Below are 109,804 nucleotides of genomic sequence, written 5' to 3'. Positions count from 1 at the left end.
GGTTGAGGCCGTGAGTGGTCGGGCTGCCGGCGCGGGTTGGGGCCGTTGGCGGCGGGGAGAGGGAGTTGTGCGGGCGCGGCGGCGTTGAGGGGGGCGGCCTCCGCCGTCGAGTAGGTGGGTGGTGCCTGGGTGGCGGCCCTGCCACCACCCAGGCGCGGCGGCCTGGCATTCGCCGTGGCCGCTCGGGTGGGTCAGGCCGGGGCCTTCCGCATCGTCCAGGTGAGGGGTCCCTCGGGGAGCGGGACCTTCGCCGTTACCTCGAAGCCCAGGCCCTCGTAGAACCCGACGTTCGCCTCCAGGGAGGTTTCCAGGTACGCCGGGTGGCCCTCCGCGGCGGGCACGCGCAGGCCGGGGGCGAGGACCGCCCGTCCCAGGCCCTCGCCCTGCCGGTCGGGGGCCACGCCGACCGTCGCGAGGAACCACGCTGGCCCGGTCGGCCGGTGCGGGGCCAGTGCCTCCTCCGCGGCCGCTGCCGCCGCCGCCCGGTCGCCGGCCAAGTCGCTCAGCCGCGGGCCCAGCTCGCCGAAATCGATCTCCCCGGAGGCCGGCGTCGTCCACACCGCCACCGCCGCCAGGTCGTCGCTCACCCACACGCGTCCGTGCGGCAGTCCGATGTGCTCCAGGAACAGCCGTTGCAGGCCGGTCACCCGGGCGACGTGAGCGTCAGCGGCGACGGTGTGCCGCGTGAACGGGTAGTCGGCGAACGCGGCGCCCAGCGTCGCCGCCGCGCCGTCGATGTCGGCGGGCGTCCCGGCGCGGATCAGGTGAGCAGGGCTTCCAGTGGTGCGGCCTTGTGCAGACATTCCTGCCATTCTGCCTCCGCGTCCGAGTCCGCGGTGATGCCGCCACCCACGCCGAGGGCGATGCGGTCGCCGTGCAGCTCGAACGTGCGGATCGCCACGTTCAGTTCCAGGCCGGCCACCGGGGAGGCCAGGCCGATCGCACCCGTGTAGACGCCGCGCGGGCGGGGTTCCAGCTCCGCGATCAGCTCCAGCGCCCGGATCTTCGGGGCGCCGGTGACCGAGCCCGGCGGGAACGTCGCGGCCAGCAGCTCGGCGTCCGAGGTGACCACACGCCCCTCCACCGTCGACTCCAGGTGCCACACCCCGGGCGCGGGCCGGACGCGCAGCAGCTCGGGCACCCGCACGCTGCCCACCGCGCACACCCGGCCCAGGTCGTTGCGCACCAGGTCGGTGATCATCACGTTCTCGGCGACGTCCTTGACCGACTCGCGCAGCCGCCGCGCCAGCGCGTCGTCGGCGGGGCCGCGGCGGGGGAGGGTGCCCTTGATCGGGGTGGAGCGGACGCGGTCGCCGTGGCGGGCCAGGAACAGCTCGGGCGACAACGACACGACGCTGCCCCAGTCACCGGTCAGGAACGCCGCCCGGCGCGGCCGCAACCCGCGGACGCCCTGCGCGAACAACGCGGCCGGCGATCCCTCGAACGTGCCCTCGAAGCGGGTGCAGATGTTGGCCTGGAACAGCTCACCGGCCTCGATCGCGTGCACGCAGGCCTTGACCGCGTCGCCGTGTTCGGCCGGTAACGGACGGTGCAACGGGCCGGCGTGCCAGCTCGGCGAGGGCGCCGGGAGGCTCAGCAGCCGTTCGAACTCCGCCGCGGTGGCGTCCGCGTCGAGTGACTCGAACCACCACCAGCCGTCGGCGTCCAGCCGCAGGACGTGGTCGGCCCAGCCCCAGACGGCTTTCGGCAGGTCGGCGCGGCGACCGGAGGGGTCGGTGAGGTCGTAGGACAGGTATCCGAACCAGCCGCCGCCGACGACGCCGTCCGCGGGCTCGACCCGCGGTTGCAGGTCCGGGACCTCGAACGGGTCGGTGACCGGGCGGAGCTGGACCTCGGGCGCGAGCACCGCCCGGGAGCCGAACCAGTCGCCGCACAGACCGGCCGCCGTGCCGATGCCCCGGAAGCGGGCGCGCTCGTCGAGGAGCAGCAACACCTCGTCCGGTGTCCTGCCTCGGCCCAGTCTCGTTCGTGTCACCCGCACGGGACCATTGTGACTTACGGTCGGGCCATGGTTCGCATCGCGGAAACGGAGCAGATCTGCAAGGTGACCGGCGCCGATTCGATCAACCGGACCGACCGGTTCGCCATCCACGGCACCGACCTCGGCATCCCGTGGGACGGCGGGGACGGCCGGGTCTTCGTGCTGTTCGGCGACACCTTCGGCGAGGGCTGGGGTGGCGACGGCGGCGGCCCGGACAGCGCCGACTGGCGCAGCAACGTCCTCGCGTTCTCCACCACGACGGACCTCGCCGCCGGTCTCACGCTCGACGGCGTCGTCGCCCGGCCGGACGGGACCGCCGCCCAGGTCATCCCGCGGGACGAGCGCCGCGACGAGGTCACGGTCATCCCGAACTCCGGCCTGGCCGTCGACGGGCTCCAGATCGTCCATTACATGTCCGTCCGGCAGTGGGGCCCGCCCGGGAAGTGGACCACCAACTACTCCGGCCTCGCCGTGTCGCGCGACGGGGTGACCTAGACAAGCCCTGGAGCGCGCGGTGGATCAACCGCGCCGAGCGGGACGATCCGTTCCAGATGTGCGCGCTCGCCCGCGAGGGGGACCACCTCTACCTCTTCGGCACCACCAACGGGCGGCACGGCGACGCCTACCTGGCCCGCGCGGCGATCCCGCACCTGCTCGACGCGTCCTCCTACGAGTACTTCGACGGCCGCGGCTGGACCCGTGACGAGTTCGCCGCCGCGCCGGTCATCCCGGGCCCGGTCGGCGAGCTGTCCGTCGCCTACGACGTCCACCTCGGACAGTGGCTGGCGATGCACCTGGACGACCCGGGCGGCGCGATCCTGCTGCACTCCGCCGACCGGCTCACCGGACCGTGGTCGCCCGGCCAGGTCGCCGTGCCCGGGCACCGGTACCCCGGCCTCTACGGCGGGTACCTGCACCCGTGGGCGCTGGACGGCCCGGAGATCTACTACCTGATGTCCCAGTGGGGGCCGTACAACGTGTTCCTGATGCGCAGCCGGCTAGAGCAGTAGGTCGGCCAGCGTGAACGGGTACACCAGCGCGTCCATCCCGATCGGACCGGACACGCCGGGCATCGGGGGCACCGAGCTGTGCTCGTGCAGCGCCAGGCGCGGGTGGAACCAGCCCGGCCGGCCCGGGATGTCGTTGTGCCGCGCCACCCACAGCACGACCTCGCGATCGGCCCACTTCTCCGGGTGCAGCCGCCGCAGCCAGAGCGCGTAGTCGGCGTAGATGACGACCCGCTGGATGCCCGCGGACTGCCGCACGGTCTTGATCCACGCCTTCACGAACCGGTCGTCGACGCCTTCCGCTTCGACCTCGAGCGTCGGCGCGAGCGAACCGGGTCCGAACACCCCGAGCCTGCGTCCCGCCCGCACGCACAGCTCGGCCTGGTCGTGGGGCGCGCCCGGACGCGCGTAGTGGCGGATGCCGGTGCGGAGACCCGCTCGCTGCGCCGCCTCGATCTGCTTGCCCGCGCCGTGGTCGAGCCAGTTCGTGTTCTCGGTGACGGTGATGGAGGCGAACGAGACAGCGCCGGAACGGACCGCGTCCCAGTCCGCCACGGTCGCGTGCAGCGCGAGGTTGATCCCGCGCTCCGTGCTGCCCTCCGTCAAACCGCCGCCTTCACATTTCCGAAATGCGCTCCTCAAGACACTGTGTAGTCACCATAAGCGCGGAAAGCCCCGGTTGCCGTATCGACGCACCACCCGAAAAGGGTGTGATGCACGGCAAGTACACGAGAGGCTGCCCGGGAGATCCGCGGCTGCCGGCAGTCCCCGGTCCGGCCGGGGTCTGCCGGCCGCGGTCAACCGCCGATTCCGGAGTGCCGTGCCGCCTCGACGATGGCGGCCGCGTCCTCGGGCAGCAGGTGCCCGGCGGTGACCGAGGACTCGGCGGCGGCCCGCACCTTGCTCACGTAGTCGGCGTTGGTCGGGTACAGGCGGCTCAGCACCGGTTCCGCGGTGGGCGGGTACGACGGGTCGGACGGGTCGCCGGCGTCGTGCTGGTCCCACGGGTCGGCGTCGCCGTTCCACGGGTCGCGGGCGCCGTAGAGGCCGCAGAACACCCCGCTGCCCGAGGTGTCCCGCTCGCCGCTGAGCGTGCGGGTCGGCACGGCGACGTCGGGCAGCCGGATGCCGCCGAGCGCCAGGCCGGTGCGCGGATCGCGGCGGTCGGCGTCGAGCAGCGCGCCGCTCGCCGGGCGCGGACCGCCCTGCGCCCACGTGGTGAGGTAGCGCAGTGCGGCGTTCATCGAGTAGTGGCCGGGCCCGTCGTTGAAGGGCGCCGAACCCGCGGCGCAGTCCGGCTGGGGCGCGGCCGAGCCGACCGACTTCTTCAGCGTCGGGTCGCCGAGGTCGAACGCCCACTGGTCACCGTGCGCCGTGCCGGCCAGCTCCCAGTGCACGACCCGGTCGGTGTCCGGTTGCCGGGCCGCGGACGCGCCCGGCACGTCGGTCTCGGTCAGCACCACGAACACCGGCACCGCGGTGTCGGTGCGGATCCGGCTCGGGTTCGGCATCGTCAGGACGTCGGCCGGCCGCCCGCTGATCGGTGCGGCGACCGCGCTGTTGCTGTGGATCAGGAAGCCGTCGTAGACGCCGGACACCGGCTGGACGGCGTTGGCGTAGGTGGTCATGAACCCGGCCGACTGCGATTCCCCGTCGGCGAGCAGCGTCCGGATCTCCAGTCCGCCCAACGGATCCGGCCCGTCCGGGGTGCGCAACGCCTGCCCCGCCTGGGAGAAGATGTCGTAGGCGTACGCGTCGCCGGGGTGCACGAGGCTGCCGTAGCGGGCCGGGTCCCAGCCGCGCAGCCCGGCGATGTCCCCGAGCCCGCCGTTGACGCCGACCGACTGCGCGGACACGCCGACCCACGCGTAGCCCCGGCGCAGCAGCTCGTCGCGGGTGAACCAGTAGTCCGGCGACAGCTCCAGCTGGGCGCTGACGTTGAGCCATTCCACGACGACGGTGCCGTTGAACCGCGCGGGATCGCTCGGGCGCCGCACCAGCAGGCGGGTCCGGTACCCGGCCTGGGTGGTCGGCCGGACGTCCCAGCGGCCGCTCGAGGTCCACAGCCCGGACTTGGCGTAGGCGGTCGCGGTGCCCGAGATGAAGTACTCGCTCTCGGTGTAGCCGAACGAGCCGAGGTCCTCGGCCGCGGCGAGGAACGGGAACCCGTGGCTGCCCGCGGGTGGCGTGGTGATCGTCGGGGTGGCGGCCGCGGCCGTGGCGGGCAGTACCGCGGCGAACACCGCCAGGAGCGTTGCGAGGACGGCTGTGCGCACTGGTCACCTCCGTGGTGTGGGGAGGGCCAGTGTGGTGCGGCCGCGGTCGCCGCGGCATCGGCGAAATCACCGGTCGGCGACCGCGGCCGCGTCGGTCAGGCGTTCTCCTTCTGGAAGGTCCGCGTGCCCCAGAACGCCGCGAGCACCGCCATCACCACGAGGATGATCGAGCCGGTCATCAGGGCGTCCATCGTGAGGTCGCCGCGGAACGTGGCCCGCTCGGCGTCGACCACGTGGGTGAACGGGTTGATCCGCGAGAGGGTGTAGAGCCAGTCCGGCGCGAGGATGCTGGTGATCGGCAGCAGGATGCCGGACAGCAGCAGCACCGGCATCAGCACGGCGTTGAGCAGCGCCGGGAACGCCTGCTCGCTCTTCAGCGTCAGCGCCACCGCGTACGACGCCGAAGCCAGCGTCGCCGCCACCAGGCCGACGATCACCAGGCTCAGCAGCACCCCGCCGACCGGCGCGTCCAGTCCAAACGCGACATACGCCAGCACCGTGATCAGCACGGCCTGGATGACCGCCTGGATCACGTTGTTCGCCACCTTGCCCAGCAGCAGCCCGACCCGGCTCGCCGGCGTGACCCGCAACCGCTCCAGCACCCCGCTGCGGTAGTCCATCAGCAGCGCGAACCCGGCGAACGACGAACTGAACAGCGCCAGCTGGATGATCAGCGCCGGTGTCAGGATCGTCCAGCTGCTGCCCGGCGGGAAGCCCGGCGTGCTGCTGACGACCTTCTCCATCAGCGGCCCGAACAGCACCAGGTACAGCACCGGCTGCATGATGCCGATCATCACCCACGCCGGATTGCGCATGGACAACGTCCAGTCCCGCTTGAAGATCAGCCACGTGTCACGCAACATGGGCGGCCTCCGGGGAGGTCTGGGACTGCTCGGCGTCCCGCAGCGAGCGGCCGGTGAGCGTGAGGAACACGTCGTCCAGCGTCGGCCGGTGCACCTGCATCGAGGTCATCGCGATGCCGTCGGCGTCCAGCCGGCGCAGCAGCTCCGGCAGCGCGGTGTCCCCGCGCGGCACCCGGAACCGCACCACGCCGTCGCCGGTGGTCACCTCGTGCGCGCCGGCCAGGCGCCCGGCGACCTCGGCCGCGGCACCCACGAACTCCGGGGCCACCCCGATCGTCACGCCGTCCCCGGACACGCGCGCCTTCAGCGAGTCCGGTGACCCCTCGGCCACGATCCGCCCGTTGTCGATCACCAGGATCCGGTCGCACAGCGAGTCGGCCTCGTCCAGGTAGTGCGTGGTGAGGAACAGCGTCACGCCGTGGTCGGCGCGCAGCCGCCGGATGTGTTCCCACAGGTTGGCGCGGCTCTGCGGGTCGAGCCCGGTGGTCGGTTCGTCGAAGAAGATCAGCTTCGGGTCGTGGATCAGGCTCAGCGCGATGTCCAGCCGCCGCCGCTGGCCGCCGGACAGGGTCTTGGTGAGCCGCTGGTCCAGGTTGACCAGGTCGAGCTGCTCGACCAGCTCCCGGCCGCGGCGCAGCGAGTTCTCCTTCGACATGCCGTAGAGGCGGCCCTGCAGCTCGATCTCCTCGAGCACCTTCATCTCCGGGGTCACGCCGCCGCCCTGCGCGACGTACCCGATCTGCCTGCGCACGCCGACCGGGTCGGCCAGCAGGTCGCGCCCGGCGACCTGGGCTTCGCCCGCGGTCGGGCGCAGCAGCGTGGTCAGCATGCGCAGGGTCGTGGTCTTGCCCGCGCCGTTCGGGCCGAGGAACCCCACCAGCTCGCCCTCGGCGACGTCGATGTCGACGCCCTTCACGGCTTCGACGCTGCGGCCGCGCGCGGTGAACGTCCGCGCGAGGCCGCGTGCCTTGATCATCAGAAGATCCCCCTTGAGTCAGTAGTCAAATTTGACTAGTGAGCGCGGCCACTCTGCCCCAACTATCGCGCCGTAGTCAAATTTGATTACTTGATCACCGGGGCGGCTCGCCGAAGCTGCGTCCCGGGTCGTCGGCCATGACGTACTCGCCGTCCTCCAGCCGCTTGATGAGGTTGCGGACCCACTCCATCGTCGCCGAGACGTTGGTGGCCCACAGCCGGTACAGCTCGTTCACGTGCGCCGGCTGGCCCCACTCGACGCCGTGCCCCAGCACGTGCCGGACCGACGCGAGCTGGCCTTCCATCTGGGTCAGCCGGTGCTGCAGCAGGGACGCCGCCCGCTGCCGGGGCAGGCAGGTCAGGAACGTGAGCGCCGCGGCGAAGCCGAACGCGTTCTGCGCGTCGTTCTCGCCGAGCTGGCTCAGCATCTGGGCCAGCCGGACCTGGAACTCGGTCTCGCCGTCTCCGGTCAGCCGGTAGGCGACCCGGTCCGGCCCGCGCCCCTCCGGCTCGTCGGGCACCGCCTCCAGCAGGCCCTCGGCCGCCATCTTCTTCAGCGCGTGGTAGATCGACCCGGGCTGGACGTTGGCCCACCGGTCGGCCGACCAGGTCAGCAGCTCACGCCGCACCTGATAGCCGTGCGCCTTGCCGTACATCCGTACGACGCCCAGCACCAGCAGCCGCGTCGGCGACACCCGACCTCCTTAAGCCTTCCCAGGTAACAATGCACGAGACGGCATCCGTACGCTAAACAGGCATGAGCATCCCTGTGTTGACGGCGGTGGCCTGGCCTTATGCCAACGGGCCCCGTCACATCGGCCACGTCTCCGGCTTCGGCGTCCCGTCGGACGTGTTCTCGCGCTACCAGCGAATGGCCGGCAACCGGGTGCTCATGGTGTCCGGGACCGACGAGCACGGCACCCCGATCACCGTCCAGGCGGACAAGGAGGGCCTGACCTCCCAGCAGACGGCCGACAAGTACACCCGCCAGATCGGCCAGGACCTGCAGGGCCTCGGGCTGACCTACGACCTGTTCACCCGCACCAGCACCGGCAACCACGCCGAGGTCACGCAGCAGATCTTCCTGGCGCTGCACCGCAACGGCTACGTCGTGCCCAAGACGACCACCGGCGCGATCAGCCCGTCCACCGGCCGCACGCTGCCCGACCGCTACATCGAGGGCACCTGCCCGATCTGCGGGTACGACGGCGCGCGCGGCGACCAGTGCGACAACTGCGGCAACCAGCTGGACGCCGCGGAGCTGATCAACCCGAAGTCGCGGATCAACGGCGAGACGCCCAAGTTCGTCGAGACCGAGCACCTGTTCCTCGACCTGCCGGCGTTCACCGAGAGCCTCGGCAAGTGGCTGTCGACCAAGACGGACTGGCGGCCCAACGTCGTCAACTTCACCAAGAACCTGCTCGACGACATGCGGCCCCGGCCGATCACGCGTGACCTGGACTGGGGCGTGAAGATCCCGCTGGACGGCTGGCGCGACCAGCCGCTCAAGCGGTTCTACGTGTGGTTCGACGCGGTGATCGGCTACTTCTCGGCCAGCGTCGAGTGGGCCCGCCGCAGCGGGAACCCGGACGCCTGGCAGGAGTTCTGGAACAACCCGGACGCGCGCGGCTACTACTTCATGGGCAAGGACAACATCACCTTCCACGCCCAGATCTGGCCGGCGCTGCTGCTCGGCCACAACGGCGCGGGTGACAAGGGTGGCCAGGTCGGCCCGTACGGCAGGCTCAACCTGCCGGACGAGATCGTATCCAGCGAGTTCCTGACCATGAGCGGGTCGAAGTTCTCCACCTCGCGCGGCACGGTCATCTACGTCAACGACTTCCTGCGCGAGTTCGGCCCGGACACCCTGCGCTACTTCATCGCGGTGGCCGGCCCGGAGACCCAGGACACCGACTTCACCTGGGACGAGTTCGTCCGCCGCACCAACTTCGAGCTGGCCAACGAGTGGGGCAACCTGGTCAACCGCTCGATCTCGATGGCGCACAAGAACAACGGCGCCATCCCGGCCCCGGTCAAGCCGGCGCCGGCCGACGAGGAGCTGAAGGCGCTGTCCCGCAAGGCGTTCGAGACCGTCGGCGGGCACCTGCAGCGGTCCCGGTTCAAGCTGGCCGCCACCGAGGCGATGCGGGTCGTGTCGGCGGCCAACCGGTACCTGTCCGACCAGGAGCCGTGGAAGCTCAAGGACGACCCGGAGCGCCGCGACGCGGTGCTGCACACCGCGCTGCAGGTGGTGTCGGACGCGAACACGCTGCTCACGCCGTTCCTGCCGCACTCGGCGCAGAAGGTGCACGAGGCGCTGGGCGGCACCGGCGTGTGGGCCGCGCAGCCGGAGCTGCAGGACGTCGAGGACCTCGACATCCCCGGCCGGATCAACCCGATCCTGACCGGTGACTACGCGGCCGAGCAGGCGCGCTGGGAGTCGATCCCGATCGAGGTCGGCCGCCCGCTGGCCAAGCCGACGCCGCTGTTCGCCAAGCTCGACCCGAAGCTGGGCGAGACCGGGCCGGAGTGGGCCCCGATCGCGCAGTGAGCAAGCAGGAACGACCGCCGGTGCCGGAGCGCCTTCCGGCGCCGGTGGTCGACTCGCACACGCACCTGGACGCCTGCGGTGCGGTCACGGCGGCCGACGTCGCCGAGCTGGCCGACCGCGCCGCGGCGGCCGGGGTGACCCGGATGGTGACCGTCGCCGACGACCTCGACGCCGCCCGCTGGGCCGCTCAGGCGTCCACTTGGGACGAACGGGTGTGGGCCGCGGTGGCGATCCATCCCACGCGGACCAAGGACTTCGGCGAGCCGGAACAGTCCGAAATAGAGCGTCTGGCGCGGCAGGATCGGGTGGTCGCGGTCGGCGAGACCGGCCTGGACTACTACTGGGACTACTCACCGCCGGAGGCCCAGCGGGAGGCGTTCCGCTGGCACATCGACCTCGCCAAGCGGATCGGCAAACCGCTGATGATCCACGACCGGGACGCGCACGAAGACGTGCTGCGGATCCTGGACGAGGAGGGCGCGCCGGAGACCGTGGTGTTCCACTGCTTCTCCGGTGACGAGGACATCGCCCGCCGCTGCGTGGACGCCGGGTACGTGCTGTCGTTCGCCGGCACGGTCACGTTCCGCAACGCCCGCGCGCTGCAGGCCGCGGCGAAGCTGGTGCCATCCGGGCAGTTCCTCGTCGAGACCGACGCGCCGTTCCTGACGCCGCACCCGTTCCGCGGCCGCCCGAACGAGCCGTACTGCACGGCGTACACGGTCCACTTCCTCGCCGACCTCCGTTCGGAAGACCTGGAAGGCGTCTGTTCGGCGGTGTCGGAGACCGCCGAACGCGTCTTCCGGCTCCCGTCCGTCACCTCGGGTTGAACGGACTGCGACATTCGTGGAAATCAACCATCCACCTGGAGGAGTGACGAACGCCACGACATTCCGCCCGGTGTTTGCGCAACCTCCCGAGGTCCGTTACTGTCCCGTGACCGTGCCGCATGATCGCTCCAACCGGGCGAAGCGCGGGACACCCGGAGTCAAGCCAGTGCAGGTCGGGATCGGGGATGGCGACGACTTCCGGGAGCCGTAGTGCGAAAGGGATCGACCTGCTGTGACTGGTAGTAGATGGGCCGACGCGCGCCCGACCGAGGCGATGGACTGGTTCGAGTCCAGCCGTGGCGGCGCCGTGGGCACCCTCGACTGGCCCGACGCCGACGCGTTCTCGGACGACCTGGCCGTCACCGAGCACGACATCCGCACGGTTCTGGGTAGCGACGCGGACGATCTCATGGCCGAGGCCGAGATCGACGTCGACGAGCTGATCCGGCTGATCAACGCCGAGACCACGATGCTCCCGGCGCTGGCCATCCCGGATGCGGTGTCCGAAGACCGCACGGCCGCCGTGGAGGCCGAAGAGGAGCCGGAGAAGGCCCTCGTCAGCGCGGTCAAGACCTGGAAGCGCCGGTTCCTCCGGGGCTCGGTCCTGGCCCTCCTGATCAGCCTGACCGGTGGCGGCGCGGCCGCGCTGGCCATGAACAAGAGCGTGACCGTCGACGTCGACGGCCACACGCAGACCGTGCACAGCTTCGGCAAGACGGTCGGCGAGGTCCTCGAGGACGCCGGTCTCACCGTCGGTGAGCACGACGCGCTGTCCCCCTCGCCGCAGGCGCCGGTCGGTGACGGTGGCGTCATCAAGCTGGAGCGCGGCCGCAAGCTGAACCTCGTCGTCGACGGGGTCGCCCGCGAGTCGTGGGTCCGCGCGACGAGCCTCCAGGAGGCCATCACGCAGCTGGGCCTGAGCGGCCAGTTCGGTCCGGGCACCGCGTACTCGATGCCGCTGGACGCGGAGCTGCCGCTGGACGGCGCGACCGTCGAGGTCAAGACCCTCAAGAACATCACCGTGTTCGACGGCGACGCCGCCCCGCGCCAGGTGAGCACCACCGCGATCACCGCGGAGGAGTTCCTGGCCGAGCAGGGCCTGTCGCTCGGCCCGGACGACGAGATCGACGGCGGGCTCGGCCTCAAGCTGGCCAACGGCGCCGAGGTGCACATCTCCCGCACCGGCGTGTCCGTGATCAACCAGGAAGAGGAGATCGCGCCCGAGGTCCAGGAGATCAAGGACGCGACCCTCGACGCCGGTGACGAGGTCGTCCAGGACCCGGGCACCGCGGGCAAGAAGCTGGTGACCTACCGGATCACCAAGCGCAACGGCAAGGAGACCGCCCGCGAGGAGCTGTCGACCAAGGTGCTGGTCGAGGCCAAGCCGAAGATCGTCCGGGTCGGCACGAAGCAGCCGGTGATCAGCGACAGCGCCATCTGGGACGCCATCGCGAAGTGCGAGTCCGGCGGCAACTGGTCGATCAACACCGGCAACGGCTACTACGGCGGCCTGCAGTTCAACAAGAGCACGTGGGACGCCTACGGCGGCGACCAGTACGCGGCCTACCCGCACCAGGCCACGCGCGAACAGCAGATCGCGGTGGCGACCAAGGTGCGCGACGACCGCGGCGGCTACGGAGCCTGGCCGGTCTGCGGCGCCAAGGCGACCAGCTGACCCCCCGAGCAAGACCATGATGACCCCGGCCGGTGGCCGGGGTCATCTTTTTTTTGCGGGTGGCCTGCCGCGAATGCGGAACTCGCGCGCGGGGACGTGGGACTCGCGGACCTGAGCGTGGGACTCGCGCGCGGGAGCGTGGGACTCGCGGTGGTGGGGGTGGGGCGGGCCAGTAGCATCACCAGACGTGACAGCACTGCTCGGACCAGCCGAGATCCGGGGCTTGGCCGCCGAGCTGGACGTCCGTCCCACGAAGAAGCTCGGCCAGAACTTCGTGCACGACCCGAACACCGTCCGCCGCATCGTCGACCTCTCCGGAGTGGGCGACGGCGATCACGTCCTCGAAGTCGGCCCGGGCCTGGGTTCGCTGACGCTCGGCCTTCTGGACTCGGGGGCCACGGTCACCGCCGTCGAGATCGACCCGGTCCTCGGGCAGCGCCTGCCGGTCACCATCACCGAGCGCGCGCCCGAAGCCGTCCCCCGGTTCACCGTCCAGATCCGGGACGCCCTCAAGCTCCGGCGCGCGGACCTGGCCCAGGAGCCCACGCACCTGGTCGCCAACCTGCCCTACAACGTCGCCGTCCCGGTGGTCCTGCACCTGCTCGCCGAGCTGCCCTCGCTGGCGCACGGCCTGGTGATGGTCCAGACCGAGGTCGCCGACCGGATGGCCGCCGGCCCGGGCAGCCGCATCTATGGCGTCCCCAGCGTGAAGCTCGCGTGGTACGGCCCGGCCCGCAAGGTCGCGCCCGTGCCCCGCGCGGTGTTCTGGCCGGTGCCCAACGTGGACTCCGCGCTCGTCGCGTTCGAGCGGTCCGCGGAACCGGTGTCGGACGCGAACCGGGACGAGGTGTTCGCCGTCGTGGACGCCGCCTTCGCCCAGCGCCGGAAGACCCTGCGCGCCGCGCTGGCGTCGTGGGCCGGTTCGGGGGAGCGGGCCGAGGCGATCCTCCGCGCGGCCGGTGTCGATCCGCGCACCCGGGGCGAGCAGCTCGGGGTAAGGGACTTCGCCAGGATCGCGGCGAGCAAGTCCTTACCACCGTTGGTGTGATCTCGCACCTGATCCGCGCCGGGGACTTGCCAAAAAGATGTGAAGTCCGTTCTACTCTTTGAGGTATCCATCCCGAGCGGCTGAGAGACCTGGCTCGCCGAAGCCGCAGCAACCACCCCACCCGGGGCAGGTGCTAACGCCAGGACCGATGGAGGATTCCTGTGTATCGCACGATGCTCACGAGGCGCCGCGTCGTCGACGAATGTCGTCGCACGGTCTGTGCGTGTCGTCGCTGACCGCTTCTGAACCACCACTTTTCCCTGTCTTCGCCTGACCGTCCGCACTGGACGGTCGCCTTGGTGTGCGGTCGGCGCGTTCGCGCCCGTTGTGCTGGAGCCATTCGTGATCACTGTCGAAAACCTGACCAAGTCCTTCCCCGGTGCCGCCAAGCCCGTCCACGCCCTGCGGGACGTGAGCGTCGAGGTGCCCGCCGGCGCCCTGTTCGGCGTCGTCGGCCCGGCCGGCTCCGGCAAGTCCACCCTCACCCGGTGCATCGCGCTGCAGGAGAAGCCCGACCGCGGCGTCGTGCGCCTGGACGGCCTGAACACCACCGGCCTCGACGGGCGGCGGCTGCGTGAGGTGCGCCGCCAGGTCGCGGTGCTGGACGCGCAGCCGGTGCTGCACGCCGAGCGCACCGTGGCCGGCAACGTCGCGGCCCCGCTGGAGCAGCTCGGCCTGGACGGTCCGCAGCGCCGCAGCCGCGTCGGCCGCCTGCTCGACCTGGCCGGCCTGACCCAGCGCGCCGCGCTGCGCCCGAGCGAGCTGACCCCGGGACAGCGCCGCCGCGTCGCGCTGGCGCGGTCGCTCGCCGCCGGCCCGGCCGTGCTGCGCGCCGACGACCCGACCGCCGGTGTCGGCGTGGAGGAGACCGGCGGCGTGCTGACCGTCCTCGACCGCGCCCGCGCGGAGCTGGGCGTCACCGTGCTGCTGACCACCCAGGACGGCGCCGCGGTGCGGCGCGTCTGCGACGGGGTCGCGGCGCTGGAGGACGGGCGGCTCGTCGAGCAGGGCACCGTGCTGGAGCTGCTGGCCAACCCGGCGAGCAAGGTCGCGCAGAGCCTGCTGCCCCCGATCGACACGCCGCGCAGCCAGTCGTCGAGCTACGACCGGTCCGTCGACGTCGTGCTGATCGGCTTCGCGGCCGTCGGCGCGCTGCTGCCCGAGGCTTCCGCGCGGTTCGAGGTCGAGCTCGCCACGATCGGCGGCGGCCTGACCCGCGTCGGTGACACCCCGGTGGCCCGCTTCCGGGTCGGCGTCAACGGCAGCCAGGCCGACGCCGCGCTGGCGTGGATCGCCGACCGCGGCGCCTCCGTCGTGCACCCGAAGGAAGGCCCGAAGAGCGTCGTCGCGGCCTGATCCCGCACACGGCAGGAGGGGCGTCCCGTCCGGGACGCCCCTCCGCTCGTCTCACTTGCGGACGAGGACCCCGACCGCGATCGCGCCGAGTGCCACGATCCCCGCGGCCCAGCCGTTCGCCACGGCGTACCCGTGCACGGTCGCCGCGGGCAGGGCCAGCCCGGCGGCCGAGGCGGTCGCGCTCGCGGCGATCGTGTTCAGCGACGCCGTGCCGATCGACGCGCCGACCTGCTGGGACGTCGTGATGAACGCCGACGCCACCCCCGAGTCCTTCGGCTCCACCCCGGCGGTCGCGATGTTCATGACCGTCGGCATCGCCAGCCCGGCGCCGGCCCCGAGCACCAGCGTCACCGGCAGGATGAGGCTCCAGTAGGACGTGTCGACCGACAACTGGGTCAGCCCGGCGAGCCCGGCCGCCATCAGCAGGAGCCCGATCACCAGCAGCGGGCGCGGCCCGGTCCGCGGGATCAGCCGCCGCGTCAGCAGGGTCGAGACCGTCACGTTGGCCGCCAGGAACGGCAGGAACGCCAGTCCGGCGCCGAGCGCGCCGAAGCCCATGATCGCCTGCAGCTGGTAGGTGACGAACAGGAACATCCCGAACATCCCGAACGCGGCGATCGCGATGGTCAGGAAGCCCGACGAGCGGGTCCGGTCGGCGACGACGTGCAGCGGCAGCAGCGGGTTCCCGACCCGGGCCTGCCGGAACACGAACCCGGCCAGCAGCACCACCGCGGCGGCCAGCGTGCCGAGCACCACCGCCGAACCCCAGCCGCGGCCGGCGGCCTCGGACAGGCCGTAGACGAGGCCGGCGATCCCGGCGCTGCCCAGCACCGCGCTGAACCAGTCCAGCCGCGTCGACCGGTGGCCCGGCACCTTCGGCAGCACGAACCAGCCCGCGACGGCGGCGGCGACCGCGATCGGCAGGTTCACGTACAGGCACCAGCGCCAGGACGCGTACTCGGCCAGCGCGCCACCGGCCACCAAGCCGAGCGCGCCGCCGGACATCATGATCGCGCTGAAGATCCCGAACGCCTTGGCCCGCTCCTTCGCCTCGGTGAACGTGATGGTCAGCAGCGAGAGCGTGGACGGCGCCAGCAGCGCGGCGAAGACCCCCTGGGCCGCGCGGGCGGCGATGAGCAGGCCAGGCCCGGAGGCCATCCCGCCCAGCGCGGAGGCGGCGGCGAAGCCGAGCGCGCCCACGATGAGCGTGTTCTTGCGGCCCAGCCGGTCGGCCAGCCGCCCGCCGAGCAGCAGCAGACCGCCGAAGGCCAGCGTGTAGGCGCTGATCGTCCACTGCCGGGCGACGTCGGACATGCCGAGGTCGGCCTGGGCGGTGGGCAACGCGATGTTGACGATCGTCGTGTCGATGATGACGAGCAGCTGGGCGAGCCCGACGACGGCGAGCGCCAGCCACTTCCTCGAATCCGTGGGCGCCGTCACCGGCGCCGGAGTGGTGGTGGTCATGGTGGAACCCCCTGGTGGAGAACTGGGTTAGACTGAGAGCAACCATTGCTAGTCGGCCGACAAGTAATGGCGCCGACGACACGGTAGGCCCATTGCTAGCCGGGCGTCAAGCAAGTTTGAGAGTTCCTCAGGAAGGACGGTCATGGCGGGGCGGCGGACCGACACGCGCGAGCGCATCCAGCAGATCGCGCTGGACCTGTTCGTCGAGCAGGGCTACGAGAAGACGTCGTTGCGGGAGATCGCGGAGGCGCTGGGCGTCACCAAGGCCGCGCTCTACTACCACTTCCGCACGAAAGAGGACATCGTCCACAGCCTGATCGAGGACATCGGCACCTCGCTCGACGAGATCATCGAGTGGGCGCGGGCGCAGGACGACCACGCGCGGGCCCGCGAGGAGCTGCTGCGCCGGCTCTCCGCGCTGATCCAGGGCCGGTTCGGGCCGATCATGCGGTTCATGCAGGACAACCAGCCCGCGCTCAAGGAGCTGCACGCCGGGCACGTCCTGGCCAAGCGGATGAAGGAGCTGTTCACCTTCCTCGTCCCGGCCGACGCCGCCCCCGAGGACCAGCTGCGCGCGCGGCTGGCGCTGATCGCGCTGATGGTCGGCAACAGCCCGCAGTTCCTGGACGAGAACCCGTCGCCGGAGTCGGCCGAGGTGGCGTTGCGCGTCGCACTGGAGCTTGCCTCTCCGCGCTCTCCGGGGGGCACGTAGGCTTGACTGGTGCTCGCCGTCGTACCGCCACCTGTCACCGTCAGGGTGCCCTCCAAGATCAACCTGCACCTGTCGGTCGGCGACCTGCGCCCGGACGGTTTCCACGATCTGACGACCGTCTTCCACGCGCTTTCGCTGACCGACGAGGTCACCGTCGCGCTGGCCGAGGAGCCGGGCGTCGAGGTCTACGGCGAGGGTGAGCAGGTCGTGCCCACCGGCGCCAGCAACCTCGCCTGGCGCGCGGTCGAGGCGCTGGCCGCGCACGTCGGCAAGACCGACGGCGCGTCGAACGTCCGGGTGGTCCTCCGCAAGGGGATCCCCGTCGCGGGGGGTATGGCGGGCGGCAGCGCCGACGCCGCGGGCACGCTGGTTGCGCTCGCGTCGCTGTGGAAGCTGGACATCGGGCGCGACGAGCTGGCCGGGATCGCCGCGAAGCTCGGCTCGGATGTGCCGTTCGGGCTCTACGGCGGCACCGCGCTGGGCACCGGCCGCGGTGAGCAGCTGGTCCCGGTGCTGTCCCGGCACACCTTCCACTGGGTGCTCGCGTTCGACCAGCGCGGGCTGTCCACCGAGCGCGTCTACGCCGAACTCGACCGGCTCCGCGAGACCGGCAACCCGCCGCGCGTCGGCTCGCACGCGCCCGTCGTCGAGGCGCTGGCCTCCGGCGACCCGCGTCAGCTGGCCCTGCTGCTCGGCAACGACCTGCAGGCCGCCGCGGTGTCGCTGCGGCCCGGCCTGCGCCGCACCCTGCGCGCCGGGGTGAACGCCGGCGCGCTGGCCGGCACCGTGTCCGGTTCCGGTCCGACGTGCGCGTTCCTGTGCGCCGACGCCGAATCCGCGCTCGAGGTCGCGGCCGAGCTGGCCGGGGCCGGGGTGTGCCGGACGGTCCGGGTCGCGCACGGCCCGGTGCCGGGCGCGCGGCTCGTCGGCGGCGACGAACACCGACCCACTCCTCCGCAGGTGCACGCGTAGTGGCCAACTTGATCAACCTCGAGGCGGTCTCGAAGTCCTACGGGGTCCGCCCCCTGCTGGACAACGTCTCGCTCGGCGTCGGCGAAGGCGAGCGCATCGGCGTCGTCGGCCTGAACGGCGGTGGCAAGACGACGCTGCTGGAGGTCCTCTCCGGACTCGCCGAGCCGGATTCCGGCCGGGTGAGCCAGGTTCGCGGCTTGCGGCTCGCGGTCGTCACCCAGCGCACGGAGCTGGCCGAGGGCAGTTCGATCCGCGACGCCGTGCTCGCCGGTTTCGACGCCGAGCACGAGTGGGCGGCCGACGCCCGGGTCCGGTCCATTGTGGAGGGACTCGGGATCACCGAGCTGGGGCTGGACAATCCCACCGCGACACTGTCCGGTGGGGAGCGTCGCCGGGTCGCGCTGGCCGCCGCCCTGATCGGCGACCTGGACCTGCTGGTGCTCGACGAGCCGACCAACCACCTCGACGTCGAAGGCGTGCGCTGGCTGGCCGACCACCTGCTGGCGCGGCGGTCCGCGCTCGTGGTCGTCACCCACGACCGGTGGTTCCTGGACACGGTGTGCGGGCGGACCTGGGAGGTCGCCGACGGCCGCGTCGAGCAGTACGAGGGCGGGTACGCGGACTGGATCTTCGCGCGCGCCGAGCGGGCGCGGTTGGCGGCCTCGATGGAGGAGAAGCGGCGCAACCTCGCGCGCAAGGAACTGGCCTGGCTGCAGCGCGGCGCGAAGGCCCGCACGTCGAAGCCGCGGTACCGGATCGAGGCGGCCGAGGCGCTGATCGCGGACGTCCCGGAGCCGCGGAACAGGGCCGAGCTGATGTCGTTCGCGAAGCGGCGGCTCGGCAAGACCGTGCTGGAGCTGGAGGACGTGACCCTCAAGGCCGGGGACAAGCCGGTCGTCGAGGGCCTGACCTGGCGGATCGGCCCGGGTGACCGGTTCGGGCTGGTCGGCGTGAACGGCTCGGGCAAGACGACGCTGCTGAAGCTGCTCGCCGGGGAGCGCGAACCGGTCGCGGGCAAGCGGATCGAGGGCAAGACGGTGCGGCTGGCGCACCTGTCGCAGGAGCTGGACGAGCTGCCCGGGCAGCTGCGCGTGCTGGAGGCCGTCGAGGAGGTCTCGGCACGGGTCGTGCTGGGCAAGCAGGAGCTGTCGGCGTCGCAGCTGGCGGAGAAGCTCGGGTTCCCGCCCGCGCGGCAGTGGACGCCGGTCGAGGACCTCTCCGGCGGCGAGCGGCGGCGGCTGCAGCTGGCGCGGCTGCTGATGGCCGAGCCGAACGTGCTGCTGCTCGACGAGCCGACGAACGACCTGGACATCGACACGCTGCAGCAGCTGGAGGACCTGCTGGACTCCTGGCCGGGCACGATGGTCGTCGTCTCGCACGACCGCTACCTGGTGGAACGTGTGACGGATGCGGTGTACGCCCTGTTCGGCGACGGCCGGATCACGCACCTGCCCGGCGGCATCGACGAGTACCTGTCCCGGCGGGCCGCCGCACGCACCCCGGTGGCCGCGAAGCCCGCGCCGAAGACGTCCAGCGCGGCGGAGTTCCGGGCGGCGCAGAAGGAACTGTCCCGGTTGGAGCGCAGGCTGGACCAGCTGCACACGCGGGAGACCAAGCTGCACGAGCAGCTGGCCGAGCACGCCACCGACCCGGACAAGCTGGTCGAGCTGAACACGGAGCTGAAGACGGTCCGCGCGGAGATCGAGGACGTCGAGGCGCGCTGGCTGGAGACCTCCGAACTGGTGGAGTAGCCCGGGGTGACCACCCAGCGACCACCCACCCGAGGCGAGCCGACAACGTTCCCCCGTCATCCCGGAGCCTGCCCGTCCGGCGAGGACATCTCTTGATCTTTAGAGGTGACGTTGGGCAGGCGAAGAGCCCGCCCTGTGGGCGGAGAGCGCCAGGGTGGCTGGTGTCTGCCACTCCGGGCCGGATGGTGCCGATGTCTTGGCCGTTGCATGATGCGCGAGAGCGCGTGGCTGCTGTGCGTTGCCGCACCCGGGCGGTGTCCGGGGCACCGCATTGCCGTCAGGCGCGGGCGTAGCCGCCGAGTGAGGGTTCCAGCAGCGCGAACGCCTGCTCGGCTTCGGGGCCGACCACGGCGGCGATCTCCGGGTTGGCGCGGCCGGCCAGCGTCAGCTCCTGGATGCGCGCGAACAGCACGCGGTGCACCCCACCGAGTACGGCCGCCGCCGCCCGGGGAGTGATGTCTCCGGGCGTGGCGCCGGTCGCGTCGGCGAGAGCGGCGGCCAGAGCTGCCTCGCGCTGGTCGTGCAGCCCGCGCAGGCACACCGAGAGGGTCGGGCTGTCCGCGATCATGCGGCTGAACTCCGGGCCGGCGAACCCCGCCACCGGGTCCTGCCGCTCGACCGCGTCCAGGAAATCCCGGCGCAGCGCGGACAGCGCCGGCTCACCGGGCCGGCGGGCCGCGACCGTGCGGGCGAGGCTCGCGACGAACTCGTCCTGGTGGTCGAAGGCCAGGTCCTCCTTGCGCGGGAAGTAGTTGGTCACCGTCTTCTTCGCCACCCGTGCGGCCTCCGCGATCTCCGCGATGGTCGTCTGCTCGAAGCCCTTCGCAATGAAGAGCCGGGTCGCCTGGTCGGAGATCAACTGCCGCGTCTCTTGCTTCTTGGCTTCGCGGAGGCCGGTGACGGTCATGAGCGAATCTTACCCCCGTCCTACTTTTATATTGACAAGCGACTTGGTCACAGGATAAGTTTACGTCGGTCGCAAGTTTACTCCTGTGAGGTGTTCGTGCCAGACCCCACCGTGCTCCACCCGCTCGCCGAGCACCCGCGCGTGGTGTTCCTGAAACCCCTGGTCACCGATCCGCGCATCCAGGTCGGCGAGTTCACCTACTACGACGACCCGGACGCCGCCACCGAGTTCGAAACCCGCAACGTCCTCTACGCCTACGGGCCGGAGAAGCTGATCATCGGCAAGTACTGCGCGATCGCCGCCGGCACGCGGTTCCTGATGGCAGGCGCCGAACACCCGACGATGGGGGTGTCGACCTACCCGTTCACCATGTTCGGCGGCGCGTGGGCGGAGTCCACACTGGACCTCGTCACGAACATGCCCAGCCGGGGCGACACGGTGGTGGGCAACGACGTCTGGTTCGGCTACGGCGCGACCGTCATGCCCGGCGTGCGGATCGGCAACGGCGCGATCATCGCCGCGGGCGCGGTCGTCACCGCCGACGTGCCGCCGTACACGATCGTCGGCGGCAACCCGGCCCGGCCGGTCCGCGCCCGGTACAGCCCGGAGGACGTCGAACGGCTGGAGCGCGCCGCGTGGTGGGACTGGCCGGTCGAGCTGGTCACCCGGCACGTGCGGACGATCATGTCGGGCAGTCCGGCCGACATCGCGGCGATCGAGGAGGTGCGGGCGTGACCGCCGAATTCGACCGTCAGGTCGCCAACCTGGTGGACCGCGGCTACCCGGAGCTCGCCGGGCTCGACGAGGACGGTATCCGGGCCCTGGTCGAGCCGCTGCGCGCCGCGGCGCCGTCCGGCGACCCCGTCCCGGACGCGGGTCGTGTGCCGTTCCTGCTGGTCGTGACCCGCAAGGCCGCCCCGATCGAGGAGACGATGCCGCGCACGGCCCTGCACAACGGGCGCCTGCCCGGGTTCGTCGACCACTCCTTCGAACCCGGATCGCTCGACCGGTTCGTGGCCACCGTGGACCTGCCGGCCGCGGACGCCTACCTGCTGCTCGACGTCGAGCGCGGTGAGGAGTTCTGCGGTGCCGTCCCGGACGACGCGATGGCGGTGATCGCCGGCCGGGGCCGCACCCCGCTCACGATCGAGGAGGGCATCGCCCTGATCACGCACTTCCCGGAGGTGCTGGTCAAGAACAAGTGCTTCTCGCTGGGTGGTTCGCGCTGCGGGGACCGGCGGGTGCCGGCGATCTGGATCAGCAAGCGGGCGCCGAAGCTCGGCTGGTGCTGGCAGGGCAACCCGCACACCTGGCTGGGCGTGGCCTCGGCCGGCTCCCGGGCCGCCTGACGAGCCGGTGCCGGGCGGGCCGCTCCCGCCCGGCACCGGGTCTCACATCTCCGTGCCCGCCGAGAACATCACCGGACGGACCTCGATGCCCAGGCCGTCGACCTCGGCGTCCGGGATCATCGCGGCCAGCTCCAGGGCGCGTTCCCGGCTTTCGACGTCGACCAGGTAGTACCCGCCCAGGTACTCCTTGGCCTCCAGGTACGGGCCGTCGGTCACCACCGGGACACCGTCGCGCACCCGCACGACGGCGCTGTTCGACGGGTCGGCCAGCGCGTGGGTGCCGATGAACTCGCCGGACTCCCGGATCGCGTCCATGAACGGTCCGTGCCCGGTCATGATCGCGGTGCGCTCCTCCTCGGTCAGCGACTCCCAGACGGCGGGGTTCACGTGCATGATCAGCAGGTACTTCACGGGTGCCTCCTCATAGGGTGTCTACACCAGGAGATCGGAGCCGCGGCCCGGTTCTCGACATCTCGGCCGGCCTCGCGCGCCCCCCGATAAGGTGAGCGCCATGAGTCGGTTCGTGGAGACGCTCGTCCGCACCGCTGCGGAGGGTGGTCAGTTGCGTGGCATGGTCACCGGGGAGCCGAAGGAACCGGTCCGCCGGACCTGGGCCGAGGTCCACGAGCAGGCCCGGCGCATGGCCGGCGCGCTGGTCGCCGGGGGACTGGAACCGGGCAGCGCCGTCGCCGTCCTGGCCGGGGCGCCGGCCCTGATCGCGCCGACGGTGCAGGCGGTGTGGCTCGCCGGGGGCAGCGTGACGATGCTGCACCAGCCCACCCCGCGCACCGACCTCGCGCTGTGGGCCGAGGACACCGTCAAGGTGCTGGGCATGATCGACGCGAAGCTCGTCGTCCTCGGTGAGCCGTTCGACGCGCTCGCGCCGGTGCTCACCGAGCACGAGATCGGGTTCCGGATGATCACCGACCTGTTCGACGGCGAGCCGATCGCCGAGCCGGTGCCGCGCGGCGAGGACGACCTGGCGCTGCTGCAGCTCACCAGCGGCTCGACCGCCGACCCGAAGGCCGTGCGGATCACCCACGGCAACCTCTACACCAACGTCAAGGCCATGGTGGAGCGGGCGGAGTTCGACTTCGCCGAGGACATCATGGTGTCCTGGCTGCCCACCTTCCACGACATGGGCATGGTCGGGTTCCTGACCGTGCCGATGACGTTCGGCGTCGAGCTGATCAAGATCACCCCGGCGGAGTTCCTCACCGGCCCGCTGATCTGGCCCGAGCTGATCAGCAAGTACCGCGCCACCACGACCGCCGCGCCGAACTTCGCGTACGCGATCGTGGGCAAGCGGCTCGCGCGGGTCGAGGACGAAAACGCTTACGACCTGTCCACGCTGCGGATCGCGCTCAACGGCGCCGAGCCGATCGACGAGTCCGCCGTGCAGGCGTTCGTCGACGGCGGCGCCCGGTTCAAGATGCCGCCGGAGTGCGTGTTCCCCGCCTACGGCATGGCCGAGGCGACGCTCGCGGTGTCGTTCGCGCCGCTGTTCACCGGCCTGACGCTGGACGTCATCGAGGCCGACGCGCTGGAGACGGACAACCGCGCGGTGCCGGTGCCCGAGGGCGATCCGCGCCGCGGGACCGAGGAGGTCCGCTCGTTCGCCGTGCTGGGCCGTCCGCTGGACGGGCTGGAGGCGCGGATTGTCGACGACAACGGCAAGGTGCTCGGTGACCGCGAGGTGGGGGAGATCCAGCTGACCGGGCCGGCCGTGACGCCCGGGTACCTGACGATGGAGGGCCCGAAGCCGACGCAGGACGCGGACGGCTGGCTCGCGACCGGCGACCTCGGGTACCTGGTCGACGGGCAGATCGTGATCTGCGGGCGGCGCAAGGACGTCATCATCATGGGCGGCCGCAACATCTACCCGACGGACATCGAGCGCGCCGCGACCTCGGTGGAGGGGGTGCGGGCGGGCAACGCGGTGGCCGTGCGGATTGACGCCGGGACGCGGCGGGAGCGGTTCGCGGTGGTGCTGGAGTCGAAGCTGGCGGGTGATGCCGAAGCCGAGCGGCGGCTGCAGAAGGAGGTCGCGGCCCGGGTCCGCGACGCGGTGGACGCCCGGCCGTACGCGGTGGTCGTCCTGCCGGCCGGCAGCCTGCCCAAGACACCGTCCGGAAAGGTCAAACGAGCGGCGACGGCGGTGCAGTACGCCGAGGCGATCGCGCGGAACGCCACCTCCTGACGACACCCCACCCGCCGCGACGGTGAAACTCGCCGCGCCGAGCGCGGAACTCGCGGCGCTGAGCGTGGAACTCGCGGCGCTGAGCGTGGAACTCGCGGCGCTGAGCGTGGAACTCGCGGCGCTGAGCGTGGAACTCGCGGCGCTGAGCGTGGAACTCGCGGCGCTGAGCGTGGAACTCGCGGCGCTGAGCGTGGAACTCGCGGCGCTGAGCGTGGAACTCGCGGCGCTGAGCGTGGAACTCGCGGCGCTGAGCGTGGAACTCGCGGCGCTGAGCGTGGAACTCGCGGCCCGGAGTGTGGGACTCGCGGGGTGCGCGAGTCCCACGCTCCTGCGCGCGTGTCCCACCTTCGGGCGCGCGTGTCCCACCTTCCGGCGTGCGAGTTCTGCGTTCCTGTGCGCGAGTTCTGCGTTCCTGTGCGCGTGTCCCACCTTCGTGCGTGCGAGTTCTGCGTTCCTGTGCGCGAGTTCTGCGGTCGTGCGCGTGAGTTCTGCGGTCGGGTCAGTCCGGGAGGGTCACCTTGGGGATCTCGGTCGGGGCGCCTTCCGTGCGCGGGGCGGTCGCCTGCGTCACGGTCCGCGCCTCGGGCACCGGGTAGGGGCGGCCGCCGCGGCGGGCGAACTCGTCTTCCACCTGGTCGAGGAACTCGTCGACCTCGCGTTCGTCGTAGCCCCGCTTGCCGAGCAGGGGCTTGCTGAACATGACGTGATGCACCTCGGCGGCCGTCAGGTCGTCCTCGCCGGCCAGGGTCCTGGCGATGCGCTCGACGAACTCGTCGACCTCGTGCTTGGCGTACCCGCGCCGGCCGATGGGGGCGTTACCGAACTCGACTCGATAAACGTCTTCGGCGGAAAGGGACATGAGGAGTACTCCAGTTCAGCGTGGTCGGGACAACTTCCCTAATCCCGTCCTAGCTGCCGGATCAAACCTCCGGAAGGGCATTCGTGCCCCTGGAACTCCATAGAGCGGTGTGACCCACACCTGTGGGTGACCACCGTTCACCCAGCGTGGAAGTCGTTCTGGGCCGCCGTCAGCCCTTTGCCGATCAGCGCCTCGACGGCGTCGGCGCACCGGTCCAGCTCCAGCGGGAGGTCCTTGCGCTCGACCGACGAGAAGTCCTTGAGCACGAAATCGGCCGGGTCCATCCGGCCCGGCGGCCGCCCGATGCCGAAACGCACGCGGTAGTAGTCACGCGTGCCGAGCGACTTGCTGATCGACCGCAGCCCGTTGTGGCCGCCCTCGCCGCCGCCGAGCTTGAGCTTCAGCCCGCCGAACGGCAGGTCCAGCTCGTCGTGCACGACGACCACACCGCTCGGGTCGACCTTGTAGAACTTCGCCGCCCCGGCCACCGGGCCGCCCGAGACGTTCATGAACGACCGCGGCTTGACCAGCACGACACGGCGCCCGGCGAGGCGGCCCTCCAGGACCTCGGCGCCGGACTTGTGGGTCTTGAACTTGCCGCCGACGCGGGCGGCGAGTTCGTCGAGCACCATGAAGCCCACGTTGTGCCGGTTGCCGGCATAACGCGGGCCGGGATTGCCGAGGCCGACGAGCAGAACCTGCTCGCCGGCCCCGGGGACGTCCGAACTCACTTACTCTTCGGTGCTCTCGGCCGGCTCCTCGCCGGTCTCCTCGGCGGGCTCCGCGGAGGTGGCCTGCGCCTCGTTGACCGCGACGACCAGGCTCTCCGGGTCGGTCAGCAGGACAGCACCGGCGGGCAGGGTGACCTGCGAGGCGAGGATCTGGGTGCCGGCCTCGGCGCCCGCGATGGACACCTCGAACTGCTCCGGGATGTGCAGGGCCTCGACCTCGATGGACAGGGTGTCGACCTCCTGCACCTGCAAGGTGCCCGGGGCCGGGTCGCCGGTCAGCACGACCGGGACGTCCACGGTGACCTTCTCGCCCCGCTGGACGACCAGCAGGTCGACGTGCTCGATGTAGTTCTTGATCGGGTGCACGGTGACCGTCTTGGTCAGGGCCAGCTCGGTGTCGCCGTCGAGGTTGAGGGTGAGGACGGCGTTGCTGCCGTTCTCACGGATGACGCGGGCGAACTCCAGAGCGGGCAGGGCCAGGTGACGGGGGTCGGTACCGTGGCCGTACAGCACGGCGGGAACCTTGCCGGCGCGACGGGTGCGGCGCGCGGCGCCCTTGCCGAACTCGGTGCGGGGCTCGGCGGACAGACGTACCTCGGACACGGTGTAGCACTCCTTCAAACATTTTGCGTGGCGGCGCAGATGGCGGGTGGTCGTACCGGCGGCGAGTTCCACGGACATGCTCGAGCAGCGGACCTCAAGCCGCCGCGTCGATCACGTCGGGCACCGGGTGCAGCATGGAGCCCGCCTCGCCGAGACAACCTGTTCAGTGTAATCACCCGGCGCGGCAAGGGCGCGGTGGGGTCGCAAGCGCACGAACCCGGGCGGAGTCGCCCTTCGGGCGGGGGCGCCTACGGCGCCGGACGGTCGCCTTGGGTGCCGACCTCCCCCGCCCCCGATTCCGGATTGTGTTTCGGTCGCGAGCAGTCGTGTCAAGGCGGGAAAGAGTACCTTGACACGCCTGGTCGGCGACCAAAGATCGGCTGTGGATCGGGGAGCGGGGGAGGTCCGGGGCGTGGTCGGTCTTCTTGCGTTGCCGGGTGCCGGTTCGTCGGTGGTTTCTACCTTCTGCGTGCACCGATCGGATGACAGCTTCTTCGGTCAGGAACTCTGGAACCTGAATGTGCGTCTCATTCACAACTGCCGTTCCAGTGGGGAGCGAGGGGTCGGATGCGCCTGCGCGGTCTCGCGGTGCTCGTCCTCGTTCTGCTCGTCTCCTGTGAGGCTCCCCCGCGTCCCGCGGCGCCGGATCCGCTCTCCGTCGTCGACTCCGCTCTGTCGGCTCTCGCTGCTGAACCGGCCGTCGCCTATCGGGTGGGCGATACCACCCTGGTCGTCACCAAGGGTGGGCTCGCCGAGGGGCGGTTCCGGCTCGGCGACGAACCCGTCCAGGCCCTCCGCGTGGGGGGCTCCCTCTACGTCCGCGCCTCCCCGGCCCACTGGCAGCGCCAGGGCATGTCCGCGCCCCGCGCGGAGCGGTTCGGTGCCCAGTGGACCAGGGCCGACCGCGGCATGCCGTTCGACCCGGGGCGTCTCCTGCCGCCGCAGGTGGTCGCCGCCGCGCTGCGGGCCGCCCTGCCGCGCGGTGTGCCACCGGTGCGGGTGGGCGACGTGTTCGACCTCGCCGGGCTGCGCGTCACCGCCACCTCGCCCCACCGCGTCCTCGGCTTCCCGCCCGCGTTCCTCGGGCCGGTCGCCGGCGAACTCGGGCCGCACGAGATCGCACTCGGCGACGTGCACCTGCCCGGCCTGCGTGACCGGCTCGACGACGAAGTCGCCGGCCTCGGACAGCCCCTCATCGCCGGGCCGGTCGTCGCCGCACGGGTCACCGACCACGACCTGCGCTGCGCGGCCAACGGCGCCTGCACGGACACCGTCCGCGTCGACAACCGCTTGCTCGGCGCGGCCCCCAGCGCCGCCGCCCGCATCAACCTGACCTCGACCGTCACCTCCGACGCCCTCGGCGCCCGCACCTGCGCACGGGAGGTCGTGCTGCCCCTGGACACCGCCGCCGACGTCTCCTGCTCGGTCAAGTTCACCCTGCCCCGCACCGACGGTGCGACCAGGCTCCAGGCCGCACCGTCGGTGACCGCCGAACCCGTCGCCGTCGTCGACCCGGACGCGCTCAAACGGGACGTCGCCGCCGAGCTAGGACCGTAGGAGCGCGATCACCGGCGCGAACTCCTCCAGGAACATCTCGAACACCGTGAAGTAGGTGAACCCGCACCGGTCCCGCATCGCCCGGATCTTCGCGGCGATCTCCTCCGGCGTCCCGGCCAGCGCCAGCGGCGCCGCCACCAGCCGCTCCGCCGACCAGCCCAGCTCGGCGGGCTCGTCGGCGAGCCACTCCGTCAGCGCGGGCACCGGATCGTCGGCCACCACGACGTTCTGGATCAGCATGTTGAACTCCAGCGGCCGCGTGTTCGCCGACCGCACGAACCCCACCCGCTCGTCCAGCTCGTCCGCGCCGGCCAGGTCGAACGTGCCCGGCGGGAAGCCCCGCGCGTGCTTCAGCCCGGCGAAGCCGACGATGTCGGCGTGCTCCGCGGCCAGCCGCAACACCCCGTCGCTGTTGCCCGCGATCAGCAGCGGCGGCACGTCGTCCAGGCGGTCCCGCAGCACGTCCACGGTCCGGGCCAGGTGCTCGATCCGCTCGGCGGGCGGCGCGAACCGCAGCCCGGCGTCGTCGAACTCGGACTTCATGTGCCCGGACCCGAGCCCGACGTCCAGCCGGCCGCCGGTGAGCAACGCGGTCGATTCGATCTCGCGGGCCAGCAGCACCGGGTTGTAGAAGGGCGCGTTGAGCACCAGGTGCCCGACCCGCACCCGCTCGGTGGCCTGGGCGGCCGCCACCAGAGCCGGGAACGGGGCCGGCATGCCCAGGTGGTCGGGGATGGTGATGGTGTCGTAGCCCAGCTCCTCGGCGCGACGGCACTTGGCCGCCCAGTCGTCACGCCCGGTCAGGAACCGCAGGGAAACACCGAAACGGAAGTCGGTCATGCCCCGACGCTACGAACGGAACGGGCCTTCCGCCGCTGGTTTCGCCAGCGGCGGAAGGCCCGGGGGAGAACTCAGGCGTTGCCGTCGAAGAGGCTGGTGACCGAGCCGTCCTCGAACACCTGCTGGATCGCCTCCGCCAGCAGCGGCGCGATCGACAGGACCGTCAGGTTCGCGAAGTGCTTCTCCGGCGCGATCGGCAGCGAGTTGGTGACGATGACCTCGCGCGCCTTGCAGTTGGACAGCCGCTCGGTGGCCGGGTCGGACAGGATGCCGTGCGTGGTCGCGATGACGACGTCCGCGGCGCCCTCGGCGAGCAGCGCGTCGGTGGCCTTCACGATCGTGCCACCGGTGTCGATCATGTCGTCCACCAGGATGCACAGCTTGCCCTCGACCTGGCCGACGACGCGGTTGGCCACGGCCTGGTTCGGCTTGTCGGGGTCACGCGTCTTGTGGATGAACGCGATCGGCCGGTCGCCCAGCTGCGCGGCCCACTTCTCGGCCAGCCGCACGCGGCCCGAGTCCGGCGAGACCACGGCGATGTCGGCGTCGCCGTAGGTCTTCTTGATGTGGTCGGCCAGCAGGGTCTGCGCGAACAGGTGGTCCACCGGCCCGTCGAAGAAGCCCTGGATCTGCGCGGTGTGCAGGTCGACCGTCATGATCCGGTCGGCGCCCGCGGTCTTGAACAGGTCGGCGATCAGCCGGGCCGAGATCGGCTCGCGGCCCTTGTGCTTCTTGTCCTGCCGCGCGTACGGGTAGAACGGCATGACCACGGTGATGCGCTTGGCGCTGGCCCGCTTGAGCGCGTCCACCATGATCAGCTGCTCCATCACCCACTCGTTGATGGGCGTGGTGTGGCTCTGGATGACGAAGGCGTCCGTGCCCCGGACCGATTCCTCGAAGCGCACGAACAGCTCGCCGTTGGCGAACGTGTGCGCCGTCTGCGGGGTGATCGTCACGTTGAGGTGCTGCGCGACCTCCTCCGCGAGTTCCCGGTGTGCGCGGCCGGAGAAGAGCATGAGGTTCTTCTTCGGCGTGCCGGACTTAGGACTCATCAGACGACTCCCGCTCGGTCTCTTCCTGGTTTTCCTGCGCGGCGAGCGCGGCCTGAGCCGCCTCCGCCGCAGGGGTGCCCGGCCGGCGGCGAGGCACCCAGCCTTCAATATTGCGCTGTGGTCCAGTCGACACCGCCAGCGCCCCCGGTGGGACGTTCCGCCTGATCACAGTGCCAGCGCCCGAGTACGCACCGTCACCAACGGTGACCGGCGCGACGAACATGTTGTCCGACCCGGTCTTGACGTGCGAGCCGATCGTGGTGTGGTGCTTGCGCACGCCGTCGTAGTTGACGAAGACGCTGGACGCGCCGATGTTGCTGTACTCCCCGATCGTCGCGTCCCCGACGTAGGTCAGGTGCGGCACCTTCGTGCCGGTGCCGATGTCGGCGTTCTTGGTCTCGACGAACGTGCCGATCTTGCCCTTGGTGCCCAGCTTGGTGTTCGGCCGCAGGTAGGCGAACGGGCCGACGCTCGCGCCCTCGCCGATCTCGGAGTCGTAGCCGTGCGTGCGGACCACCTGGGCGCCGGCGCCGACGGTCACGTTGGTCAGCGTGGTGTCCGGCCCGATCACCGCGCCCTCGCCGACCTTCGTCGCGCCCTTGAGCTGCACGCCCGGCTCGATCACGACGTCACGGGCCAGCTCGACGCCCACGTCCAGCCACACCGACGCCGGATCCACCACGGTGACCCCGGCGCGCTGCCAGCGCTGCACCAGGCGGCGGTTCAGCTCGGCGCCGATCGCGGCGAGCTGGATGCGGTCGTTGACCCCCTCGGTCAGCCAGGGGTCGTCCACCACGAGCGCGCCCACGCCACGGCCGTCGCCGCGGGCGATCGCCGGCACGTCGGTCAGGTACAGCTCGCCCTGCGCGTTGTCGGTGGACAGCCGGGTCAGCGCGTCGGCGAGGACGGCCGCGTCGAACGCGTACACCCCCGAGTTGATCTCGTCGATCTCCAGCTGCTCGGGCGTGGCGTCCTTCTGCTCGACGATCGCGGTGACCGCGCCGGCCGGGTCGCGCACGATCCGGCCGTAGCCGGTCGGGTCGGCGACCACGGAGGTCAGGACGGTCACCGCGTGGCCGTTCTCGCGGTGCTCGGCCAGCAGCGCGGCCAGGGTTTCGGTGTCCAGCAACGGGACGTCGCCGTAGCTGACGACGACCGTGCCCGAAAGTCCTTCGGGCAGAACGGACAAGGCGCACGAAACGGCGTCGCCGGTGCCGTTCTGCTTCTCCTGCACCGCGGTCGCGACCGGCCGCCCCAGCGCCTCGCCGACCGTGCCCAGGTGCTCGGCGACGGCCTCCCGGCCGTGTCCCACGACGACCACGAGGTGGTCCGGCGAGAGCCCGGCTGCGGCCCGGACGGCGTGCTCGACCAGCGGTCGCCCGGCCAGCGGGTGCAGCACCTTCGGGGTGTTCGAACGCATCCGGGTGCCCTCGCCCGCGGCGAGGATGACGGTGCTCAGCGGGCCGGTCACGGCACTCCCAACGAATCCGGGACGGGTGGTGGCGGGGCCCGATCCTACGTGTCTTCCCCGGCAGCCGACTCCGGGTCGCCGTCCGGGCCGGGTTCCGCCTCTGCGGTATGGGGCTCGCCCGCCGCCGACTGGGCCGTCGCCACCTGGTTCCCGCCGCCGCGTTTCGCCTGGTACATCGCCGCGTCGGCACGGGCCAGCACCTGGTCGGCGCGCTCCTGCGGGCGCAGCGACACCAGGCCCACCGACAGGGTGACCCCGTGCGAGAGGTGGTGGGGCAGCGAGTCGACCGCGGTGACCGCGCGGCCGAGCGCCTGCTTGGCCGCCGACACCGGCGCCCCGGGCAGCAGCGCGACGAACTCGTCACCGCCGTAGCGGGCCACGATGTCGTCGCCGCGCAGCGCGTCCCGCAGCGTCGAGGCGACCACGCGCAGCACGTCGTCGCCCTCCGCGTGCGAGTGCTGGTCGTTGACGCCCTTGAAGCCGTCCAGGTCGATCAGCGCGACCGCGAGCGGCTGGGCGGTGGTCGACGCGGACAGCGTGCGCAGGTGCTCGTCGAGCGCACGCCGGTTGGGCAGGCCGGTCAGCGGGTCCTGCAGCGCCTGCTGGCTGATCGCGCCGTGCTGCGCGGACAGCCGCTCGTGCTCGCGGCGGGTGTCCAGGGTCGCCAGCTGCGACTCGCGCATGTGCCACAGCTCGACCTCCAGCGCGGCCGAGTACTCCGCCAGCGAACGCGACGCCTCGCTGTCGGCCTCGCTGTCCAGCCGCGCGATCTCCCGCATCAGGTGCAGGCGCATCGACGGCATCGAGTTGTCCTCGGCGAGGTTGAGCTTGGTCGCGTACAGCGCCTTGAGCGCGTCGTCGCGCTGGCCGGTCTGCTCCAGGCAGCGGGCCAGCGCGATCGTGACGATGACCTGCTCGTGCGGGTAGCCCGGCTCGATCAGCAGCCGCTGCAGCCGGTCGGCGTGCGAACCGTCCGGCGCGGCCAGCGCGAGAGCCGCCGCGAGCACGCCGACCTGGTCCACGGCAGGCACGCCGATCCGCCGCGGGAACAGCGACTCGGCGAACGGCGCCTCGACCGCGACCGCCATCGACGCGGCCGTGCTGAACTTGGCCGCGGCCTCCTCGTGCCGCTCGACGCGCTCCAGCCGCAAGCCCCAGCCCAGCAGCATCTTGATGCGGTTCATCAGCTGCAGGGTGATTTCGTGCGGGCCCGCGGTCTCGCGGATGGCCTGGTGGGCGCGGGCGATGACCTCCTCGGCCGCCTCGTACACGCCCAGCTGGTTCAGCACGATCCAGCAGTCGACCAGCGCGCTGGACTGCGTCTTGGCCCACTCCCGGCGGGACATGTGCATGTCCGGGGAGTTCGAGTCGTCCAGGATCGCCAGCGCGCGGGCGATCTCGGTCAGCGCCGCGTCCTCCTGCTTGGCCAGTACGAGACGGCGGCCGCGCAGCGCGTGCGCGTCGGCGCGGAACAGCGCCAGGCCGTGGCGGCGGGTGTGGGCCAGCATCTCGTCGAGCAGGGGCTCGGCCTCGGCCGCGAGACCGCGGGTGACCAGCCGTCCCAGCGCGGCGGCCCGCAGGAGCTGGGACACCAGGACCGGTTCGCCGCGGCGCTGGGCCTCGTCGAGCAGCTCGTCCATCGTGCGGACGATCTCCAGCTGCTCGCCGTGCTCGGTGTGCTGCACGGCCGCGATCAGTTCCCGGGCGCGCCCGGCCAGCCAGGCATCGGAGAGCTCGGCCAGTGCCGGCCGCCTGGTCTTCTGTCCGCTCTCGCCTTGCAGCGTGGCGCACCCCCTTCGGGCACGTCGGGGTAGGGCACGGCAGCTCCGCCGCCAGGACTCGAACCTGAACTATCAGAACCAAAATCTGAGGTGCTGCCAATTACACCACGGCGGATCGTGCCTGGTCAGGATAGCGACATCGGAAAACCGCGCCAGTCCTGGGGTTGAGTCGGGTGTTTAGACGTCTCCCCAGGGGGCAAAACCTCCTGTACCGTAACTTACGGAAACGTAGGTAAGGCAGACCTTTGTAGGTTTTCCCAGGTAGGAAGAAGTGTTGCGCATGACATCCACTCCGGTCATGGAACCACCTCAGACCAAGGGCCCGAAGCCGGTCATCGCCGGTCAGCGAGGCGCCGGTGTTCAGTTCTCGGTCTACCTCGGCGTGATACTCCCGCTGGCCGCGCTCATCGCCGCCGTGCCATTCGCTTGGGGGTGGGGACTGAGCTGGGTGGACGTCGGGCTGTTCATAGCCTTCTACGTCATCAGCGGTCTCGGGATCACCGTCTCGTACCACCGCTACTTCACGCACGGCTCGTTCAAGGCCAAGCCGTGGCTGCGCGTGGCGCTGGCCATCGCGGGCAGCTTCGCGGTGCAGGGCCCGGTGATCACCTGGGTCGCCGACCACCGGCGCCACCACGCGTTCTCCGACCGCGACGGCGACCCGCACTCGCCGTGGGCCTTCGGCACCTCGCCGCTGGCGATCGCCAAGGGCTTCTGGCACGCCCACATGGGCTGGCTGTTCGAGCGGGACACGAGCAACGCCGAGCGCTTCGCGCCGGACCTGCTCAAGGACCCGGCCATCAAGAAGGTCGACGAGCTGTTCCCGCTGTGGACCCTGCTCACGCTGACCCTGCCCGCCCTGCTCGGCGGCCTGATCACCTGGTCGTTCTGGGGCGCGGTCACCGCGTTCTTCTGGGCCGGTCTGGTGCGGGTGTGCGTGCTGCACCACGTCACCTGGTCGGTCAACTCGGTCTGCCACATGATCGGCGAGCGGCCGTTCGCGGCGCGGGACAAGTCCGCCAACTTCTGGCCGCTGGCGATCCTGTCCTTCGGCGAGTCGTGGCACAACCTGCACCACGCCGACCCGACCTCGGCGCGGCACGGTGTCAAGCGCGGGCAGATCGACATTTCCGCCCGCGTGATCTGGGCGTTCGAGAAGCTCGGGTGGGTGCACAACGTGCGCTGGCCCACCCCGCAGCGGCTCGCCCGCCTGGCAACCGAATAGTCTCTCCGAGTGGCGGGACGACGTCGAGCGAAGCGTGAGGCCACCGGGGTGCGGCCTCCGGGGCCGGTGTCACGCGTCCGGATGACGGGCGCGGAACGCCGGCAGCAACTGCTCGACGTCGCCCGCAAGCTCTTCGCCGAGAAGGGCTTCGACGGTACCTCCATCGAGGAGATCGCCCACCGGGCCAACGTCTCCAAGCCCGTGGTGTACGAGCACTTCGGTGGCAAGGAAGGCATCTACGCGGTCGTCGTCGACCGCGAGATGCAGTCCCTGCTCGACCGCATGGTGTCCACTTTGTACGGTGGGCACCCGCGGGCGATGCTCGAGCAGGCGGCCGGCGCGCTGCTGTCCTACGTCGAGGAGTCGCACGACGGCTTCCGCATCCTGGTCCGCGACTCGCCGGTGGCCAGCGTCTCCGGCACGTTCTCGACGCTGCTCAACGACATCGCGATGCAGGTCGAGCACATCCTCGCGCAGCAGTTCGACGCCCGCGGCTACGACGACAAGCTGGCGCCGCTCTACGCGCAGGCGCTCGTCGGCATGGTCGCCCTGACCGGCCAGTGGTGGCTCGACGCGCGCCGCCCCAAGCGCGACGAGGTCGCCGCGCACCTGGTCAACCTCGCCTGGAACGGGCTGTCCCACCTGGAGCACAAGCCCAAACTGCGCCTGAACTGAGCGCCTTGCCGCGCCGAGTCGAAGGCACAGCGGCGCTGATCAAGCCGCGTGGCCGGGCAGCGCCGTCTCGTTGCGCAGCGCCCGCAGGATGTCCAGCTCGCGCTCGATGTCCCGGCGCTTGGCCTCCAGGCGCTCGGCCTGCTGGGCGAGCAACTCCTCCATCGCCCCCGTGCGTTCCTCGGGCGGGGCTTCCAGGCAGGGCAGCAGTTCGTTGATCGTGGCGCTGCACAGGCCGGCCGCGAACAGGTGCTGGATCAGGACGACCCGCTCGACCATCGAGCTGTCGAAGTCGCGCCACCCGCCGGGGGTGCGCTCGGAGCGGATGAGGGCCTGCTCCTCGTAGTACCGCAGGGACCGGGTGCTGACCCCGGTGGCGTCGGCCAGCTCACCGATGCGCATCAGGCCTCCTCCAGACCGTCCGACTCTTGCAATTGACACCGGTGTCAAGTTTCACGATAGGGGCCGCACACGCAACCCACCCCCGTGAAAGGACATCCGCCGTGCATTGGCTCTACCTCGGTGTCGCGGTCATCTTCGAGATCACCGTCGCCATCTCCGCGGGCAAGGCCCAGGGCTTCACCCGGCCCGGCTGGACCGTCGCCACGCTGGTCAGCGGTGGCATCGCCACCTACCTGCTCAGCCTGGCGCTGCTGACCTTCGACGTCGGCGTCGGCTACGCGATCTGGACCTCCGTCGCCGGCGTCGGGATCGTCGTCCTCGGCGTGCTCCTCTTCGGCCAGCGTCTCGACTGGCGCAAGATCGCCGGGATCGCCGCCGTCATCGCCGGCGTCGTCGGCCTCCAGCTGAGCGGGGTGGCCTGACATGTCGACCGGCACCGCCACGCGCACGAACACCACCACCCGCCGCGCCCGGGCCTGGCTCGTCCTCCTGCTCGCCGGCGTCTTCGAAATCGGCTACGCGCTGTCCGTGGGCGGCAGCCAGGGCTTCACCGTGCTCTCCTGGTCGCTCGTCGCGGTCGTCTTCTTCCTGCTGACGCTGTTCGCCCTGAGCCTCGCCCTGCGCACCATCGACGTGGGCATCGGCTACGCGGTCTGGGCGGGTATCGGCGCCGCCGGGGCCGCGCTGCTCGGCCCGGTCTTCTTCGACGAGACCCTCACCCTGGCCAAGGCGTGCTGGCTCACCGTGATCATCGCCGGTGTCGTGTGGCTCAAGCTCGCCGACCGGCCCCGATCGTGATGTCAGAGCCGTGTCAGCCTCGTGTCAGCACGGCCGGTGATCGTGGGACGCAGCAACCGCCACGAAAGGACATCCGGTGACTCAGACGGTTCCCATCCCGAACGGCCTGCCCACGGATCGCGACGCCGGCCCCTTCGACCCGCCCGGCGAGTTCACCCGCCTGCGCGAGTCCCGCCCGGTCTGCCCGCTGGTCTTCCCGGACGGCCACGAGGGCTGGCTCGTCACCGGCTACGACGAGGTCCGCCAGGTCCTGGCCGACACCCGGTTCAGCTCCCGCCTGGACCTCGGCATCATCCACGTGCCGTACCCGACCCCGGGCATGCCGCCGCAGACCGAGCCGTCCCCGCAGATGCCCGGCATGTTCATCTCGATGGACCCGCCGGACCACACCCGGCTGCGGCGCAGGCTCACCGGCGCCTTCACGGTCAAGCGGATGAAGCAACTGGAAGAGCACATCAAGGAGATCGCCGAGCGGCACCTGGACGAGATGGCGCGCCTCGCCCCGCCGGTCGACCTGGTCAAGGAGTTCGCGCTGCCGGTGCCGTCGCTGGTGATCTGCGAGCTGCTCGGCGTGCCCTACGAGGATCGGGAGACCTTCCAGCACAACGCCGCGCGGTTCATGGTCAAGGACATCGGGCTGGAGGAGAAGATCGCCGTGGTCGGCGCGCTGACCGGGTACCTGGGCGAGCTGGTCACCCGCAAGCGCGCCGAGCCCGGCGAGGACATCCTGTCCGACCTGGCCCGCCAGGACGACCTCAGCATCGAGGAGCTGACCGGCATCGCCTTCCTGCTGCTGCTCGCCGGGCACGAGACCACCGCCAACATGCTGGGGCTGGGCACCTTCGCGCTCCTGGAGCACCCCGAGCAGATGGCCGAACTCCGGGCGAACCCGGAACTGGTGCCCGGGGCGGTCGAGGAACTCCTGCGCTACCTGTCCGTCGCCGACGTCTTCTACCGCTACGCCACCGAGGACCTCGAACTCGGCGGCGAAACGATCCCGCAGGGGTCGACGGTGGTGGTCTCGCTGTTGTCCGCCAACCGCGACCCCCGGCGCTTCGACGAACCCGACGCCCTGGACGTGCACCGCAACGCCCGCGGTCACATGTCCTTCGGGCACGGCGTCCACCAGTGCCTCGGCCAGCAGCTGGCCCGCCTGGAGATGCGTGCCGGGTTCGGCGGGCTGCTGCGCCGCTTCCCGGACCTCCGGCTCGCCATCCCCGCGAACGAGGTGAAGCTGCGCACCGACATGAACATCTACGGGGTGCACGAACTGCCGGTCACCTGGTGAACTCGGCGATCAGCTTCCGGTAGGTGTCGAAGGCGGGCTTGCGGGTGTAGTCGTCCCGCAGCAGGCCGAACTGGTGGAACAGGCCGGGCTGGGCGCTGTCGGCGTCGCGCAGGGAGAAGTGGGTGTAGCAGCTCACGCCCGCGTCCGCGGCGGCCCGGACGACCGTCTCCACCACTTCGGCCTGCCGCTCGGCCGGTCGGTCCGGGCCGGTCGGCCAGCCGTGCTCGGTGATGTGCAGCGGGACGTCACCGAAACCGGCCGGCGCGAGGACGTTCTCGCGGTGGTGGCGCAGCAGGCCCGCCACCGCCGCGCCCAGCTCGGCCGGGCCGACCGGCCGGAAGACGTCCGGGAAGAAGTCCAGGCCGACGTAGTCCACCTGGCGCACGAACTCCGCGCCGCCTGCCTGCGCCAGATCCGCGATGAACGACGCGCCCGGCCCGAACAGCGGCGTGGTGTTGAAGCCGACCCGCAGATCGTGCCCGAGTTCCGCCGCCCGCTCCTTGGCCGCCGCGACACCGGCCACGATCGCTTCGATCACGCGCGGGTAGTAGCCGTCGAGCACCGGGTTGTCCGGCACGTTCGGCTCCTCGGCGATCTGCAGCGTGCCGGTGACCGCGCCGTACTGCTCGACCAGCCGCCGCACGAACGCGCGGTAGCCGTCCACATCACCGCTCGGCGACTGGTACTGCGCGACGAGGTCCAGCACGCGGCCGTTTCCGGTGTACCGCGCGGCTCCGGCCGGAGTGACTGTCGCGTGTGGACCGTCCGGAGTGGAGTCATCGAACCCGAGGTAGGCGCGCACGAGGAACGGTCCCCGTTCCCGCAACGCGGTGAGCGCCTGGGTGATCCGCGCCGGATCGTCGGGTGGTCCACTGGTCAGTTGGCCGGAGTCGGTTCCGGTGACGCCGCCGGGGTAGATGCCGAAGAGCATGGTCGGTCCTTTCACGGCCAGGTCAGTGAGCCGCCGCGGATTTCGGCGACGAGGTTCTCGACCCACGCGATCTCGGCGCGGGTCTGGTGGAGCGCGTACTCGGCCTCGATGACGTGCAGGCGCGGCACGCCGCTGTCCAGCACCGCGGCCAGCCGCTCCTGATCGGCGTCGGCCCGTTCGGACAACCGCCGCGCGCGCTCGGCCAGCGCGGCGACCGCGCCGTCGGGCCCGAGCGCGCCGACGTAGGCGATCGCGCCGAGGAACTCGGGGAACTCCCGCTTCGGCTCCCGGATCCGGCTGTCCAGCCTGCGCACCAGCTCGTCGCGGCCGGCGCCGGTGAGCGCGTAGACGGTCCGTTCGGGGCGGTTGCCGCTGCGCTCGGTGCCCTGTGGAGCGATCCACTCCGCCGCGGCCAGCGCCTCCACGACGTCGTACAGCGTGCCCCGGTTGATGGCGCTCGCGCTGCGCGTACGCAACTCCGTGAACACCTGGTACGGGTGCATCGGCGATTCGAGCAGGAGTCCCAGGACCGGGAGGACCAGGGGGTTGTCCAGTGCACGACGTGGCATGGTCGAAATCTACCATCAGAAATCGACCATGACAAAGTGCCCCAAGCTGCCGCCTGTGAACCCCCCGTTAGGGTCTGGACCAGCCGTAGACGGGAGGGCCATGAGCGACCAGGGGACCGACGAGGGTTACGCCCGGGGGCTGAAGAACCGGCAGATCAGCATGATGGCGATCGGTGGCGCGATCGGTACGGGGCTGTTCCTCGGCGCCGGCGCGGCGATCGAGACGTCCGGGCCCGCGCTGATCGCCTCCTACGCCGTCGCGGGCGCGGTCATCTTCCTGATCATGCGCGCGCTCGGCGAGCTGCTGATGTACCGGCCGGTGTCGCGCAGCTTCGTCGACTACGCCGAGGAGTTCGTCGGCCGCTTCGCCGGGTTCGCCACCGGGTGGGTGTACTGGCTGATGTGGGTGGTCACCGCGATGGCGGAGATCACCGCGGCCGGGATCTACGTGCAGTACTGGTTCCCGCAGGTGCCGCAATGGGTCACCGCGGCGGTCGTGCTGGGGCTGTTGTTCCTGGCGAACCTGATCTCGGTCAAGGTGTTCGGCGAGTTCGAGTTCTGGTTCTCCATGATCAAGGTGGTGACCATCGTCGGGGCGATCGTCCTCGGCCTCGCGGTCATCGTGTTCGGCATCGGCCCGGCCGGTGAGCACGCCTCGTTCGCGCACCTGGTGAGCGACGGCGGGTTCCTGCCGCACGGCGCGGGCAGCGCGCTGCTGGCGCTGCAGAGCGTCATGTTCGCCTACCTCGGCGTCGAGCTGATCGGGCTGACCGCGGGTGAGGCGGAGAACCCGCGGGTCGTGCTGCCCAAGGCGATCAACAGCGTCATGGTGCGGATCGGCGTGTTCTACGTCGGCGCGCTGGTCGTGCTGCTGTCCCTGGTGCCGTGGACGGAGTTCCACGAGGGCGAGAGCCCGTTCGTGCGGGCCTTCGACGCGGTCGGCATCCACGGCGCCGCCGGGATCATCCAGTTCGTCGTGCTGACCGCGGCGCTGTCGTCGTGCAACTCCGGCATCTACTCGACCGGCCGGATGCTGCGCACCCTCGCGGTCCACCGGTCCGCACCGGCCACGTTCACCCGGCTGTCGAAGCGGCAGGTGCCCGCGGCGAGCATCACGGCGTCCGCGGTCGTCATGGCGGCCGGCATCCTGATCAACGCGTTCGTGCCGGAGAAGGCGTTCGCCTACATCACCAGCGTCGCCACCGTCGGTGTGCTGTGGACCTGGGGCATCATCGTCGTCTGCCAGCTGCGGTACCGCCGCCGCAGCGACCGCGGCGAGCTGCCCGCGTCGGAGTTCCGCATGCCCGGGGCGCCGTGGACCGGCTACCTCGCGCTGGCGTTCCTCGCGCTGGTCGTGGTGCTGCTCGGGTTCAGCGAGGACACCCGGATCGCGCTGTACGTCACGCCGGTCGTGGCGGCCGTCATCGCCGTGGGCTACCTGCTGAGCAACCGGTCCGCGCGCGCTAAGCAGCCGGTGTGATGCGCAGGACCTTGTCGTCGCTGCCGTCCGACGTGGTCACGTACAACGCGCCGTCCGGGCCGCTGCGCACCGCGCGCAGGCGGCCGTAGGTGTCGTCGAACTCGGCCGGCAGGTAGACCTCGGTGACCGCGCCCGCGGCGTCCAGGGTGAACATCAGCATCTTCTGGCCCTTGAGCGCCACGACGGCCAGCCTGCCGTCCAGCGCGCCCCACTGCGGCCCGGACACGAAGGCCGCGCCGCAGATCGCCTCGGTGATCTCCCCGGAGGTCCACAGTGGCCGGACGGCGTCCGGGAACCGCTGCAGGTCGGTCATCGGCACGTCCTCGTCGTAGGAGTCGACGGTGCCGCCCTGCGACGGGTCCCAGCCGTAGTTGCCGCCGGCCCGGATCAGGTTGATCTCGTCGTCGAACGTCGGCCCGTGCTCGCCGGCGAAGATCTGACCGGTGCCCGGCCGCACGGCCACGCCCTGGATGTTGCGGTGCCCGAAGCTGTAGATCCGCTGCTCGTCGGGGTCGGCCGAGGAGATGAACGGGTTGTCCGGCAACGGCGCGCCGGTGTGCAGGTCGATGCGCAGCATCTTGCCGCCGAGGCTGTGCCGGTCCTGCGACACGTCCGGCCGGGCGGTGTCGCCGGTGCCGACGAGCAGCGCCCCGTCGGCGGCGATCTCCGGGCGGCACCCGGAATGCCGGCCGCTCTGGTTGACCGGCAGCCCGGTCAGCAGATCGCGCACCTTCGTCGCGCTGCGCTTGTCGGCCGACAGCGACCAGGTGACCAGCCGGATGTCGACGGCGCGGCCGTTCTCCTGGTGCGTCTGGCAGGTGGTGAACTCGCGGCTGGTGGCGAAGTCCGGGTGCACGACCATGCCCATCAGGCCGCCCTCGCCGCGGGCCCACACGTCGGAGAAGTCGGCGGCGTCCTGGCTGACCGCGGTGCCCTCGATCAGCGCGAGCCGCCCCGGCCGCTGGGTGACGAGCATCGAGCCGTCGGGCAGGAAGCCGACGTCCCAGCCGTGCTGCAGGCCGCCGGTCACGACGTCCACCTCCAGCGCGAGGCTCCGCCCGTTGACCGTGGTGGGCGCGGCGACCGTGGCGGGGGTCGACGGCAGGTCCTGGGCGGGCGAAGACGAGCAAGCCGTGACGGCCAGTCCGGCGAGCAGTACGGCCCCGATGCGGCGCATGCGGTCATTGTGCCCGTTGTCCGGTGAAGTCCCGGTCTCGATCGTCTCCTCCTCGAGGAGGAGACGATGCGGCCGCGATGCCGAGGTGATCGGACGCCGGCGTTCCTAGCGTCAATGACATGTCCATCACCAGGGAATTCCTCCGCGCTCCAGCGCACACCGGCGCGATCGCGGCCAGCTCGCGGCGCCTGGCGGCGGCCGTGGTCGCCGGCATCGGGGTCGAGCGGGCCGCCCACGTCGTCGAGCTGGGGCCCGGCACCGGGGTGTTCACCGAAGCCCTGCTCGCGCGGCTGAGACCTGGCGCCCGGCTGACGGCCGTCGAGGTCAACCCGCGGCTGGCCGGTGACCTCGCCCGGCGCCACCCCGGCGTCGAGGTGATCACCGGCTCCGCCGAACACCTGGCCGGTCACGTGCGCGCCGCGGACGTCGTGGTGTCCGGGCTGCCGTGGTCGCTGTTCCCCGGCGACCGCCAGGACCGCGTCCTCGACCAGGTCGGCGAGGTGCTCGCGCCGGGCGGCCGGTTCGCGACCTTCGCCTACCTGCACGCCGCGTGGCTGCCCGCCGCCCGGCGGTTCGAGGCCGCGCTGGCCCGGCGGTTCGGGTTCGTCGGCCGCAGCCGGGTGGTGTGGGGCAACCTGCCGCCCGCGTTCGTGCACCGAGCGGCCGTGACGCCGTGATCGACGCCATCGCCACCCTCCCGCCCGTGCTGGTCTACCTCGTCGCGGCGGCGGTGATCGCCGCGGAGACCGCGCTGCTGCCGGGGATCGTGCTGCCGACGTTGTCCACCCTGCTGCTCGTCGGGTTCCTCGCCGGGCAGGGGACGGTGAACCTGTGGCTCGCGATGACGGTCGTCGCCGCGGCGGCCGTGTGCGGGGACCAGCTGGCCTACCTGGAGGGACGCCGGCTGGGGCGGCGGATCCGCTCGCCGCGCTGGCGCCGGGTCGAGTCACGCATGGCGCGCTACGGGGTGGTGGCGGTGTTCGCCGCGCGGTTCCTCGCCGGGGCGCGGACGCTGATGCCGCGGGTGGCCGGCGCGGCGGCCGTCCCGTACCCGCGGTTCCTGGCGGTGAGCGTGGCCGCGGCGGTGCTGTGGGTGGTGGCCGCGCTGCTGGTGGGCAAGGCCGGCGGGTCGCTCATCGCGTGAGGATGTGGGCGGTCTCGTCGTCGGCGGGCAGGAACGTCTCCAGCCGCAGTTCCGACACCGTCACGTCGACGGCCGTGGCGAACGTGGTGATCGCGGTGAGCAGCCGCATCTCGCCGCGCGAGGTGCGCAGGACCAGCGGCACGGCGAACCCGAGGTGGTCGGCGTCCAGGTTCGGTGGGCCGGGCAGGTAGCCCTCCAGCTCGGTGAGCAGCTCCGCGTGCCGGGGGTGCGGCGCCTTCGCCTGCTCCTGCCGGGGCCGCTCCAGGACGTGCCGGGCCCAGTCGTCGAAGTTTGCGATGCGGGGTGCCATGCCACGCGGGTGCAGGGCCAGGCGCAGCACGTTGACCGGCGGTTCGAGCAGCTCGGGCGCGGCGCCCTCGGTGAGGATGCCGGCGGCCTTGTTGGTCGCGACCAGGTCGCCGAACCGGTCCACCACGATCGCCGGGTACGGCTCGTGGCCGTCGAGGAGCCGTTCCAGCGCGTCGAGCACCGGCCGCAGCGCCGGATCGGACAGGTCGGTTTCCGGGTAGCTGGGGGCGTAGCCGGCGCTGAGCAGGAGCGCGTTGCGTTCGCGCAGCGGCAGTTGCAGCGACTCGGCCACGCGCACGACCATGCCGCGCCCGGGCACCGACCGGCCGCTCTCCATGAAGCTGACGTGCCGCTGCGTGGTGCCCGCGCGCAGGGCGAGTTCGAGCTGGGACAGGCGCCGCCGGGTGCGCCAGTCCTTGAGGGCACTTCCGAATGCCGTCGTCACCACGCATGCTTACTCCCGGGAGCGCGCTGCCCGCCATTCCCCGCGGGGAATGACCGACTGGAGGTGCCGGTGTCCGAGCGGTTCACTGACGAAGAGCTGGACTTCCTCCGCTTCGCGCGGTTCGGCGAGCTGCCGCCGCGCGTCCGGCCGGACGACCTGGTGGAGGTCGTGGAGACCGAGCAGCCCGACCTGCCGGTGCGCCAGCCGTTCGACCTCGGGCCGGGCGGCCCCGCCTGACCGGCGCGAACGCAGAACTCACCGTCCCGAACGCAGAACTCACCGTCCCGAACGTGGGACTCGCGCGCCCGAACGTTCAACTCGCGCCCCGCGCGAGTTCCACGCTCCGGCGCGCGAGTTCCACGCTCCGGCGCGCGAGTTCTACGCTCCGGCGCGCGAGTTCTGCGGTCGGGCGGCATTCCCCGGCGGGAATTGCCGCCATACCGCCGTGGCGGCGAGTCTCGGCGGCATGCAGATCGGACTCCTCCTGCCCGCCGGGCAGGCCCAGCTCGAAGCCGGCGGTTCCGTCGGCGACATCGTGGACATCGCCGTGCGCGCCGAGCGCCTCGGCTTCGACTCGGTCTGGGTGGGCGACTCGCTGTCGCGCGCCCGGGTCGAACCGCTCACCCTGCTCACCGCCGTCGCGCAGGCCACCGAAACCGTCCGGCTCGGCACCGCGGTCCTGATGCCCGCGTACCGCCACCCGGTGCAGGCCGCGCTCACGCTCTCCTCGCTCGACCTCGTCTCCGGCGGACGCCTGATCCTCGGCGTCGGCGCCGGCTTCCCCGGACGCAGCGAGCACGAGTTCGACCTGGCCGGCGTGAACTTCAAGACCCGCTTCTCGCACCTCGACGACACCGTCGCGCTGTGGCGGCAGCTGTGGACCGGCAGCCCGAAGTCCTTCCACGGCAAGGTCCTGCACTACGACTGGCTGCCCGAGGTGCCGCGCCCCGCCCAGCCCGGCGGCCCGCCGGTGTGGCTCGGCGGCTTCACGCCGGCCGCGCTGCGCCGCGCCGGGCAGCTCTACGACGGCTGGCTGCCCTACCCGCCCGACCCGGCCGACTACGCCAGCGGCCTGGCCACCATCCGCGAGCACGGCCGCGACGTCACGCCCGCGCTGTTCGCGACCGTCCACCTCGGCGCGGGCACGGCCGCGCTGGAGGAGTACTGCCAGGCGACCTACCAGGCGCCACTCGACTGGGTGGGCCAGATCCAGGTGATGATCTCCGGCGGCCCGGACGAGCTGATCGCCCAGCTCAGGCGCTTCGTCGACGCCGGTGCGCGGCACATCCTGCTGCGCGTCGCGGCCCTCGATCCGCGGGTGATCGACCACCAGCTCGCGGGACTCGCCGAAATTTTGTCGCCCCTGCGACGTACCCTGGAACCCGAGAGCCCCTGATCCCTCCGTGAACCCGGGCAGGGGTGTGCCCGCGTGCTCCAGGGAGATCGTTTCCGTGTCCGATCCGCAGTTGTCCGGCCTGCTCTCCGCCGTCCTGCCCGACCCCGCCCTGCGCGCGGTGGTCGAGCGGGCCGGCGCGCCCCTGCTGGAACTGTCCGGCGCCACGGCCACCCGCCAGCTGGTGGTCGCGGCACTGGCCGCCGACGCCGGGGCGATCGGGCCGGTGCTGGCCGTCACAGCCACCGGCCGCGAGGCCGAGGAGCTGACGGCCGCGCTGGCGAGCCTGATCGGCCCGGAGGCGGTGGCCGACTTCCCGTCCTGGGAGACGCTGCCGCACGAGCGCCTGTCGCCCCGCGCGGACACCGTCGGCCGCCGCCTGGACGTGCTGCACCGGCTGCACACCGGCCGCGCCCCGCGCGTGGTGGTGGCCACGGTGCGCAGCCTGATCCAGCCGATGGCGCCGGGCCTGGGCAGCCTCGCGCCGGTCGAGCTGCGGGCCGGCGAGGAGGAGGAGTTCGAGGGCCTGCTGGACCGGCTCGTCGAACTGGCCTACACGCGCGTGGACATGGTCGAGAAGCGCGGCGAGTTCGCCGTGCGCGGCGGCATCCTGGACGTCTTCCCGCCGACCGCCGACCACCCGTACCGCGTCGAGTTCTGGGGCGACGAGGTCAGCGAGGTCCGCGCGTTCGCGGTGTCGGACCAGCGGTCATTGCCCGGCGAACTGTCCTACGTGTACGCCCCGCCCTGCCGCGAGCTGCTGCTCACGCCGGAGGTGAAGGCGCGCGCCGGCGAGCTGGCCGAGCGGTACGCGGCCGACGCGCAGCTGGCCGAGATGCTCACCAAGCTGGCCGGCGGCATCCCGGTCGAGGGCATGGAGGCCCTCATCCCGGTGCTGTGCGAGGGCGAGCTGGAGCTGCTCACCGACGCCATGCCCGAGGGCACCCACGTCGTGCTGGCCGACCCGGAGAAGATCCGCGCCCGGGCCGCCGATCTGGTGCGCACCGGCCAGGAGTTCCTGGAGGCGTCCTGGATGTCGGCGGCCGGCGGCGGGCAGGCCCCGATCGACCTGGGCGCGTCGGCCTACCGCAACCTCGAAGAGGTCGCCAAGCACGCCGGCGAGACCGGTCGCGCGTGGTGGACGCTGTCGCAGCTGACCAGCGAGGACGCCGACGTCATCCAGATCGGTGTGGAGGCCTCGCCCGCCTACCGCGGCGACCTGGAGCGCGCGGTCGCCGACCTGCGCGCCCACCTGGCCGCGGGCGGCACCGCGGTGCTGGTGGTGGCCGGGCACGGCACCGCCACCCGCGCGGTCGAGCAGCTGTCCACCGCCGGGATCTCCGCCACGCACGCCGCGGACGGCCTCCTCAGCCCGCCCGCGCCGGGGATCGTGACGGTCGCCTGCGGTGGCCTCGCCGAGGGGTTCGTCGCACCCGAGCTGCGGCTGGTCGTGCTCACCGAGGCCGACCTGACCGGCCGCGGCGCCACCGCCGGATCGTCGACCCGTGATCTGGGCGCGAAGATGCCCTCGCGCCGCCGCAACGCCGTCGACCCGCTGGCGCTCAAGCCGGGCGACTACGTCGTGCACGACCAGCACGGCATCGGCCGGTTCGTGGAGATGGTGCAGCGCACGGTGGGCGGCGCCACCCGCGAGTACCTGGTGCTGGAGTACGCCTCGTCCAAGCGCGGCCACCCGGGCGACCGGCTCTACGTGCCGAGCGACCAGCTCGACGAGGTGTCCCGCTACGTCGGCGGCGAGCTGCCCACGCTGAACAAGCTGGGCGGCTCGGACTGGAAGAACACCAAGGCCAGGGCGCGCAAGGCGGTCAAGGAGATCGCCGCCGAGCTGGTGCAGCTCTACGCCGCCCGCCAGGCCTCGCCGGGCCACCCGTTCGGCCCGGACACGCCGTGGCAGCGCGAGCTGGAGGACGCGTTCCCGTTCACCGAGACCAACGACCAGCTCGCCGCCATCGACGAGGTCAAGGCGGACATGGAGCGCGGGGTGCCGATGGACCGCGTCATCTGCGGTGACGTCGGCTACGGCAAGACCGAGATCGCCGTGCGCGCGGCGTTCAAGGCAGTCCAGGACGGCAAGCAGGTCGCGGTGCTGGTGCCGACCACCCTGCTGGCCCAGCAGCACCTCAACACGTTCGCGGGCCGGATGGCGTCGTTCCCGGTCAACATCAAGGGCCTGTCCCGGTTCACCGACAAGATCGAGGCGGAGGCGACGCTGGCCGGGCTGGCCGACGGCACGGTCGACATCGTGATCGGCACCCACCGGCTGCTGCAGACCGGCATCCGCTACAAGGACCTGGGCCTGGTCATCGTCGACGAGGAGCAGCGGTTCGGCGTCGAGCACAAGGAGCACATCAAGGCGTTGCGCACGCACGTCGACGTGCTGACCATGTCGGCGACGCCGATCCCGCGGACGCTGGAGATGTCGCTGGCCGGCATCCGCGAGATGTCCACGATCCTGACCCCGCCGGAGGACCGGCACCCGATCCTGACCTACGTCGGCGCCTACGACGACAAGCAGGTCGCCGCCGCCATCCGGCGCGAGCTGCTGCGTGACGGCCAGGTGTTCTACGTGCACAACCGGGTGTCCTCGATCGAGAAGGCGGCGCGCCGGATCCGCGAGCTGGTGCCCGAGGCACGCGTGGTCACCGCGCACGGCCAGATGAACGAGGACAAGCTCGAGAAGATCATCCAGGGCTTCTGGGAGCGCGAGTACGACGTGCTGGTCTGCACCACGATCGTGGAGACCGGTCTGGACATCTCGAACGCGAACACGCTGATCGTGGAGCGCGGCGACCTGCTCGGGCTGGCGCAGCTGCACCAGCTCCGCGGTCGCGTCGGCCGCGGGCGGGAGCGCGGGTACGCCTACTTCCTGTACCCGCCGGAGAGCCCGCTGACCGAGACGGCGCACGACCGGCTCGCGACGATCGCGCAGAACACCGAGCTGGGCGCGGGCATGGCGGTCGCGATGAAGGACCTGGAGATCCGGGGCGCCGGGAACATCCTGGGCGCCGAGCAGTCCGGGCACATCGCGGGCGTCGGGTTCGACCTGTACGTGCGGCTGGTCGGCGAGGCGGTCGACGTGTTCCGCCGCAGCGCCGGCGACGCGCCCGCCGAGGAGGAGGAGCTGCGCGAGGTCCGCGTGGACCTGCCGGTGGACGCGCACATCCCGCACGACTACGTCCCCGGCGAGCGCCTGCGGCTGGAGGCCTACCGCAAGATCGCGGCGGCGGTGGACGACGACCAGCTGCGCGCGGTCGAGGAGGAGCTGATCGACCGGTACGGCCAGCCGCCCGCCCCGGTGCAGCGGCTGCTCGCGGTGGCGCGGTTCCGGCACGTCTGCCGCGCGGCGGGCGTCACCGAGGTTTCCGCCCAGGGCAACAACATCCGGTTCGCGCCGCTGGAGCTGATGGATTCGCAGATGGTCCGGCTCAAGCGCCTGTACCCGAAGGCGAACTACAAGGCCGCGATGCGGATGGTGTCGGTGCCCAAGCCGACCGAGGGCCCGGCGGGTGGCCGCATGGGCGCTCCCGCGTTGCGTGACGACGCCCTGCTGGACTGGTGCACCAAGCTCCTGATCAACTTGACCAAGAAACCCGCACCCGTCGGTTAGGAGAACCCGTGGTCACGCGGAACGAGGAGAAGAGCCGCTACGAGATCTTCGTCGGGGACGAGCTGGGCGGGTTCGCCGAGTACCGCGAGCGCGGGGACAACGTGATCTTCACCCACACCGAGATCGACGACGCGTTCTCCGGGCAGGGGCTCGGCTCGAAGCTGGCGTCCGCGGTGATCGAGGACGCGGTGCGGCGCGGCAAGACGATCGTGCCGCTGTGCCCGTTCATCGCGGCCCACCTGCGCAAGCACCCCGAGCACGACGCGCACGTGCGGTGGCCGGACGGGCAGTGACGTCCGGGTCCCACGACACCCGCCTGGTCGTGGGGCCCGTCTCGGTCGGCTCAGTGGTCGTTCACGTAGGACCTGCTGGTCCAGTTGCCGGCGCCGTCCTCGTTGCCGAAGTAGACCCAGATCCGCCTCCCCTCGGGGAGGTTGTAGGCGCCTCCGTCCTTGGCGCGGCGCGTCACGCAGGTCCCCTTGCCGTTCGTGGCGTAGGCCGAGTACCGCGGATCCCCCTCGTCGCCGACGTACACGTGCATCCGGGCCGCCTTCCCGTCGGCCTTCGTGTCGCACACGCTGAGCACGTCGCCGTTTTCCTTGACGTAGACCTTCGCGGTGCCGTCGTTGTCCGGCCAGACGTGGTCGTAGTCCACGTCCGCTGAGGCGACGCCCGTTCCCGCCAGTACGGCTGTGGTGACGGTGGCGATCGTGCCCGCGGTGAGCAGGGTCTTGCGCAGTTTCATGATCCGTCCTCCCGGTTCGATGTCGACGCAGCGGAAGGTACTGAATCCAGGGGCGAATCTACAAGAGGATCGTTCAACAATATTCGTCCGCATTTTCCGCGCGGGAGTCCCGCGGCGCTGGCGGGTGTGAGAGGGTAACGCCTGTGATGCGGATCATGGGTCGCTCCCGATCGCTCCTCGCCGCGCTCGCCGCCTGCCTGCTGCTCGCCGGGTGCGGGTCCGGGCCGAGCCAGGTGGGCGCCGCCGTGATCGTCGGCGACCGCGAGATCACCGTCGACCAGGTGCAGGACCTGCTGGACAAGGCCGTGCTGGAGCAGCCGGCCGCGCAGCAGCTGTCCCAGCAGCACAAGCTGGACCTGCTCGGCCGCGAGATCGTGCGTCAGCTGGTGGTCCACGACGTCCTCGCGCGCGCCGCCCAGCGGGAGGGCCTGGCCGTCGACCCGCGGCTGCTCGACCAGTTCCTCGCCGACGACCCGCTGGCCGACCCGGTGTCCACGGCGGGCGCGGATCCGTCGCAGCTGGCGCAGCAGATCGCCAACCGGGTGCGCGACCACCGCGAGGTGATCACCGACAGCCTGCTGCTGCAGGCGCTGGGGCAGAAGTACCTCGACCGCATGTCGGTCACCTTCGACTACACCTCGGTGTCCTCCGACCTCGGCGGCGCCCAGCCGCTCGACCGGCGGGAGCAGGCGATCGCCAAGGCGGAGCAGATGGCCGCGAGCCCGGCGGCGGCCGCCGAGGTCATCCGCGCCGACGCGGCCGCGGGGGTCCGGACGAGCGTCGGTGAAGCGGTTCCCGCCGCGCAGGCCCCGGACCTCGCCACGCTGGTCCTGTTCGGGGTGCCGCCGGGCACGGTGGTCGCGTTCCAGCCGAGCCAGGAGCAGGCGGTGTGGATCGTGGCGATCGTGCGTGAGCGGAACCTGAACGCGCCGTCGTCGGGCGAGCAGGCCGTGCAGCCGTCGCCGGCGCAGCTCGCGGCCATCGGGCAGCGGCTGCTCCAGCCGTACGTCGAGGAGGCCGGCGTTCGCATCAACCCGCGCTACGGCGTGTGGGATCCTGTGGCCATGAACCTCGCCCCGAGCAGCGCCGAGACCACCGGCGTCGTGGTGCCGGTGAAGGGTGCCGCGCAGCCGTGACGGTCGTGCTCCTGCCCTACCCGGACGCCGGGATCCCGCCGGCGGCCATGCCGTTCCTGCGTGGCGCGCACGCGGTGTACGCGTCGGGTCTCGACAGTGAGCTGGCCGATCTGCTGGGCGCGAAGCCGGCGCCGGAGGACTTGGCCGCCGAGCCCGGGCCGGTGGAGACCTTCGCCGCGGACGCCGCGGATCCGGCGGTGGCCGCCCTGGTGCGGGCCGGTTCCCGGGTGATCACGCAGCCGCCCGGGGCGGGCCTGGTCGAGGCCGCGCGGGTGATGGACCGGCTGCGCTCGCCGGGCGGGTGCCCGTGGGACGCCGAGCAGACGCACGATTCGCTGCGGCAGTACCTGGTCGAGGAGACCTACGAGCTGCTGGACGCGATCGAGGAGGGCGACCGCGCCGCGCTGCGCGAGGAGCTGGGTGACGTGCTGCTCCAGGTGCTGTTCCACGCGCGCGTCGCGGCCGAGGACGCCGGCGACCCGTTCGACATCGACGCGGTGGCCGACGCACTGGTCGCCAAGCTGGTCGGCAGGCACCCGCACGTGTTCACCGACGCCGAGCGCGTGCACACCGCGGCGCACCAGCAGGTGCGCTGGGAGGAGCTGAAGCAGGCCGAGAAGCGACGTGAGTCCAGTGTGGACGGTGTGGCGCTCGGCCAGCCGGCGGTGGCGCTGGCGGGGAAGCTGGGGCAACGCACCGGCCGTGCCGGGCTGCCCGCGGACCTGTTCCCCGGCGGCGACTCGTCCGCCGAGCAGCTGTTCCGGCTGGCAGCTTCCGCGCGGCGCTCGGGCGTCGATCCGGAGGGCGAGTTGCGTGCGGTGGCGAAGCGGTTCGCGGCGGACGTGCGGTCGGCGGAGAAGTCGGCCCGCGCGGCCGGCCTCGACCCGGCGTCGATGGCCGCCGACGCGTGGCGCGCCCACTGGCCTCAGCCGAACAGCGACTCGCCCCAGTAGCCGGACAGCGCCGGCCCCGCTGCTCCGGGAGTTCATCCCGATCTTGTTCGCCGGATCGGGTAACCTCGCCGATCGGCCGCTACTTTTCGGTTGTGTGATCCCTCCGGCAGGGGGACTGGATAACCTGTTCGAGTGGCAGAACCCACTCAGCCGGGGGACGCCCGGATCCGGCGGTTTTCCCTCCGCGTCCTCATCGGGGCGGCGGTGGCCGGCACCGGGCTGGTGCTCATCCTGACCATCGGCGTGACGCGTCCCGGCGAGGACCCGCCGCCGGTCCAGCCGGCGCTGGCCGCGCGGACCTCGGAGCCGCCGGTGGGCGCGACGGCACCGCCGCCGGCCCGGCTCGCCCCGGAGGACCGCCCGCGCGAGTCGGACCTGAAGGCGCTGGACACCTGGTCGAACGAGGTCGCCGCGGCGACGAAGCTGCCGGCCCGCCTGCTCGCCGGCTACGGCCGGGCGGAGATGTGGATGCGCGCGGAGTGGTCCGGATGCCACCTGTCCTGGACCACGCTCGCCGCGATCGGCCAGGCGGAAGCGGTCGGCACCGGCCCGCTCCCGGTGCCGGAGGAGACGTGGAAGCAGTGGTCGGCCCGCGCCACGGGCGACGGAAAGCAACCGGACCCGAAGGACATCGACGACGCGGCGCTGACGGTGGCGAGATCCCTCTGCTCGACGGGCGCCGACCTGGCCACCCCGCAAGGCTGGTGGGCCGCGATCACCGGCAGCCCCACTCTGGCGCCGCAGGCGCAGCTGATCTTCGACACCGCCACCACCCTCGCCAAGGCAGCGCCACGCGCTTGATCTTTGAACACAACCCGAGCTGGGTGGTCATCCCGGAGCCTGCCCGTCCGGTGAGGACATCCCTTGATCTTTGAACCGCCACCCAACACGGCGACGTGCCCAGCGGACGCCCGAGATCAGCCCTCCCGCAACCGAACCCGCGCATTCACCTCGGACAACGCGTCCTGGTACTCCGGCACCGGGTTCATCGCCCAGGCCATGCGCAGCTGTCCCAGAGCTTCGACCAGCCGTCCCAACCTTTGGAGCGTGCGTCCCAGCACGAAGCGGGCGTAGTGGTCCGACGGATCGAGTTCCAGCACCCGCGTCAGCGCCTGCTCGGCGCGGTTGAGCTGCGCGGAGTGGAAGTAGGCGCGCCCGGCCAGCAGCTGGACGCTCGGCTTGTCCGGCTCGGCCTCCAGCACCGGTTGGAGCGCCTTCAGCGCGTCCAGCGGACGGCGCTTCTCGACGAGATCCTCCGCCTCGCGAAACGCGTGCAGCGGGTGCCGGCCTGCTGTTCCCCGCGGGGTCTCTGAGTCATCCATCTTCTGATCGACGTTACCCCCGACAAGCGCGTTTCGGCAGGGGCGAAGAGGGTGGCTCGGGGCGGCATGATGCACTAACCGGTCATGAGCGAAGAACCGCGGTATCTGGGACTCTCGCCCTACCTGTACTACACGGATGCCACGGAGGCGCTGGACTGGCTGGTGCGCGTCTTCGGCTTCACCGAGAAGGTCCGCTACGTGGACGCCTCCGGCCAGGTCTTCCAGGCCGTGGTCGGCGCCGGTGACGCCGAGATCCTGCTCGCCGCCGTCGGCTCCGACTACTGGGAGGCCAAGGGCGTGGACCGTCCGGTCGGGCAGCTCAACGTCGTGTACGTGCCCGACGCCGACGCGCAGCACGAGCACGTCTGCGCGGCGCTGGGCGAGGGCTGCGACGTGCCGCCGCCGCAGGACCAGCCCTACGGCGCGCGCGTGTTCACCGTGCTGGACTGCGGGGGCAACAGCTGGACGTTCTGGCAGCAGATCTCGGACACCGCGGATCTGCCGTCCGGGTGGCAGGAGGTCCGGGCCGGCGAGTGACGCGTGCCTCCACCGGGTGAACGGCGATGGCGGCTACGCTGGTCGCGTCTTCGCTGGACAAACCGATGAGGAGCAGTTGTGGCGGTCATTGAGCAGGTAGGCGCGCGCGAGATCCTGGATTCGCGTGGCAACCCGACCGTTGAGGTGGAGGTGGCTCTCGACGACGGCACGCTGGCGCGGGCCGCCGTTCCGTCGGGCGCGTCCACCGGCGAACACGAGGCCGTCGAGCTGCGCGACGGTGACCCCAAGCGCTACAACGGCAAGGGTGTCGAGCGCGCGGTCGCCGCGGTGCTCGACGAGATCGGCCCGGAGCTGGCCGGGGTCGACGCCGTCGACCAGCGGATCGTGGACCAGAAGCTGGTCGACCTGGACGGCACCCCGGACAAGTCCCGCCTGGGCGCGAACGCGCTGCTGGGCGTTTCGCTCGCGGTGGCGAAGGCCGCCGCCGAATCGGCCGAGCTGGAGCTGTTCCGCTACCTGGGCGGCCCGAACGCGCACGTGCTGCCGGTGCCGATGATGAACATCCTCAACGGTGGCGCGCACGCCGACACCGACGTGGACATCCAGGAGTTCATGATCGCCCCGATCGGCGCGGAGTCGTTCCGCGAGGCGCTGCGCTGGGGCACCGAGGTGTACCACTCGCTCAAGTCGGTGCTGAAGGGCCGCGGCCTGGCGACCGGTCTCGGGGACGAGGGCGGGTTCGCGCCGAGCCTGTCCAGCAACCGCGAGGCGCTGGACCTGATCACCACGGCCATCGAGAAGGCCGGTTACGCGCCGGGCCGCGACATCGCGCTGGCGCTGGACGTCGCCGCCACCGAGTTCTTCTCCGCCGGTTCCTACACGTTCGAGGGCAGCAAGCGCACCGCCGAGCAGCTGGCCGCCTACTACCAGGAGCTGGTGGACGCCTACCCGCTCGTGTCGATCGAGGACCCGCTGTCGGAGGACGACTGGGACGGCTGGGTCGCGCTGACCCAGCAGATCGGCGACCGCGTCCAGCTCGTCGGCGACGACCTGTTCGTCACCAACCCGGACCGCCTCGAGGACGGCATCAACCGCGGCGCCGCGAACGCGCTGCTGGTGAAGGTGAACCAGATCGGCACGCTGTCGGAGACCCTCGACGCGATCGCGCTGGCCACCTCCAGCGGCTACAAGTCGATGATGAGCCACCGCTCGGGCGAGACCGAGGACACCACGATCGCCGACCTCGCGGTCGCGACTGGCGTCGGCCAGATCAAGACCGGTGCCCCGGCGCGCAGCGAGCGCGTGGCGAAGTACAACCAGCTGCTGCGCATCGAGGAGACCCTCGGCGACGCCGCCCGCTACGCCGGTGAGCTGGCGTTCCCGCGGTTCTCGACGGAGAGCTGACCGGGGTAGATGACGCAACGCGGAACCCAGCGCGCGAGGCGCCCCCGCCGCACGGAGGGCTCACCGGCCCGTCGTGCGGAGGGGGCGCCCGCGCGCCGTCCGCAGCTCGCCCGGCGGGTCGCCGCCGGGAAGGCGCGCCTGCGCCGGAGCCAGGGGAAGCCGGGCACCGGTGCGGCGCGCGTGCTCGGGATGTCCACGACGCGGCGGGCCGCGGTGCTCGCGATCGTGGTGTGCGCGCTGGCGTTCACGGTCGCCGTGCCGCTGCGCACCTACCTCGCGCAGCGCGCCGAGGTGGCCGAGCAGGAGCAGCGGCAGGCGCAGCTGCAGCACGACGTCGCACTGCTGGAGCAGCGCAAGGCCGCGGTGTCCGACCCGGCGCAGGTCGAGGCGGAGGCACGGCGGCGGCTGCGGTACGTCATGCCCGGCGAGACGCCCTACATGGTGCAGCTGCCCGAGGACGCGCCCAAGGCGCAGGAGCAGGCGCAGCCGGACCCGGTGGCCTCCGGTGACGGCGCGTGGTACCAGCAGCTGTGGAGCACCGTCGGCGGTTGAGCGGGCGGTGGCTGCGACAATGGGTTCGTGAGCAAGACGGACCTGCCCTCGTTCGAACCGGTCACCGAGGCCGACCGGATCATCATCTCCGAGCAGCTCGGACGGCCCGCGCGTGCGCTGCGGGCGGTGGCCGCGCGCTGCCCGAGCGGGCACCCGTCCGTCGTGCAGACCAACCCGCGGCTGGAGAACGGCACCCCGTTCCCGACGCTGTACTACTTGACGTGCCCCCGGCTGACGTCGCTGGTCGGGCGGCTCGAGGCGTCCGGGATCATGAAGGAGATGACCGACCGGCTCGCGGTCGATGAGGAGCTGGCGGCGGCCTACCGGCGGGCGCACGAGTCGTACCTCGCCCAGCGGGACGCGCTGGAGCCGCTGGGGCACGAGGTCACGGCGGGCGGCATGCCGGGGCGGGTCAAGTGTCTGCACGTGCACCTCGCGCACAGCCTCGCGATGGGCCCGGGGGTGAACCCCTTCGGCGACGAGACGCTGGAGCTGCTGAAGGACGACTGGCCAAGCGGCGACTGCGCGGCCGGCGCCGCGGAGGGGTAGCCGCCTGGGGTCGTTCGCGGCGGTCCGCCCGTGGGGGCTGGGGTCTGGGTCGGAGGGGGGCGGTTGTGGCGCCCGTACTCGCGGCTCCCGCACTCGCGGGGGAACCAGCGCCCGCTCTCGCGTGAATGGGCCAGTCGCAACCGGGCGAGTGGACGGTTCGATCTCGTGCGAGTGGGTCAGTCGTGCTCGCGTGAGTGGACCGTTCGGTCCTGCGGGAGCGGACCGTTCAACCCCGCGTGAGTGGACCAGTCGTAACCATGCGAGCGGACCGGCTCGCAACCGCGCGAGTGGACGGCTCGCACTTGTGCGAGTGGGCCAGTGGCAACCGCGTGAGTGGGCCGTTCGTTCCCGCGTGAGTGGGCCAGTCGTAGCCGCGTGAGTGGGCCGTTCGTTCCTGCGTGAGTGGGCCAGTGGCAGCCGCGTGAGTGGGCCGTTCGTTCCCGCGTGAGTGGGCCAGTGGCAACCGCGTGAGTGGGCCGTTCGTTCCCGCGTGAGTGGGCCAGTGGCAACCGCGTGAGTGGCCCGCTCGTTCCCGCGTGAGTGGGCCAGTGGCAACCGCGCGAGCTGACCGTTCGCAACCGTCCGAGTGGGCCGCTCGCGCACCAACCAAAACGTCCACTGGCCGCGCGCCGCTTGAAAGGTCCGTTCAACGGCACGCGGCTGGGCACCTCGCGCTCCACGAGATTCCCCTCGCTCACCCACGAATGGTCCGTTCGTACGAGCCAAAACCCGCATCCGGCCGACAAGAACCGCCACCGGCTTTGGAACTTCCGGCTAACACTTCCGCCCCCTCGCCGCGATGCACCATGCAGTAACACGGACTTCACATCCTGCCGTTCAGCATCGGATGTGTCGTCTGCTCGGGGAGGGAAGAGAATGTGCGCCGGACTCGTGTGAGGGCTGCCCGCCGCAAGGCGCGAAGAATCGGCCTCGCCCACAAGACCACGCTCGCCGCGATGGGGGGCGTCCTCGCCGTCATCCCGGCCGGCCTGGCAGGCGGGGGCACCGAGACCTGGTCGACCACCACGCCGGTCGACCAGACCCGCGCGATCGGCCCAGTACAAGGGTCGCCACCGGAGATCCTGCGCGTCAGCGTCAACGGCGAGCTGCCCAAACCGCCGGAACCAGTGCCCGCCGAGGAACTCCCCGCCGGCCCGCTCGGCATCCCCGGCACCGCGCTCAAGGCCTACCGCAACGCCGCCGACCTGATGGCCCTCGAACGGCCGGACTGCCACATCGACTGGGCGCTGATCGCGAGCATCGGCCGCATCGAGTCCAACCACGCGCGCGGCGGGTACGTCGACGCGAACGGCACCACCCGCGAGCCCATCCTCGGCCCGCAGCTCAACGGCGTCGGCCCGGTGGCCGCGATCCCGGACAGCGACGACGGCCGCTGGGACCGCGACACGGTGTGGGACCGCGCGGTCGGCCCCACCCAGTTCATCCCGACCACCTGGAACTTCTACGCCGCCGACGGCAACCACGACGGCGTCGCCGATCCGAACAACATCTACGACGCCACCCTGGCCACCGCGCGCTACCTGTGCTCCGGCGGACTGGACCTCGCCGACCCGGCCCAGCTGCGCGCCGCCATCTACCGCTACAACAACTCCGACGCCTACGTCGAGACCGTGATCCGCTGGGCCGAGGCCTACCGCAGCGGCGTCGCACTGCTGCCGGACAGCGACGTGCCGATCGGCGCGCCCTCCGCGACCGCCGTCCCCACCCCGCCCGCGGTGACGCCGCCGCCGACGATCCTCGCGGCCCCACCGGTCACCACCCCGTCCTCGCCGGCCGGGCGCACCGACCTGAACACCACCACGACCACCGGCAGCACCACGACGACCACGACCACGACAACCACGACGACGACCACGCCACCGGAAACCTCGCCGACCTGCGAGACCACCACGTCGCCGACCTCGACGACCACCACCACGACACCCCCGGCATCGGAGACGCCGTCGCCGTGCGCGCCGCCGGAGACGGGCGCGGAGACCTCGACCACGGGATCGACGACCGGGCCCACCCCGTAGGGTGGGCGCATGCCCCGTGTTGCCGCGATCGACTGTGGAACGAACTCCATCCGTCTGCTGGTGGCCGAGCTGACCGAGCGTCACGACGGCACCTTCGACCTGCGTGACCTGCATCGGGAGATGCGGATCGTGCGGCTCGGGCAGGGCGTGGACGCCAGCGGCCGGCTGGCTCCCGAGGCGCTGCAGCGCACCCGTGACGCGCTGACGGACTACACCATCGCCGCGCGCCGCAAGGGCGTGGAGAAGGTGCGCATGGTCGCCACCTCGGCGACCCGCGACGCGAGCAACCGCGACGAGTTCTTCGCGATGACGCGGGAGGTGCTGGGCGTCGAAGCCGAGGTGATCTCCGGCGACGAGGAGGCCCGGCTGTCGTTCCTGGGCGCGGTCGGCGAGCAGGACCCCGACGACGGGCCGTTCCTGGTGGTCGACGTCGGCGGCGGCTCGACCGAGCTGGTGCTCGGCGACTGGGACGGCAAGCGCGCCTCGATCACCGCGGCGAAGTCGGTGGACATCGGCTGCGTGCGGATCACCGAGCGGGCGCTGCAGTCGGACCCGCCCACCTCCAACGAGATCGTCGCCGCGCGCGAGTTCGCGACCGGCGTGCTGGCCGAGGCGTTCGACGTGGTGGACGTGTCGAAGGCCCGGACGTGGATTGGTGTCGCGGGCACGGTGACCACGCTGTCGGCGGTGGCGCAGGACCTGCCCGAGTACGACTCGGAGCGGACGCACCTGTCGCGCCTGACCCCGGCCGACATCACGCGCGTGTCCGGACAGCTGCTGGAGGCCGACCACGAGGCGCGCGCCGCGAACCCGGTGATCCACCCCGGCCGGGTGGACGTCATCGGCGGCGGCGGGCTGATCGTGCAGATCCTCGCCGAGGAGATCGGCCGCCGCGGCGGGCCGGCCGAGCTGGTCGTCAGCGAGCACGACATCCTCGACGGTATCGCGCTCTCGCTCGTCTGAGCCACGGTTCGCCAGACCCGGCTCACGTCGGCCGCGGGGAGGCCGGCGGCAAGGCATTCGAACTCGGCGCCGTCATGATCGACGGCACCCCCAATCCGGACGCGGCGGCCGGCGGCCGCCGGCGATGCGCAACCGCCACGGCCTGGTCGCCGCCGGGGGCGATACCGGCGAATCCCGTGAGGCCGAGCAGCGCCCGCGTTCGGCGAGGCCGGGCAGATCGCCGGGGCCGGTGCCGCCGAGCGCGCGGTCCGTTCGGCACCCGACGAAGGTAGGGTTTTCGTACCGGTTCGCCTGTTCGCGGAGGTAACTTCCTCTTCACCCTGATGAGGAGGAGTTCCTTGAGACGAACCAGGTTGCTCGTCGCGGCGCTCGCGGTCCCGCTGATCGGCGGGGCCGTCGTTCTTCCCAGCGCGAGTGCCCAACCCGCCGCGCCGTCCGGGCCGGTCACGGAGTTCACCGTGCTGGCCGCCGGTGAGCAGAGTGTCGCCGCCGCCGAGCAGGCGATCCGCGACGCCGGCGGAACCGTGTTGCGCACCAACCGCGCGGTCGGCCTGATCACCGCGAGCGCCCCGGCGAACGGTTTCGTGCAGCGCGTGTCGGCCGACGACGACGTCTACGGCGCGGCGAAGGCGACGGCGATCGGCCAGGCGCCCACCGGCAGGGTCGCGCCGAAGCGGTCCGACGTGGAAAAGGAAGGCCGTCAGGCGCCGAGGAGCCGCGGCGCGACCACTGCCACCGGCACCGACCCGCTGGACGACCAGCTGTGGGGCCTGAAGTCGGTGCGCTCGGACATGGCGCGCACCGTGCAGCCGGGCGACAAGCGCGTCAAGGTCGGCGTCATCGACACCGGCGTCGACGGCTCGCACCCGGACATCGCGCCGAACTTCGACCGCGCCGCGTCCCGCAACTTCACCCGCGACATCCCGGCCGACCCGACCGGCGCGGTCGTGGACGGGCCGTGTGAGTTCCGCGGCTGCGTCGACCCCGCCGACCACGACGACAACGGGCACGGCACGCACGTCGCCGGCACGATCGACGCGGCCGCGGACGGGTTCGGCATCTCCGGGGTCGCCCCGAACGTGACGCTGGTGAACCTGCGCGCCGGCCAGGACGCCGGGTACTTCTTCCTCCAGCCGGTCGTCGACGCCCTGACCTACGCCGGCGACGCGGGCATCGACGTCGTCAACATGTCCTTCTACGTGGACCCGTGGCTCTACAACTGCGCCGCGAACCCGGCCGACTCGGCCGAGCAGCAGATGGAGCAGCGCACCATCACCGAGGCCGTGACGCGGGCGATGAACTACGCCTACCGCAAGGGCGTCACCGAGGTCGCGGCGCTGGGCAACCAGCACACCGACCTGGGCGCCCCGCAGCCGGACACGACGAGCCCGGACTACCCGGCGTCGTCGAACCACCCCCGCACGATCGACAACGCGACCTGCCTGTCGCTGCCGGTCGAGGGGCCGCACACCATCGGGGTCTCCGCGTTCGGCCCGTCCGGCGCGAAGGCGGACTACTCGAACTACGGCACCGAGCAGATCTCGGTGTCCGCGCCGGGCGGCTTCTTCCGCGACGGGTTCGGCACGGACTGGTACCGCACCAACGAAAACCAGATCCTGTCCGCGTACCCGCGCAACGTGGGCGTCGCGGAGGGCATGATCGACGCGGACGGCGACGTGACTCCCGACGGTGCGGCCGCGGGAGTGCAGAAGGCGGTCACGAAGGACGGCCGGGTCGCGTACTACCAGTTCCTGCAGGGCACGTCGATGGCCGCCCCGCACGCGACGGGGGTGGCGGCGCTGATCGTGTCCGAGTACGGCCGGGCGGGCCGCGGCGGTCTCACGATGAGCCCGGACGCGGTGCAGCGGGTGATCGAGGGGACGGCGGCGGAGATCCCGTGCCCGGTGCCACCGACGGTGGACTACCTGGACGAAGGCCGCGACGCGACGTACACCGCGACCTGCCAGGGAACGCCTTCGTTCAACAGCTTCTACGGCCACGGAGCGGTGGACGCGTACGCAGCGATGACCCGGGGAGCCGCGTACCTGCGCGGCTGAGGTGTCGAGGGGCCGCTCCGGGGAGCGTGGATGCCCCGGGGCGGCCGCCCAAGAGCGCCGTCACGGCAGGTCAGCAGGGCTATACTTCTCGGACGCGATCACCGGTTCCGGACCGGGAAAGTGAGGAGCGGCCATGCGGCATCGCCCGTACATCTTCGCCGTGACACCGGTGTGCTCGTCCGTCACCGCGCTCGCACTGGGCTGGCCCGCGTGGGTCGCCTGGTTGCTCGGCGTGCTGGCCGTGGTGAGCGTCGCGGTCGAGACCGTTCGCTGGCGCGAGGAGCGCGGCTGACCGCGCGATGAGTATCGCGGTGGGCCGTCCCACCGGCGGTGGAGCTCCCGTGGTGGCGGGGCGGCCCTTCTCGCGTTCAGCGGTCCGTGTACTTGATCGCGGTCAGGGTGATCACCGTGTCCGCGGTGACCTTGGTGCCCGCGGGCGGGTCCTGGCCGACCTGAACCCAGTTGCTGTCGACGACGAGCACCCGGCCGAGGCCCTTCCCGTCGACTTCGCGCAGGTTGTACAGGCCAGCGGCCTGCATCGTGTCCTGGGCCTGCTGGTGGTTCAGCCCGGACACGTCAGGCACGGTGATCAGCTCGGCCGAGCCGGCCGTGGTGCGTGCCGCGGAACTCGGTGCGCTCGCCCGAGCCGCCGAACTGCTCGCGGTCGGTCCGCCCGGCGTTCCCGGCGAGGTTCCGGCTCCGCACGCACCGACGGTCGCCAGGAGCACAACCGCTCCGGGCGCGGCCGCCCACCGCCATGTTCTCCTGTTGCGCTCCCGCATAGCCGCCTCTCGGGGTTGATCAACGTTCACCCAAGGTGTGTCGGGACGGCGGGAACGGTCGTTTCACCGAATTGAACACCGTTCTTGATCCGTTATCGCGAGTCGGGGGCCGCCTCGAACCGCGAGGCGGCCCCCGACTCGTCAGCGGTTGCTGCTCGACCGCACGAAGTCGGCCAGGTCCTTCGACTGCTGCACGCGCGACGGTTCGTGCACGTACATCACGTGTCAAAGCGGCCGTGACCTGCGGAAACGGGAATGGGACTCGTAGGGAACCTAGGGGAATAGTTAGGGACGTTGGTGCTGGTCAGACTACATCTTGATCGTCTCGCTTGGGAGCGCTTCGGGACGGCTGGTTGTCGAGGTCCGTCCCACGCTCCGTCCCACGCCGTCCCACGCCACCGTCGATCGCGGTGAGCTTCGGCGAGTCACCGAGCGCGGCCAGCACGCGGGCGCGCGCCGTGCTCGTCGCCTGGACGTACTCCCGGGACAGGTTGATGTCGGCGTGACCCATCACCTCGGCGAGCTGGAACACGTCGAGGCCTCCCTCGGCAAGCCGGGTCGCGAACCCGCGGCGCAGCGCGTACCCGGACTTCGCTTCGACGCCGACCGCCTCGGCCGCCTTGCGAAGGTGGTAGGCCAGGGTGTCGCGGTTCAGCGGGCGCTTGGCGTCGGTGAGGAACACCAGCGGATGCCGGCACTTCTCGCCGCGCATGTGCTCGATGCCGCACGGCTCCCGGAGGTCGCGGCCGGCCAGGCGGCGTCGCAGCACCTCGACGGCGCGGGCGGACAGCGGGATCTCGCGGGCGTCGCGGTCCTTCGGCCAGGGGCGGATCTTCTTCTCGCGGTAGACGTAGGTCTCCGCGACCGTGATGACGCCAGCGTCGAGGTCGACGCGGTGGGCATGCAGGCCGGTGAGCTCGCCGGGACGCAGGCCGGTGTCGAGCATGAACGCCACCGCGTCGGCGTAGTCCGAGCGCAGCTCTGCGGCCAGCTTCGTGGCCTCGTCAGTCGAGACGAACTTCTTAGGGCGCTTCTGCCGCTTCGGCAGCTTCACCCCCGCGCACGGGCTGGCGTCGAGCACGCCTTCCTCGAGGGCGGCGGTGATGGACACCCGGAACGGGGAGTAGATCCGCTGCACGTAGCTCGCCGACAGCGGTCGCGGCTCGAACTTCGGGTCCACCATGTCGACCGGCGCCTTGCCACGCTCAAGCTGGTCGACCCACCGCTGGATGTCCCGCTGGGTGATCTGGTTCAGCGGCACGTCCCGCCACCGCGGCATCACGTACCCGCGGACGAGCGCCGCCTCGGTGCGGCCGGCGTCGGACTCGAAGTGCCGGTTCTCCCGCACGATCTCCCACCACGCACCCCAGGGCGTCCGGGCGGAAAGCCTCCCGTCGGCCGCGGCCGCCTTCCGCTTGGCCTTCGCCTGCTCCTCGACCGCCGCGTCCAGGGCGTCGGACTTCCGGTCGAATGTGCCGGACACGCGCCGCTTCCGGCCGTCGGCGTCGCGATAGAGGCCGCGCCACCGGCCGGACGGCAGCTTCTCAGTGCTCGCCATCATCGTCCTCCTCGCCTACCGCGACCACGGAATCGTAGTTGGTGCGTGCGGCCTGCAGCCTCGCGAAAGCGTGCCTTGCTTCGTCCAGTGCCCTATCGTGGCTTGTCTTGGCTTGCCTTAGAATCGCCCTGTTGCGGTCGGTCATCTCTGTCATCCAGGCATCTTGAGCCCTCTGCCAAGAATCGAGGGTAGTTTGCGCGTGCCGATATTGATTTGCGTAGCTGTATTCAGCCTCGACTAGCTGGTGATAGGCCGCCTGTGAAGCTTGATCTTCAAGTTCTTTTGGTGGCTCCGTGAATTCAGGCGAAGGCTCGGGCAGGCCTATTTCCCGAATTAGATACTGTTTGCGGTCGGCCAACTTCGCCCTGTAGATCGTCTGAGCCGATCTGATTACGTCGGCGACCTGGTCCACGGTCAGTTCCGTGAGGATGTCGGCTATGACTGCGGGCACATCCTGGTGGGCGTCACTCTCAGGTCCACGGTAACCGATGAAGGCGCCACTACTGCTCGTGAACTGGAAGCCTGAGTACGTCCTGCCGGCCAAATGTGTGGTCCGCATCCAATTCCCGGTCTGGCCGGCAGGTGGGGACGGGCGTGGAGGCTCGATGAGGGTTGACGTTCCGTCTGGTCTTGCGGGGATCTCGGGAGGCAGAGGTGGCGCTGCTTCTGCTGCCATTTTTCGTGGACGCGTGGCCCGTATTGAGATGTCATATTTAATGAGCAGCTCATCCGGTACTACGCGAATGATGTCGCGCACGAAATTGTCGAAATGCCAGGGGTGAACTCGTCCTGTGTCAAATGCCCCCTCATAGATATCGTCGCCGTGGTACTTGTAATCTGTCTTGTCGGGTTCCTCAAGCCTGTGGATGTCTCCTGACAATAGGAACAGAGAGCTTCCGCGGGGCCAGGACAACGCACTGTCAAGTGCGTAGAGGGTTTTTGCTCGGTAGCTCTCGGATTGAGCGTTCTCTATAGAGCGAAGGCTCGCAACCGACGGGCCGCCAAACTTCTCGGCGACATCTTCCTGGGTCAGTCCAAGGATCTCGCGTCGTTGACGGGCGGCATCTCCGAGCGTCTCTGGGCCGGGTTGATACCTCGGCTCGTAGGTCTCCTCGTGACCTTCCATGTCTTCGACTTCGGCGTCGTCGTCTGCATCGCGAGACGCCACGGCCTCGGTTAGCGGCTCGTCTTCCATCGGCTGACCCTAACTTGGTGCCTTCTGCGGACAAGTCAGGACACTAGTAGACACCAACTACCGCCAACCGCGCAAGCTGGGCCGCCAAAAGCGAGGAAGTTGGCGGATCGTGGGGGTGTCGTTAGCGGCTTACCGCTAAGTTCGGTACCCTTCTGGACACCAGTGCACGATCTGGGAAGGGAAGGGACATGGGTGACACGAGAGCGAACACGCTCTTTCGACCCAAGACGGCCGCCGAGTACGCGGGTTGCCACGAGAAGACGATCCTGCGGGCCCTGCGGCGAGGGGAACTCGTCGGCTACCAGCGCGGGGCGAACTGCGCCTGGCGGATTTACCAGGAAGACCTCGACCGCTGGATCCGCGGTGAGCAGCCCAAGAAGTCGCGGCGGGCGGCGTGATGCGCATGACCACGGCCGCGAACACCAAGACGGACCCGGCCCGGCACAGCTTGCCGGCACACACCGGGCGGGCCCGCGTGAACAACCAGGAGGAGACCCGGATGTCCGGACTCACGGTAACACCTGTTTCGGCCTGTCCGCAGCACGAGTGGTGCGAGGAACACAGTCCCGCTGACGGCGCGCTGTGGCATGACGCGCCCCTCGGGCAGGTCGAGGTGATCGAGTGCGACCTCGTTGACGAGGCCGACCTGACGGAACCCCTCGTGCTCGGCCTGACCGCTCACGACACCCACATGCCGCCCGCCCTGACCATCGCCGTCGGGCGGTGGGCTGGCGCGGCTGTCCTGGCTCCCGCAGGGGTGCGGAAGCTGCGCGACACGCTGACCCAGGCGCTCGCCCTCCTCGGCGAGGACGACGGGTTCGACGCGGCCGCGGCCGAGGCGTGCGCGCTGGTCGGGGGTGGTCGGTGATGGCTGAGGACCGTGCTTACTGGCAGGACCGCGCGTGCGCGCCGGACTGCATCGGCCACCACGAGGACGGTGACCACCCGGACGACCGGGCCTGCCAGTCGAGCTGGGAGGACCGGGTCACGCTGACCTGCTTCGAGCCGACGGTGCGGTACTTCGGCGAGAGCAAGGTGGTGGACCCGGCTGAGGTGCTGGTGTTCTTCCGCCGCGAGTGGCGCGAGGCGGAGCCGTGCGTGTTCGTCGAGCCCGAGCTGCTGCGACCGGACCTGCCGCGGCTGCGGCTGACGCTGGCCGAGGCCGACCGGATGGGCCGGGCGCTGCGCACCGCGGTGCGCCGGGCGAAGGGCGGTGCGTGATGACGCTGGACGTGATCCTCTGGATGGCCGCGCTGTTCCTCGCTGGTGTGGCGGTCGGAATGAAGGTCGGGCTGACGGTTGAGCGGCGGCGCTGGAGCCGCGCGACGGACGCGTTGATCAGCCGGATGCGCGCCGGGGCGGACTCCGACGCGGGTGAGGAGGACGTCCGTGGCTGACCAGCTGGTTCTCCGCTTCCCGTCCGCGCCCGTCGATGCGGACACCGAGTCGATCCTGCAGCTGGTCGCTGGCGACCCGCTGCACGAGGACGACCGCGCCGCCGTGGTGCGCGCCATCCTCGCCGCCGCGGCCGCCGACGGTGGACGGGTCGATCCGAACGCCGTCCGCAAGCTCATCCCGGACAACGTCTACCCGCGTGTGATCGGCGCGACCTACCTGACCCTCGCCAAGAAGGGGCTGCTGGTCGTCGACGGCTGGACCGTGTCGGAAGACCGGGCGGGCCGCAACACCGGCAAGCCGTGTCGCCTGTACCGCCTCAACACGTCCGCCGCGCGCGCCGCCTGAACCTCCCCGGAGATCATCATGACCGACCTGCACGAGATCCCGTTCGAGCAGCGCACCGCCGACCTGGTCCGCTCGCACTACCACGCCCTGTTCCCGCTGCTGCGGGCCTACGACGAGATCACCCGCGAGCACAACAGCGGGCACGACGACATCAACGAGCCGTGGGAGGGCGGCCTCGACACCCTGCAGATCACGGCGCTGGCCCTGCAGCGCGTCGGGAAGCCCCCGCGCGACCGCGACGACGTGCTGCACGCCGAGTGCCACATCAACCGCCTGCAGGAGGAAATGCTGCGCCAGTACCCGGCGCAGTCCCCCACCCTGGCCGAGGCGATCATCAGCGTCGAGTTCGCCTGGGCCGGGTGCGTGACGAAGGCCGAGGACTTCGAGCAGATGTCCGAGGACGACAAGCGGGAGCACGTCGACGGCCTCGTCGAGGAGCTGCGCGGCGACATGGGAGCCCATCTTCGCGACGCGCTGCTGATCGCCCTGCCGACCATCTACCGGCAGATCACGGCCGATAACGAAGCGTGGCACCGCAAGGCCCGTCTGGAGGTGGCCCGGTGACCGAGGGAATCAAGGGCGCCGTGCGCCTCGAACTGGCTGACCTTCGCGACGGTCGAAACCGTCGCTGGGTGGGGAACTTTCCTGTCGAGATCCACATCGGCGGCGGCTGGCCCGACATGGTCGACCTTTCCAAGCTGCGGACGCTGGCCTGGTCGCTCGGATGGAACCTCACTATCACCGGCGCCGATCCGGCGGCGGTGAAGTACACGGTCGAGCACCTGCAGCAGTACGCCGAAGCCGAGCCCGCGTGGACGGCCTGAACGAGCCCGTCACCATCCCCCGCGCCGAGTACCAGCTGTTGCTGCTCGACGCGGGGGCGTGGCGGCTCCTCAACACCAGCCCGCACGTAGCGGAGATCCTGTCCGAGTGGATCGAATGGGCGCACCGGAAGGACATGAGCGAGTCCACGGCGGAGATGGCGCGGATGGTCGACTGGCGGCGCGAAGCCAGCGTCCCCACCTACGCCGTACTCCGCGAGCGCCGCAGCCACTATGAGCGGGCACCCCGAACACCAGAACAGATCCGGGCCGAGACCGCGTGGTCCTGGGCCCGGGTGGAACGAGCCTTGAAGGGGGCCGCGTGATCGGCACCGAGCACGCCGACGCCGACCAGTGGGTCGACCAGGACGGGGCAGTCCAGGAGGCACAGAGCGACGAGGCTCAGGTGTTGCCGTTCAACAAGGAGATGCACAGCGGGCAGCTGCGCATCGCCGAGCGGTTCGTCCGCGCCTACGGCCACAAGCTGCTGTTCGTCCACGGCATCGGCTGGCACTACTGGACCGGAACCCACTGGGTCGAGGACAAGGACGGCAAGGCCCGCCGGCGCGTCATCGCGCTGCTGAAGGACATCCGACACGAGTCCGTCGACATGCCACCGAAGCAGCGGGACCAACTGCTGGCGGACGTGAAGAAGTGCGAGTCCAGCGGCGGCATCACCGGCGTGCTGGAACTCGCGAAGCACATGCGGCCGATGACGGTCTCCGCGGAGGAGACGAACGCCCACCCCCACCTGTTCAACGCGCTGAACGGCACGCTGAACCTGGAGACCGGGCAGCTGCAGCCGCACAACCCCCGCAACATGATCACCAAGTGCGCGGGCACCAGCGTGCGGCCGGACGCGCACTCGGAGCTGTGGGAGAACTTCCTGCAGGAGGTGCTGCCAGACGAAGGCGTCCGCAACTACCTGCAACGCGTGTTCGGTGTGGCGATGCTCGGCACGGTGCGCGAGCACATGCTGCCGATCCTCACCGGCACCGGCGGCAACGGCAAGTCCGTGTGCATCGACGCCGTGCTGGCCGCTTTCGGCGACTACGGGATCACCGTCGACCCCAAGCTGATCATGCGCACGAAGCACGAGCGGCACGCCACGTTCCTCGCCGACCTCCACGGTGCCCGTCTCGTGGTGACCTCGGAGACCGACGAGGGCGACGTGATCGCCGCGGCCACCGTGAAGCGGCTGACCGGCGGTGACAAGATCCGCGCGAACCGCATGCGGGAGAACACCTTCGAGTTCACCCCGTCGCACTCGCTGGTGTACGTCACCAACCACAAGCCGCAGGTGTCCGCAGACGACAAGGCGATGTGGCGCCGCCTGTCGGTGGTGCCGTTCGACGTGACCGTCGCCGAGCCGGACGTGAAGCTGCCGGAGAAGCTCAAGGGCCAGCTGCCCGCTGTGCTCGCATGGGTGTACCAGGGGTGGGTGGACTACCAACGGCAGGGTTTGAACCCGCCTGCGGCCGTCCTGGAGCGCACAGAGTCCTACCGCAGCGAGAGCGACCCGTTGAGCCAGTTCATCGCCGAGGAGTGCGTCAACGGCAACCCGCTCATGAAGGTGAAGGCGAAGGCGCTCTACGAAGCGTGGGCGGCCTGGGCGATGAAGCAGGGGCTGCCCGCGATGACCAACCAGGAGTTCGGTCGGCGCATGAGCGAGCGCTTCGAGAAGAAGGCGACCAGCAGCGGCGCTCAGTACCTCGGGATCGCCATCCGGGCAGAGGAAGAGGCCGAAGCGGGTTTGCCGCTCTGACCAGGGAAAGTGGTGGATAGTGGTGGACTTTCCGTATGAGTCCTTCGTATATGTGTGCGCGCGGGTATACGGGAAAACCGTCACTATCCACCACTCCCTCTACATTGGACGGATCTAGATGGACCGCCGCTACGGCACCACCAGCAGCCAGGGCTACGGCTCCGCGCACCAGCGCCTGCGCAAGGCGTGGGCAGACCGGGTCGCTGCTGGTGGTGTCGACTGCGCCCGCTGCGGCCACACCATCCAACCGGGCCAGCCCTGGGACCTCGGACACGTGGACGGCACCGGCAAGGCCCAATACCAAGGCCCCGAGCACCGGTCCTGCAACAGGGCGGCAGGGGTGCAGGCCAGGCAGGCAGCAGACCCACGACCACGACCACGCCGACGACGAGCAAGGCCCACCCAGTGATCACCACAACACAAGCCCCTGACCTGCGCAAACACAGCGCCACAGTGGACAGTGCCTCTGACCTGCGGTTTTTGGGTGGCTGGGGCGCCCCGGTGATCCACGCCCTTGTCTTCCTCTCTCCCCGGGAGCGTGCGGGGCGTGCCGGGCGCGGGCGCGTGAGCAGCGGATGGGCGGGTTCTGTCGGTGGCGTGCGGTATTCTTGTATCGGTATTTCTATACCGGTCGGAGGTGGCGGGGTGGCGCGTGAGTCGGCGGGGCTTCGGTCCGCGGATCGGCTGCTTGTGCCCGCGATCCAGGCGTCTCTGGGGAAACTGGAGCTGTCCGAGGAGGACCAGGCGCTTTCGCGGCTGGCCGAGACCTACGCCCGGCAGATCGACCAGGCCGCGGGCGCGGCCGCGCACGCTGACCGTGTGCTGCGCGCTGTCGACCAGGCCGAGGACCCGGACCTGTACGAGCAGGTCGCCGCGCTGAAGGCGAAGCTGGCCGAGCGCACCGCAGTGTCCGACCTCGGGCCGAAGCTGCTGGCCGCGCTCGACGCGCTGGGCGCCTCGCCGAAGGCGCGTGCTGCTGCCGCGAAGGGTGGTGGGGCACGTGGCCAACGCGGCGGCAAGCTCGCGGCGATCCGGGAAAGTCGCGCCGGGTAAGAAGCTCCTGGGCCGGACCGAGCCGCGGCTGTGGACGCCGCCGCTGCGCCCGCTGACCCGCAAGACGACCCGCGGGTACGAGGTCATCGACTTCGCCCGCGAGGTGCTCGGTGAGCCGCTGCTGCCGTGGCAGGAGTTCGCGGTGATCCACGGCCTGGAGCTGCTGCCAGAGGGCACCTTCCGCTTCCGGACGGTGCTGGCGATCGTGGCGCGGCAGAACGGCAAGACCCACCTGTCGAAGGTGCTGGCGCTGTGGCGCCTGTTCGTCGACGGCGCGCGCCTGGTGCTCGGCGCCGCGCAGGACCTCGGCATCGCGCGCGAGGTGCTGGACAAGGCGAACGAGTCGGTCGACGAGGTGGCCGAGCTGGCCGACGAGAAGCTGAGCTACCTCACCGCGAACGGCAAGGAGTCACTGAACCTCGACGGCGGACGCCGCTACCTGATCAAGGCGTCGAACCGGTCGGCCGGCCGCGGGCTGTCGGTGGATCACCTCACGCTGGACGAGGTGCGCGAGCAGCGCGACTGGGCGGCTTGGTCGTCGCTGTCGAAGACCATCATGGCCCGCGCGAACGGGCAGATCTGGGCGCTGAGCAACGCAGGTGACGATCAATCGGTGGTGCTGAACCACCTGCGCGCCGCGGCCGGTGCCGTCGACGGCGGCGACGGGGTGACCGTCATGGGCGACGCCCGCGACGAGTCGATCGCCCTGTTCGAGTGGTCGGCCCCCGAGGGGTGCGAGCTGGACGACGAGCAGGCGTGGGCGCAGGCGAACCCGGCGCTGGGCCGCACGCTCTCCCACACCGCGATCCGGTCGGCGCTGGCTACCGACCCGCCCGAGGTGTTCCGCACCGAGGTGCTGTCGCAGAAGGTCGACCAGCTCGACGGCGCGGTGGACCTCGCCGCGTGGAAGGCGTGCCGCGACCCGAGCATGACCCTCGACGCCGTGCAGGACCGGATCGTGCTGTGCCTGGACGTGGCCCCGGACGGCAAACACGTCGCGCTGCTCGCCGCCGGTGAGGTCGCCGGGGTGGTGCGCGTCGAGGTCGTCGAGGCGTGGGACTCCACCGAGGCCGCCCGCGACGAGCTGCCCGCGCTGCGCGAGGAATACCAGCCCAAGGCCGGCGCCTGGTTTCCGTCCGGCCCGGCGGCCGCGCTGGCGCCGCTGCTGCGGTCGTGGCCGGAGTGGGTCGAGATCAAGGGCGCGGCGGTGGCCGAGGCTTGCCAGGGGCTGGCCGACCTCGTCCGCGCGCGCCGGGTGATCCACCCCGGGGACCCGCTGCTGGACGCCCACATCGCCGGGGCGTCGAAGTACTACCAGGGCGACGGGTGGCGCTTCGTCCGGCGCGGCGCCGGCCACGTGGACGCTGCCTACGCCGCCGCGGGCGCGGTGCACACCGTCCTGACCCTGCCCGAGGAGCAACCCGCGCCGTGGTTCGGCGTGGTGTGAACGGAGATGAGATGACCGACACGAGGACCACGACCAGCGCCCGGGGCGTGCTGCTGTCCGTCGCGCAGGCCGCCGGCGGGGCCCCGGCCGGGGCCGGGTTGTTCATGGTGGCCGGGCTCGCCTGGGGACTGCTCGTCATCGGCGTGCTGGTCTTCGCCGTCGCGGTGCTGGCCGAGATCACGAGGGGTGCCTGATGGGACTCGGACGCCTGTTCACCCGTGCTGCCGGGCCGCGGCAGCACTCGCGCACGATCGTGTCGGACGGGTGGCGCATCGGGCCGTCCGCGCTCATCACCGGCGACACCGGATGGGGCGGCGGCGGGTACGTGCGGGTGTTGGGCATCCCCGGTGTGGACCGGGCGGTGATGCTGATCGCCGACCTTCTGGGCGGGCTGCCGTGGGACGCCTACACCGACCGCGGCCGCAACTACGCCGAGAAGGTCACTCCGCGGCCGATCCTGCTTGAGCAGCCGAACCCTGAGGAAGCGCGGATCGCGACCATGTCGGCCTGGGCGGCTGATCTGGTGCTGAACGGCAACGCCATCGGCGTCATCGCCGAGCGGAACGCCGCCGGGCTGCCGACCGCGGTCGCGCCCGTCCCGGCGCGCAACGTCGGCGTGCGGCGGGCGGGCGGCTCCACGTACTCGGCCCTGCCGACCGGGGCGATCGAGTACAGCATCGGCGGCCTGACCTTCGCCGCCGATGAGGTGATCCACGTCAAGGGTCCGTGTGAGCCGGGCGCGCTGCGCGGTGTCGGTGTGCTGGAGAAGCACCTCAACGGTCACGGGTCGCTCGACCTGGCCGAGGAGCTGGCGCGGCAGGCGCGCAACCTGGGCAACACCGGCATCCCCACCGGCGTGCTCAAGGCGACCAGCCCGGACGTGACGCGCGAGCAGTTGACCGCGTCGAAGGAGGACTGGATCAGGTCGCAGCGGGATCGCACGATCGCGGCGCTCGGCCCGAGTACCGAGTTCCAGGCGCTGGCGTGGAACCCGGAAGAGTTGCAGCTGATCGAGGCGCGCAAGCTGTCGCTGCTGGAGGTCGCCAACATCTTCGGTCTGCCGCCCCGGTTCCTGGGTGCCCCGTCGGGCGGGTCGATGGACTACACCAACGCCGAGGCCGAGAGCATCGACCTGCTGAAGTTCTCCCTCGGCGGGCACGTGGGGCGCTTCGAGCAGACGCTGTCGCTGCACTTCCCCCGCGGTACTTGGGTGCAGGCCAACCTCGATGCCGTGCTGCGCGCCGACACGCTGACCCGTTACCAGGCGCACGAGATCGCGGTGCGCAACGGGTGGCTGCTCAAGTCCGAGGTGCGCGAGATCGAGGACTACCCGCCGGTGCCGGGCATTGACGACGACCCCGAACCGGTGCGGCCCGCGCCGCACGGGCAGGCCAGCGAGACCGACGAGCAGACGGGAGCGACCGCATGACCGCCGAGACGTTCACCCGCCAGTGGATGCCGGACCTTGAGGTCCGCTCGGCCGCGAAGGGTGGTGACGGCCGGACGGTGTGCGGTATCGCCGTGCCCTACGGCCGCCCGCAGCCGATCGACAGCCGGTTGACCGAACAGTTCGCCCGAGGCGCCTTCGCGGCGCAGATCAGGGCTGCCCATCGGGTTCCGTTCATGCGTGACCACGGCCCGCACGGCGGTTCTCTGATCGGGCGCGCAACCGAGCTGCGCGACGACGCTGCCGGGCTCTACACCGAGTTCCGGGTGTCCCGCACGGAGAAGGGTGACGAGACCCTCGAACTGATCAAGGACGGCGCGCTGTCCGAACTGTCGGTCGGGTTTCGAGAAGGCCAGAACCGGAAGCTGCCCGGCGGCGTGATCGAGCGCGTCTCGGCGACGCTGACGGAGGTCGCGATCGTCATGGCCGGCGCTTACGGCGAGGCCGCCACGGTGACCGCCGTCCGGAGTGCGGCCACCGTGGACCGGCGGGCGCAGCTAAACCAGATCGTCGCCGCGCTGCCGGTGCTGTCCGCGGATGCCGAGGCGCTGACCCGCGCCAGCAGCCACGGCGGCTCGAATCTCAAGTACGGGCCGGGCTCGTCCTTGTGGGAGTACTGGGTGGGGCCGGAAGGGTTCGCGCGGTACGCGGCGTCCCCGCACCCGTGGACCGCGCTGCGGGACGCGCTGATCGCCGAGGGCGCGCCGACGAGCATGGCCGATGGCCTGGCCACCAACATCATGCAGGCCACTCCGGCCGGCCGGGCGCTGTACGCCAAGCACCACGGAGGTCACGCGGCATAACCGTCCAAGAGCGTTCATCGGTTACACTGGACGGCAGTAGCGCAGGACGCCGACACCCTCGCCGCTCACGGAAGCGAGCACCCCGGCCAATCGGTGCGAATGACCCCATTCGTTTCGACACCGGGAGGACGGCGCCCATGCCGAACCCGTACCTGGTCCGGTTGCGCGAGCAGCACGACGCGCTGCGTTCCTCGATCGAGGGCTTGCAGACGCGCGCCGCCGAGGGCAACCGTGACCTGACCGAGGACGAGCTGCGCAGCGTCACCGAGCAGGCGACCCAGCTGCGCACCCTGTCCGAGCAGATCGAGCAGCTGGCCGAGGTCGAGACCCGCTCCCGCCGTGTCGGCGAGCTGGCCTCCTCGCTCGACGGCGACGCTGGCGAGCAGCAGAACCTCGGCGGTGAGCAGCACCGTAGCCGCACCACTACCCGCGACCGCGATCCGGGCCACTACCGGTCCGAAAAGGACGGGGGCGAGCGGTCGTTCTTCGCCGACCACTACCGCGCGAAGGTCCTGCGTGACCCGGAGGCGCAGAAGCGGCTCGACGAGCACATGCGTGCCGTCACCCAGGCGTCCGGCGGCGCCGGCATCATCCCGCCGAAGTGGCTGACCGACGAGTACCAGGGCCTCGCCCGGGCCAAGCGTCTCATCGCCGACCGCGTGCGCCACGTCTCGCTCGGCCGCGACCCGCGCCCGCTGATCCTGCCGAAGCAGACCGCCGGCACGGACCAGAACATCACGGCGCAGACCACCGAGGGCCAGAACAACGCTGGCTGGTCGGCGGACCGCTTCGCCACCGACAAGGACACGCTGACCCCGGCCGCGTACTCGGCTTCGCAGATCGTGGCGCGGCAGCTCATCGACGCCTCCAGCCCGGCCGCGGACAGCCTGATCATGGGCGACCTGCGCGCGGCGTGGGACGCCAAGGTCGAGAGCCTGGTGTGCGCGGCGATCCTGGCCGGCGGCACGGCGGTCGCCACGCCGGTGGACCTCACCGACGAGGTGGCCGCGCTGGACGCGGTGATCGATGCGCAGACCGAGGTCGCCGAGGACAAGCGGGGCAGCGCCGACCTGGTCGCGCTCACCCCGTCGCAGTTCGGGTCCTTCCGCAAGCTGCGCGACACCACCAACCGGCCGCTCATGCCGGTGTCGCGGTACAACCCGAGCAACGCCACCGGCGCCCTGGGCAACGTGCTCGTCGGCGACATCGAAGGCTCCGACGCCTACGCGTCGATGGGCTTCGCCGACAACACCAAGTTCGCGGTGCTGTACTCGCAGGCGGTGTACCTGGCTGAGTCGGACCTGCTCGACTTCACCTACGAGCAGAACGTCGGCCCCGCCGATGTCCAGATGGGCATCTGGGGCTACGTCGGCGTCCTGGTCCGCAACCCGGGCTCCGTGCAGGTGCTCACCCTCGCCACGGGCGCGTGACGATGAGCTGGCCGCCCACGCTCGAGGAGCTGAAGCTCGACAAGAAGCTTGAGCCGACCGACGACCGTGACGACGAGCTGCTGCAGACGCAGCTCGACGCCGCGGTGGCGTTCGTCGAGCGTGTGCGGTCGGACATCGACTACACCGAGGACGAGCTGAACCCCCGGCCCAAGCCCGGCCCGGACCTCGTGCTGGGCACGATCCGGCTGGCCGAGCGGTGGTACACCCGCCGCCGGTCGCCGGACGCGCTCGTCACGATGGGGCCCGAGCTCGGCTCCGCCCGGGTTCCCTCGTTCGACCCGGACATCGAGCGGCTGCTGGGCATCGGCAAGTACCGAGGACCGGTGTTCGCATGAGGACCGTGTCCGAGGCGGCGCAGCAGATCGAGACGGCGCTCAAGACCGTCGACAAGCTGCGCCTCTACCAGCTCGACGACGACGACATCGACCCGCCCGGGCTCGTACTCGGGCCGCCGCAGCTGACGTGGGATGGCTACGGGCCCGCGCCCACGACGGCGACCTTCCTGGTGTTCCTGGTTGTCGCGGTGGACGAGCGGGCGCTGGAGCGGCTGTGGCAGTTCGTCGGTCCGGTCGCGGCCGCGCTCGACACCGTGCAGGACGCGGTCGTGCAGAGCGCCGACCCCGGCGCATACCCCGCCGGCAGCCAAAACCTTCCCTGCTACTCGCTTTCCGTGGAGGTGAGCCTCTGATGGTGCATCAGCGGCGACTCAAGATCATCAACTTCACCATCGATGGCCAGTCCTTCGAGTGCCAGGTGCAGACGTGGAACCTGGACCCGGGTGTGCAGGACGGCGACCGGCAGTACACGTTCTGCAGCACCGGCGACAACAGCTTCGTCGAGGAGACCGACGACGAGCCCACGCTGGAGCTGACGTTCTTCAGCGACTGGCGCTCGAACGGGCTGTCGGACTACCTGTGGGCGCACGCCAATGAGGTCGCCGACTTCACCCTTGATCACCATCCTGACGTGGTTGGCGAGCACGTGCGGTGGTCCGGGCAGGTGCTGCTCAAGCCGCCGCCGGTCGGTGGTGACGCGCGCGCGACCGAGACCAGCGAGGTCACGCTGCAGATCATCGGCACCCTCGGCGACGGCCTGACCTACGAGAGGGTGGCCTGACATGGCGCGCACTTCCGTTGCGACACAGCCGATCGTCAAGACCGGTGTGGCCCCGGTGCTGACCGCGCCGGTCGCCGATGGGGACATCATCGACACCGGCCGGGTGTTCCTGCAGGTGACCAACGGCGGGGGCTCGCCGGTCACCGTCACCGTCCAGGCCACGGTCGAGGTCGACGGCCTGGACCTGGAGGACCTGGTCGTGTCCGTCCCGGCGGCCGGCACCCGGCTGATCGGGCCGCTGTCGCGCGCCACGTTCGGGCAGCTCACCGGCAGCGCCGATGTCGGCCGCGCCTACGTCGACTACTCGTCCGTCACGGACGTTACGAGGGGAGTGTTCACGCTGTGATCGACTTCAAGATCGCGCCGGACGGCGGCGAGAAGTTCGAGGTCAAGGCCACCACGCGGGACATCCTGAACTGGGAGCGCACCACCAAGGGTGGCTCGCTGAAGCAGCTGATGGAGAACCTGCACACCGCGGACCTGTACAAGGTGGCGCACTTCGCCGCCCGCCGCACCCAGCAGTTCACCGGCACGCTCCAGGAGTTCGAGGCCAGCTGCGACCTCGAGTTCGAGCTGGAGGAGACGGTGAAGGAGCCGGACCCTACCCAGTAGGCAGCCTGCGCCGGACCCTGATCGCCCTCGCGATCGAGACCGGGATTCCGCCCAGCGTCTGGGTTGCCGAGGACGACCAGCACCACGCGACCGTCGTCACCGCACTGTCCATCTTGGAGGAACGCGAGAAAGCCGCCTCACGGGGCAAGGGCACAACCGCCCACCGTGAGCCCGGGGCCGGGGGCCCGCAGTACTCAGGCTGACCGGCCCGTCCCCGGAGGTGATCCTCGTGGCCAAGACCTCGCTCACGGTGAAGATGAGCATCGTCGGTTTGCGCCCGACGCTGCGCGCCTTCAACGACCTGCCGAAGGACGCCACGAAGCGGCTCAAGGACGCGACGCTCGAGCTGTCTCGCGCCCTGGCCGCCAAGGTCAAGGCCGAGGGCATGGCCGACGAGGCGCCGCAGTCGCGCCTCGTCGCCACCACGGTCGCCGCGGTGCGCGACCGGGTGCCGGCCATCCGGGCGGGCGGCACCAAGCGGCTGGGCCGCAACCGGGCCCCGGCGTTCAAGCTGCTGTTCGGCTCGGTGTTCGGCTCGAACTACTACCGCCAGTTCCGCCGCCCGCACCAGGGCCGTGACGCCTACTGGTTCTTCCCGGTCGTCGAGAGCAGCCAGGCCGAGATCGCCGCGAAGTGGACGGCGGTGGCCGACGGGATCATCCGCGACTTCAGCGAGGACGCCTGATGGCCGCCGGAACCCGCACGATCACGATCAAGTTCGACGGCACCGCCAAAGGTCTCGTCGCCGCGACCGGTGTTGCCTCCGCACAGCTGCGCGCGCTGGAGCAGCAGACCGAGACCAACCGGAAGAACCTCGGCAAGTTCACCTCCGCGGTCAACAGCACGTTCGGCGCGCTCGCCCGCGGCGCCCTGGCGATCTCCAACCTGTCCGGCGGCATCGCCGTCGTGATGGGCCTGACGACCGCGCTCATCGCCATGTCCGGTGCGGCCGGGCTCATCCCAGCGGCCATGTTCGGCGCGGCCGCGGCGATGATCGCGGTGAAGCTGGGCGGCGAGGGGATCCAGCGCGCGTTCGAGGGCCTGGGCCCGACGCTGGACGGGCTCAAGGCGAAGGTGTCGGACTCGTTCGAGAAGTCGCTGACACCCGCGGTGAACAACCTGAAGGTCGCGCTGCCGCAGCTGACCGGCGGTTTCCAGCAGATCGCGACCGCGATGGGCGGCGTGCTCACCAAGATCACCGCCTGGCTGAAGACCCCGGCCGCGATCGGGCAGGTGAACACGATCCTCTCGGCCACGGCACGGGTGATCCAGAACATCGGCGCGTTCCTGGCGCCGGTGATCGCCGCCTTCGTGCGCATCGGCGCGGTCGCGGCGCCCATCCTGGTCGAGCTGACCTCGGGGCTCGGCGCGGTCGGTGAGCGGTTCAAGGCGTGGGTCGACCGGATGGCCGAGACCGGCAACATCGAGCAGTGGATCCGGAACGCCATCGAGGCGTTCCGCGAGCTGTTCGCGATCCTCGGCGACATCGGCGGCATCGTCTCCGCGGTGTTCGGCGCCCTATCCGACGCCGGTGTGGGCCTGGGCGGCGTGCTCGGCCCGGTCATCAAGCAGGTGCGCGAGTTCGTCGAGTCCGCCGAGGGCCACGACGCGATCGTGGCGCTGGCGCAGGCGGTCGGCACCGTCGGCCAGGCGGTGTCCGGGGTGCTGGGCGCGGCGCTGAAGGCGATCGCCCCCGCCCTGCCGCCGCTGCTCGACGCCTTCGCCCAGCTCGCCACCCAGGTGGCTGCGTTCCTCGTGCCCGCGATCCAGACCCTCGGACCGCTGCTGCAGGGCTTGGCCCTGTTCCTGTCGCAGAACATGACCTGGATCGGGCCGCTGGTCATCGCGATCGGCGGGCTCGCGCTCGGGATCCAGGCCGTGACCACGGCGGTGAACCTGTGGAAGGCCGCGGTCGCCGCCTACACCGTCGTGCAGTGGGCGCTCAACGCCGCCATGACCGCCAGCCCGATCGGGCTGATCATCGCGGGGATCGCGGCGCTGATCGCGGTCATCGTGCTGATCGTGTCCAACCTGGACTTCTTCCGCGGCGTGTGGGACGCGGTATGGAAGTTCGTCTCGGACGTGATCACCGCGGTCGTCGGCTGGTTCCGCGACCGGTGGAACGACGTGTGGGGCTGGTTCACCGGCCTGCTCGGCGGGCTCGGCGGGTTCTTCTCCGGGATCTGGAACGGCGCCCGCAACATCGTCGGTGGGGTCATCGACTGGTTCCGCGGCGCCTGGGACGGCGCGGTGTCCGCGGTGCGCGGGTTCTTCTCCGGGCTCGCCGACTTCGCCGGCGGGATCTGGGGCGGCATCGTGTCCGGGGTCAAGTCGGCGATCAACTCCGTGATCCGCGTGGTGAACGGCGCGATTGGTGGCGTGAACAACATCACCGGCGTCGTCGGGATCCCGGCCATCCCGTCGATCCCCTACCTCGCCAAGGGCGGTACCGCCCGGGCCGGCCAGTCCTACCTTGTCGGCGAGCGCGGTCCGGAGCTGTTCACCCCGGGCCGCACCGGGCGCGTCACGAACGCGAACACCACGGCCGAGGCGATCGGCGGCGGCGCCGGGGGCGCGGAGGTGCTGGAGCTGCACCTGGACCTCGGCGAGGGCATCAGCCAGGTCGTGCAGATCCAGCTCGAACGGCGCGACCGGCAGACCCGCCGTGCGCTGACGGCGGGAGTGGGGGCCGCGCGATGACCCTGACCGCGACCTACGCCGACGACCTGTCCCGCGTGCGCCTGTCGATCACTGGCGCCCCGGCGCAGGCCGACTACGCGCTGATCGAGCGCAGCACCGACCAGATCACCTGGGCCACCGTGCGTGGCGGTGACACTGTCGCGCTGTCGGGCGGCGCCGGGCAGCTCGACGACTACGAGTTCACCCCCGGGGTGGCGAACTACTACCGCGCGTCCTACGTGGACTCCGGCGCGATCACCTCCGTCGGCGTCACCCCGGCCGGGCCGGTCACCGGCGACAACGCGCCGCTCTCACCTGCGCTGCCGACCGCGGTCGCGGCGGGGGACCTGCTGCTGCTGTTCGCCACGATCCGCAACACCGCGGCCGCCCCGAACGCCCCGGCGGGCTGGCGGACCCTGCACACCACGGGCAGCACGAAGATCTTCGGCCGCCGCTACATCCCGGGCGACGCCGCCCCCACGGTCACGTTCACCGGCGGCGCCGCGGGCGACTCGACCACGGCGGTGGTGTTTGCGCTGCGCAACGCCGAGCTGGCGCCGCAGGTGTCGGTGTGGCAGAACAACGCCTCCGCGCAGAACATCGCCTACCCGGGCATCACCGCGGGCGGCGCGGGCGACCGGCTCACCGTGCTGTTCGCGTGGAAGCAGGCCCAGCACACCGGGTGGGGCACCCCGGGCGGGTTCGTCGACGTGACCCGGGTCAGCAACACCGCAGGATCCGGCGACAGCCTGTTCGTCTTCCTCGCCGCCTACCCGACGACGATCCCGGCCGGCACCGTCACCGTGACCGGTGGGGCGGCCGCGGTCTCCAAGGCCACGCTCGCGACGTTCCGCCGCGCCGACTACGTCACCCGCGACACCACCGCGATCACGCCGGACATGCAGGTGGCGTGGATCAAGAACGTGCAGCGCCCCTACCTGAACCGGGCGGTCACGGTCACCGACTGGTCCGCGATCACGCGCCCGGCCCGCGCCGGGATCATCGACGTGATCTCGCGGTCCCTGCCGGTCGCCGTGACCGACCTGCGCGGCTCGAAGCGGTACACGCTCACCATCACCGCGGTCAACCTCGACGTGGCCGAGGACCTGGACCTGTGCTTCTCGACCGGCGAGCCGGTGCTGCTGCACGTCCCGGCCGGCGCCCCGTTCCCGGGCGGCTACTACGTGATCGGCGACATCACCATGGACCGGCACTCCAAGCGCACCAAGCGGCGGTTCTTCGACCTGCCCCTGACCGAGGTCGCCGCCCCGGCCGGAACGATCGTCGGCGAAACGGTCCTCTACGCCGACATCCTGGCCGCGTTCGCCACCTACGCCGACCTGCTCGCCGCCGAGCCGCAGTACGCCGACGTGCTCGACCGCATCGCCGACCCCTCCGACGTGGTGGTGCCCTGATGCGCCCCGTCTCCGACCGGTTCCTGACCACCGTGCGCGGCTCGCACGCGATGGCCTCCCGCGCCCGCGTGTGCTCGCCCGGCCAGACCGGCGTCAACCCGCTCGGGGTGGAAATCCCGATCGTGTCCGGCGACGTGAAGCTGGACGCCACGGCGGACATCCGCGCCACCCTCGACCTCACCACCGAGTGGGAGTTCCCGGCCAGCGCCGGCGGGCTGCTCACCCCCTACGGCAACGAGGTGTTCGTCGAGCGGGGCATCGTCTACGGCGACGGCGGCACCGAATGGGTCTCGCAGGGCTACTTCCGCATGTACGAGACCGACCAGCAGAACGCGCCGGACGGGCAGATCCAGCTCGACGGCCGCGACCGGATGTCCGGGATCATCGACGCGCGCCCGCTCGCGCCACGCGAGTTCGGCGCCGGCACCTCGGTCGCGGCGATCTTCGACTTCCTCGTGGGCGAGGTCTACCCCGGCGCGATCATCCTGTTCGACTTCGACGCCGGGGCCACCACGTTCCCGTCCAGCCACGTGCTGGAGGACGACCGGTACAAGTTCCTGAAGGACATCGCCGACTCGTTCGGCAAGGTCATGTACTGGGACTATGCGGGCCGGTTGCGGGTCGAGACCGCGCCGGACCCCACGGTGCCGGTGTTCTCCGTCAACCACGGCCGCGGGGGCGTCGTAGCGACGGTGTCGCGCCGGTTGAAGCGCGACGGCGTCTACAACGCGGTCGTCGCCACAGGCGAGCCCGTCGGGGAAGCACCACCGGTGCGGGCGGTGGCCTACGACCTCAACCCGAGCAGCCCGACCTACTGGAACGGCCCGTTCGGCAAGGTGCCGCGGTTCTACAGCTCGACCTTCATCACCACCACCGAGCAAGCGCAGGCCGCCGCAGACGCGATGCTGGTCCGGCAGCTGGGGCTTCCGTACAACGTCGACTTCTCCATGGTGCCCAATGTCGCGCTCGAACCTCTCGACCCCATCGAGCTGTCCTACTCGAACCGGCTCAACGTCGAGCGGCACGTAATCGAGACGCTGACGGTCCCGCTGGACGCCGGCGGCGTCATGCAGGCCACTACCCGCGAACAGATCCTCGGAGGTGTGGCGTGAGGTCCGCGGACATCGCCGCCCTTCTGGTGCAGGGCATGCAGCAGCAGGGCAACGGCAACAGCGACATTGGCTGGCACACCGGAGTGGTGCAAGCCTGGGACGAGCAGACCGGCCTCAACTCGATCCTCATCAACGGCAACACGTTCAACAACCTGTCCGTGCTGTCGACCTCGAACAGCATCATGATCAGCCCAGGCGACACGGTCGCGTTGATGCGGGTGCAGTCCCAGTATTTCGTGCTGGGCCGGATCCAGGCGCCAGGCGAAGGCGCGGCGCTGAACTGGCGGTCGGACAACGTCTCGCCGAACGAGAGCACCGGCAACACCGCGTATAGCGACCTTGCAACTGTCGGCCCTCGGGTGTCGAACGTCTACATCGGATCGTCCCGTCGATGCCTGGTCATCGCGAGTTCGCGCATCGCGGTCAACGGCTCCGGAGGCTACTTCGATGTCGAGGTGAGCGGGGCATCCTCTATCGCCGCGTCCGATTCCCGTGCCGCGTTCGGCGTGTCCGACTCCGTCAACCCCGGCGCGGTCACGTTCACCGCCACCAACACCACGCTGCTCACCGCCGCCGATGGCCTGAAACAGGGCTTGCACACCTTCACCATGAAGTACCGCTTCGAGGCGCACGGCGGCTCCGCCATCACCTTCTTCGGAAAACGCACGCTCACGGTCATGCCGTTCTAGAAGGGGAAAGATCCATGCCCAGCACACCCACCTACGCCCTCCCGTACCCGGCGCTGACCGACCCGCCCAACGTGCCCGCGGACCTCCAGGAACTCGCCGAGGCGGTCGAGAGCCAGTTCCTCAAGACCCTGCGCGTGGTGTCCGCGCTGCCCGCGACCGGCGTGGCCGGCCAGCTGCTCGTGTCCTCGGTGGACTGGCGCACCTACCGGTGGACCGGCAGCGCGTGGGTGCCGCTCAACCCCGGCATGCCCGCGTGCGTGCTCTACAACGACACGGCGCGCTCGATCTCGCCGGGCACCCCGCAGACCGTCCCCATGACCGGCGCGATCCAGAACGACAGCGTCGGCGGCAACCCGATGTGGCGGCCAAGCGCATCGGGCGGTGACGACTTCGCGCTCATCATCCGTGAGCCCGGGCTGTACGCCTACGGCTGCCGTGCGCAGTGGTCGGCCGACACCGTGGGCTACCGCATCATGGGCGTCACGAAGAACCGCGCGTCCGGCGGGTTCATCCGCGACGCGACGTTGGCCTACACCCTGCTGCCGTCCTCGACCAACGCCGCCGAGGGCAACGGGCAGGAAGCCACCGGCGTGGACCGGCTCGCCGTCAACGACGTGCTGCGGATGAACGTCGGCCACACCTCCGGCAGCAACCGGTGGCTGGAAGGCGGCACGACCGGCAACAACGGCGGCGGCCTGACTCGCTTCTGGGCCTACAAGATCAAGGACTGAGGGGAGCAGTCATGGCACAGCCCGGTGACGTGGTGATCACCACCAAGGAGATGTACGACGAGGTGCGCGCCACGCACGACGCCGTGAAGGAAATCCGCGGCGAGATGAAGACCCTGCGCGAAGAGGTCAAGGCCCAGAGCGCGGACCACGAAACCCGCATCCGCGCGCTCGAGCGGCGCGTGTGGGTCGCCACCGGGGGCGGTGGCGCGCTCGGCGCGCTCGCCGGCGCCCTCATCACCGCATTCACAGGAGGGTGAGCATGCCCAAGTCGCAGAACGGCTACCCCGCCAACGACATCAACCTGACCACGGTCTACACCATCCCTGGCACGACACGGACGATCCGGCTCCGCAAGGGCCCGGCCGGTGAGCTGCTGGTGTGGGTGCTGGCCCAGTTCCACGCGCGCGTCGAGGATCTCGACGACGGGCAGCTCGACGACTGGGGCTACGCCGAGCGCACCATCCGCGGCAGCAGCACCACGCTGTCCAACCATGCATCCGGGACTGCGGCAGACGCCAACGCCACCCGACACCCGCTCGGCACCGACCCGGCCGCGAACTTCAGCGCGGCGCAGATCCGCGCCATCCGCGAGATCGTCGCCGCCACCCGCGGCGCTGTGCGGTGGGGCGGCGACTACCAGGGCCGCAAGGACCCGATGCACTTCGAGATCGTCGAGGACGAGGCGTTCTGCGCCCACGTGCTCGCGGCGTTGACCACCGGAACCGAGGAGGACGACTTGACCCCCGACCAGAGCGCCAAGCTCGACGCCATCTACAACCAGCTCGCCGGCTCCTTCAAGAACGGCGAGTACCCCGGCTGGCCCACCGTGGCCGGCAACAAGACCCTCGTCGACATGGTCCGCACCCTGCTCGACGCGGTGCTGGGCTACAAGCCGTCCCGTATCGCCGGGGACAAGAACAAGACCAACCTCGTCGACCTCGCGTTCGACCACGCGAAGTGGACCTTCGAGGACCGGGCCGCGCTCACCGAGCTGCGCAACAAGGTCGACCAGGTCCTCGCGAAGCTGGGTGATGCGGCGTGAACCTCGGCAACGCCGCGAAGGCGATCGTCGCCGCGATCGGCGGGCTGTGCACCGCGCTCGCCCCGATCGTCGCCGACAACGTGATCGGCGCCGGGGAACTTCCGGCCGCCCTGTCCGCGCTCGTCGCCGCTGGCGCCACCATCTACGGCGTGTGGCGCGTGCCGAACAAGGCCGAGTAGGCGGAACCCCCGGCCCGGGGACTTGGAGGTGTACGGGCCGGGGGCTCCTCGCGCGCCTGGTCTGTCCCCCTGATCAGGGACGGCGCACGTCTTCGCCGGCGTGCTCGCCCGGCTCCGGGGGCAGGGTCTCGCCGGTGTCCAGCAGGGTGATCGTGCCGTCGTGGGCCTCGAAGTACGACGAGCGGCGTGCTCGGTTCACGTCCTTGACCAGCGGATCCTTCTGGAACTCCGAGTACGAGAACGTCATGAGGTCCTCGCAGCCAGGTAGGCGTCGACTCCCTGGGCCATGCCGGGTTCGAGCAGGCGACAGGCCGGGCAGCGCTGGACCTGGTCAGGGTCCAGGCGGAGGTCGAGCGCCGAGCGGGCGGCGATCAACCCGCAGGCGGTGGCGCACATCTCGTCCAGGTAACCCTCGCGCATGGCGCGCTGGATCCGCAGGTGAAGGCGCTCTGCGATCACCAGCCACTCAGGCTCGACGTGGGAGACGGACACGGTCGGCACGGCGTCCACTCTATGCCGCTCCATAGTGCGGCGTACAGCACTAGACAGCGTTCTACGGAACGATGCAGCTCAGGGCATGTTTACGGTGCAGTAGTGAGCCCTGCCGACTTCGTGCCCGACCACTCCCGCCCGGCCTACATCTGGCAGCAGGTCGCCGACCACGTCCAGAAGCGGATCGAGGACGGCGACCTGGCGCCCGGCGCCCGCCTGCAGAACGAGCGGGTCATGGCGGAGGAGTACGGCGTGGCCACCGGCACCGTCCGGCGCGCGATCCAGGAACTCCGCGACCGCGGCCTGGTCATCACCCTGCCCGGCAAGGGCACGTTCGTCGTCGAGCGCTAACGCTCGCGCAGCAGCTGCCGCGCATCCCGCAGGTCCCGCTCAGAGCACCCGCCGGCGGAATCGACGTAGGGCGTGTACCGAGACCCCGCCAGCAGCGACGCGCAGTCCGCCACGATCTCGATCCGGTCCGCACCGAGCACGAACGCGGCGAACCGACCCGACCCGAACTGGCGCACCTGCTGCAGGTGCATGTGCTCGTGCCGCACCACGTCGGCGACATACCTGCACGGCACCAGCGCGTCCACCACCGCGCCCTCGTCGCTGGCCTCACCCCAACCGGTATCGGGCACGTCGCCGACGCGCCACAGCGCCCGGTCCTCGCCGAGCTCGTCCAGGGTGCGGTTGTACTCCGTCGCCCACGTACACCGCGGTGCGCCGGGGGTCTGGCTGGCGGCGGGCGGCGGCGGCAACAGCAGAGCGACGGTTGTCAGCGCCGCCATGAATACAAGGACGCGTTGCCAGCCGCTGCAGGCGTGGGACACGGGGGATTCCTCTCGGTCGGACCCCAGGTCCGTCCCACGTTTGTCCCACGCCCGTCTCGGTCTAGATCATCTTCGACTACCTGTTTGAGCTGGTAGTCACGAAGTCAGCCAGGTCCTTCGACTGCTGCAGCCGCGACGGCTCGTGCACGTACATCATGTGCCCGGCCGGGTAGTAGGCCGACTCGATGTTGCTCCGCAGGTTCTCCGGGATCTGCAGGTGCGCCAGGACGTGCTCGGCCGCGTAGTAGGGCGTCGCGCCGTCGTAGTAGCCCAGGGCCACGTGCACCTTCAGGTGGGGGTTCGCCCGCATCGCCGCGCTGAGCGCCTCCACCGCCGACACCGCGCGGCCCTCGAACTCCGAGTAGGACCAGTTCCGCACCACGTCCATCGACAGGACCTCGTACGGCAGGTCGTTCTCGTACCCCAGCTCGGACCGGACGTAGTGGTTGAAACCAGCCGAATACGCCCCGATGATCCGCGACACCGACGCGTCGTCGCTCATCAGCTCGCGTCCGCCGTCCGGCTCCCACGTCGTGAAGCGGCCGTCCATCCGGCCCGTGGTCAGCCCGCGCTCCCGCAGCAGCTCGGTGAAGAACCGCACGTGCTCGATCCGCAGGTTGACCCGGTCCACATAGGACTCGTCCAGCCCGGTCAGCGACGCCAGCTTGCGCACCGCCGCCGCCTTCTCCTCCGGTGTCAGCCGCGAACCCCGCTGCAGCGCCCACGGCAGCTCGCGCGCGGCGAACTCCTCCGCCTCGGCCAGCACGTCGGCCAGCTTCCGCTTGCCGTGCTTGCCGTGGTAGTGCGCGATCGCCGCGTACGTCGGCACGAACAGCGGGTACGGCTGGTCGTTGCCCTCGGTGAAGCGGATCGTGCCCATGTCCAGCACGGAACTGATGAGCATCAGCCCGTTCAGGTAGAACCCGTGCCGCTCCTGCAGGTGCCCGGCCAGCGCCGCCGCGCGCAGCGTGCCGTACGACTCGCCGGCCAGGTACTTCGGCGACAGCCACCGCCCGTTGCGCGACGTCCACAGCCGGATGACCTCCGCGACCGCTTCCACGTCCGCGGTGAACCCGTGGAAGTCCTTGGCGCTCTCGCCCTTCTTCGGCCGCGAGTAGCCGGTGGACACCGGGTCGATGAACACCAGGTCGCTGTGCACCAGCAGCGTCTCCGGGTTGTCGGCCACCCGGTACGGCGGCGGCTCGGGCGAGTCGACGTCGCCGGAGACCACCCGGCGCGGCCCCAGCACGCCCATGTGCAGCCACACGCTCGCCGAGCCCGGGCCGCCGTTGAAGGCGAACGTCACCGGCCGCGAACCCGGCTCCGCGCCGTCGAGCGTGTAGGAGGTGAGGAACACCTCGGCCTTGGCGGCGTGCCCGTCGAACTTGCCGTCGGTGTGCACTTCCTTGCGCAGCACGATTCGTCCGGTCTGCGCGGTGTAGGACAGTTTGCGCCGCTTGACGGTGAGCGTGTGCTGGGTGGTGACGAGGTCGTCGCTCGGTTCGGGCGCGGCCTCGGTCTTCGTCTCCTCTTCGGGGGTTTCCGGCATGATCGCCAACCTAGCGGAGCACACTGACGATGTGACCCGACGAAAGCTCCACACCCTGGCCGAACTGGACACGGCGGTCACCGGGTGCCGCCGCTGCCCGCGCCTGGTGGCCTGGCGCGAGGAGGTCGCCGCGACCAAACGGGCCGCCTTCGCCGACTGGACGTACTGGGGACGGCCGGTGCCCGGGTTCGGGCCGGCGGACGCGTCGCTGGCCATCGTCGGGCTCGCGCCCGCCGCCCACGGCGCCAACCGCACCGGCCGCATGTTCACCGGTGACCGCTCCGGCGACTTCCTCTACCAGGCGCTTTACGACCTGGGCCTGGCTTCCCAGCCGACCTCGACCCACATCGGCGACGGCCTGGAACTCAAGGGCGTGCGGATCACCGCGCCGGTCAAGTGCGCCCCGCCGGCCAACAAGCCGCTGCCGTCGGAGCGGGACAACTGCCGTCCCTGGCTGGTGCGGGAGTTCGAGCTGTTACTTCCGACACTCCGCGCGGTCGTCGTGCTCGGCGCGTTCGGCTGGCAGGCGCTGCTGCCGGTGCTCGCGCAGACTTGGACGGTGCCGAAACCGGCGCCCAAGTTCGGCCACGGCGCTCACTTCGTCCTGCCGGGGACCCCTGATCTTCACCTTTTTGGGTCATTTCACGTCTCGCAGCAGAACACTTTCACCGGACGCCTCACCCCGGCCAAGTTGCGGGACGTGCTGGGCCGTGCGGGCGCGGTGGCCGGGCTCCTCTGAATCGTTTCGCGCTGGTCCGCGACCCTGGTCACAGGTGGGGAGGGTCTACGCGCGCCCGGCTTGTGGGAGTGGGAAGATGTGTCTATGGCCGCAGCGAAGTCGGAACCGACTCGGATCCTCATTCTGGGTGGCGGTTACGTCGGGCTCTACACCGCGTTGGGACTCCAGAAGAAGCTCCGCGCCAACGAAGCCTCCGTGACGATCGTCGACCCTCAGCCGCACATGACCTATCAGCCGTTCCTGCCGGAAGCGGCGGCTGGGGCCATCGAACCGCGCCACGTCGTGGTGCCGCTGCGGCGAGTGCTCAAGCGTTGCCACGTGCTCACGGCGCGGGTCAACAAGATCGAGCACGAGCGCAAGACCGTCACGGTCGAGGCCGCCGACGGGCACATCGAGCAGCTGAACTACGACGTGCTCGTGGTCGCGCTCGGCGCCGTCGCCCGGCTGCTGCCGATCCCCGGCCTGGCCGAAGAGGGCATCGGCATCAAGACCATCGGTGAGGCCATCTACCTGCGCAACCACGTGCTGACCAAGCTCGACGAGGCGGCCAGCACGCTGGATCCGGAGCTGCGCAAGCGCCTGCTCACCTTCACCGTCGTCGGCGGCGGGTTCGCGGGCATCGAGGCGCTGGCCGAGCTCGAGGACATGACCCGGTTCGCGACGCGGTACTACGAGAACATCCAGCCGGAGGACATCCGCTGGGTGCTGGTCGAGGCCGCCGGCCGGATCCTGCCCGAGGTCCGTGAGACCCTCGGCGTGTGGACGGTCGAGCAGCTGGAGAAGCGCGGCATCGAGGTCTACCTGTCGACCGCGGCGAAGTCGTTCGAGAACGGGCACGTCGTGCTGTCCGACGGCACCGAGTTCGACAGCGACACGATCATCTGGACCGCGGGTGTGAAGGCCAACCCGGTGCTGGCCAACTCGGACCTGCCGATCGACAAGCGCGGCCGCGTCGAGGCGACCGCCGCGCTGCAGGTCGTCGGCCACCCGGACGTGTGGACCGCGGGTGACAACGCGGCCGTGCCGGACCTGTCGCGCACCGAGTCCGACCCGACGGCCACCTGCCCGCCGAACGCGCAGCACGCGGTCCGGCAGGCGCGGCACCTGGCGAAGAACATCATCAAGGTGCTGCGCGGCGGCCAGCCGACGGACTACTTCCACAAGAACCTCGGTGCGGTGGCCGGGCTGGGCCTGCACAAGGGTGTGGCGGACGCGCTGAACCTGAAGATCAAGGGCTTCCCGGCCTGGCTGTTCCACCGGGGCTACCACCTCAAGGCGATGCCCACGTTCAACCGCAAGGTGCGCATCCTGCTGGACTGGATGCTGGGCGGCCTGTTCCGGCGTGAGGTCGTGTCGCTGGGGCAGATCAACAACCCGAAGGAAGAGTTCGCGCGGGCTTCGAAGTCCTGACCTGCGGTGCGGGCCGGGATGTGCTGACCTGCGCTGGGGTCGCGGGCACCGTTCGCTTAGGCTGACGGTGCCCCCGTAGCCCAACCGGCAGAGGCAGTCGACTTAAAATCGATTCAGTGCGGGTTCGAACCCCGTCGGGGGCACTGAACCGCAGGTCAGCGGGCTGGGGCTGAGGATCGTCGGCCCCCCGGTCCCGGGGACTCACAGGAAGTGGTGTTCTCGGGTAACGACATCGCGCTTGGACCGCACCCGGCGTCTTCAGGTCGCCTCGGCTGCATTGCGCCTTGCGCGTCGGGGTCCGAGGGAGGATGTTCCCGTGGCGATGGCGGATGAATCCGGATCGTTGAGCGACCACGAGTTGAGCTCGATCGAAGCCCGGATCAACGCGACCACTCCGGGGCCTTGGTACTTCCACCTCCTCGACGACGACTGGGCGATGAACCTCGTGGCGATCAGCACGATCCCTGACGAGGAGCATGTCGGCGACCGGGCGAACTTCGACCCCGGGACGGTCATCGCCGCCACGTTGGTCCAGCACCCGCGGTACGTGTGCGGTGCCGACGAGCGGTGGGACGAGAACGCCCGCTTCATCGCTGCGGCCAGAACCGACGTGCCACGGCTCATCGCCGAGGTCAGGCGGCTTCGCCGGCTCGTGCGCGACGAGTCGGCCTGAGGTGGAGTGGCGGCGCGCTCAGCGGCCGAAGATCCGGTTTCGCACCTCGGCGGCCTCCTCGCCGTCCAGCCAGGCGATCGTGAGTTCGCGGCCGTAGAAGTCGAAGGTGCCGGAGGACAGCTCGGCCACCGCCTCCTCGATGTCGAGCCAGCCGCCGTCGCTCCAGGTCCACTCGCCGTCGGTGAGCACCTCTGCCCACCAGTTGAGCCGCTCCTGGCCCGCGGACCACCGGCGGCGCCACCACGGGCCGAGGGCCTCGTACCAGACGTCCGCGACCAACATCAGGTAGCCCGCCGGGTGGCCGTCCGAGTCGAGCAGCCGCGCGACGCGCTCGCGGTAGGGGGCCAACCGGTGGTCGGACACCTCCGGCGAGTTGGCGATGTGGGTCCGCAGCCTCACGTGATCAGTATGAGACCTGCTCCCTGTCCTCGAACAGCGCTGTTCCGACGTCGCGCGGCTGACCGCGGGGGCGCCCACTCCGCCGCCCTGGGACCGGCTGCTCAGGCTCGCGCTGGTGTGGGGTCGCGGGGCTGATCGACCTCCTGGAACATCTGGCCGAGGCCGGGGCAACCCAGCGGATCCGGCATCGCGCACGGCGGCTTGGCAAGAGTGTCCGCAAGAAGCCGCGGGATGACGCGATCACCCAGCTGCTCCGGCAGCGCGACGGCGTCCTGACGCGTGCCGTGCTGCGGGACGGGACGCGGGTGGACGTGGAACTTCGCCTGGGGCATCGAGGATCCGGCGAATCCCTACGCCCCTGAAAGCAGCTCGCGTAGCTTTTCCAGCACCGCTGGGTCCTCGATCGTCGACGGGATTGGTTCCGAGCGGCCTTCCACGATGCCCCGGATCGACTTGCGCAGGATCTTTCCCGACCTCGTCTTCGGTAGCGCGTCGACGATCGTCACGGAGCGGAAGGCTGCTACGGCACCGATGTCGCGGCGGACGGCGGCTACCAGTTCCTCCTCCAGGCCCTCCGCGGACGCGCCCGCCTTCAGCACCACGAAACCCCGCGGCAACTGGCCCTTCAACGAATCCGCCACCCCGACCACCGCGCACTCCGCCACCGCGGGATGCGCCGCCAGCACCGCCTCCATCGCACCCGTCGACAGGCGGTGGCCGGCCACGTTGATCACGTCGTCCGTCCGGCCCATCACGAACAGGTAGCCGTCCTCGTCGACATATCCACCGTCGCCGGTCAGGTAGTAGCCGGGATAGCGGGACAGGTATGACGAGAGGTACCGCTCGTCGTCGTTCCACAGGCCCAGCAGCGTGCCCGGCGGCAGCGGCAACCGGACGCACACCGCGCCCTCCGACCCACGCGGCACCTCCTCGCCGGACTCCGACAGGATCCGCACGTCGTACCCCGGCATCGGCACGCTCGGCGAACCCGGCTTCAACGGCAGCGGCTCCAGGCCACGCGGGCTGGCCGCGATCGCCCACCCCGTTTCGGTCTGCCACCAGTGATCCACCACCGGCACGTCCAAAGCCGAAGAAGCCCACTGGTACGTCTCCGGATCCAGCCGCTCGCCGGCCAGGAACAGCGTCCGCAACGAAGGCATCGCACGCAGCAACGAGCCCGACGGGTCCACCTTCTTGATCGCCCGCATCGCCGTCGGCGCCGTGAACAGCGCCTTCACCCCGTACTGCGAGATCACCCGCCAGAACGCCCCGGCATCGGGCGTGCCGACCGGCTTCCCCTCGTACAGCACGGTCGTCGCGCCCGCCAGCAGCGGTCCGTACACGATGTAGGAGTGCCCGACGACCCACCCGACGTCGGACGCGGTCCACCACACGTCCCCCGGCCCGATGTCGTAGATGTTCGCCATCGACCACGCCAGCGCGACCGCGTGACCACCGTTGTCCCGCACCACACCCTTCGGCTTGCCCGTCGTCCCCGACGTGTACAGCACGTACAACGGGTCCGTCGCCGCAACCTCCACACAGGACACTGGAGACGCCGACTCCACCAACGCGTTCCAGTCGTGCTCGCCCGGCCGGAGCGTCGCCCGCACGTGCTCCCGCTGGAACACCACCACCTCGGGCGATTCACCGGACAACGCCACCGCTTCGTCCACAATGGGCTTGTACTCGATCACCCGCGTCGGCTCGATGCCGCACGATCCGCAGACCACGACCTTCGGTCGCGCGTCGGCGATCCGCACCGCCAGCTCCTTCGGCGCGAACCCGCCGAACACCACCGAGTGCACCGCGCCCAGCCGCGCGCACGCCAGCATCGCGATCACCGCCTGCGGGATCATCGGCAGGTAGATCACCACCCGGTCGCCGCGCCGGACACCGAGCCCGCGCAGCGCACCGGCGAACCGCGACACCTCGTCCAGCAACTCGGAATACGTGTACCGCGCGGAAGAACCGGTCACCGGCGAGTCGTAGATCAGCGCGTCCCGGTCGCCGCGCCCGGCCCGGACGTGCCGGTCCAGCGCGTTGTAGCAGGTGTTGAGCCTGCCGTCGGGGAACCACCGGTACCAGGGCGGGCGCGCGGCGTCCAGTGCGCGACCCGGCTGCCGTGACCAGCTGATCGCCGAAGCGGCCGCCAGCCAGAAGCCCTCCGGATCACGCAGACTCTCCTCGTAGACGCCGGCGTACCCGCCCATGCCCGTCCTTTCAGTCCAATCGAGACAACTCTTCGTCGGTCAGCAACCGCGACCGGATCAGGAACCGCACACCCTCCGGGGCCTCCAGTGAGAACCCGCTGCCCCGGCCGGGCACCACGTCGATGGTCAGGTGCGTGTGCTTCCAGTACTCGAACTGGGCGGCCGACATCCACACCGGGATCGGATCCGGCACGCCGGCGACCGTGAGATCGCCGAGGTGCACGTCGGACCCACCCGTGCGGAACTCCCCGGCCGGGTAGCACATCGGTGCGCTGCCGTCGCAACACCCACCGGACTGGTGGAACATCAGCGGACCGTGCCGTCCGGCCAGCCGCCGCAGCAGGTCGGCGGCGGCGTCGGTGAGATCCACCCGGCTCATGATCAGAAGAATCCCTGCGCGTCCGGCGAGTACGACACCAGCAGGTTCTTCGTCTGCTGGTAGTGGTCGAGCATCATCTTGTGCGTCTCGCGCCCGATGCCGGACTGCTTGTAACCACCGAACGCCGCGTGCGCCGGGTAGGCGTGGTAGCAGTTCGTCCACACGCGACCCGCCTGGATCTCCCGGCCGGCGCGGAACGCGGTGTTCCCGTCGCGCGACCAGATACCCGCGCCCAGCCCGTACAGCGTGTCGTTGGCGATCTTGATGGCGTCGTCGTAGTCGTCGAACTTCGTCACCGACACGACCGGGCCGAAGATCTCCTCCTGGAAGATCCGCATCTTGTTGTCCCCGGCGAAGACCGTCGGCTGGATGTAGTAGCCGCCGGACAGCTCGCCGCCGAGGTCGGCCTTCCCGCCGCCGGTGAGGACCTGCGCGCCCTCCTGCTTGCCGATGTCGATGTAGGACAGGATCTTCTCGAACTGGTCGTTGGACGCCTGCGCGCCGATCATCGTGTCGGTGTCCAGCGGGTGGCCCTGCTTGATCTTCTCCACCCGCGCGACACCGTCCGATACGAACCGGTCGTAGATGGACGACTGGATCAGCGCACGCGACGGGCAGGTGCAGACCTCGCCCTGGTTGAGGGCGAACATCGCGAAGCCCTCCTGCGCCTTGTCGTAGAACGCGTCCTGTTCGGCCGCGACGTCGGCGAAGAAGATGTTCGGGCTCTTGCCGCCCAGCTCCAAGGTGACCGGGATGATGTTCTCGCTGGCGTACTGCATGATCAGCCGGCCGGTGGTGGTCTCCCCGGTGAAGGCGACCTTGCGGATGCCCTTGTGCTGGGCCAGCGGCTTGCCCGCCTCGACGCCGAACCCGTTGACGACGTTGATCACGCCGGCCGGCACCACGTCGGCGATCAGGCTCAGCAGCACGTGGATCGAGGCCGGGGTCTGCTCGGCCGGCTTGAGGACCACGCAGTTGCCCGCGGCCAGCGCGGGCGCGAGCTTCCAGGTCGCCATCAGGATCGGGAAGTTCCACGGGATGATCTGGCCGACCACGCCGAGCGGCTCGTGGAAGTGGTAGGCCACGGTGTCCGCGTCGATCTGCGAGATACCGCCCTCCTGGGCGCGGATGGCGCCGGCGAAGTAGCGGAAGTGGTCGATGGCCAGCGGGATGTCGGCGGCCAGGGTCTCGCGGACCGGCTTGCCGTTCTCCCAGGACTCGGCGACCGCGAGCTTCTCGAGGTTGGCCTCCATCCGGTCGGCGATCTTGAGCAGCACGGCGGCGCGCTCGGCGGGGGAGGTGCGGCCCCACGCGACGGCGGCGCCGGTGGCCGCGGCGACCGCGCGGTCGACGTCCTCGGCGGTGCCGCGCGCGACCTCGGTGAAGGTCTTGCCGGTGACCGGTGTCGGGTTCTCGAAGTACTCGCCCTTGGCCGGCGGGACGTACTCGCCGCCGATGAAGTGGTCATACCGCGGTTCGAACGCGACGACGCTGCCGGTTTCGCCCGGCGCGGCGTACTTCGTCATGAGCCTGCCTCCTGGATCGGGTGTTCGGTGCGAACGGCTTCGGCGCACCGGGCGCCAAGCTAGGGAAGGCGACGTTGCAGCGTCGTTGCAACGGTTGCCGAATCCGCGATCCGCCCGGCATGCTGCTGGGGCCAGTCCCGCCGATGCCGCCGGAGTGCTGAATGGACGCCGAAACCGTGAACACCGCCCCCACGGCGCTGCACCTGGCGTCGGATCCGATGGCACAGTTCGAAGTGCTGCAACAGGTTCGCGAAGCAACCCTGAGTGGTTCCCGCGCGCCCGTGTCACCCCGTCCGGTGATTCACGAATCCTGGCAGCGGTCACTCGCCGCGCACATCGATCCGGACGACTTCCGGCCGCCGATCGTCTACGCACCCGACGAGGTGGCCGACGTCCGCGACGCCCACCCGTTGCACGCCGTTCTGCCGACCCTGCGCGAACTGCTGGGCAGCATCGCCGACGAGTCCCGCCACGTCATGATCGTCACCGACGCCGACGGCACGATCCTGTGGCGCGAGGGCCCGGCGAGCCTGTGCAGCCAGGCGGACCCGGTCGGGCTGTGCGAGGGGACCGGCTGGTCGGAACGGGCGATCGGCACCAACGCGATGGGCACCGCGCTCGCGCTGGACGCCCCGGTGCAGATTTACTCGGCCGAGCACCTGGTGCGGACCTACCACGGCTGGACCTGCGCGGCGGCCCCGATCCACGACCCGGACACCGGCGACCTGCTCGGCGCGATCGACGTCAGCGGCCTGCTCGACACGCTGCACCCGGCGACGATTTCGCTGGTCAACGCCACCGCGCAGCTCGCGGAGAGCCACCTGCGGCGGCGGATGGAGTGGCTGGACGGCCAGCTGCTGACGAAGAACATGCCGCACCTCGCGCGGCTGCGTGGCGAGCCGGGCGCGCTGCTCACCCCGACCGGGCGGGTGATCGCCGCCGACCGGCTCGGGCGCCTGCCGAAGCGGGTCGCGGTGGACGCGGACCGGGTGCTGCTCGACGACGGCCGGGAGGCGCACGTCGAGCCGCTGCCGGAGGGCTACCTGCTGCGGGTCCGGTCGACGACGGCCACGCGGCGGCCGACGCTGGAGCTGTCCTTCCTGGGTGACAACCCGGCCGCCGTGATCAACGGCCGCGAGCTGCCGCTCACCCTGCGGCGCGCGGAGATCCTGGCCCTGCTCGCGCTGCACCCGTCCGGGCTGACCGCCGAGCAGCTGGCGTTCCAGCTCTACGGCGACGACGGCAACCCGACGACCGTGCGGGCGGAGATCCACCGGCTGCGCGGCCAGCTCGGCGGCGACGCGATGCGGGCCAAGCCGTACCAGCTGCGCGCCGAGGTCGACGCCGATTTCCTGCGCGTGCGCGCGGCGTTGAACAGCGGTGACGTGGCGGCGGCGGTGGCGGCCTGCCCGGCGCCGCTGCTGAACCGGTCGGACGCGCCGGCCATCCGCGCCGAGCGGGAGCAGCTGGTGGCCGCCGTGCTCGCCGCGGTGCTCGGGCACCCCGGCCCGGACGTGCTGTGGGCGTTCGCGCAGAGCGAGACCGGCCGGGACGACGTCGAGGTGTTCGAGCACCTGACCCGGCGGCTTCCGGCGGCCGACCCCAGGCGGGCCGTCGCGACGGCCCGCCTGGAGTGGCTCCTCGGCGAGGACTAGCTCACGAACTTCTCCTCGGCCACCTGCCGCGCGTGCAGCACGTCGCCGATGAAGAAGTCGTACAGCACGGCCCCGACAACGGCGCCGACCAGCGGGCCGGCGATCGGCACCCACAGGTAGCCGGTCATCGCGGTGTCGCCCCAGCCGGCGAAGAACGCGAACAGCCGCGGCCCGAAGTCGCGCGCCGGGTTGATCGCATACCCGGCGTTCGCGCCGTAGGACAGCCCGATCGCGGCCACCGTGAACCCGATCAGCAGCGGGCCCATCTTCGGCGACACGGCCTTGTTGCGCGCGTCGATCAGGGCGAGCACCACGACCAGCAGCACGGCGGTGCCCACGACCTGGTCGAGCAGCGGACCGAACCAGTTCGAGAAGTAGGGCGCCGGGACGGTCGCGAAGATCGAGAACGTGGCTTCGCTCTTCGGCGTCCCGGCCGCGGCGTCGAACGCGCTGATCGCCGGGTGGTAAACGGCGTACACGAGCGCGGCGCCGGTGAACGCGCCGGCCAGCTGCGCGCCGCAGTAGCCGGGCACCTTGCGCCACGGGAACCGGCGGCGCACGGCCATCGCGAGCGTCACCGCCGGGTTGAGGTGCGCGCCGCTGACCCCGCCCGCGACGTACACCGCGAAGGCCACGGCGAACGCCCAGCCCCACACGATGAGCAGCCAGTCGCCGGTGCCCTGGAAGATCGTGGTGGCCCCGGCGGTGCGGCCGGAGCCGGGCAGACCGGCCACGGCCATCGCGACGCACGCGTCGCCGAGCCCGATGAGCAGGAACGTGCCGAAGAACTCGGCGAGCAGATCGCCGCGGCCACCGGTCAGCCGGTTCAGGGCGGAGGGTCGGCGCAGGGGTGCCACATCGGTCACTGGGTCCTCCTTGACGCAGTCGGGTGCCGCACACGATGCGAAGACGCGGGTTGCACCGACGTTGCGCCGCTGCCCCGGCCGTCGTGGCCCGGCGCGGTCGCCGCCGGGGGGTTTGGGAACGCGCCGGGGGCGGCGAACGCGTCGCCGGGGCGGCGGACTCGCCGCTGGGAGTGGCCGACGCGCCGCTGCGAGGGGGCCGACGCGTCGCCGGGACCGGGGACGAGTGGGAGCACGCCGCGCGAGGCGGCCAACACGCCAGCGGGAGGGGCGAACGCGGCGCCGGGAGGGGCCAGCTCGCCGCCGGGAGCGGCAACTCGCCGCGCGGGAGGTGCCGACTCGCTGCCCGGAATCGCCACACGGCACCCGGGGCGGCGAACTCGGTGCCGGGACCGGGTCGATTCGCCGAGACGAGTGGGGAGCACGCCGCGCGGGGTGGCCAACGCGTCTCCTGGGGTTGGTCCCTCCGCTGACGTGCAACGTTGATGCAACGTGACGCCGCTTACGGTCCGGCCCGTGACTACTCCGAGCCAGGTGGACCTCGACCCGGGCCGGGACTACCCGCTCGCGGCGCGGCGCCCCGAACTGCTGAAGACCCCGACCGGAAAACGCCTCGACGAGCTCACCATGGCGGCCGTGCTGGCCGGTGAGGTCGCGCCGGAGGACCTGCGCATCGCGCCGGAGACCCTGCGCCTGCAGGCCCAGATCGCCGAGCGCGTCGGCCGCCCGCAGCTCGCGCAGAACTTCCGCCGCGCGGCGGAGCTGACTGCGCTGCCCGACGAGCTGGTGCTGTCGATCTACAACTCGCTCCGGCCGTGCGCCTCCACCAAGGAACAGCTGGCCGCGATCGCCGACGAGCTGGAAACCACCTACTCGGCGACGCTGTGCGCGCAGCTCGTCCGCGAAGCCGCCGACGTGTACGAACGCCGCGACATCCTGGCACGGGAGGACGGCCGATGACGGGCGCACGGCGGTCCAAGCGGACCGAGGCACTGGAGCAGCGGCCGGTCAACCTCGACGGGTTCGTCGAGGAGTGGCCCGAGGTCGGCATGGTCGCGATGGACAGCCCGTACGACCCGGAGCCCGGCGTCCGCGTCGAGAACGGCGTGATCGTCGAGATGGACGGCAAGCCGCGGGCCGAGTTCGACTTCCTCGACCAGTTCATCGCCGACCACGCGATCGACGCCGAGGTCACTGAGCAGGCGATGGCCGTGCCCGCGGTGGAGATCGCGCACCTGCTGGTCGACCCGCGCGCCACCCGGCAGGACGTGCTCGCGCTGACCCGCGGGCTCACCCCGGCGAAGCTGCTCGAGGTCGTCAAGACCATGAACGTGGTCGAGATGATGATGGCGCTGCAGAAGATGCGCGCCCGCCGCACCCCGGCGAACCAAGCCCACGCGACCAGCGCGCGGGACAACCCGGTGCAGGTCGCGGCCGACGCCGCCGAGGCTTCGCTGCGCGGGTTCCGCGAGCTGGAGACCACGCTCGGCGTCGTCCGGTACGCGCCGCTCGTGGCGATCGCGCTGCAGGTCGGCGCCCAGGCCGGGACGCCCGGCGTGCTGACCCAGTGCGCGCTCGAAGAGGCCACCGAGCTGGAGCTGGGCATGCGCGGGATCACCGCCTACGCCGAGACGATCTCGGTGTACGGCACCGAACCGGTGTTCTGCGACGGCGACGACACCCCGTGGTCCAAGGCGTTCCTCGCCTCGGCCTACGCCTCGCGCGGCATCAAGATGCGGTTCACCTCGGGCACCGGGTCGGAGGTGCAGATGGGCAACGCCGAGGGCAAGTCCATGCTGTACCTGGAGATCCGCTGCATCCTGGTGACCAAGGGCGCCGGGGTGCAGGGCCTGCAGAACGGGTCGATCAGCTGCATCGGCGTGCCCGGCGCGGTGCCGGCCGGGATCCGCGCGGTGCTCGCGGAGAACCTGATCGCGAGCATGGTCGACCTGGAGTGCGCCTCCGGCAACGACCAGTCGTTCTCGCACTCGGACATGCGCCGGGTCGCCCGGCTGCTGCCGCAGCTGCTGCCCGGCACCGACTTCGTCTGCTCGGGCTACTCCTCGACCCCCAACTACGACAACATGTTCGCCGGATCCAATGTGGACGCCGAGGACTACGACGACTGGAACGTGCTGCAGCGCGACCTCCAGGTCGATGGCGGCCTGCGGCACGTGCCCGAGGCGGAGATCCTGGCCGCCCGCAACCGGGCCGCGCGTGCCCTGCAGGGCGTGTTCGCGCAGCTGGACCTGCCGCCGATCACCGACAAGGAGGTCGAGGCGGTCACCTACGCGCACGGCAGCAAGGACCTGCCGCTGCGGGACGTGCTGGAGGACCTCAAGGCGGCCCAGTCGGTGATGGACCGCGGCGTGACCGGCGTGGACATCGTCAAGGCCCTGGACGGCGCCGGGTTCACCGACATGGCCGAGTCGCTGCTGGCCGTGTTGCGGCAGCGGGTGTCCGGGGACCTGCTGCACACGTCGGCGATCCTGACGCCCGAGCTGGAGACGCTGTCCGCGATCAACGACGTCAACGACTACGCCGGCCCGGGCAGCGGTTACCGGCCCACCGGAGCGCGCTGGGAAGAGATGAAACGGCTCCGGCACGTGGTGAGCGCCCAGAACCCCGAGCAGGAAGTCGTCTGAGGAGGAGTGCCATGACGGACACCAGTGTGGGCAGCCGGCGCACGCTCACCCTCGACGAGCGCGGGCCGGCCGGGCCGGGCACGCGCAGTGACGAGGTGGTCATCGGGTTGTCGCCCGCCTTCGGGGACTTCTTCACCAAGACCATCGTGGACATCCCGCACGCCGAGGTGCTGCGCGAGCTGCTCGCCGGCATCGAGGAGCAGGGCGTGCACGCGCGGGTGATCCGGTTCCGCGGCGGCTCGGACCTCGCGGTGATCGCGCACGCGGCGGCGAAGCTGTCCGGATCGGGCATCGCGATCGGCCTGCTGTCCCGCGGCACCACGATGATCCACCAGAAGGACCTGGTGCGGCTGTCCAATCTGGAGCTGTTCCCGCAGGCGCCGCTGATGGACCTGGAAACCTTCCGCAAGGTCGGCCGCAACGCCGCCCGCTACGCCAAGGGCGAGTCGCCGGAACCGGTGCCCTCGCGCAACGACTTCATGGCCCGCCCGCGCTGGCAGGCCAAGGCCGCGCTGTTGCACATCAAGGAGACCGAGTTCGTGGTGCCCGGCGCCGGACCCGTCGAGCTGGACGTGCGGATCCAGCTGGCCGACGCGGGCTGATCGCGATGACGCTCGTGGTTGGCGTCGACATCGGGAACTCGACCACGGAGGCCTGCGTCGCGGAGATCGCGCCGGGCGGGCACGTGACCTACCTGTCCGGCGCGCTGACGCCGACGTCCGGGGTGAAGGGCACGACCGACAACGTGCCCGGAGTGGTCGAGGTCGTGCGGCGGGCGTTGTCCTCCGCCGGGCGTGGGGTGCGTGAGCTGAGCGCGGTGCTGGTCAACGAGGCCACGCCGGTGATCAGCGGCCTGGCGATGGAGACGATCACCGAGACGATCGTGACCGAGTCGACGATGATCGGGCACAACCCGGACACTCCCGGCGGGGTGGGCCTGGGTGTCGGTGAGACCGTCGCGTTCGGATCGCTCGACGGGTGCGTGCCGGGCTCGAAGGTGATCTGCGTGGTCGGGTCCGGAGTGGACTTCGAGGACGCGGCCGCGGGCATCGACGCGGCCGTCGCGCGTGGGGTCGAGGTCACCGGCGCGATCGTGCACGCTGACGACGCGACGCTGATCGCGAACCGGTTGTCGCGGCCGATCCCGGTGGTCGACGAGGTCACGCTGGTGGAGAAGGTGCCGCTCGGGATGCCGGCCGCGGTCGAGGTCGCCGAGCCGGGTCGGACCATCCGGACCCTGTCCAATTCGTACGGGATCGCGACCGTCTTCGACCTGGACGCCGAGCAGACGCGGATGATCGCGCCGGTCGCGCGGGCGCTGGTCGGCAACCGGTCGGCGGTCGTGGTGCGGACGCCCAGCGGGGACGTGACGGGCCGCCGCATCCCGGCCGGCAGCCTGACGCTGATCGGTGAGCAGGTCAACCGGTCCGTGGCGATCGACGCCGGGGCCGCCGAGATCATGGCGACCCTGCGCCGGGTCCGGCCGCTCACCGACGCGACGGGCGAGGCCGGCACCCACGTCGGCGGGATGCTCGCGCGCGTCCGCGACACGATGTCCGAGCTGACCGGCACCGCGGTGGGGGCGGTGCGGATCCAGGACGTCCTGGCCGTGGACACGTTCGTGCCGCAGGAGGTCACCGGCGCGCTGGCCGGCGAGTTCGCGCTGGAGAACGCCGTCGCGCTCGCCGCGATGGTGCGCACCAGCCGGGGACCGATGCGGTTGCTGGCCGAGAAGCTGCGGGAGGCGCTGGGGGTGGAGGTGCTGATCGGCGGCGTCGAGGCCGACATGGCGGTGCTGGGCGCGCTGACCACACCGGGCACCGGGCGGCCGGTCGCGATCCTCGACCTCGGCGGCGGGTCCACCGACGCGGCCGTGGCCGGGGACGGCGTGGTGCGGTCGGTGCACCTGGCCGGGGCCGGGGACCTGGTGACGAAGCTGATCGACTCCGAGCTGGGCCTGGACAACCGCGAGCTGGCCGAGGACATCAAGAAGTACCCGCTGGCCAAGGCCGAAAGCTTCTTCCACGTGCGGATGGAGGACGGCACCGCGCGGTTCTTCGACGAGCCGTTGCCCGCGGAGGCGTTCGCGCGGGTGGTCGTGCTGTCCGAGTCCGGGATGCGGCCGGTGCCGACGCGGCACAACCTGGAGAAGATCCGGCAGGTGCGGCGCGCGGCGAAGCACAAGGTGTTCGTGGTGAACGCGGTGCGCGCGCTGGAGCAGGTGGCGCCGGGCGGGAACCTGCGGCAGATCGGGTTCGTCGTGGTGCTCGGCGGGTCCGCGCTGGACTTCGAGATTCCGGACATGATCGCCGAAGCGGTGGCGGGGATGGGAATCGTGTGCGGGACGGGCAATGTGCGCGGCACCGAGGGGCCGCGCAACGCGGTGGCCACCGGGCTGGTCGCGAGCCACGCGCTGGACCTTTCGCTGGAGACGGCGGGCTGATGCGCGGTCCTGCGGTGGTGGTGCGGTGCCGGGACGCTTCGTCGCCCTGGTTGCGGGAGATCCGCGCCGGGATGGAGGAGGAGGGGGTGCCGCTGGTGGTGGAGGAAGTGTCCGCGGGGGACGCGCTCGTCCTGGCGTACGCGGCTGCTTGCCGGTCCACTTTGGATGTGGGGATCGGGGTGGCGGACGAGGTGTGCGTCCACCACGCCAAGCGCCCGGCCGGTTCGCCCGCGCTGACCGGGCCGCTGTCGCGCGCGCGGGTGCTCGGGCACAACGCGGCCCGCATGGTCGTCGGAATTCCGCTCAAGTGAAGGAGGAAACGTGGCACCACGTCTCGCACTGGCCGATGCCCAGCCGGTTCTCGAGGCCGCGCTGGCGAAGGCCGAGGAGATCGGGCAGCCGATGAACGTGGCCGTCGTCGACGACGGCGGGCACCTGATCGCGTTCGCCCGGCAGGACGGCGCGATCCTGGGCAGCATCGACATCGCGATCCGCAAGGCGCGGACGGCGGCGCTGCTGAAGATGACGACGGCCCAGCTGGGGGAGGCCGCCGCGCCGGGCGCGCCGCTGTCCGGGATCGAGGTGACCAACGGCGGTTTGGTCATCTTCGGTGGTGGGATTCCGCTGGTGCGGGGCCGGGAGGTGGTCGGGGCCATCGGGGTCAGCGCGGGCTCGGTCGAGCAGGACACCGAGGTGGCGGAGGCGGGCGTGGCGGCCTTGCCGAAGCGGGGGCGCCGCTGACAGAGTCGGGCCATGACGGTGGCCCGGGAGATCCGCTCGGTCGAGGACGTGCTGCGCCTGCTGGACGGGATGGTGGCACCGGGGATTTCCACCGGCGGGTGGGACGGGTTCTATGCGGACCGGGACGTGCCGTTCTCGGTGGACAAACCGGACGAGAACCTGGTCTCGTGGGTCTCGCAGGGGCTGATTTCGCCGGGGCGAGCGCTGGACGTCGGCTGCGGGCCGGGGCGGAACGCGCGGTGGCTGGCTGAGCAGGGCTTCGAGGTGGACGCGGTCGACATGTCGTCCACAGCGATCGCGTGGGCACGCGAGCGCACGCCGGCCGGCGCGTCGGTGACGTTCCACTGCGGGAACGTGTTCGAGACGCCGTTGCGGGGTGGCTACGACCTGGTCTACGACTCCGGGTGCTTCCACCACCTGGCGCCGCACCGGCGGCTGAGCTATGTCGCGCTGCTGCGGCGCGCGCTGGTGCCGGGAGGCCACTTCGGCTTGGTCGCCTTCGGTGACGGCGGGTCCGCGATGTCCGATTCCGAGGTGTACGCGCAGGGCAGCCTCGGCGGCGGTCTGGCCTACTCGGCGGTGGAGCTGCGTGACATCTTCGCGGAGTTCGACGTGGTGGAGCAGCGGGTCATGGCGGAGCAGCCGGAGGACTCGGCGCTGTTCGGGAAGTCCTTCCTGCGCACCGCGCTGTTTCGCGCGCGGGCGAGCCGAGCGCGGGATGCCCGCGCCACGGTGCTGCGCGGGCTGCTGAGGGCGTACGACCACCGCCGCGAGCTGCTGGACGCGCTCTGGGCGTCCGCGGACCTGGAGTCGGCGCAGGCGGCGGTGGAACGGGTGCTCGACGTCAGCGAACCGCAGGCACGCGCAGTGCTGGACCTGCAGTTGCGCCGACTGACGCCGTGGCAGCGGGAGCTGCTCCGTGAGGAGCTGGATCAGCTGGACGGATAGGGCCACCTACTCCGGCCGCGTGCCCAGCAGGTGGTGCGCCTCCAACGCGATCTGCATCTTCAGCCGCTCCTCCGGGTCGCCCAGCCGGTCGCCGAACAGCTCCGTCAGCTGCGCCACCCGGTACCGCACCGTCTGCGGGTGGATGTCCAGCAGCCGCGCGATTTCCAGTGTGCTTCCGTTGCACTTGAGCCACGCCAGCAGCGTCTCGGCCAGCCGCAGTCGCTGCTTCGGTGTCAGCGAGCCGAACGGGGCCAGCACCCGGGCTGACAGCTCGTCCACCAGGAACCGGTCCTGCAGCAGCCACAACGTCGTCAGGTGGTCCGCGCTGTGCACCACCGGCGCGGCCGGGATGACCCCCGCCCGCACCAGTTCCAGCGTCCGCCGCGCCCAGTGCAGCGACGTCGCGGCGTCCGAAACCCGCACCCGCGGGCCCACCGCCGCCCGCCAGTGGGGCATCTCCGCCAGGTCACGCGCCGGGTCGGGCGTGAGCAGGCACGGCGAAGCGCCTTCCAGGTCCAGCAACGCGTCCTCGCCGACAGCGGGCGCGAACTGCTCCTCCGCCAACGGTTCCAGCGCCACCACCGTGACCCACTCGGGCACCTCCCACTGCGCGGCCTTCGCCATCGACGCCACCGCCGCGGGGGACGACGGCGGCGTGGCGAGGATCAGCTCCAGCAGCCGTCGCCGCCGCCGTTCCAGCGTGCCCGTCGCGCGCGCCTGGGCCAGCGTGTACCCCTCCACGGAGTACGACGAAATCTCGTCCACGTAGGCGAAGATCGCCTCCGCGCTCACGCACAGCATCGGCACCGGCAGCCGCATCGACTGGCCGAAGCTCGACACGTACCGCCACGCCGCCTGACCACCCGCGCGGTAGGCCGCCTGCAACGAGTTCAGGCTCCCACCGTCGTGGTAGACGCGCCTGCCGACCTCGTGGAACAGCTTGCCCCAGCGGTCCGGTGTGGACCTCGTGTCCTCGATGCTGTCCAGGCAGCTCAGCACGGCCTGCTCGATCGCGCGCACGATCACCTCGCCGAACTGCCCCTCCAGCGGCTTGGCGTACTCGGGCACCGCGTGCTGGATCTCGTCGAGGATCTTCGTCGCCAGCCGGTCCGCGTGCGGACGGAACCGCCGGGCCAGCTCGGCGGGCAGCGAGAACCACAGTCGGCTTGCCTGACTGTTTCCGGCCGTCGTCGCCATGCCCGGAATCAACGCACATCCGCCCAGGCCGCGCAACGCTCGCCGCCGAGACTGTCACGGCTGGACGCACCCGCCGCGGAAAATGTGTCACCGTCAAGCGAAAAACCTCGTCACCCCTGTTCCCGGGCGGGCCCCGCGGTTAGGTTGGCGCTCCGGCCAGGTTGGGAGGAGGTGGATGGCAGGACTCGCGTCGCGGTGCTTCCGGCACGCGCCCTGGGTGATCGTCCTGTGGCTGCTCACCCTCGCCGGTCTCGTGCTCGCCGCGCAGCACACCGGCGCCGCGTACCGGGACACGGTCGCGCTGCCCGCCGCGGACAGCACCAGAGCCGCGGAGCTGCTGCCCACGGGTGACACCGAACGCGTCGTCGTCACCACGCCCGGCACGATCGACGCGGCCAGGGACCAGGTGGACGCGCTGATCCGCCGGCTGTCCACTGTGGACCACGTCGTCCAGGTCGCGCCGCCACTCGTGTCGGCCGACCGGCGGACCGCGGTCATCGCCGTCACCTTCGACGCGCCCGCCGAACAACTCGGGCCCGAGCTGGCCCGCCAACTCGTCGAAACCGCACAAACGGACAACCTCACCGCCGGCGTCTCGGGCCAGCTCGCCGCGATGACCGTCGGCGCGCCCAACCTCGGCAACGCCGGCATCGGCCTGCTCGCGGCCGCGGTCGTCCTGCTGATCACGTTCGGCTCGCTCACGTGCGTGGTGCTGCCGGTGGTGACCGCCGCGGTGTCGGTCGGCTCCGCGCTGGCCGTGGTCGTGTTGCTGTCGCACGTGCTGACCGTGCCGAAGATCAGCACGGAGATCGCCGCGCTGCTCGGGCTCGGCGTGGGCGTCGACTACGCGCTGTTCGTGCTCACCCGCTACCGGCAGGGCCTGCGTGAAGGACTGCCACCGGCGGAAGCGCTGGAACGCGCCGCGGCCACCTCGGGTCGCAGCGTGGTCTTCGCCGGGGTCACGGTCTGCGTCTCGCTGGCCGGCATGTTCACCGTCGGCATGGCGTTCCTCGACGGTATCGCGATCACTTCGGCCGTCTCGGTCGCCCTCACGATGCTGGCGGCGCTCACGCTGCTCCCGGCACTGCTGCGGCTCACCGGCATGCGCACGCTGCCCAGGCATTCCGCGCCGGGCCGGGCTGGCCCGCTCGGTCACGCGGCGGCCCGCGCCGTACGCCGTCGCCGCGGTGCTGGTCATCGCGGTGGAGGCGGCGCCCGCGCTGGGGCTGCGGCTGGGCATGCCCGGCGCCGCGCACGATCCACCAGGCAGCCCGACGAAGATCGCCGACACGCTGCTCACCGAGGCGTTCGGCCCGGGCGCGAACGGTCAGCTCGTCCTCGTCCCCGAGCGGCCCGATCCGGCGGCCGCCGAAGCCCTCCGCAAGATCGTCGCCACCAGGGCGGGTGTCGCGCCGGGACCCGTCCTCACCGTCACACCCCGCACCGGACCGGACGATCCGGCGACGGCCGAGCTGGTGGGGTGGCTGCGCGAGGTCGCCGGCCCGGGCTGGCACGTCGGCGGCGCGGTCGCCGTGCAGGCCGACTTCTCGGCCGCCGTGACCAGCCGGTTGCCGCTCTTCCTGGCCGCCGTCGTGGCGATTTCGGTGCTGGTACTGGCTCTGGTGTTCCGCAGCGTGCTGATCCCGCTGACGGCGGCGGTGATGAACCTGCTCACCGCGGGCGCGACGATCGGGGTGGTGGTCGCGGTGTTCGGCGGTCCGATCGAGCCGTACCTGCCGGTGTTCCTGTTCGCCGGCCTGTTCGGACTGTCGATGGACTATGAGGTCTTCCTGATCTCCCGCATCCAGGAGGAGTGGCGCCGCACCGGGCACACGCGGGCCGCGATCGTCGAGGGACTCGTCTCGACCGGACGGACGATCACCGCGGCCGCGCTGATCATGGCGCTGGTGTTCGCGGCGTTCGCGTTCGTGGACAGCCGGGTGGTGCGTGAGGCCGGCGTCGGGCTCACCGTCGCGGTGCTGCTGGACGCGATCGTGATCCGCTGCCTGCTCGTGCCCGCCGTCATGGTCAAGCTGGGCGCGGCGAACTGGTGGCCCTCGCGCCGGCGTGAGCATCCGGCCGCGCCGATTCCTGCCGCACGTGACAAAGCCGGGTGGATCCGTTGAGCGGCAGGGCTTTGATCGTTAGCGTCGGCCGCATGAAACACCGCGTGACCGTCGTCGTTCTCGCGTTGCTGGGGGCCGTGCTCCCCGGAGTGCCCGCCGCGGCCGAGGGGTTCGACACCGAGTTCCTCGACATCCACGCGGCCGACGGGGTCGCGCTCGGTGCGATGGTGATGGAGCCGTCGTCACCGGGACCGCACCCGCTGGCCGTCCTCATCGGAGCGTGGGGTGGTGGCCGGACGCAGAACATCATCCCCGCGCGCGACCTCGCGAACCGCGGTTACGTGGTGGTTTCCTACGGCGCCAGGGGTTTCGGCGAATCCACCGGAGAGGTCGAGGTGGCCGGTCGGGACGACATCAGCGACGTCACGACCGTCATCGACTGGGCGCTGCGCAACACCGGCGCCGATCCTTCCCGCATCGGCGTCGGCGGGGTGTCCTACGGCGCCGGGATCGCGTTGATCGCCTCCGGCTTCGACCCCCGGATCCGCGCGGTTGCCTCGCTGAGCGGCTGGGCGGACCTGGTCGCGTCGCTGAGCACGAACGACACCCGGCACGGGCTCGCCGGACTGGTGCTCTACCTGTCCGGCAAGGCCAACGGCACCCTCAGCGCGGAAACCGACGCCATGCTGCGGACCTACCTGCAACCGCGGATCTCCGACGCCGACTCCGCCGCGGTGATCGCGTGGGCCCGGCCCCGCTCGCCCGCGACGTACCTGGACCGGATCAACGCGAACCGCCCTGCGGTGCTGGCCATCCAGACCTGGAGCGAGACCGTGTTCCCGCCGGGCCAGATGGCCGCCTTCTACCAGCGCCTGACCGGGCCGAAGCGCGCCGAGTTCCTGCCCGGCGACCACGCCGCCACCGAATCCGGCGGCTTGCTCGGCCTGCCCAGCGACACCTGGACCTCGGTCTACCGCTGGTTCGACGCCCACGTGGCCGGCACGGACACCTCGATCACCGCCGAACCACCGGTCGTCACCCGCGCCCGGCCCGGCATGCAGCCACCGGTGTACCAGTCCACTTGGGACGAGGTGCTCGGCGAGCCGCACCGGACGTATCTGGGCGCGGACACCCTGCAGGACCAGCCGGCCGCGTGGACCCACGGCGTCGCGGCCAACCGGGACACGGTCGCCGACGGCGGGCTGCCGCTGGCGACCTACAGCCTGGAGGCGATGACCGGCAACCCGCCGAACATCTTCCTGCCCCAGGTCGATCCGGGCAGCGGCGCGGTGTGGAGCCAGGCGCCGACCGGTCGGCCGGTGGAAATCCGCGGCTCGATGCACGCGCACCTCACGGTGGTCCCGCCCGCGGCGACCGGCACCGCGGTCGCCTACGTCTACGACGTCGACCGGCTCGGCCTGGGCAGCCTGATCAGCTACCTGCCCTACAGCTGGAAAACCGCGACGCCGGGGCAGCCGCTGCCGGTCGACTTCGTGTTCACCCCCACCGCCTACACCGTCGCCGCGGGACACCACCTCGCGCTCGTCATCGACTCCACGGACCCGCTGTTCCTGGACTGGAACTCCGGCGGCGGCCGGCTCGGATTCGCCTCCACCGCCGCCGACCCGGCCTGGCTCGACGTACCCGTGCACCCCGGGAGGACGCTGTGACCACCACCATCCGCGAGGAGTTCACCGCGTTGCGCGCGGGCGGCCTCAACTGGGACGTCCTGCCGCTGCGCCTGTTCGCCAAGGGCAACGCGAAGTTCTGGAACCCCGCCGACATCGACTTCGGCCAGGACGCGCGGGACTGGGCGGCGCTGTCGGACGCGCAGCGGTTCGCCGCGACCATGCTGTGCGCGCAGTTCGCCGGTGGCGAGGAGGCCGTCACGCACGACATCCAGCCGTTCCTGTCCGCGATGGCCGCCGAGGGCCGGTTCGCCGACGAGATGTACCTGACCCAGTTCTGCTTCGAGGAGGCCAAGCACACGCAGGTCTTCCGGCTGTGGCTGGACGCCGTCGGCGTCACCGGCAACCTGCACGAGCACGTCGAGGACAACCCCGGCTACCGGGCCATCTTCTACGACGCGCTGCCCGCCGCCCTGGAGCGGCTGCGCCACGACCCCAGCCCGGCCAACCAGGTCCGCGCCTCGGTGGTCTACAACCACGTCGTCGAGGGCGTGCTCGCGCTGACCGGCTACTTCGTGTGGAACCGGGCCTGCCGGGTGCACGGGATCCTGCCCGGGATGCAGGAGCTGATCCGCCGCATCGGTGACGACGAACGGCGCCACATGGCGTGGGGCACCTTCACCTGCCGCCGCCACGTCGCCGCCGACGACGCGAACTGGCAGGTCGTGCAGGACGAGATGCAGGCGCTGCTGCCGCACGCCATCGCGCAGATCGAGTGGACCACGAAGAAGCTCGACGGCGACCCGTTCGACCTGCGGCTGGACGGGGTGATGGAGTACGCCGCCGACCACGCGATGCGCCGCCTCAAGGCGATCGAGGCCGCGCGCGGCATGCCGGTGCACCAGATCGACCTCGACTACAGCCCGGAACAGCTGGAAGAGGATTTCCACGACGAAGACGCGGCGCGGTGAGCGGCCGTGAACCCGGGCCGCACGCTGCTGGTCGTCGCGCTCGGCGCGTTCGTGACGACCCTGGACAACACGATCGTCGCCGCCGGGGTGCCCTCGATCGGGCACGACCTCTCGCTGGACCTCGCGACGCTCCAATGGGTCAGCATCGGGTACATGCTCCCGTTCGCCGGCCTGCTCCTGGTCGCCGGGACGCTGGTGGACCGGTGGGGGCAGCGGGGGACGCTGGGCGGCGGGCTCGTCGCGTTCGGGCTGGGTGCGGTCGCCGGCGGGTTCGCGACCACCGGTGCGC

The 109,804-nt window shown here is 71.0% G+C and carries 119 protein-coding genes, 2 tRNA genes, 2 pseudogenes and 1 riboswitch; of the genes and pseudogenes, 83 read left to right on the top strand and 40 right to left on the bottom strand.

Annotated features, from left to right (window positions below; all coding sequences use genetic code 11):
• Positions 1–191: 191 nt before the first annotated feature.
• Positions 192–803 (bottom strand): GNAT family N-acetyltransferase, encoded by a 612-nt coding sequence (locus D0D15_RS06585; RefSeq protein ID WP_115944306.1) that lies wholly within the window; start codon positions 801–803, stop codon positions 192–194.
• The gene (locus D0D15_RS06580) at positions 761–1,954 is read right to left on the bottom strand and encodes an aminodeoxychorismate synthase component I (RefSeq protein WP_233157157.1); all 1,194 of its coding nucleotides are present in this window, start codon (positions 1,952–1,954) and stop codon (positions 761–763) included. Before D0D15_RS06580 ends, D0D15_RS06585 begins: the two co-directional genes overlap by 43 nt.
• 75 nt (positions 1,955–2,029) lie before the next feature.
• Here D0D15_RS06580 and D0D15_RS06575 point away from each other — a divergent pair.
• A pseudogene (locus tag D0D15_RS06575) lies at positions 2,030–3,012 on the top strand (DUF4185 domain-containing protein).
• Here the strand turns inward: D0D15_RS06575 and D0D15_RS06570 are convergent.
• From D0D15_RS06570 to D0D15_RS06550, 5 genes are all read right to left on the bottom strand, one after another.
• Positions 3,001–3,615 carry a glycoside hydrolase family 25 protein gene (locus D0D15_RS06570; RefSeq protein WP_094004551.1) on the bottom strand — a complete coding sequence of 205 codons (615 nt, stop codon included), beginning with the start codon at positions 3,613–3,615 and terminating at the stop codon, positions 3,001–3,003. The pseudogene D0D15_RS06575 and the gene D0D15_RS06570 overlap by 12 nt on opposite strands.
• A gap of 191 nt (positions 3,616–3,806) precedes the next feature.
• A complete protein-coding gene (locus tag D0D15_RS06565; RefSeq protein WP_233157155.1) occupies positions 3,807–5,285 on the bottom strand; it encodes an alpha/beta hydrolase domain-containing protein in 1,479 nt (492 codons plus the stop codon).
• A gap of 95 nt (positions 5,286–5,380) precedes the next feature.
• Entirely contained in the window at positions 5,381–6,148 is a 768-nt protein-coding gene (locus D0D15_RS06560) for an ABC transporter permease (protein WP_094004552.1), read from the bottom strand.
• Positions 6,138–7,124, bottom strand: coding sequence for an ATP-binding cassette domain-containing protein (locus D0D15_RS06555; protein ID WP_094004553.1), 987 nt, complete (start codon positions 7,122–7,124; stop codon positions 6,138–6,140). The genes D0D15_RS06560 and D0D15_RS06555 overlap by 11 nt, the downstream gene beginning before the upstream one ends.
• A gap of 94 nt (positions 7,125–7,218) precedes the next feature.
• Positions 7,219–7,818: a PadR family transcriptional regulator gene (locus D0D15_RS06550; RefSeq protein WP_094004554.1), complete on the bottom strand. Its 600-nt coding sequence runs from the start codon at positions 7,816–7,818 to the stop codon at positions 7,219–7,221.
• Between the two features lie 62 nt (positions 7,819–7,880).
• Here D0D15_RS06550 and metG point away from each other — a divergent pair, with 62 nt between their 5' ends.
• The 5 genes from metG to D0D15_RS06520 all read left to right on the top strand — a co-directional run bounded on the left by metG (position 7,881) and on the right by D0D15_RS06520 (position 14,580).
• Positions 7,881–9,674: a methionine--tRNA ligase gene (gene metG / locus D0D15_RS06545; RefSeq protein ID WP_094004555.1), complete on the top strand. Its 1,794-nt coding sequence runs from the start codon at positions 7,881–7,883 to the stop codon at positions 9,672–9,674.
• A complete protein-coding gene (locus D0D15_RS06540) occupies positions 9,671–10,501 on the top strand; it encodes a TatD family hydrolase (protein WP_094004556.1) in 831 nt (276 codons plus the stop codon). Before metG ends, D0D15_RS06540 begins: the two co-directional genes overlap by 4 nt.
• A gap of 274 nt (positions 10,502–10,775) precedes the next feature.
• The gene (locus D0D15_RS06535) at positions 10,776–12,176 is read left to right on the top strand and encodes a resuscitation-promoting factor (protein ID WP_094004557.1); all 1,401 of its coding nucleotides are present in this window, start codon (positions 10,776–10,778) and stop codon (positions 12,174–12,176) included.
• Between the two features lie 187 nt (positions 12,177–12,363).
• Positions 12,364–13,224 carry a 16S rRNA (adenine(1518)-N(6)/adenine(1519)-N(6))-dimethyltransferase RsmA gene (gene rsmA, locus D0D15_RS06525; RefSeq protein ID WP_094004558.1) on the top strand — a complete coding sequence of 287 codons (861 nt, stop codon included), beginning with the start codon at positions 12,364–12,366 and terminating at the stop codon, positions 13,222–13,224.
• Positions 13,225–13,288: 64 nt separating this feature from the next.
• Positions 13,289–13,379: riboswitch (SAM riboswitch) on the top strand.
• Positions 13,380–13,566: 187 nt separating this feature from the next.
• Positions 13,567–14,580: a methionine ABC transporter ATP-binding protein gene (locus D0D15_RS06520; protein WP_115944304.1), complete on the top strand. Its 1,014-nt coding sequence runs from the start codon at positions 13,567–13,569 to the stop codon at positions 14,578–14,580.
• 51 nt (positions 14,581–14,631) lie between these two features.
• On the opposite strand, the gene D0D15_RS06515 is transcribed toward D0D15_RS06520, so the two are convergent.
• A complete protein-coding gene (locus tag D0D15_RS06515) occupies positions 14,632–16,020 on the bottom strand; it encodes an MFS transporter (RefSeq protein ID WP_094004570.1) in 1,389 nt (462 codons plus the stop codon).
• A 166-nt stretch (positions 16,021–16,186) separates the two neighbouring features.
• On the opposite strand from D0D15_RS06515, the gene D0D15_RS06510 reads away from it, so the two are divergent.
• From D0D15_RS06510 to D0D15_RS06500, 3 genes are read left to right on the top strand one after another with little or no spacing between them, the layout of a single operon-like run.
• Positions 16,187–16,756: a TetR/AcrR family transcriptional regulator gene (locus tag D0D15_RS06510; RefSeq protein WP_094004560.1), complete on the top strand. Its 570-nt coding sequence runs from the start codon at positions 16,187–16,189 to the stop codon at positions 16,754–16,756.
• A gap of 9 nt (positions 16,757–16,765) precedes the next feature.
• Complete coding sequence (locus D0D15_RS06505; RefSeq protein WP_094004561.1) at positions 16,766–17,728, top strand: 4-(cytidine 5'-diphospho)-2-C-methyl-D-erythritol kinase; 963 nt, start codon at positions 16,766–16,768, stop codon at positions 17,726–17,728.
• A complete protein-coding gene (locus tag D0D15_RS06500; RefSeq protein ID WP_094004562.1) occupies positions 17,728–19,479 on the top strand; it encodes an ABC-F family ATP-binding cassette domain-containing protein in 1,752 nt (583 codons plus the stop codon). Before D0D15_RS06505 ends, D0D15_RS06500 begins: the two co-directional genes overlap by 1 nt.
• A 277-nt stretch (positions 19,480–19,756) precedes the next feature.
• Here D0D15_RS06500 and D0D15_RS06495 read toward each other — a convergent pair whose 3' ends face one another.
• Entirely contained in the window at positions 19,757–20,386 is a 630-nt protein-coding gene (locus D0D15_RS06495) for a TetR/AcrR family transcriptional regulator (RefSeq protein WP_094004563.1), read from the bottom strand.
• A gap of 90 nt (positions 20,387–20,476) precedes the next feature.
• Between D0D15_RS06495 and D0D15_RS06490 the strand changes: the two genes are divergently transcribed.
• Both D0D15_RS06490 and D0D15_RS06485 read left to right on the top strand, forming a co-directional pair.
• Positions 20,477–21,121: a CatB-related O-acetyltransferase gene (locus D0D15_RS06490; RefSeq protein WP_162830513.1), complete on the top strand. Its 645-nt coding sequence runs from the start codon at positions 20,477–20,479 to the stop codon at positions 21,119–21,121.
• Positions 21,118–21,735, top strand: coding sequence for a DUF5701 family protein (locus tag D0D15_RS06485; protein WP_094004564.1), 618 nt, complete (start codon positions 21,118–21,120; stop codon positions 21,733–21,735). Before D0D15_RS06490 ends, D0D15_RS06485 begins: the two co-directional genes overlap by 4 nt.
• Before the next feature lie 42 nt (positions 21,736–21,777).
• On the opposite strand, the gene D0D15_RS06480 is transcribed toward D0D15_RS06485, so the two are convergent.
• The gene (locus tag D0D15_RS06480; protein ID WP_094004565.1) at positions 21,778–22,146 is read right to left on the bottom strand and encodes a YciI family protein; all 369 of its coding nucleotides are present in this window, start codon (positions 22,144–22,146) and stop codon (positions 21,778–21,780) included.
• 100 nt (positions 22,147–22,246) lie between these two features.
• Here D0D15_RS06480 and D0D15_RS06475 point away from each other — a divergent pair, with 100 nt between their 5' ends.
• Positions 22,247–23,935 (top strand): fatty acyl-AMP ligase, encoded by a 1,689-nt coding sequence (locus tag D0D15_RS06475; protein WP_094004566.1) that lies wholly within the window; start codon positions 22,247–22,249, stop codon positions 23,933–23,935.
• Positions 23,936–24,434: 499 nt separating this feature from the next.
• On the opposite strand, the gene D0D15_RS06465 is transcribed toward D0D15_RS06475, so the two are convergent.
• The 3 genes from D0D15_RS06465 to D0D15_RS06455 form a co-directional block, all read right to left on the bottom strand.
• Positions 24,435–24,794, bottom strand: a complete 360-nt coding sequence (locus D0D15_RS06465) for a DivIVA domain-containing protein (RefSeq protein WP_094004572.1) — start codon at positions 24,792–24,794, stop codon at positions 24,435–24,437.
• Between the two features lie 137 nt (positions 24,795–24,931).
• Positions 24,932–25,525 carry an aminoacyl-tRNA hydrolase gene (gene pth, locus D0D15_RS06460; protein ID WP_094004573.1) on the bottom strand — a complete coding sequence of 198 codons (594 nt, stop codon included), beginning with the start codon at positions 25,523–25,525 and terminating at the stop codon, positions 24,932–24,934.
• A complete protein-coding gene (locus tag D0D15_RS06455) occupies positions 25,526–26,128 on the bottom strand; it encodes a 50S ribosomal protein L25/general stress protein Ctc (protein ID WP_094004574.1) in 603 nt (200 codons plus the stop codon).
• Positions 26,129–26,695: 567 nt separating this feature from the next.
• Here D0D15_RS06455 and D0D15_RS06450 point away from each other — a divergent pair.
• Positions 26,696–27,685: a hypothetical protein gene (locus tag D0D15_RS06450; protein WP_094004575.1), complete on the top strand. Its 990-nt coding sequence runs from the start codon at positions 26,696–26,698 to the stop codon at positions 27,683–27,685.
• On the opposite strand, the gene D0D15_RS06445 is transcribed toward D0D15_RS06450, so the two are convergent.
• The 5 genes from D0D15_RS06445 to D0D15_RS06425 all read right to left on the bottom strand — a co-directional run bounded on the left by D0D15_RS06445 (position 27,674) and on the right by D0D15_RS06425 (position 32,944).
• Positions 27,674–28,525: a TIGR03621 family F420-dependent LLM class oxidoreductase gene (locus tag D0D15_RS06445; protein ID WP_115944303.1), complete on the bottom strand. Its 852-nt coding sequence runs from the start codon at positions 28,523–28,525 to the stop codon at positions 27,674–27,676. The genes D0D15_RS06450 and D0D15_RS06445 overlap by 12 nt on opposite strands.
• Before the next feature lie 71 nt (positions 28,526–28,596).
• Positions 28,597–29,577, bottom strand: a complete 981-nt coding sequence (locus D0D15_RS06440; RefSeq protein WP_094004577.1) for a ribose-phosphate diphosphokinase — start codon at positions 29,575–29,577, stop codon at positions 28,597–28,599.
• Positions 29,567–31,048 (bottom strand): bifunctional UDP-N-acetylglucosamine diphosphorylase/glucosamine-1-phosphate N-acetyltransferase GlmU, encoded by a 1,482-nt coding sequence (glmU, locus tag D0D15_RS06435; RefSeq protein WP_094004578.1) that lies wholly within the window; start codon positions 31,046–31,048, stop codon positions 29,567–29,569. Before glmU ends, D0D15_RS06440 begins: the two co-directional genes overlap by 11 nt.
• 44 nt (positions 31,049–31,092) lie before the next feature.
• Positions 31,093–32,733: a GGDEF domain-containing protein gene (locus tag D0D15_RS06430; protein WP_094004579.1), complete on the bottom strand. Its 1,641-nt coding sequence runs from the start codon at positions 32,731–32,733 to the stop codon at positions 31,093–31,095.
• Positions 32,734–32,872: 139 nt separating this feature from the next.
• A tRNA-Gln gene (locus tag D0D15_RS06425) sits at positions 32,873–32,944 on the bottom strand.
• Positions 32,945–33,127: 183 nt separating this feature from the next.
• On the opposite strand from D0D15_RS06425, the gene D0D15_RS06420 reads away from it, so the two are divergent.
• Together D0D15_RS06420 and D0D15_RS06415 are read left to right on the top strand one after the other, a co-directional pair.
• Positions 33,128–34,054 (top strand): acyl-CoA desaturase, encoded by a 927-nt coding sequence (locus D0D15_RS06420; protein WP_369806788.1) that lies wholly within the window; start codon positions 33,128–33,130, stop codon positions 34,052–34,054.
• A gap of 81 nt (positions 34,055–34,135) precedes the next feature.
• Complete coding sequence (locus D0D15_RS06415) at positions 34,136–34,729, top strand: TetR/AcrR family transcriptional regulator (protein WP_094004581.1); 594 nt, start codon at positions 34,136–34,138, stop codon at positions 34,727–34,729.
• 39 nt (positions 34,730–34,768) lie between these two features.
• On the opposite strand, the gene D0D15_RS06410 is transcribed toward D0D15_RS06415, so the two are convergent.
• Positions 34,769–35,128 (bottom strand): MerR family transcriptional regulator, encoded by a 360-nt coding sequence (locus D0D15_RS06410; protein WP_094004582.1) that lies wholly within the window; start codon positions 35,126–35,128, stop codon positions 34,769–34,771.
• Positions 35,129–35,229: 101 nt separating this feature from the next.
• On the opposite strand from D0D15_RS06410, the gene D0D15_RS06405 reads away from it, so the two are divergent.
• The 3 genes from D0D15_RS06405 to D0D15_RS06395 all read left to right on the top strand — a co-directional run bounded on the left by D0D15_RS06405 (position 35,230) and on the right by D0D15_RS06395 (position 37,214).
• Positions 35,230–35,550 (top strand): DMT family transporter, encoded by a 321-nt coding sequence (locus D0D15_RS06405; protein WP_094004583.1) that lies wholly within the window; start codon positions 35,230–35,232, stop codon positions 35,548–35,550.
• 1 nt (position 35,551) lies between these two features.
• Positions 35,552–35,926: a DMT family transporter gene (locus D0D15_RS06400; RefSeq protein ID WP_094004584.1), complete on the top strand. Its 375-nt coding sequence runs from the start codon at positions 35,552–35,554 to the stop codon at positions 35,924–35,926.
• Positions 35,927–36,002: 76 nt separating this feature from the next.
• Complete coding sequence (locus tag D0D15_RS06395; protein WP_094004585.1) at positions 36,003–37,214, top strand: cytochrome P450; 1,212 nt, start codon at positions 36,003–36,005, stop codon at positions 37,212–37,214.
• On the opposite strand, the gene D0D15_RS06390 is transcribed toward D0D15_RS06395, so the two are convergent.
• Together D0D15_RS06390 and D0D15_RS06385 are read right to left on the bottom strand one after the other, a co-directional pair.
• Positions 37,204–38,145: a hypothetical protein gene (locus tag D0D15_RS06390; RefSeq protein WP_094004586.1), complete on the bottom strand. Its 942-nt coding sequence runs from the start codon at positions 38,143–38,145 to the stop codon at positions 37,204–37,206. The two genes, D0D15_RS06395 and D0D15_RS06390, sit on opposite strands and share 11 nt — an antisense overlap.
• 11 nt (positions 38,146–38,156) lie before the next feature.
• Positions 38,157–38,714, bottom strand: coding sequence for a PadR family transcriptional regulator (locus D0D15_RS06385; protein ID WP_094004587.1), 558 nt, complete (start codon positions 38,712–38,714; stop codon positions 38,157–38,159).
• A gap of 100 nt (positions 38,715–38,814) precedes the next feature.
• On the opposite strand from D0D15_RS06385, the gene D0D15_RS06380 reads away from it, so the two are divergent.
• Positions 38,815–40,194 carry an amino acid permease gene (locus D0D15_RS06380; RefSeq protein WP_094004588.1) on the top strand — a complete coding sequence of 460 codons (1,380 nt, stop codon included), beginning with the start codon at positions 38,815–38,817 and terminating at the stop codon, positions 40,192–40,194.
• On the opposite strand, the gene D0D15_RS06375 is transcribed toward D0D15_RS06380, so the two are convergent.
• Positions 40,178–41,371: a PQQ-dependent sugar dehydrogenase gene (locus D0D15_RS06375; protein ID WP_115944302.1), complete on the bottom strand. Its 1,194-nt coding sequence runs from the start codon at positions 41,369–41,371 to the stop codon at positions 40,178–40,180. The genes D0D15_RS06380 and D0D15_RS06375 overlap by 17 nt on opposite strands.
• Before the next feature lie 119 nt (positions 41,372–41,490).
• Between D0D15_RS06375 and D0D15_RS06370 the strand changes: the two genes are divergently transcribed.
• A complete protein-coding gene (locus D0D15_RS06370) occupies positions 41,491–42,048 on the top strand; it encodes a class I SAM-dependent methyltransferase (RefSeq protein WP_094004590.1) in 558 nt (185 codons plus the stop codon).
• Positions 42,045–42,515: a DedA family protein gene (locus D0D15_RS06365; RefSeq protein ID WP_115944301.1), complete on the top strand. Its 471-nt coding sequence runs from the start codon at positions 42,045–42,047 to the stop codon at positions 42,513–42,515. The genes D0D15_RS06370 and D0D15_RS06365 overlap by 4 nt, the downstream gene beginning before the upstream one ends.
• Here D0D15_RS06365 and D0D15_RS06360 read toward each other — a convergent pair.
• A complete protein-coding gene (locus D0D15_RS06360; RefSeq protein WP_094004752.1) occupies positions 42,505–43,269 on the bottom strand; it encodes a helix-turn-helix transcriptional regulator in 765 nt (254 codons plus the stop codon). The genes D0D15_RS06365 and D0D15_RS06360 overlap by 11 nt on opposite strands.
• Before the next feature lie 69 nt (positions 43,270–43,338).
• Between D0D15_RS06360 and D0D15_RS36230 the strand changes: the two genes are divergently transcribed.
• From D0D15_RS36230 to D0D15_RS06345, 4 genes are all read left to right on the top strand, one after another.
• Positions 43,339–43,506, top strand: a complete 168-nt coding sequence (locus D0D15_RS36230) for a hypothetical protein (protein ID WP_167481462.1) — start codon at positions 43,339–43,341, stop codon at positions 43,504–43,506.
• Between the two features lie 229 nt (positions 43,507–43,735).
• Positions 43,736–44,665 (top strand): LLM class flavin-dependent oxidoreductase, encoded by a 930-nt coding sequence (locus D0D15_RS06355; protein WP_094004591.1) that lies wholly within the window; start codon positions 43,736–43,738, stop codon positions 44,663–44,665.
• Between the two features lie 55 nt (positions 44,666–44,720).
• The gene (gene mfd / locus D0D15_RS06350) at positions 44,721–48,290 is read left to right on the top strand and encodes a transcription-repair coupling factor (protein WP_425266776.1); all 3,570 of its coding nucleotides are present in this window, start codon (positions 44,721–44,723) and stop codon (positions 48,288–48,290) included.
• Between the two features lie 8 nt (positions 48,291–48,298).
• Positions 48,299–48,583 (top strand): GNAT family N-acetyltransferase, encoded by a 285-nt coding sequence (locus D0D15_RS06345; RefSeq protein WP_094004592.1) that lies wholly within the window; start codon positions 48,299–48,301, stop codon positions 48,581–48,583.
• Between the two features lie 50 nt (positions 48,584–48,633).
• On the opposite strand, the gene D0D15_RS06340 is transcribed toward D0D15_RS06345, so the two are convergent.
• Positions 48,634–49,035 (bottom strand): hypothetical protein, encoded by a 402-nt coding sequence (locus D0D15_RS06340; protein ID WP_094004593.1) that lies wholly within the window; start codon positions 49,033–49,035, stop codon positions 48,634–48,636.
• A 155-nt stretch (positions 49,036–49,190) separates the two neighbouring features.
• On the opposite strand from D0D15_RS06340, the gene D0D15_RS06335 reads away from it, so the two are divergent.
• The 3 genes from D0D15_RS06335 to D0D15_RS06325 all read left to right on the top strand — a co-directional run bounded on the left by D0D15_RS06335 (position 49,191) and on the right by D0D15_RS06325 (position 51,925).
• Positions 49,191–50,171 (top strand): SurA N-terminal domain-containing protein, encoded by a 981-nt coding sequence (locus D0D15_RS06335; RefSeq protein WP_369806790.1) that lies wholly within the window; start codon positions 49,191–49,193, stop codon positions 50,169–50,171.
• A complete protein-coding gene (locus tag D0D15_RS06330) occupies positions 50,168–51,124 on the top strand; it encodes a nucleoside triphosphate pyrophosphohydrolase (RefSeq protein WP_115944300.1) in 957 nt (318 codons plus the stop codon). Before D0D15_RS06335 ends, D0D15_RS06330 begins: the two co-directional genes overlap by 4 nt.
• 132 nt (positions 51,125–51,256) lie before the next feature.
• A complete protein-coding gene (locus D0D15_RS06325) occupies positions 51,257–51,925 on the top strand; it encodes a lysozyme family protein (RefSeq protein ID WP_094004595.1) in 669 nt (222 codons plus the stop codon).
• 116 nt (positions 51,926–52,041) lie between these two features.
• Here D0D15_RS06325 and D0D15_RS06320 read toward each other — a convergent pair whose 3' ends face one another.
• A complete protein-coding gene (locus D0D15_RS06320; RefSeq protein ID WP_094004596.1) occupies positions 52,042–52,446 on the bottom strand; it encodes a tetratricopeptide repeat protein in 405 nt (134 codons plus the stop codon).
• An 84-nt stretch (positions 52,447–52,530) separates the two neighbouring features.
• Between D0D15_RS06320 and D0D15_RS06315 the strand changes: the two genes are divergently transcribed.
• From D0D15_RS06315 to D0D15_RS35850, 8 genes are all read left to right on the top strand, one after another.
• Complete coding sequence (locus D0D15_RS06315) at positions 52,531–52,983, top strand: VOC family protein (RefSeq protein WP_094004597.1); 453 nt, start codon at positions 52,531–52,533, stop codon at positions 52,981–52,983.
• 78 nt (positions 52,984–53,061) lie between these two features.
• Positions 53,062–54,348 carry a phosphopyruvate hydratase gene (eno, locus tag D0D15_RS06310; protein ID WP_094004598.1) on the top strand — a complete coding sequence of 429 codons (1,287 nt, stop codon included), beginning with the start codon at positions 53,062–53,064 and terminating at the stop codon, positions 54,346–54,348.
• Positions 54,349–54,357: 9 nt separating this feature from the next.
• Positions 54,358–54,900, top strand: coding sequence for an FtsB family cell division protein (locus D0D15_RS06305; protein WP_162830512.1), 543 nt, complete (start codon positions 54,358–54,360; stop codon positions 54,898–54,900).
• Positions 54,901–54,927: 27 nt separating this feature from the next.
• Positions 54,928–55,449: a DUF501 domain-containing protein gene (locus D0D15_RS06300; RefSeq protein WP_094004599.1), complete on the top strand. Its 522-nt coding sequence runs from the start codon at positions 54,928–54,930 to the stop codon at positions 55,447–55,449.
• An 893-nt stretch (positions 55,450–56,342) separates the two neighbouring features.
• A complete protein-coding gene (locus D0D15_RS06295; RefSeq protein ID WP_094004600.1) occupies positions 56,343–57,485 on the top strand; it encodes a lytic transglycosylase domain-containing protein in 1,143 nt (380 codons plus the stop codon).
• A 9-nt stretch (positions 57,486–57,494) separates the two neighbouring features.
• Entirely contained in the window at positions 57,495–58,448 is a 954-nt protein-coding gene (locus D0D15_RS06290; RefSeq protein WP_094004601.1) for a Ppx/GppA phosphatase family protein, read from the top strand.
• A gap of 338 nt (positions 58,449–58,786) precedes the next feature.
• Entirely contained in the window at positions 58,787–60,505 is a 1,719-nt protein-coding gene (locus D0D15_RS06285; RefSeq protein WP_425266775.1) for a S8 family serine peptidase, read from the top strand.
• A 133-nt stretch (positions 60,506–60,638) separates the two neighbouring features.
• Positions 60,639–60,797 (top strand): hypothetical protein, encoded by a 159-nt coding sequence (locus tag D0D15_RS35850; RefSeq protein WP_158224402.1) that lies wholly within the window; start codon positions 60,639–60,641, stop codon positions 60,795–60,797.
• Positions 60,798–60,873: 76 nt separating this feature from the next.
• Here D0D15_RS35850 and D0D15_RS36920 read toward each other — a convergent pair whose 3' ends face one another.
• The 4 genes from D0D15_RS36920 to D0D15_RS35845 all read right to left on the bottom strand — a co-directional run bounded on the left by D0D15_RS36920 (position 60,874) and on the right by D0D15_RS35845 (position 64,040).
• The gene (locus D0D15_RS36920) at positions 60,874–61,089 is read right to left on the bottom strand and encodes a PASTA domain-containing protein (protein ID WP_233157159.1); all 216 of its coding nucleotides are present in this window, start codon (positions 61,087–61,089) and stop codon (positions 60,874–60,876) included.
• Positions 61,082–61,210 carry a hypothetical protein gene (locus tag D0D15_RS37555; protein WP_255407865.1) on the bottom strand — a complete coding sequence of 43 codons (129 nt, stop codon included), beginning with the start codon at positions 61,208–61,210 and terminating at the stop codon, positions 61,082–61,084. Before D0D15_RS37555 ends, D0D15_RS36920 begins: the two co-directional genes overlap by 8 nt.
• A 381-nt stretch (positions 61,211–61,591) precedes the next feature.
• Positions 61,592–62,845 (bottom strand): site-specific integrase, encoded by a 1,254-nt coding sequence (locus tag D0D15_RS06275; protein ID WP_162830511.1) that lies wholly within the window; start codon positions 62,843–62,845, stop codon positions 61,592–61,594.
• Entirely contained in the window at positions 62,832–64,040 is a 1,209-nt protein-coding gene (locus tag D0D15_RS35845; RefSeq protein ID WP_143266160.1) for a helix-turn-helix domain-containing protein, read from the bottom strand. The genes D0D15_RS06275 and D0D15_RS35845 overlap by 14 nt, the downstream gene beginning before the upstream one ends.
• Positions 64,041–64,228: 188 nt before the next feature.
• Between D0D15_RS35845 and D0D15_RS06265 the strand changes: the two genes are divergently transcribed.
• From D0D15_RS06265 to D0D15_RS06120, 29 genes are all read left to right on the top strand, one after another.
• Positions 64,229–64,438, top strand: a complete 210-nt coding sequence (locus D0D15_RS06265) for a helix-turn-helix domain-containing protein (RefSeq protein ID WP_094004607.1) — start codon at positions 64,229–64,231, stop codon at positions 64,436–64,438.
• Positions 64,439–64,443: 5 nt separating this feature from the next.
• Positions 64,444–64,908: a hypothetical protein gene (locus D0D15_RS06260; RefSeq protein ID WP_143266161.1), complete on the top strand. Its 465-nt coding sequence runs from the start codon at positions 64,444–64,446 to the stop codon at positions 64,906–64,908.
• Positions 64,908–65,261, top strand: a complete 354-nt coding sequence (locus D0D15_RS06255) for a hypothetical protein (RefSeq protein WP_094004609.1) — start codon at positions 64,908–64,910, stop codon at positions 65,259–65,261. Before D0D15_RS06260 ends, D0D15_RS06255 begins: the two co-directional genes overlap by 1 nt.
• On the top strand, positions 65,258–65,437 hold the full coding sequence (locus D0D15_RS06250; RefSeq protein WP_094004610.1) for a hypothetical protein: 180 nt from the start codon (positions 65,258–65,260) through the stop codon (positions 65,435–65,437). The genes D0D15_RS06255 and D0D15_RS06250 overlap by 4 nt, the downstream gene beginning before the upstream one ends.
• Entirely contained in the window at positions 65,430–65,783 is a 354-nt protein-coding gene (locus tag D0D15_RS06245) for a hypothetical protein (protein WP_094004611.1), read from the top strand. Before D0D15_RS06250 ends, D0D15_RS06245 begins: the two co-directional genes overlap by 8 nt.
• Positions 65,784–65,801: 18 nt before the next feature.
• Positions 65,802–66,347 (top strand): hypothetical protein, encoded by a 546-nt coding sequence (locus tag D0D15_RS06240; RefSeq protein ID WP_094004612.1) that lies wholly within the window; start codon positions 65,802–65,804, stop codon positions 66,345–66,347.
• Positions 66,344–66,607, top strand: coding sequence for a hypothetical protein (locus tag D0D15_RS06235; protein ID WP_094004613.1), 264 nt, complete (start codon positions 66,344–66,346; stop codon positions 66,605–66,607). Before D0D15_RS06240 ends, D0D15_RS06235 begins: the two co-directional genes overlap by 4 nt.
• The gene (locus D0D15_RS06230; protein WP_094004614.1) at positions 66,595–66,930 is read left to right on the top strand and encodes a hypothetical protein; all 336 of its coding nucleotides are present in this window, start codon (positions 66,595–66,597) and stop codon (positions 66,928–66,930) included. Before D0D15_RS06235 ends, D0D15_RS06230 begins: the two co-directional genes overlap by 13 nt.
• A complete protein-coding gene (locus D0D15_RS06225; protein ID WP_094004615.1) occupies positions 66,927–68,369 on the top strand; it encodes a DNA primase family protein in 1,443 nt (480 codons plus the stop codon). The genes D0D15_RS06230 and D0D15_RS06225 overlap by 4 nt, the downstream gene beginning before the upstream one ends.
• Positions 68,370–69,059: 690 nt before the next feature.
• On the top strand, positions 69,060–69,422 hold the full coding sequence (locus D0D15_RS06215; protein WP_094004616.1) for a terminase small subunit: 363 nt from the start codon (positions 69,060–69,062) through the stop codon (positions 69,420–69,422).
• Positions 69,370–70,869, top strand: a complete 1,500-nt coding sequence (locus tag D0D15_RS06210) for a terminase large subunit (protein ID WP_094004617.1) — start codon at positions 69,370–69,372, stop codon at positions 70,867–70,869. Before D0D15_RS06215 ends, D0D15_RS06210 begins: the two co-directional genes overlap by 53 nt.
• Positions 70,870–70,880: 11 nt before the next feature.
• The gene (locus tag D0D15_RS06205; RefSeq protein WP_115944296.1) at positions 70,881–71,063 is read left to right on the top strand and encodes a hypothetical protein; all 183 of its coding nucleotides are present in this window, start codon (positions 70,881–70,883) and stop codon (positions 71,061–71,063) included.
• Positions 71,063–72,298 carry a phage portal protein gene (locus D0D15_RS06200; RefSeq protein ID WP_094004619.1) on the top strand — a complete coding sequence of 412 codons (1,236 nt, stop codon included), beginning with the start codon at positions 71,063–71,065 and terminating at the stop codon, positions 72,296–72,298. Before D0D15_RS06205 ends, D0D15_RS06200 begins: the two co-directional genes overlap by 1 nt.
• Positions 72,295–73,119, top strand: a complete 825-nt coding sequence (locus D0D15_RS06195) for an HK97 family phage prohead protease (protein WP_094004620.1) — start codon at positions 72,295–72,297, stop codon at positions 73,117–73,119. The genes D0D15_RS06200 and D0D15_RS06195 overlap by 4 nt, the downstream gene beginning before the upstream one ends.
• A gap of 137 nt (positions 73,120–73,256) precedes the next feature.
• On the top strand, positions 73,257–74,549 hold the full coding sequence (locus D0D15_RS06190; RefSeq protein ID WP_094004621.1) for a phage major capsid protein: 1,293 nt from the start codon (positions 73,257–73,259) through the stop codon (positions 74,547–74,549).
• A 2-nt stretch (positions 74,550–74,551) separates the two neighbouring features.
• Positions 74,552–74,905, top strand: coding sequence for a head-tail connector protein (locus D0D15_RS06185; RefSeq protein WP_094004622.1), 354 nt, complete (start codon positions 74,552–74,554; stop codon positions 74,903–74,905).
• Positions 74,902–75,258 (top strand): hypothetical protein, encoded by a 357-nt coding sequence (locus tag D0D15_RS06180; RefSeq protein ID WP_094004623.1) that lies wholly within the window; start codon positions 74,902–74,904, stop codon positions 75,256–75,258. The genes D0D15_RS06185 and D0D15_RS06180 overlap by 4 nt, the downstream gene beginning before the upstream one ends.
• Positions 75,258–75,686, top strand: coding sequence for a hypothetical protein (locus D0D15_RS06175; RefSeq protein WP_094004624.1), 429 nt, complete (start codon positions 75,258–75,260; stop codon positions 75,684–75,686). Before D0D15_RS06180 ends, D0D15_RS06175 begins: the two co-directional genes overlap by 1 nt.
• A gap of 1 nt (position 75,687) precedes the next feature.
• Positions 75,688–76,032 (top strand): hypothetical protein, encoded by a 345-nt coding sequence (locus tag D0D15_RS06170; protein ID WP_094004625.1) that lies wholly within the window; start codon positions 75,688–75,690, stop codon positions 76,030–76,032.
• Positions 76,029–76,298, top strand: a complete 270-nt coding sequence (locus D0D15_RS06165) for a hypothetical protein (protein ID WP_094004626.1) — start codon at positions 76,029–76,031, stop codon at positions 76,296–76,298. Before D0D15_RS06170 ends, D0D15_RS06165 begins: the two co-directional genes overlap by 4 nt.
• 229 nt (positions 76,299–76,527) lie before the next feature.
• The gene (locus D0D15_RS06160; protein ID WP_143266162.1) at positions 76,528–76,983 is read left to right on the top strand and encodes a hypothetical protein; all 456 of its coding nucleotides are present in this window, start codon (positions 76,528–76,530) and stop codon (positions 76,981–76,983) included.
• Positions 76,983–78,998: a phage tail protein gene (locus tag D0D15_RS06155; protein WP_094004628.1), complete on the top strand. Its 2,016-nt coding sequence runs from the start codon at positions 76,983–76,985 to the stop codon at positions 78,996–78,998. The genes D0D15_RS06160 and D0D15_RS06155 overlap by 1 nt, the downstream gene beginning before the upstream one ends.
• Positions 78,995–80,392: a hypothetical protein gene (locus D0D15_RS06150; RefSeq protein WP_094004629.1), complete on the top strand. Its 1,398-nt coding sequence runs from the start codon at positions 78,995–78,997 to the stop codon at positions 80,390–80,392. The genes D0D15_RS06155 and D0D15_RS06150 overlap by 4 nt, the downstream gene beginning before the upstream one ends.
• Positions 80,392–81,504 (top strand): DUF5047 domain-containing protein, encoded by a 1,113-nt coding sequence (locus D0D15_RS06145; protein ID WP_094004630.1) that lies wholly within the window; start codon positions 80,392–80,394, stop codon positions 81,502–81,504. The genes D0D15_RS06150 and D0D15_RS06145 overlap by 1 nt, the downstream gene beginning before the upstream one ends.
• The gene (locus tag D0D15_RS06140; protein ID WP_094004631.1) at positions 81,501–82,193 is read left to right on the top strand and encodes a hypothetical protein; all 693 of its coding nucleotides are present in this window, start codon (positions 81,501–81,503) and stop codon (positions 82,191–82,193) included. Before D0D15_RS06145 ends, D0D15_RS06140 begins: the two co-directional genes overlap by 4 nt.
• A gap of 14 nt (positions 82,194–82,207) precedes the next feature.
• Complete coding sequence (locus tag D0D15_RS06135) at positions 82,208–82,924, top strand: hypothetical protein (RefSeq protein ID WP_094004632.1); 717 nt, start codon at positions 82,208–82,210, stop codon at positions 82,922–82,924.
• 11 nt (positions 82,925–82,935) lie between these two features.
• The gene (locus D0D15_RS06130; protein WP_094004633.1) at positions 82,936–83,181 is read left to right on the top strand and encodes a hypothetical protein; all 246 of its coding nucleotides are present in this window, start codon (positions 82,936–82,938) and stop codon (positions 83,179–83,181) included.
• 2 nt (positions 83,182–83,183) lie between these two features.
• Positions 83,184–83,966: a M15 family metallopeptidase gene (locus D0D15_RS06125; protein WP_094004634.1), complete on the top strand. Its 783-nt coding sequence runs from the start codon at positions 83,184–83,186 to the stop codon at positions 83,964–83,966.
• Positions 83,963–84,145: a hypothetical protein gene (locus D0D15_RS06120; protein WP_094004635.1), complete on the top strand. Its 183-nt coding sequence runs from the start codon at positions 83,963–83,965 to the stop codon at positions 84,143–84,145. Before D0D15_RS06125 ends, D0D15_RS06120 begins: the two co-directional genes overlap by 4 nt.
• A 73-nt stretch (positions 84,146–84,218) precedes the next feature.
• On the opposite strand, the gene D0D15_RS35840 is transcribed toward D0D15_RS06120, so the two are convergent.
• Both D0D15_RS35840 and D0D15_RS06115 read right to left on the bottom strand, forming a co-directional pair.
• Positions 84,219–84,392: a hypothetical protein gene (locus tag D0D15_RS35840; RefSeq protein ID WP_158224403.1), complete on the bottom strand. Its 174-nt coding sequence runs from the start codon at positions 84,390–84,392 to the stop codon at positions 84,219–84,221.
• Positions 84,389–84,646 carry a hypothetical protein gene (locus D0D15_RS06115; protein WP_143266163.1) on the bottom strand — a complete coding sequence of 86 codons (258 nt, stop codon included), beginning with the start codon at positions 84,644–84,646 and terminating at the stop codon, positions 84,389–84,391. Before D0D15_RS06115 ends, D0D15_RS35840 begins: the two co-directional genes overlap by 4 nt.
• Before the next feature lie 93 nt (positions 84,647–84,739).
• Here D0D15_RS06115 and D0D15_RS06110 point away from each other — a divergent pair, with 93 nt between their 5' ends.
• The gene (locus D0D15_RS06110) at positions 84,740–84,988 is read left to right on the top strand and encodes a winged helix-turn-helix domain-containing protein (protein ID WP_233157160.1); all 249 of its coding nucleotides are present in this window, start codon (positions 84,740–84,742) and stop codon (positions 84,986–84,988) included.
• Here the strand turns inward: D0D15_RS06110 and D0D15_RS06105 are convergent.
• Positions 84,985–85,428 carry a hypothetical protein gene (locus D0D15_RS06105; protein WP_094004638.1) on the bottom strand — a complete coding sequence of 148 codons (444 nt, stop codon included), beginning with the start codon at positions 85,426–85,428 and terminating at the stop codon, positions 84,985–84,987. The two genes, D0D15_RS06110 and D0D15_RS06105, sit on opposite strands and share 4 nt — an antisense overlap.
• A gap of 118 nt (positions 85,429–85,546) precedes the next feature.
• Positions 85,547–87,019, bottom strand: a complete 1,473-nt coding sequence (locus D0D15_RS06100) for a S10 family peptidase (protein WP_094004639.1) — start codon at positions 87,017–87,019, stop codon at positions 85,547–85,549.
• On the opposite strand from D0D15_RS06100, the gene D0D15_RS06095 reads away from it, so the two are divergent.
• The 4 genes from D0D15_RS06095 to D0D15_RS06080 all read left to right on the top strand — a co-directional run bounded on the left by D0D15_RS06095 (position 87,018) and on the right by D0D15_RS06080 (position 89,841).
• Positions 87,018–87,758: a uracil-DNA glycosylase gene (locus D0D15_RS06095; protein WP_094004640.1), complete on the top strand. Its 741-nt coding sequence runs from the start codon at positions 87,018–87,020 to the stop codon at positions 87,756–87,758. The two genes, D0D15_RS06100 and D0D15_RS06095, sit on opposite strands and share 2 nt — an antisense overlap.
• Before the next feature lie 84 nt (positions 87,759–87,842).
• Positions 87,843–89,168 carry an NAD(P)/FAD-dependent oxidoreductase gene (locus D0D15_RS06090; RefSeq protein WP_162830510.1) on the top strand — a complete coding sequence of 442 codons (1,326 nt, stop codon included), beginning with the start codon at positions 87,843–87,845 and terminating at the stop codon, positions 89,166–89,168.
• A 69-nt stretch (positions 89,169–89,237) separates the two neighbouring features.
• Positions 89,238–89,311, top strand: a tRNA-Leu gene (locus D0D15_RS06085).
• A gap of 95 nt (positions 89,312–89,406) precedes the next feature.
• Positions 89,407–89,841, top strand: a complete 435-nt coding sequence (locus D0D15_RS06080; RefSeq protein WP_233157161.1) for a hypothetical protein — start codon at positions 89,407–89,409, stop codon at positions 89,839–89,841.
• 18 nt (positions 89,842–89,859) lie between these two features.
• Here D0D15_RS06080 and D0D15_RS06075 read toward each other — a convergent pair whose 3' ends face one another.
• The 5 genes from D0D15_RS06075 to adh form a co-directional block, all read right to left on the bottom strand.
• On the bottom strand, positions 89,860–90,240 hold the full coding sequence (locus tag D0D15_RS06075; RefSeq protein ID WP_233157162.1) for a hypothetical protein: 381 nt from the start codon (positions 90,238–90,240) through the stop codon (positions 89,860–89,862).
• 101 nt (positions 90,241–90,341) lie between these two features.
• On the bottom strand, positions 90,342–90,572 hold the full coding sequence (locus D0D15_RS06070) for a hypothetical protein (RefSeq protein ID WP_094004642.1): 231 nt from the start codon (positions 90,570–90,572) through the stop codon (positions 90,342–90,344).
• 18 nt (positions 90,573–90,590) lie between these two features.
• Positions 90,591–92,453 (bottom strand): propionyl-CoA synthetase, encoded by a 1,863-nt coding sequence (locus tag D0D15_RS06065; protein WP_094004643.1) that lies wholly within the window; start codon positions 92,451–92,453, stop codon positions 90,591–90,593.
• 10 nt (positions 92,454–92,463) lie between these two features.
• Positions 92,464–92,832: a DUF779 domain-containing protein gene (locus tag D0D15_RS06060; protein WP_198958174.1), complete on the bottom strand. Its 369-nt coding sequence runs from the start codon at positions 92,830–92,832 to the stop codon at positions 92,464–92,466.
• Positions 92,833–92,834: 2 nt separating this feature from the next.
• On the bottom strand, positions 92,835–94,358 hold the full coding sequence (adh, locus tag D0D15_RS06055; protein WP_094004644.1) for an aldehyde dehydrogenase: 1,524 nt from the start codon (positions 94,356–94,358) through the stop codon (positions 92,835–92,837).
• A gap of 161 nt (positions 94,359–94,519) precedes the next feature.
• Here adh and D0D15_RS06050 point away from each other — a divergent pair, with 161 nt between their 5' ends.
• Positions 94,520–96,013 (top strand): GAF domain-containing protein, encoded by a 1,494-nt coding sequence (locus tag D0D15_RS06050; RefSeq protein ID WP_115944294.1) that lies wholly within the window; start codon positions 94,520–94,522, stop codon positions 96,011–96,013.
• On the opposite strand, the gene D0D15_RS06045 is transcribed toward D0D15_RS06050, so the two are convergent.
• A complete protein-coding gene (locus D0D15_RS06045; protein WP_094004646.1) occupies positions 96,010–96,879 on the bottom strand; it encodes an MIP/aquaporin family protein in 870 nt (289 codons plus the stop codon). The two genes, D0D15_RS06050 and D0D15_RS06045, sit on opposite strands and share 4 nt — an antisense overlap.
• Positions 96,880–97,392: 513 nt before the next feature.
• Between D0D15_RS06045 and D0D15_RS06040 the strand changes: the two genes are divergently transcribed.
• The 7 genes from D0D15_RS06040 to D0D15_RS06010 are packed head-to-tail and all read left to right on the top strand — an operon-like array spanning position 97,393 to position 103,653.
• Positions 97,393–97,836 (top strand): diol dehydratase small subunit, encoded by a 444-nt coding sequence (locus tag D0D15_RS06040; RefSeq protein WP_233157163.1) that lies wholly within the window; start codon positions 97,393–97,395, stop codon positions 97,834–97,836.
• A complete protein-coding gene (locus D0D15_RS06035) occupies positions 97,833–99,521 on the top strand; it encodes a propanediol/glycerol family dehydratase large subunit (protein WP_094004648.1) in 1,689 nt (562 codons plus the stop codon). The genes D0D15_RS06040 and D0D15_RS06035 overlap by 4 nt, the downstream gene beginning before the upstream one ends.
• Positions 99,522–99,532: 11 nt before the next feature.
• Complete coding sequence (locus D0D15_RS06030; protein ID WP_094004649.1) at positions 99,533–100,123, top strand: propanediol/glycerol family dehydratase medium subunit; 591 nt, start codon at positions 99,533–99,535, stop codon at positions 100,121–100,123.
• A gap of 5 nt (positions 100,124–100,128) precedes the next feature.
• The gene (locus D0D15_RS06025) at positions 100,129–101,964 is read left to right on the top strand and encodes a diol dehydratase reactivase subunit alpha (RefSeq protein ID WP_094004650.1); all 1,836 of its coding nucleotides are present in this window, start codon (positions 100,129–100,131) and stop codon (positions 101,962–101,964) included.
• Complete coding sequence (locus D0D15_RS06020) at positions 101,964–102,275, top strand: glycerol dehydratase reactivase beta/small subunit family protein (protein WP_094004651.1); 312 nt, start codon at positions 101,964–101,966, stop codon at positions 102,273–102,275. Before D0D15_RS06025 ends, D0D15_RS06020 begins: the two co-directional genes overlap by 1 nt.
• A 10-nt stretch (positions 102,276–102,285) precedes the next feature.
• Positions 102,286–102,705: a GlcG/HbpS family heme-binding protein gene (locus tag D0D15_RS06015; protein WP_094004652.1), complete on the top strand. Its 420-nt coding sequence runs from the start codon at positions 102,286–102,288 to the stop codon at positions 102,703–102,705.
• 12 nt (positions 102,706–102,717) lie between these two features.
• Positions 102,718–103,653 carry a class I SAM-dependent methyltransferase gene (locus tag D0D15_RS06010; RefSeq protein ID WP_198958175.1) on the top strand — a complete coding sequence of 312 codons (936 nt, stop codon included), beginning with the start codon at positions 102,718–102,720 and terminating at the stop codon, positions 103,651–103,653.
• A gap of 6 nt (positions 103,654–103,659) precedes the next feature.
• Here D0D15_RS06010 and D0D15_RS06005 read toward each other — a convergent pair whose 3' ends face one another.
• Positions 103,660–104,850, bottom strand: coding sequence for a PucR-like N-terminal domain-containing protein (locus D0D15_RS06005; protein WP_094004653.1), 1,191 nt, complete (start codon positions 104,848–104,850; stop codon positions 103,660–103,662).
• On the opposite strand from D0D15_RS06005, the pseudogene D0D15_RS36915 reads away from it, so the two are divergent.
• The 5 genes and pseudogenes from D0D15_RS36915 to D0D15_RS05985 form a co-directional block, all read left to right on the top strand.
• Positions 104,849–105,910, top strand: a pseudogene (locus D0D15_RS36915) (MMPL family transporter); the annotation flags it as partial. The gene D0D15_RS06005 and the pseudogene D0D15_RS36915 overlap by 2 nt on opposite strands.
• A 127-nt stretch (positions 105,911–106,037) precedes the next feature.
• Positions 106,038–106,976: an MMPL family transporter gene (locus D0D15_RS36910; protein WP_244214937.1), complete on the top strand. Its 939-nt coding sequence runs from the start codon at positions 106,038–106,040 to the stop codon at positions 106,974–106,976.
• Positions 106,977–107,008: 32 nt separating this feature from the next.
• Positions 107,009–108,586, top strand: coding sequence for a CocE/NonD family hydrolase (locus tag D0D15_RS05995; RefSeq protein ID WP_094004654.1), 1,578 nt, complete (start codon positions 107,009–107,011; stop codon positions 108,584–108,586).
• On the top strand, positions 108,583–109,515 hold the full coding sequence (locus tag D0D15_RS05990; protein WP_094004655.1) for a R2-like ligand-binding oxidase: 933 nt from the start codon (positions 108,583–108,585) through the stop codon (positions 109,513–109,515). Before D0D15_RS05995 ends, D0D15_RS05990 begins: the two co-directional genes overlap by 4 nt.
• Positions 109,516–109,521: 6 nt before the next feature.
• Positions 109,522–109,804, top strand: a 283-nt coding sequence (locus D0D15_RS05985; RefSeq protein ID WP_115944293.1) for an MFS transporter, incomplete at its 3' end; no start/stop codon positions are given.

This window comes from Amycolatopsis thermalba, assembly GCF_003385215.1.
Taxonomy (GTDB): domain Bacteria; phylum Actinomycetota; class Actinomycetes; order Mycobacteriales; family Pseudonocardiaceae; genus Amycolatopsis_E; species Amycolatopsis_E thermalba.
Note: the sequence above shows the minus strand (reverse complement) of the source record. Positions and strands in the feature narration are given on the sequence as shown.

What these genes read in the sequence shown, in the direction of transcription:
- D0D15_RS06585 (WP_115944306.1), bottom strand. Translation starts at nt 803, where the DNA reads ATGTCTGCACAAGGCCGCACCACTGGAAGCCCTGCTCACCTGATCCGC.
- D0D15_RS06560 (WP_094004552.1), bottom strand. Translation starts at nt 6,148, where the DNA reads ATGTTGCGTGACACGTGGCTGATCTTCAAGCGGGACTGGACGTTGTCC.
- D0D15_RS06555 (WP_094004553.1), bottom strand. Translation starts at nt 7,124, where the DNA reads ATGATCAAGGCACGCGGCCTCGCGCGGACGTTCACCGCGCGCGGCCGC.
- metG (WP_094004555.1), top strand. Translation starts at nt 7,881, where the DNA reads ATGAGCATCCCTGTGTTGACGGCGGTGGCCTGGCCTTATGCCAACGGG.
- D0D15_RS06535 (WP_094004557.1), top strand. Translation starts at nt 10,776, where the DNA reads ATGGACTGGTTCGAGTCCAGCCGTGGCGGCGCCGTGGGCACCCTCGAC.
- D0D15_RS06510 (WP_094004560.1), top strand. Translation starts at nt 16,187, where the DNA reads ATGGCGGGGCGGCGGACCGACACGCGCGAGCGCATCCAGCAGATCGCG.
- D0D15_RS06495 (WP_094004563.1), bottom strand. Translation starts at nt 20,386, where the DNA reads ATGACCGTCACCGGCCTCCGCGAAGCCAAGAAGCAAGAGACGCGGCAG.
- D0D15_RS06475 (WP_094004566.1), top strand. Translation starts at nt 22,247, where the DNA reads ATGAGTCGGTTCGTGGAGACGCTCGTCCGCACCGCTGCGGAGGGTGGT.
- D0D15_RS06465 (WP_094004572.1), bottom strand. Translation starts at nt 24,794, where the DNA reads ATGTCCCTTTCCGCCGAAGACGTTTATCGAGTCGAGTTCGGTAACGCC.
- D0D15_RS06450 (WP_094004575.1), top strand. Translation starts at nt 26,696, where the DNA reads ATGCGCCTGCGCGGTCTCGCGGTGCTCGTCCTCGTTCTGCTCGTCTCC.
- D0D15_RS06445 (WP_115944303.1), bottom strand. Translation starts at nt 28,525, where the DNA reads ATGACCGACTTCCGTTTCGGTGTTTCCCTGCGGTTCCTGACCGGGCGT.
- D0D15_RS06440 (WP_094004577.1), bottom strand. Translation starts at nt 29,577, where the DNA reads ATGAGTCCTAAGTCCGGCACGCCGAAGAAGAACCTCATGCTCTTCTCC.
- D0D15_RS06420 (WP_369806788.1), top strand. Translation starts at nt 33,128, where the DNA reads ATGGAACCACCTCAGACCAAGGGCCCGAAGCCGGTCATCGCCGGTCAG.
- D0D15_RS06415 (WP_094004581.1), top strand. Translation starts at nt 34,136, where the DNA reads ATGACGGGCGCGGAACGCCGGCAGCAACTGCTCGACGTCGCCCGCAAG.
- D0D15_RS06410 (WP_094004582.1), bottom strand. Translation starts at nt 35,128, where the DNA reads ATGCGCATCGGTGAGCTGGCCGACGCCACCGGGGTCAGCACCCGGTCC.
- D0D15_RS06400 (WP_094004584.1), top strand. Translation starts at nt 35,552, where the DNA reads ATGTCGACCGGCACCGCCACGCGCACGAACACCACCACCCGCCGCGCC.
- D0D15_RS06390 (WP_094004586.1), bottom strand. Translation starts at nt 38,145, where the DNA reads ATGCTCTTCGGCATCTACCCCGGCGGCGTCACCGGAACCGACTCCGGC.
- D0D15_RS06385 (WP_094004587.1), bottom strand. Translation starts at nt 38,714, where the DNA reads ATGCCACGTCGTGCACTGGACAACCCCCTGGTCCTCCCGGTCCTGGGA.
- D0D15_RS06380 (WP_094004588.1), top strand. Translation starts at nt 38,815, where the DNA reads ATGAGCGACCAGGGGACCGACGAGGGTTACGCCCGGGGGCTGAAGAAC.
- D0D15_RS06375 (WP_115944302.1), bottom strand. Translation starts at nt 41,371, where the DNA reads ATGCGCCGCATCGGGGCCGTACTGCTCGCCGGACTGGCCGTCACGGCT.
- D0D15_RS06370 (WP_094004590.1), top strand. Translation starts at nt 41,491, where the DNA reads ATGTCCATCACCAGGGAATTCCTCCGCGCTCCAGCGCACACCGGCGCG.
- D0D15_RS06355 (WP_094004591.1), top strand. Translation starts at nt 43,736, where the DNA reads ATGCAGATCGGACTCCTCCTGCCCGCCGGGCAGGCCCAGCTCGAAGCC.
- D0D15_RS06340 (WP_094004593.1), bottom strand. Translation starts at nt 49,035, where the DNA reads ATGAAACTGCGCAAGACCCTGCTCACCGCGGGCACGATCGCCACCGTC.
- D0D15_RS06335 (WP_369806790.1), top strand. Translation starts at nt 49,191, where the DNA reads ATGGGTCGCTCCCGATCGCTCCTCGCCGCGCTCGCCGCCTGCCTGCTG.
- D0D15_RS06320 (WP_094004596.1), bottom strand. Translation starts at nt 52,446, where the DNA reads ATGGATGACTCAGAGACCCCGCGGGGAACAGCAGGCCGGCACCCGCTG.
- D0D15_RS06315 (WP_094004597.1), top strand. Translation starts at nt 52,531, where the DNA reads ATGAGCGAAGAACCGCGGTATCTGGGACTCTCGCCCTACCTGTACTAC.
- D0D15_RS06305 (WP_162830512.1), top strand. Translation starts at nt 54,358, where the DNA reads ATGACGCAACGCGGAACCCAGCGCGCGAGGCGCCCCCGCCGCACGGAG.
- D0D15_RS06290 (WP_094004601.1), top strand. Translation starts at nt 57,495, where the DNA reads ATGCCCCGTGTTGCCGCGATCGACTGTGGAACGAACTCCATCCGTCTG.
- D0D15_RS35850 (WP_158224402.1), top strand. Translation starts at nt 60,639, where the DNA reads ATGCGGCATCGCCCGTACATCTTCGCCGTGACACCGGTGTGCTCGTCC.
- D0D15_RS06275 (WP_162830511.1), bottom strand. Translation starts at nt 62,845, where the DNA reads ATGGCGAGCACTGAGAAGCTGCCGTCCGGCCGGTGGCGCGGCCTCTAT.
- D0D15_RS35845 (WP_143266160.1), bottom strand. Translation starts at nt 64,040, where the DNA reads ATGGAAGACGAGCCGCTAACCGAGGCCGTGGCGTCTCGCGATGCAGAC.
- D0D15_RS06265 (WP_094004607.1), top strand. Translation starts at nt 64,229, where the DNA reads ATGGGTGACACGAGAGCGAACACGCTCTTTCGACCCAAGACGGCCGCC.
- D0D15_RS06260 (WP_143266161.1), top strand. Translation starts at nt 64,444, where the DNA reads ATGACCACGGCCGCGAACACCAAGACGGACCCGGCCCGGCACAGCTTG.
- D0D15_RS06255 (WP_094004609.1), top strand. Translation starts at nt 64,908, where the DNA reads ATGGCTGAGGACCGTGCTTACTGGCAGGACCGCGCGTGCGCGCCGGAC.
- D0D15_RS06240 (WP_094004612.1), top strand. Translation starts at nt 65,802, where the DNA reads ATGACCGACCTGCACGAGATCCCGTTCGAGCAGCGCACCGCCGACCTG.
- D0D15_RS06205 (WP_115944296.1), top strand. Translation starts at nt 70,881, where the DNA reads ATGACCGACACGAGGACCACGACCAGCGCCCGGGGCGTGCTGCTGTCC.
- D0D15_RS06200 (WP_094004619.1), top strand. Translation starts at nt 71,063, where the DNA reads ATGGGACTCGGACGCCTGTTCACCCGTGCTGCCGGGCCGCGGCAGCAC.
- D0D15_RS06195 (WP_094004620.1), top strand. Translation starts at nt 72,295, where the DNA reads ATGACCGCCGAGACGTTCACCCGCCAGTGGATGCCGGACCTTGAGGTC.
- D0D15_RS06190 (WP_094004621.1), top strand. Translation starts at nt 73,257, where the DNA reads ATGCCGAACCCGTACCTGGTCCGGTTGCGCGAGCAGCACGACGCGCTG.
- D0D15_RS06185 (WP_094004622.1), top strand. Translation starts at nt 74,552, where the DNA reads ATGAGCTGGCCGCCCACGCTCGAGGAGCTGAAGCTCGACAAGAAGCTT.
- D0D15_RS06180 (WP_094004623.1), top strand. Translation starts at nt 74,902, where the DNA reads ATGAGGACCGTGTCCGAGGCGGCGCAGCAGATCGAGACGGCGCTCAAG.
- D0D15_RS06175 (WP_094004624.1), top strand. Translation starts at nt 75,258, where the DNA reads ATGGTGCATCAGCGGCGACTCAAGATCATCAACTTCACCATCGATGGC.
- D0D15_RS06170 (WP_094004625.1), top strand. Translation starts at nt 75,688, where the DNA reads ATGGCGCGCACTTCCGTTGCGACACAGCCGATCGTCAAGACCGGTGTG.
- D0D15_RS06155 (WP_094004628.1), top strand. Translation starts at nt 76,983, where the DNA reads ATGGCCGCCGGAACCCGCACGATCACGATCAAGTTCGACGGCACCGCC.
- D0D15_RS06150 (WP_094004629.1), top strand. Translation starts at nt 78,995, where the DNA reads ATGACCCTGACCGCGACCTACGCCGACGACCTGTCCCGCGTGCGCCTG.
- D0D15_RS06145 (WP_094004630.1), top strand. Translation starts at nt 80,392, where the DNA reads ATGCGCCCCGTCTCCGACCGGTTCCTGACCACCGTGCGCGGCTCGCAC.
- D0D15_RS06135 (WP_094004632.1), top strand. Translation starts at nt 82,208, where the DNA reads ATGCCCAGCACACCCACCTACGCCCTCCCGTACCCGGCGCTGACCGAC.
- D0D15_RS06130 (WP_094004633.1), top strand. Translation starts at nt 82,936, where the DNA reads ATGGCACAGCCCGGTGACGTGGTGATCACCACCAAGGAGATGTACGAC.
- D0D15_RS06125 (WP_094004634.1), top strand. Translation starts at nt 83,184, where the DNA reads ATGCCCAAGTCGCAGAACGGCTACCCCGCCAACGACATCAACCTGACC.
- D0D15_RS35840 (WP_158224403.1), bottom strand. Translation starts at nt 84,392, where the DNA reads ATGACGTTCTCGTACTCGGAGTTCCAGAAGGATCCGCTGGTCAAGGAC.
- D0D15_RS06105 (WP_094004638.1), bottom strand. Translation starts at nt 85,428, where the DNA reads ATGGCGGCGCTGACAACCGTCGCTCTGCTGTTGCCGCCGCCGCCCGCC.
- D0D15_RS06095 (WP_094004640.1), top strand. Translation starts at nt 87,018, where the DNA reads ATGATCGCCAACCTAGCGGAGCACACTGACGATGTGACCCGACGAAAG.
- D0D15_RS06100 (WP_094004639.1), bottom strand. Translation starts at nt 87,019, where the DNA reads ATGCCGGAAACCCCCGAAGAGGAGACGAAGACCGAGGCCGCGCCCGAA.
- D0D15_RS06090 (WP_162830510.1), top strand. Translation starts at nt 87,843, where the DNA reads ATGGCCGCAGCGAAGTCGGAACCGACTCGGATCCTCATTCTGGGTGGC.
- D0D15_RS06070 (WP_094004642.1), bottom strand. Translation starts at nt 90,572, where the DNA reads ATGCCCCAGGCGAAGTTCCACGTCCACCCGCGTCCCGTCCCGCAGCAC.
- D0D15_RS06065 (WP_094004643.1), bottom strand. Translation starts at nt 92,453, where the DNA reads ATGGGCGGGTACGCCGGCGTCTACGAGGAGAGTCTGCGTGATCCGGAG.
- D0D15_RS06060 (WP_198958174.1), bottom strand. Translation starts at nt 92,832, where the DNA reads ATGAGCCGGGTGGATCTCACCGACGCCGCCGCCGACCTGCTGCGGCGG.
- adh (WP_094004644.1), bottom strand. Translation starts at nt 94,358, where the DNA reads ATGACGAAGTACGCCGCGCCGGGCGAAACCGGCAGCGTCGTCGCGTTC.
- D0D15_RS06050 (WP_115944294.1), top strand. Translation starts at nt 94,520, where the DNA reads ATGGACGCCGAAACCGTGAACACCGCCCCCACGGCGCTGCACCTGGCG.
- D0D15_RS06035 (WP_094004648.1), top strand. Translation starts at nt 97,833, where the DNA reads ATGACGGGCGCACGGCGGTCCAAGCGGACCGAGGCACTGGAGCAGCGG.
- D0D15_RS06030 (WP_094004649.1), top strand. Translation starts at nt 99,533, where the DNA reads ATGACGGACACCAGTGTGGGCAGCCGGCGCACGCTCACCCTCGACGAG.
- D0D15_RS06025 (WP_094004650.1), top strand. Translation starts at nt 100,129, where the DNA reads ATGACGCTCGTGGTTGGCGTCGACATCGGGAACTCGACCACGGAGGCC.
- D0D15_RS06020 (WP_094004651.1), top strand. Translation starts at nt 101,964, where the DNA reads ATGCGCGGTCCTGCGGTGGTGGTGCGGTGCCGGGACGCTTCGTCGCCC.
- D0D15_RS06010 (WP_198958175.1), top strand. Translation starts at nt 102,718, where the DNA reads ATGACGGTGGCCCGGGAGATCCGCTCGGTCGAGGACGTGCTGCGCCTG.
- D0D15_RS06005 (WP_094004653.1), bottom strand. Translation starts at nt 104,850, where the DNA reads ATGGCGACGACGGCCGGAAACAGTCAGGCAAGCCGACTGTGGTTCTCG.
- D0D15_RS05995 (WP_094004654.1), top strand. Translation starts at nt 107,009, where the DNA reads ATGAAACACCGCGTGACCGTCGTCGTTCTCGCGTTGCTGGGGGCCGTG.